Here is a 103,704-nt window from a genome sequence, read left to right as displayed (position 1 = left end):
GTCGAAGCCGGCGAGACCGAAATCATCGTCACCGTCAGCGGCACCATCGAACTGACTGACTAACGCGGCCGCGGCCGCACCCGCACGCTTCTGAAAGACACTTCATGCGCCTCCATCGCCAACTGGCAGCTCTTTCCGCACTTCTCATCGGCGCAGGCTCACTCGCCGGCACCGCCTGGACCCGCGAAAGTTCGCGGGTCGTCAGTTATACCTGCCCCGGAGGAGAGCAATTCACCGTCGAGTACTTCGAGGACCACGTCCGCCTGCGCACGGGCGCCGGCATATTTGCCCTCACCGCCGAGAAGTCGACCAGCGGGGCAAAGTATTCCGACGGATATACGGTACTCTCGGCCAGCGGAGACCAGGCCGTACTCGAAAGACCGGACCTACCCGAAAGTCCGGCCTGTAGCGCCATCCGCAAGGCCTCGCTCTGACGCCTGGCCGAGAACGTCCGCGCGCTCGCCCCCACTGGACACCCAACGACTATTTCCCTATCGTTTGCGGATAATGTGCTGGGGAGCTCCATGGTCGTCCGCAAGCTGCTTCAAGCCCTGACGGCATCCGCGATCGCAGCGCTGGTCGCGGCCTGCGGCAGCGTCCCGGCCCCGCGGCCCGACGTCTCCTCCGCTCCGACCGTCCCGTCCGGACGCACAAGCAGCAACTTTTTCATCCTCGCAGACCCCGAGCATTCGCGCGAGATGGTCATCTTCGCGCTAGGCCTGATCGACACCGGCTATCGCTTCGGCGGCCGCAATCCCGACGCGGGCCTCGACTGCAGCGGCATGGTTTCCTACGTCGTCGAGCAGGTCTCCGGCTACCGCCTGCCGCACAACGCAGCGCAGATCGCCGACCGGACGCGGCCGGTCAGCCTCGCGATGCTCCAGCCGGGCGACCTCGTCTTCTTCAACACCATGAACCGGCCATACTCCCACATGGGCATCTACATGGGGGAAGGCAAGTTCGTGCATGCACCATCGAGCCGCGGGCGCGTGCGCGTCGAACGGCTCGACAGCCCCTATTTCAGATCCAGATTCGACGGTGCCAGGACGCTCCTGGCGGACGGTTGAGCAAGGCGGCCCGGGCGCCCACAACCCGGGGCGGCGCTGCACGCGCCGACGCTGACAGGAAGTCATCTCACACCTAACCTTCAGCAGGAGCAGAATCATGCATACACGGAAGATCAGCGAGGTCATCGCCGGCCGCCCCATCCTCACGAGCCCCGCCCACCTCACCGTCAGCGACGCGGCGCGCCTCATGGCCGAAGCCAAGGTCGGATCGATCATGGCCACCGAAGGGGACAATCTCATCGGCATCTTTACCGAACGCGACGCCCTCGTCCGGGTGCTGGCCGCTGGCCTGGATCCTCAAACGACGCCAATTGCCCGCGTGATGACCTCGCGCGTAATGACCGCAACACCCGAGATGCCGCTCGGCCACGCCTTGCACCTGATGTTCGAAGGCGGATTCCGCCACGTGCCGATCGTGGAGAACGGCCGCCCCGTGGGAATGGTGTCGGCGCGTGATGCGCTCGGACCCGAGCTCGTGGAATTCGAAGGCGAGCTGCTGCAGCGGGAAGCGATCGCCGAAGTGCTCTGATCAGGCCGCACTCCCCGGAGGGCGCCGCCGTCAGGGCTTCTGCCGGGGGGTGTGAACGAAGACTTCGCCGGGCTTGGTCAGCCCGAGTTCGAAGCGCGCGCGTTCCTCGATCGCCTCGTTGCCGGACTTGAGATCGCGCACTTCGGCCTCCAGACCCGCGTTGCGCTGTTCCAGCGCGCGGTTCTTCTCGCGCTGCTCCTGCAGCTGACGGTCCACGTCCCACACGCGCAGCCAGCCGCCCTTGCCCAGCCAGAGCGGGTACTGCAGGAGTGCCACCAGCAGGACGAGGATGACCAGAGGCCAGCGCATAAGAATGAATATCTGCTCGTAATCAAAAGAAGGCCGGCGAATTCATCGCCGGCCTTGTGCATCGAATCATTGCGGACGGCCCTCGCGGGCCGCCGCCGAACGCGGAACGCTTAGCGCACGCGCAGGTTGTAGAAGGCGCGACGGCCCGGGTAGCTGACGGTATCGCCGAGATCTTCCTCGATGCGCAGCAGCTGGTTGTACTTCGAGATGCGGTCCGAACGCGACAGCGAACCGGTCTTGATCTGCATCGCATTGAGGCCGACCGCGATGTCCGCGATCGTCGAGTCCTCGGTCTCGCCCGAACGGTGCGAGATCACGGCGGTGTAGCCCGCGCGCTTGGCCATCTCGACCGCAGCGAATGTCTCCGACAGCGTGCCGATCTGGTTGATCTTGATGAGGATCGAGTTGGCGATGCCCTGGTCGATACCCTGCTCGAGAATCTTCGTATTGGTGACGAAGAGGTCGTCGCCGACGAGCTGGATCTTGCGGCCGAGCTTGTCGGTCAGCGTCTTCCAGCCGGCCCAGTCGTTCTCCGCCATGCCGTCCTCGATCGACACGATCGGGAAGCGGTCAGCCAACGTCGCGAGGTAGTCGGCAAAGCCTTCCGAGCTCAGGGTCAGCCCTTCGCCGGCAAGGACGTACTTGCCGTCCTTGTAGAACTCCGACGCTGCGCAGTCGAGCGCCAGCACCACTTCACGGCCAGGCTCGTAGCCGGCGGCCGAGATCGCGTCCTGGATCATGTTGAGGGCCTCCTCGGTGCTGCCGACGTTCGGCGCGAAACCGCCCTCGTCGCCGACAGTCGTCGGGTAGCCCTTCTTGTCGGTGAGCTTCTTCAGGTGATGGAAGATCTCGGCGCCGCAGCGCAGCGCCTCGCGGAAGCTGGTCGCGCCGACGGGCATGATCATGCATTCCTGGATGTCCAGGCTGTTGTTCGCGTGTGCACCGCCGTTGATGACGTTCATCATCGGAACCGGCATCGCCATCGGGCCCGAGCCGCCGAAGTAGCGATAGAGCGGCAGGCCGGCCTCTTCGGCGGCAGCCTTCGCGACGGCCATCGACACAGCCAGCATCGCGTTGGCGCCGAGACGCGACTTGTTCTCGGTGCCGTCGAGCTCGATCAGGGTACGGTCGATGAAAGCCTGCTCTTCGGCGTCGAGGCCGATGATCGATTCCGAGATCTCGGTGTTGACGTTCTCGACCGCACGCAGGACGCCCTTGCCCAGGTAGCGCGCGGCGTCGCCGTCACGCAGTTCGATGGCTTCACGCGAACCGGTCGAGGCGCCCGACGGCACCGCCGCACGGCCCATCACGCCGGATTCGAGCAAAACGTCCGCCTCTACGGTCGGGTTGCCACGCGAATCCAGAATTTCGCGGGCAATGACATCAACGATTGCACTCATGGGTATTCGTGTCCTTCCTGGGGGTCAAAAATGGTTTGATCGAAACGGCGGCTGCTTCAGCCGGCCAGCTCCATGAAGCCGTGGCGCTTCACCAGACTGTCGATGTCCTTCAGCGTCGCCAGCAGCGCCTTCATCTTCGGCAGCGGCCACGCGTTCGGGCCGTCCGACAGGGCCTTCGCCGGATCGGGATGAGTTTCCATGAACAATCCCGCCACGCCCACGGCAAGGGCCGCGCGCGCCAGCACCGGCACGAACTCGCGCTGCCCGCCCGAGGCCGTGCCCTGCCCGCCCGGCAGCTGCACCGAATGGGTCGCATCGAACACGACGGGGCAGCCCGTCTCGCGCATGATCGCAAGACTGCGCATGTCCGACACGAGGTTGTTGTAACCGAACGATGCACCGCGCTCGCACACCATGATGGTGTCCGCGCCGCCGTTGGCCTCGCGCGCCTTGTCCACGACGTTCTTCATGTCGCCCGGGGCCAGGAACTGGCCCTTCTTGATGTTCACCGGCTTGCCGCTGGCTGCGACCGCGTGGATGAAGTCAGTCTGGCGGCACAGGAAGGCCGGCGTCTGCAGCACGTCGACAACGGCCGCCACGGCCGGGATTTCCTCGATCGCATGCACGTCGGTGAGCACCGGCACGCCGAGCTGCTTGCGCACGTCGGCAAGGATCTCGAGCCCCCTTTCCATCCCCGTGCCGCGGTAGGACTTGCCCGAACTGCGGTTGGCCTTGTCGTACGACGACTTGTAGATGAAGGGGATCGCCAGCTCGGCGCAGATCTCCTTGAGCGCACCGGCCGTTTCGAAGGCCATGTCGCGCGACTCGATCACGCACGGGCCGGCAATCAGGAAGAACGGCTTGTCGAGGCCGACCTCGAATCCGCAGAGTTTCATCGCAACTCCCTCAGGCCGCCGCAGCGGCCGCCTTGCGCGCCAGCGCCGCCTTCACGTAGGCCGTGAACAGCGGATGTCCCTTGCGCGGGTTGGAAGTGAATTCCGGGTGGAACTGGCAGCCGACGAACCACGGATGCACGTCGGCCGGCAGTTCGATCATCTCGCACAGGTCGGTACCCGGCGCCCGGCCGGAGACAACCAGACCCTTCTCTTCGAGTTGCGAGAGCAGCTTGTTGTTCACTTCGTAACGGTGGCGGTGGCGTTCGACGACGTCGGCGGAACCGTACACCGCGCGCGCCAGAGAGCCGTCGGCCAGATGGCACATCTGCGCGCCGAGGCGCATCGTGCCGCCGAGATCGGAGCTTTCACTGCGCTTCTCGACCTTGCCGGTGCGATCCTGCCATTCGGTGATCAGGCCGATCACCGGATACTGCGTGTCGCGCTCGAACTCGGTCGAATGCGCGCCGGCCATGCCGGCGACGTCGCGGGCGAACTCCACGACGGCGAGCTGCATGCCCAGGCAGATGCCCAGATAGGGAACCTTGTTCTCGCGTGCGTAGCGGATCGCGGCGATCTTGCCCTCGGTGCCGCGCTTGCCGAAGCCGCCCGGCACCAGGATCGCATCCATCTTTTCCAGCGCCTTGCAGCCGTCGCGCTCGATATCCTCGGAGTCGAGGTAGTGGATATTCACCTTGCTCTCGGTGTGCATCCCGGCATGGTTGAGCGCTTCGATGAGCGACTTGTAGGATTCGGTCAGGTCGACGTACTTGCCCACGAAGGCGACGTCGATGGTCTGCTTCGGGTTCTCGAGCGCATGGACGAGCTTTTCCCACACGCTCAGGTCCGCCGCGCGCGCGAGGATGTTGAGCTTGTGGCAGACGATCTCGTCGAGCATCTGGTCGTGCAGCTGACCGGGGATCTTGTAGATCGAGTTCGCATCGAGGCACTCGATGACCGCTTCGTGCATCACGTTGCAGAACAGCGCGATCTTGCGGCGCTCGTCGGCGGGGATCGAGCGGTCGGCGCGGCACAGCAGGATGTCGGGCTGGATGCCGATCTCGCGCAGCTCCTTCACCGAATGCTGCGTCGGCTTGGTCTTCAGTTCGCCCGCGGTCGGGATGTACGGAACCAGCGTCAGGTGGATGAAGCAGGTGCCGTTACGCCCCTCCTCGAATCCCATCTGGCGGATCGCCTCGAGGAAGGGCAGCGACTCGATGTCGCCCACGGTGCCGCCGACCTCGACGATCGCCACGTCGGCGCCTTCGGCACCGCGCTTGATGTACTGCTTGATCTCGTCGGTGATGTGCGGGATGACCTGCACCGTCTTGCCAAGATACTCGCCGCGGCGCTCCTTCTTGATCACCGCCTCATAGATCTGGCCGGTGGTGAAGTTGTTGCGCTTGCTCATGCGGGCGCTGGTGAAGCGCTCGTAGTGGCCGAGGTCGAGGTCGGTTTCGGCGCCGTCCTCGGTGACGAAGACCTCACCGTGCTGGAACGGGCTCATCGTGCCCGGATCGACGTTGATATACGGATCCAGCTTGAGGTGGGTAACCTTGATGCCGCGGGATTCGAGAATGGCCCCCAGCGAGGCCGCTGCAATGCCTTTGCCCAAAGAGGACACGACACCGCCGGTAACGAAGACGTATTTGGTCATGGGAACGTTGCTGCGGGAAAGCGCGATGATAACCGAAGAGCCCCGCAGGCCGGAAGCGATGTGCGGCACCTGCCCTTTTTCCCCGGCCGAAAATGGAGCGATCGTAACTATGATGACGAGCGCGAAACGCGAAGCGGCGCCGGCGAACGGGCGGCGCCTGATCCTGTTCGGAGCTTTTGACCGCCACAACTTCGGCGACCTGCTGCTCGCCCGCTGTGCCGCGGCGGGCGCTCGCACCGACATCGTGTTCACCGGCCTCGCCGCCCGCGACCTGCGCAAGTTCGGAGGCTTCCACACCCTGGCGCTGGCCGACGCCATCGCGGCCTTCGGGAGCGAGGACGCCGACTTCGTGCACGTCGGCGGCGAGCTGCTCACGACCACCGCGTGGGAGGCCGCCGTGATGCTGCAGTCGCCGTCGGACACTGCACGCATCGTCGCCCTGCACGATCGCAGCCCGGACGCGCGCACGGCCTGGGCACGGTCCGTCCTCGGCACCACGCGCCGCATTCCCTACATCGTCGCGCAGGACGATCTCCCGACCCGCTGGCGCACGCACTTCCGCGCTGTGGGCGGCGTCGCATTCGACACCCTGCCGGGCGCGGAACGCAACGAGATCCTGCGGGCGTTGCGCACCGCGACCACGCTCAGCGTGCGCGACCGGACGACCTTCGACGCCCTGCGCCATGCAGGAGTCGATACCGACCTCCTGCCGGACCCGGCCGCGGCAACGCCCGCTCTCTTCGGCGCAACGATAGGACAACGCGGACAAGGCGGCGAGATCGCGGCACTGCGTTCGCGGATGCGATCGTGGGCTGCGGTTCAACTCGCCGCGGAATGGGGCGACGACGCGACGCTCGACCGCGTCGCAGGGTCCCTGCTCGCGACATCGGCCGCAAGCGGAACAGGTATCGTGCTGTACCGCGCGGGGCTGGCGCCGTGGCATGACGACCTCGATACGCTCCGGCGTCTTGCGGATCGACTCGGGGCGCAACGTCCGGTCGCGATCCTCGAATCGGCCCACGTTTTGGACATTTTCGCCCTGCTCGCCGAAGCTTGCGCCTACGTGGGCACCAGCCTGCATGGCTGGATCGTCGCGCACGCGTTCAAGGTGCCCGCGCGCTGCCTCGTGCGAGGCCCGGCCGACAAGGCAGCGCGCTACACGGATACCTGGTGCGACGTGCCGCGCCAGTGGCGCACGCCTGAAGACGGACCGCTGTTCCCGGAAACCATCAGCGGATGAAGTCGCGGTTCACGCCGCGGAAGAGTTCGGTGCCACCCCGCCGCAGCCACTCGAAGGCAACCATTTCCCGCGACACGATCTCGATGCCGTGACCGCGCATGCGCGCGAAGGCCAGTTCGCGATCGCTCGATCGCCGCGAGCCGGCGGCGTCCGCCACCACGAAGACGTCGCGACCCGACCAGCGCAACCCCAGCGCGGTCTGCTGGACGCACACGTGGGCTTCCGTGCCGCACACGACGACCTGCCGCCGGTCGTCGATGGCCGTGCCCCTGAGGCATCCGTCCGCCTCGGCCGAGAAATGCTCCTTGGTGACGAACTGCGCACCGGCCGCGACGGCGGCGGCCTTCACCTCGGCGACGGTCCCCCCGATCTTGTCCGGAAAGTGCTCCGTGACGACCACCGGCACGCCCATGCGCGCGGCGACACCGGCAAGCCAGACGCAGTGGCGCACGACAGCTTCGCCCTCGTCGATCGCCGGCGCGAGGCGCTCCTGCACATCCACGATCAGCAGCACGGACTTCTCGCAGTTCATCAGCATCATCGGATCTCCCTATGCATTCGCGGCGTTCAGCTGGCCGGCCCGGCGCAATTGCGGAAACGTCCCGGCGCATCGGGACTCGCCCGCGCTTCGACGTTCCCGATCCGCTCCGGGCAGGATGAGGACATGCGCGATTGCGCAAGAATGTGTTGTTTTCGCTCCCGACTGTACCCGATCTGCCGGACGATGATGCGTCAGAGAGAAGCGCGCAATCCGTCCGGCAGCGGCACCGACTTGTTCGTGCCCATGTCCATCCATACGACCTTGGACGCACCTTCCGCATACAGCCGCTCGTCGCCCTCGACGAAGAGTTCGTACCAGGTCATCGCGCTGCTCCGGCCGGGTTGTCCTGCATACATATTGACGATCACGGTCGCCGGATAATTCACCGGCAGCAGGAAGGTGCAACTGGCGTTGATCACGACCGGCCCCGTGCCGCAGTTCGGATCGACCCCGAAACCGAGCTGCTCGATCCATTCCACGCGGGCCTGCTCGCAATAGCGGAAATACACGGTGTTATTGACGTGCCCGTAGTAGTCCATGTCGCCCCAGCGCACCGGGATGCGGGTGGTATGAACCAGCTTGCGTTCCTGTTTCATTCAATCGATTCCTCAGGTTTGGCTCGACAAGACACTCTAACATACGGTACCGTATGTTCGATATGCACCGGTGCGACAGGTGACGTGCGCCTCCAAGGGCATGCATGTATTAAACTGCATCCCCGCGATGCACAAAACCAATATGCGCGTATTCAAATGGAGAACTGAATGGAACGCGAATCGATGGAATTCGACGTCCTGATCGTCGGCGGCGGGCCTGCGGGGCTGGCCGCGGCGATCAGGTTGAAGCAACTGGCGGCCGCGAAAGGCAACGACATCTCCGTCTGCCTGATCGAGAAGGCCGCCGAGATCGGCGCCCACATCCTCTCCGGCGCGGTGATGGATCCGCGCGCGCTGAACGAGCTGATCCCCGACTGGAAGGAACAGGGCGCGCCGCTCACCACCGCCGTCACCGAAGATCGCGTGATCTTCCTCAACGAAACGGGCGGCCGCAAGGTGCCCACCGGCCTGCTGCCGGACTGTTTCCTGAACCACGGCAACTACATCGTGCGCCTGGGCAACGTCGCCAAGTGGCTCGGCGAACAGGCCGAAGCACTGGGCGTCGAGGTCTATCCGGGCTTCGCCGGCGCCGAGATCCTGTTCGACGAGAACGGCGCCGTGAAGGGGGTCGCCACCGGCGACATGGGCGTCACGCGCGAAGGCGAACAGGGCCCCGCCTACCAGCCGGGCATGGAGCTGCATGCGAAATACACGTTGTTTGCCGAAGGCTGCCGCGGGCATCTGGGCAAGCAGCTCGAAGCGCAGTTCAACCTCAGGAACGGAGTCGATCCGCAGACCTACGGCATCGGCCTGAAGGAACTGTGGGAAGTGCCCGCCGAGCGTCATGAGCCGGGCGTGGTCGTGCACACCACCGGCTGGCCCCTGCCCTCGGACACCTACGGCGGCGGCTTCGTCTACCACCTCGAGGACAACCTCGTGGCGATCGGCTACGTGGTGGGCCTCAACTACACCAATCCGCACCTGTCCCCGTTCGAGGAATTCCAGCGCTACAAGACGCATCCGGAGATCCGCAAGTATCTCGAAGGCGGCAAGCGCCTCGCCTACGGCGCGCGCGCGATCGCCGCGGGCGGGTTGCAGAGCCAGCCCAAGCTGGTGTTCCCGGGCGGTGCGCTGATCGGCGACGACGCGGGCTTCCTCAACGCCGCGCGCATCAAGGGCAGCCACGCCGCGATCAAGAGCGGCATGCTCGCCGCGGAAGCCGCGTTCGAGGCGGTGGCCGCTGAACGTCAGCGCGACGAACTCGCCGCCTTCCCGGAAGCCTTCCGTTCGAGCTGGCTGTATGAGGAACTGCACAAGACGCGCAACTTCAAGCCCTACATGAAGCGCGGCCTGTGGATGGGCTCGCTGCTCTTCGGCATCGACCAGAAGGTGCTCAAAGGCAAGGCGCCGTGGACGCTGCACAATAGCTCCGACCACGACAAGCTCAAGCTCGCCTCGGAATGCCCGAAGATCGACTACCCCAAGCCCGACGGCGTGCTGACCTTCGATCGCCTCTCCTCGGTGTTCCTGTCGAACACCAACCACGAGGAAGACCAGCCCTGCCACCTGCAGCTCAAGGATACGTCGGTGCCGATCGCGGTGAACCTCGCGAAGTACGACGCCCCCGAGCAGCGCTACTGCCCGGCCGGCGTGTACGAGATCGTGCGCGACGAGTCGGGGCAGAACCCCCGCCTGCAGATCAACGCGCAGAACTGCGTGCACTGCAAGACCTGCGACATCAAGGACCCGACGCAGAACATCAACTGGGTCGTGCCGCAGGGCGGCGAAGGGCCGATCTACCAGGGGATGTAAACTCCGGCCGGCTGCTGACGAAGCAGCAGGGCCTGCGACAGCAAGGGCGGCTTCGGCCGCCCTTTTTACTGGTGCGCCGGCGGCTCACGGGTTTGCCTGCAGACCGAGGGACGCGCGCACCGTCGCCTCGGTGACGACGCCCGACACGGCCGTCTTGCCGCCCTTTCCGTCGAAAAAGATCGTTCTCGGCAACTCGCCGCGCCACTTCGGATCAAGCGCGTACCCGAGTGCTTCGGGCGACTCCGCCCCGTATGCGAAGCGCTGCCCGGGCACGGCCAGCAGATCCAGCGGTTCCCCCAACTCCGCAACCTGCGGCTCCACGGCCACCGTGACCAGCCTGAACCCGCGGTCGGCCTTGGCCATCTCGACAAAGAGCTTCAGGTTCTTCTTGCAGTGGACACATTCCGAGGACCACAGGGCAACGATCGTCGGCATCGTGTGGCTCGACGGATTCACGACCCGGGCGGCGGCAACGCGATCCAAGGTCTGGAATTCGGTCGCACCGCTCGCGGCAGCGATGCACCAGCACAAGGTCGCAACAACGTGTCGGATCTTCATTCCAGCCAGTACCCCTGCATGCCTTCGTTCTCCGTCCGCCAGAACGCGAACAGCGCATCGCCGCGACGGATCACCCGCGGCTGGTCCGACGCGCCGCCGGTTCCCGCCAGTGCCCGCGCATTGAAGGTCGCACCGCCGTCCGCCGACACCTCTGCCCGCAGAAGCGTGCGCTCGCCGTCGAACTCCTTCCAGACAATGGCAACGCGCCGCCCGGCGGTCGCAATGTCCGCATGCGCCGCGCGCTCGCCGCCCAAGGCGCGCTGTCTGTCCACCCGCCCGTCTTTTTGGCGCCCGTAGAAGACACGCCCTTCGCCACCCTTCTCATTGAACCACACGGCGTGACGCGTACCATCCGGCGCGACGGCGAGCGAGGGGCCGTGGTGCGGGCAGGCGTCGATGCGCCAGCGGTCGAAGGTGGCGCGCACGACCTGTCCGGGCGCCCCGTCCGCGCCCAGCTTGACCACGGCATGGTCGCGCTCGTTGGGTTCGAAGACGTGGCGCCACATCAACAGCGGGAGCCCGTCGGTGTCGCCGGTGATCGCGATGCGGCAGCATTCGCACGAATGGTCGGCAATCTTTCGCTCGGCCCGAAAACTGCGCCCGCCGTCGTCCGAGATGGCCGCGTAGATCGCCGCGCCGCGGTAATCGCGATTCGCAGCCTGCGCGAGCTCGAGGTCGCGCTTGTCGATCCACGCCAGCACGACCTTGCCGGCTCCGGTCACGGCGAGCGACTCAAAGCGATGCGTGATCTCCTGACGGTCGCGATGCACCGTGATGGGGGCGGTAAAGTGGCGCCGGTCATCCGCACGGGCGAATCGGATCTCGCCGGTGAAGCGTTTCGCCAGGGGCCGGGTCCATGACACCAACGCTGCACCGTCGGCATCGAAGGCAAGCTTGGGACGATTTTCGCCGTCGGCCGAGATCTGCTCCGGCTCAGCATTCACGACGACGGGCGCCTCCCAGTTGCGCCCCTCGTCCGCACTGCGATGCAGAAGCACATGCTGGCCGTCCTTCGTCACCGCGTACAACGCATCATCGGGTGCGAAGGCCGCGCTCGTTCCCAACTCCGGTCGCGCTGGCTTGGCGCCGGCCGTTCCGTGCATGTGCTGAACCGGCTGCGCGTCGGCCGCGCCGGCGTTCGCGATCACGAACGCCCCCAGCACCGCCATCATCGCCCGTCGGGTTGCGCTCCGTGGCGTGGCGACGCTCACCATTTCGCCTCCACACCCGCAATCACCGTACGCGGCAATCCCGGCGAATAGACCGGGGTGCTCCGCGTCGACAGCTGTGCGCTCTCGGCATAGCGCTTGTCGGTCAGGTTCTGGACGCTGCCGAATAGCGACCAGGTCGGGTTGAGCGTGTAATTCCCGCGCAGGTTGAAGAGGTTGTGGCCACCGTATTTCACCGTGTTCGCGTCGTCGAGCCAATAGGAGCCGATCCTCGACCATTCGAGCTGCGCCCGGACCGCAGCCGTCGGCGTCCAGGTCAGGCGGGTATTGGACATAAAGCGCGGCGCGCTGGCCTGTTCGTCCCCGCCGAAATCGCCCTGCGCAGTCTCCCAGTCCTCGAATTCGTGCCACGCATAGGACATCGACACGTCGAGCCTGACGGCACGATGAATCGGCGCACCGAGCCCCAGTTCGATACCACGGTGACGAGTCTTGCCGGCATTGGTCGTGATCGTCTGCGTCGTCTCCGGATCGCGCTGGCTCACAATGTCGTCGCGCTTCGTCAGGTCATAGGCGACCAGATCGTAGGACACGCCGGCCACCACACCACGGATGCCGAGTTCGAACTGCTCGGCGCGGATCGCATCCAGGTCGACTGCGGATTGCGCTAGCGCTAGCGCCGATGCACGGCTCGTCGCCCTCGACGGTCGGAAGAGCTGCGACTCCGACGGCGCGCGGAACCCCTGGTTGTACGAGGCGAACAGGTGGGTATCCCGATCGAGCGCGTACGTTGCGCCAAGCTTCGGCGTCGCGCGACGGAAACTCACCGTGCTGTCGGTCGCCTGGCCGTAGAAACTGGTTCCGGCCTGGACAACGCCCGCGGCGAAATCGTTGCGGAACGTGTAGCGCATGTCGTCGTAACGCAGGCCGGCGGTCAGCCGCAGCCTGTCGGTGGGTGAAATCTCGCCGTGCAGGTAGGGCGAGATGCCGCGATATTCGACGTCGTAATCGTAGATGCGCGGCCCCACGGTGTAGTCGATGAATTCCTGGCTCGCACCGCTTCCGCGCGTCGTCGCATTGATCCGGTTCTCGCGCCGCGATCCGGGGCTCATGTCGAGATCGACGCCCGCGATCAGGCGCGCACGCATGGGCGCGAAATCCTGGCGCCACTTCGCCATCAGGCCGTAGGACTGGTTCCTCGTCTCGGCAAGACTCGGGTCGAAACGCAGCGCGAAGCTCGCCAGCAGGTCCATGCTGTTGTCGCGCACGTAGGGCGTGATCGACAGCAGCGAATCCGCGGTCTCGTGCTCGAAACTGGTCGACAGACGCAGCGCACTGACCTTGCGGAACGCGATCGGCAGGTAGTTGCGCGTCGGATCGTGCTTGTAGTCCTCGCGCACGAGGGGCGAGTTGGCACCCGTGTCCTGATCGATCTCGGAGAAGCCGAGGACCGTCTTCAGCGAGGTGCTGTCGCCGATGAAGTGGTCCCAGCGCAGCGTGCCGCTCTTGCGGTCGTAGGCGGTGTCGTCGCGCCATCCGTCGGTCGCGGAGAGATTCAGATCGGCGCGGAAGCCGCCGTTCGCGTAACCCGACCCGCCGCTCAGGAGCGCGCGCCGCCAACCGTGTTCGCCGATCTCGACGGAGCCCCCGACCTCCGTCTTCGTCGGCGGCACCCGCGTCAGCACATTAACGACGCCACCGATGGCATCCGAACCGTACAGCGCCGACGACGGGCCGCGGTTCACCTCGATGCCCCCGGCCTGCGGCACGTTGATCTCGTACAGCGCGTTGTGATTGAAGAAGCCCGGCGAACGCGAGGGAATGCCGTCCTCAAGGAACAGGTACACCGGGCTCGTCGTGAAGGGCTGGCGGATCGCGGTGGTGTGTCCCTCGCCGTTGGTCACTGCGACCGCAGCGCCCGGAATCTGGTTCATGACCTGGGCGGGATGCGCCGGCTTGTCGGCCGCGAGCGCCTCGGCCTTCACCGCCCCGACCGAGGCCGGCGTTTCGACCAGCCGTTCCTTTTCGCGCGTGCCGGTAACGGTCACCTGTTCGAGGATGGTTTCGGCCTCGGCCGCCGAAGCACCGCCAATCGCGCAAGCACAGGACAGCGCGACGAGGGCGCGGATTCGTTCAGCGCCCATGGACGGCGCCTCCAATCGTGCCGAGCGGCCGCACCGCTGCCTTGACCTCGAGCGTCTCGCGCTTGCCGTCACGCCCTTCCACCGTCAGTGTCAGCCGCACGGTATCGCCGGGTTGCAGCGGCTGGCGCAGATCCATCAGCATCACGTGATGCGCCCCGGGCTTGAGTTCCACGGTCTGGCCGGCGGGAAGCGTCACCCCCGCGACGGGGCGCATCTTCATGACCTCCTTCTCCATCGCCATTTCATGGATCTCGACGGAACCAGCGACCGGCGAACCCGCCGCAACCAACTTCGCATCCGCCGTTGCGGTGAGCCGCATGAAGGCACCGGTGACTTTCTGATGCGGCACGGTCGCACGCACCCACGCCTCCTCGACCTTGACGTCAGCCTGCGCGGGCAGCGAGAAGGCGATCAGGGACAGGGCTGCTGCAATGTAATGCTTCATGTTTCCACTCCTGAATGTCTGGCGATCCACCCGGCAACTGCGCGACACACCGGCGCCGGCACGGACGAATGGCAATACGGCGAAGCACCCGGTATCGGGGTCGAAGCGCCGCAAACGTAGCTGATGAAGACCGGGAATCCGCCCCGTGGACGCCGCGCCTTTCCTGTACCAGTCAGGCGGATCGGGGCGAAGAACGTTCAGGCGAGGAGTGGCGGTGCGCGCGGAGGCGACTTGATCCACGCGAACAGCGGGCGCGGGGAGTGGAAGTACAGCCGGGGGAATTCGTCGCTTCCTGCTTCGAGCGCGAAGGGCACCACATGCGGCGTCGGCAAGGACGGAGTCTCGCCATGGGTCGCGCAAAAGGCGCAGCGTTCCGCGGGAAAGAGGTCAGGATTGTCGCCCTTGCTGTCGCCGGTGGGATCGTCGACCGCGACCAGCTTGGTGCCGGCGACGGTACATACCTCGACCCAGCGCGTTTCGCCGCCGGAAATCCGCGACAGCGCGTGGCTCATCGCCGGCATGACGGCACCAAGCAGGATCGCGAACAACGCGATCCATGCCGTCAGGGTGCGAGTCGAGCGCTTGAAATGCATGGGCGGAAAGAGGCCTCTGGTCGCTGGCATTCTAGCGACGAGGCTCCCGTTTCCCTTGACTGCAGTCAAGCCGAGGAAAAAGTCGGCTGCCAACTGCTTCACGCTTCGGCAGCCCTTGAGTCGGACCTTTTGTCAGGCCGATCAGCCGAGCCAGCGCCGCGCGTTGCGGAACATGCGCATCCACGGCGAATCCTCGCCCAGCGTCGCGGGATGCCAGCTCATCTGCACGGTGCGCGCAGTGCGTTCCGGGTGCGGCATCATGATCGTGAACCGACCGTCCGCGGTCGTCACGCCGGCAAGTCCGTCGGGCGAACCGTTCGGGTTGAACGGGTAGCTCGTGGCCGGCTTGCCGCGGTTGTCGACGTAGCGCACCGAGGTGATCACACTGCCGCGATCGGCGTCCTTCGCGAACACCGCCCTGCCCTCGCCGTGGCTGACCACGATGGGCATGCGGCTGCCCGCCATGCCGGCGAAGAGGATGGACGGGCTCTCCGGAATCTCCGCCATCACGAAGCGCGCCTCGAACTGCTCGCTGCGGTTGCGATGGAAGGTCGGCCAATGGTCGGCCCCCGGGATGATGGCAGCGAGGTTCGCCATCATCTGGCAACCGTTGCACACCCCCAGCGCGAACGTGTCGCTGCGGCCGAAGAAGGCCTCGAACTGCTCGCGCAGCGCGGCGTTGAACAGGATCGACTTGGCCCAGCCCTGGCCGGCGCCGAGCACGTCGCCGTAGGAGAAGCCGCCGCAGGCAGCCAGGCCGTGGAAATCGGACAGGTGCCGGCGGCCCGACTGCAGGTCGGACATGTGCACGTCGAACGGCGCGAAGCCCGCGCGCTCGAACGCGGCAGCCATCTCGGCCTGCGAGTTCACGCCCTGCTCGCGCAGGATCGCGATCTTCGGACGGGCACCGGTCGCGATCATCGGCGCGACGATGTCCTCTGCCGGGTCGAAGCTCGTGACGACGCTCAGGCCGGGGTTGGATACATCCGCAAGCGCTTCGAACTCCTCGCGCGCGCAGTCAGCATCGTCGCGCAGGCGGGCGATGCGATAGCTCGTTTCCGACCAGGTCTGCAGCAGTTCGGCGCGCGGCGCACTGAACACCAGCTTCGCGTTGCGCCAGAAGCGGAGTTCGTCGCGTTCGTTCGGTTCGCCGAGGAAGTGGTAAGTCAGCCCCGCGTCGCGCAGCGGTGTCGTGATGCGCGCGCGGTCCTCGCGGCGGATCTGGATCACCGCGCCGAGCTCCTCGGCGAACAGGCCGCCGAACAGGCGGTCGTTGAGGCGGCCCTTGATCGTGTCCGGCTTCTTGTCGAGGCCGTCGACGTCGTTCATGTACTGGTCGTAGCACACCGTGTCGAGCACGACGGACAAGCCGCACTTCGATGCGAAGGCCATCTCGCACAGCGTCGCGAACAGGCCGCCGTCGCTGCGGTCGTGGTAGGCGAGCAACAGGCCGTCGCGGCGGAACTGCTGGATCAGCGCGAAGAACTTCGCCAGCTGTGCCGCATCGACGTCAGGCGCGTGTTCACCGACGGAACCGAACACCTGGGCCAGCGCCGAACCGCCGAGGCGGTTGCGGTCATTGCCGAGGTCGATGAGCATGAGCTCGGTGGCCGCACCTTCCGGGAATTGCAGCTGCGGCGTGAGCGTGCGGCGAATGTCCTCGACCGGCGCGAAGGAGGTGACGATCAACGACAGCGGCGCGACCACCTGGCGATCCTGTCCCGCGTCCTGCCACGCCGTCTTCATCGACAGCGAATCCTTGCCGACCGGAATCGAAATCCCCGCCGCCTGACAGAACTGCGACACGGCGCTGACGGTATCGTAGAGCTTGGCGTCCTCGCCGCGATGGCCCGCGGCTGCCATCCAGTTCGCCGACAGCTTCACCTTGCCGAGGTCCGAAATGTCGGCCGCGGCGATGTTGGTGATCGCCTCGCCCACCGCCATGCGGCCGGATGCCGGGGCATCCAGGCACGCGACCGGCGTACGCTCGCCCATCGCAAACGCTTCGCCCTTGTAGCCGTGGAAGCTCATCGCGGTGACGGCAACGTCGGCGACCGGAATCTGCCACGGGCCGACCATCTGGTCGCGCGCCGTCATGCCGCCGACCGAGCGGTCGCCGATCGTGATGAGGAAGTTCTTGGAGGCCACCGTCGGCAGGCGCAGCACGCGCAGGCACGCCTCCTTCAGATCGACGTCGGTGACATCGAAGGGCGGCACATGCACGGCACGGCGCGACACGTTGCGCGTCATCTTCGGCGGCTTGCCGAGCAGCACCTGCATCTCCATGTCGACCGGCTTGTTGTCGAAGTGGCGGTCGCTCACAGTGAGGTGACCGTCGGCGGTCGCGGCGCCGAGCACCGCGAACGGGCAGCGCTCGCGTTCGCAGATGGCGCGGAACTCGTCGAGGCTTTCGGGCGCGATCGCGAGGACATAACGCTCCTGCGACTCGTTGCTCCAGATCTCGCGCGGGCTCATGCCCGGCTCCTCGATGTGCACCTCGCGCAGTTCGAAATGCGCGCCGAGACTGGCGGAATCGGCCAACTCCGGCATCGCATTCGACAGGCCGCCCGCGCCGACGTCGTGGATCGCGAGGATAGGATTCGCCTCGCCGCGCTGCCAGCACGCATCGATGACTTCCTGGCAGCGGCGTTCGATCTCCGGATTGCCCCGCTGCACCGACGCGAAGTCGAGATCCGCCGTATTGCTCCCGGTCGTCATGCTGGACGCTGCACCCCCGCCCAGTCCGATCAGCATGCCCGGACCGCCGAGCTGGATCAGCAGCGTGCCGGGGGCGAACTGCACCTTGTGCGACTGCTGTGCCTGGATGCTGCCGACACCGCCGGCGATCATGATCGGCTTGTGGTAGCCGCGCACCTCGCTCTGCACCTCCTGCTCGAAGGCACGGAAGTAGCCCGCCAGGTTGGGACGTCCGAACTCGTTGTTGAACGCCGCACCGCCGATCGGCCCCTCGATCATGATGTCGAGCGCAGATGCGATGCGCTCGGGCTTGCCATAGGGCTTTTCCCACGGCTGGACGAATTCGGGGATGTTCAGGTTGGAGACCGAGAAGCCGGTGAGGCCGGCCTTGGGCTTGGAGCCGCGGCCCGTCGCGCCTTCGTCGCGGATCTCGCCGCCCGCGCCGGTCGAAGCACCCGGAAAGGGCGAGATCGCGGTCGGATGGTTGTGCGTCTCGACCTTCGCGAGGATATGGGTCTCCTCCGCACGGAAGCGCCACTGGCCGTCGGGGTCCGCGTAGAAGCGGTCGACCACGGCGCCTTCGATGACTGACGCATTATCCGAATAGGCGACGACGGTCCCTTCGGGATGGGCCTTGTGCGTCTCGCGGATCATGCCGAACAGGGTCTTGTCCATCGTTCGCGCATCGATGACCCAGTCCGCGTTGAAGATCTTGTGGCGGCAGTGTTCCGAGTTCGCTTGCGCGAACATCATCAGTTCGACATCGGTCGGGTTGCGCCCCATGCGCGTGAAGTTGTCGACGAGGTAGTCGATCTCGTCTTCCGACAGCGCCAGGCCCAGCTCGCCGTTCGCCGCGACGAGCGCGGCGCGGCCGCCGCCGATGACGTCAACGGTCGTCAGCGGCTTGGGTTCGTAGTGATGGAACAGCGCCTCGGCCGCCTCGACGTTCTGCAATACCGATTCGGTCATGCGGTCGTGCAGCAGCGGGAGCACCGCCGCAAACTGCCGGTCGTCGAGCCCGCCCCGCACATCCAGCGAGTAGGCGATGCCGCGCTCGATGCGCACCACCTTGTCGAAACCGCACTGGCTGGCGATATCGCTGGCTTTCGACGACCACGGCGAGATCGTGCCGAGCCGCGGCACCACCACGACCGGCGTGCCTTCCGGCGCCTGGGGCGTCGCGGGCACCGCGCCGAGCAGATCCACCAGTCGCTCGAGTTCCCCGGCGCTCAAAGGCGCCTTGATCTCGATGAGGTACCAATGTTCGGCTGCAAGCCCCTTCAGTTTGGGCAGCGCGTCGGCAACAGTCCGCGAGAGCCGCTCCAGGCGGGAGGAAGAAAGCGCCGGAGCGCCGCGCAGCTTGAGAATTTCGGCCATTTGAGTCGGAGCGAAGGATCGGGAGGGACGCGAACGGAGTTCGTCGTACGGAAAAAGCGGAATTATACCCGACGGCCGCGCCCGCTCCCGCTGGTACTTTCCCGCGCCCGAGGCCGCCGCAACGGGCCGCTGGGACGGCGCGGCAGACCCGTTCAGGGTTTGCGCGCGCAGATCGGGTAGAATTGCGCGTTTTGTCCGACGCAGCCTGATGACCTCAACCCCCTTGTCTTCGCACAGTCGCTCGCGCGAAAGCGCCTGCTGGATCGCGGTTCCCGCCGCAATTCTCGCGGCGTGTGCGCTGGCAATGCTGGCAAGCGGACGCAACACCGAATGGTTCCTGGGCTGGAATGCCGCCGCCGCAGCGGCGCCCGCGTTCCTGTGGGCGGGCCTGACAAACCTCGGTTCGACCTCCGGCGCATTCGCGATGCTCGCCGGCTTCCTCGCCTGGCACCCGAGATGGGCGGCATCCGCCCTGCTGGCAGTTCCCGTCGGCGCGCTCTACACGCACGGAGCCAAGGAATTCTTCGATGAGGCACGGCCCGCGGCCGTCCTCGGCCCGGAGCATTTCAACGTGATCGGGGACGTCCTGCGCACGGGTTCCTTCCCGTCGGGCCACTCCACGACCGCCTTCGGCTTTGCCGCGGTAGCGGCACTGTGCGCCGTGCAATCGGGCCGGCGCTCGATCGCCGTCGCCGCGCTCACCATTGCCGCCGCCGTCGCATTCTCGCGCGTGGCCGTGGGCGCGCACTGGCCGCTCGACATCTTCGCCGGCGCAGCCGGCGGCTGGCTCTGCGGCGCGTTCGGGGTGTGGTGGTCGTCGCGCTGGCGCTTCTGGGAGAAGCGCACCGGCTGGCGTGTGCTCGCCGTCCTGATGGCCGCTTTCTCGATCTCGGTCTTCTTCGAGGAGCTCGGCTATCCGGAAGGACGCTGGATCCAGTACGCGCTGAGCGTCTGGGGGCTGGGCGGCGTCGCCCTCGCGCTCGCACGCGCCCCCTTGCCGCAGGGGATGCGCACATGAAGCGGCTGATCGCGATTGCCGCGAGCCTGGCGCTGCTCGCGTGGGTGGCGTGGGACGGCCGCTGGCAAGGTCTCGCCGATGCGTTCCGGCGCCTGGACCTGCTGGCCCTGATGCTCGCGATCGCCGGCTTTGCGGCGAGCTATGTGCTGCGCGCCGGCCGCGTGTACGACGAATTCCGTCGCGACGCGCATGGCCGTTTCGGGGTCTGCCTGCGCATAGTCCTGATCCATAACGCGATGGTCAATGTCGTGCCGTTCCGCGGCGGTGAAGCCGCCTTCCCGGTCCTGCTCGGGCGCAACTTCGGCACGCCGCTGGCCCGCGCGGTCGCATCGCTGTTCTGGTTCCGCCTGCAGGACGCCCTCGTCGTCGCCATGCTTGCCGTTGGCGTCTGGCCGGACCTCCCGCTGCCCCTGCGCCTCGCCGGCATCGTCGGGCTCGTCGCCGTCGCGTGGTACCTGCCACGCTGGGCCCGCGCACCGCACGCCTGGGCCGAACGCGGCGGCGCCGCGGCGAAGCTCGCCAAGCTGCGTGACGCCTTCGCCGATTCGACCCGCCACGCGCGCTTCGGCTGGGCATGGACGCTCGCGAACTGGTCCGTGAAGCTCGCCACGCAGGCCTGGCTCCTCGCTTCGCTACTGCCGGGCGGCCTCGCCGTCGGCGCAGCGGGCGCACTCGGCGCGGAACTCGCCGCGATCCTCCCGGTCCAGGGCGTCGCGGGATTCGGCACCTATGAAGCGGGCGCGGCAGCGGCGATGCTGCCGCACGGCGTCCCGTTCGAAAACGGCCTTCAGGCTGCCCTCGCCCTTCACCTTTTCGTCATCGCCTGTGCGGTAGCATCCGGCGCCGTCGCCTGGCTCATGCCGGCGCCGCCCGTTGCATCCACAAGCCCAGATCACTCGCATCTTTCCGGAAGACACTGATCCGCATGAACAAGTCGCCCTTGCCGCCGGCCGAACCGCAGATTCCCGCGGACATGCCTGAACACACGCTTTCCGTCGTCGTACCGATGTACAACGAGGCGGAAAACGTCGAGCCGCTCCTCGAGCGCATCCATCTCGCGCTGGGCCCCTACCCCTACCCGTGGGAAGTGGTGCTCGTGGACGACGGCAGCTCCGATGCAACGCCGGCGGAGCTTGCCCGCTGTGCGGCCAAATATGGTCCCCATGTGCGCATCGTCGAGCTGATGCGCAACTTCAAGCAGACCGCGGCGATGCAGGCCGGCTTGGACGCCGCCCGCGGCAGCGTCATCGTCACGATGGACGGCGACCTGCAGAACGACCCGATCGACATCCCGCGCATGGCCAACCGCCTGCTGACCGAGGATCTCGACCTCGTCGCAGGCTGGCGCAAGGACCGGCAGGACGGTCTGCTGCTGCGCAAGATCCCCTCGCGCATCGCGAATCGCCTGATTGCGCGCATGACCGGCGTACACCTCAAGGACTACGGCTGCAGCCTCAAGGTCTTCCGCGCCAGCGCGATCAAGAGCGTGCGCCTGTATGGCGAGATGCACCGCTTCATCCCGGCCTGGCTCGCGACGGTGACCACGCCGCGCCGCATCGCCCAGGAGGTGGTGACGCACCATGCGCGCGTCTTCGGACAGTCGAAGTACGGCATCTCGCGCACTTTCCGCGTGGTTCTCGATCTCGTCTTCGTTTACTTCTTCATGCGCTACCGCACCCGCCCGGGACATTTCTTCGGCGGCATCGGCATCGGCCTCGGCGCGCTCGGCACCCTCATCCTCAGCTATCTCGTCGCCCTGAAGGTCTTCCTCGGCGAAGACATCGGAACCCGTCCGCTGCTCTTCGGCGGCTTCTTCCTCGTCATCGCGGGCATCCAGATGGTCACCTCCGGCGTGCTCGCCGAACTGCTGGCGCGCGTGTATTACGAGTCGGGCAGCTCGCGCGCCTATCTTGCACGGCCGCGAACTGCGCTCGACGACGCGGACGGATGGCACCGGAAAGGCGACCGATGAGTTCTCCCGCGGCACCCCTGCCCCGGCCGCGAACGTCGCTGGCGCTCGCGATCTTCCTGCTGCCGCTCGCGGCGTTCTTCCTGCGATTGGGCGGAGCGCCGCTGTTCGACGTCGATGAGGGAGCGTTTTCCGAAGCGACGCGCGAGATGTTCGAACGCGGCGATTTCCTGTCGACCTACCTCAACGGCGAAAACCGCTTCGACAAGCCGATCCTCGTGTATTGGCTGCAGGCACTCGGCTACCTCCTGTTCGGCCCCACCGAATGGGGTTTCCGCTTGCCCTCGGCCGTTGCCGGCGCCCTGTGGTGCTATGCGACCTGGCATTTCGCGCGCGAGCGCTTCGGCGCCAGCACGGCCCTGGCTGCGCTCGCGGTCGCATCGACCGCGCTGGGCCCTTTCGCCATCGCGCGCGCAGCGACGGCCGACGCACTGCTCAATCTGCTCCTCGCCCTCGCGCTGTTCGATGCCTGGCGGCACCTGGAGTCCGGACGCCGCGCGCCCCTGCTGAGGAGCTTCGTGTGGATCGCTCTGGGTGCCCTCACCAAGGGGCCGATTGCGCTGATCGTGCCGGGCACCGTCAGCCTGCTGTACTGTGCCAGCCGCGGCGAATGGAAGCGCTGGGCGCGTGCCGTCTTCGACCCGGTCGGCCTCGCGGTACTCGCCGCCATCGTCGTGCCGTGGTACGCGGCGGCGCTGGCAATACACGGGCAGGCCTTTATCGACGGCTTCATCCTGAAACACAACGTCGAGCGCTTCACTGGCACGCTGGAAGGCCACGCCGGGAGCCTCTTCTACTACGTGATTGCCGTGCCGCTGCTGCTGCTGCCGTGGACCGGCCCCTTGATTGCCGCCGTGCGCAACGTGCGCAGCGACGTCGACACCGGCGTGCGCCGATTCCTGTGGATTTGGGCCGGCTTCGTCGTCGCCTTCTTTTCGCTCTCGGGCACCAAGCTCCCGCACTACGTCCTGTATGGGTCTACGCCGCTGTTCCTGCTGATCGCCGTCCACCGCAACGAGCTGCGGCGGGCGCCCTTGCACCTGCTCGCCCCGACGCTGTTCCTGGCCCTGCTGCCCTTCCTGCCGCTGATCTTCGCCGCGCTGGCGGCGAGCGAGGCGGGCAACGCGTATTACCGCGCCCAACTCGCACTCGCACTGCCCGAGGCTACGCCCGAGTACTACCTCATCACGATCGGCGGCCTGCTCGCATGGATCTGGCTGGCCTTGCGCTGGAACGCCGCGATCTGGATGAAGGTCGGCGCCGCCGCCGTCATCCAGGTCGTCGTCCTGGCTGGCGTGGTCGTTCCCTGGGCGGGCGCGGTGTTGCAGGGCCCCGTCAAGGAGGCCGGGCTGCTGGCGCGCAAGATGGGCGAGCCGGTCGTCGCGTGGCGTTACTATGCCCCGAGTTTCAGTGTCTACCGCCAAGCCGTGACGCCCGACCGCGCCCCCGCGGCTGGCGAGCTCGCGATCATGCGCACCGACCGGGTTCCGGCGAGCGGGATCGACCTCCTGTACCGCAAGGGCGGCGTCGCACTCGTCCGCAAGTTGCCCGACTGAGATCCATGATCGACCCGGCATCGACGAAGGAAGCCCCGCATGCATCACTCTCGCCCGCGACTGCGGCACCCTGCGACATTGCCCCTGCAAAGCGGGGGCAGTTGCCGATGAACCGGCTGACAATCTGGATGACCGTCTCGATGGCGGTTTGCGCGCTGGTGTTCACGGTATGGCCGGAGCTTGACCTCGCGGTGTCACGGGTGTTCTACGATCCCGTGCGCGGTTTTTCCGGCGACTACAATCCGCTGGTCCAGTCGCTCTATCGCGGCATCCCGCTCATGTCGAAGGCGACGATCATCGGTCTTTTCATCGCCCTGTTCGCCTATTCGATCCAGCGCGGAGCAACCGGCCAGAAACGTCGCACCCAGGTTGCCTACCTGATCGCCGCGCTGGTCCTGGGGCCCGGCCTCGTGATCGACGTCGTGCTCAAGGACTACTGGGGGCGCGCGCGTCCCTACAAGGTGGCGGAATTCGGTGGCACCAAGACCTTCACGCCCGCGACGCAACCCTCCGACCAGTGCGAGAACAACTGCTCGTTCGTCAGCGGGCACGCCTCGGCCGGCTACTATCTCGTGAGTCTCGGCTTCCTTGGCGGGCTTGCAGTGCGCCGACGCTGGACCCTGATCGGCCTGGTCGTCGGAACCGTCTTCGGACTCGGCAGGGTCGCCCAGGGTGGGCATTTCCTGAGCGACATCTTGTTCAGCTTCTATGCGACGTGGTTTGCCGCATGGGCCGCGTGGATGATATTCGTGCGCCTGGGCTGGCTGCAGGACGTCGCCTCGATCGAGGACGCGGACCAGGCTGTGCCGCAGGGCGGTCGGCGCGACACCGCTGCCTGATCGCCTCCGCGCCTAGCGCGCCGCCGATGCCGGTGCCGACGTGGTCAGCTCGATGACGTTGGCGCCCGAGGCCCCATCGTCGAGTTTTTCCAGCTTGCCGTCGACGACCGCGCCGCATTCCATCTGCAGTTGGCGGTAGACGATGTTGCCGGAAATCCTGGCGTTCGACTGCAGCTCGAGGAAATGCTCGACCTCGAGGTCACCGGTGATCACGCCGTTGATCACCGCATCGTAGGCGCGCACGCGCCCGTTGATCGAGCCTTTCTCGCTGAGCACGAGCAGGCTGCGCTCGCCATCCTTGTTGATGACGTTCCCCTGGATCCGGCCGTCTACCCTCAGCCCGTCGGAGAAGATCACGTCACCGACGATTTCGAGATTGCCCGCCACCAGGCTCGAAAGCTTGGTCATTTCGATGCTGCGGTTGCGCTTGCGCCCGAAGACCATCTGTCCTGCCTCCCGTTTGAATTCCCGCGCCTGCGCAGCGCAGCGGATCACTTCTCCGGCCTGCGCGCCCCGGCAGACTTCAGGAATGCCAGTTCGTCGCCCACCTGCTTGAGCTGTTCGTTGAGCGTTGCGACCTGGCGCTCCAGTTCGCCGCGCGTCGCCAGTTCCACCTCCAGCTCGAGACGGATCTTGGCGAGCTCCTTCCTGAGCTCGAGGTTTTCCGCGCGCACATCGGAAAGATAGGTCGCAGGCGCGAGATGATTCTCGAAGAAACGCATTCCTGCCACGACAAGCAGCGCAATGGCGAGCACAGCGCCCAGCATGAACGCCATGCGGCCGAAACCTCGGCTCGCAGGACCCAGTGCGTATTCATTGCGCGTCAGGTCGTGATTCGGCGAACGCCGCGACCCCCTCATCGGCGCCACTCAGAAGCGCGCCAGGTAGGCAGCGGGATCGACCACCAGGCCGTCCTTGATGACTTCGAAATGCAGGTGCGACCCCGTCGAGCGCCCGGTCGACCCGACCTCCGCGATCTTCTGCCCCGGCATCACGATCTGCCCCGGGGTGACCAGCAACTTTGACGCGTGCGCGTAACGCGTCACAAGACCGCCGCCGTGGTCGATTTCCACGGTCTTGCCATATTCGACGCGATGCCCCGCGTACACGACGCGCCCGCCGCCGCTGGCGACGATGGACGTGCCGCGCGGAGCCGGGTAATCCACGCCGCTGTGAAACGCGAGCCGATTGCGGAACGGGTCCGCGCGGTTGCCGAAATTCGAGTTCACCTCGACATCCGGGACCGGGGCCCGCCCGGGAAACGCCATCTGCGCGAGACTGAACGAGGTCGCGACGTTGTCGAGATGGGCGAAGGTTTCGCTTACCCGTTCGATGTCGCGCTCCATTCGCTCGAGTTCGTCCGAGAGCTTGCCGGCATCATCCACGTCCGGCATGAGCGGCGAGCGCGTCAGAGCCATCGCAGGATCGGCGACCCGGGGCGCGAACGCCGCCGTGGGGTCAAGCAGCGGACCACCGGAAGACGCCGGCGGCGTCTTGGCGACACGCCCGGACTTGCTTTCGGCGTCGGCACTGTCGTTGAGTCGGGCCTCGAAATCCCTCAGGACGCCGATACGATTCGCGAGCCCTCTCGCTTCGGCCTCGAGTTGCACCATCCGACCCGTGAGTTCACCGAAACGACCGATCAGCAGACGTGCTTCGGGAGTCGCGGAAGATTCGGCACCACCTTCCGAGGAGACCTCGGAAGAACTCGCCGGCGACTTGAAACCGTAACCGAGGGCGAACCCGCCACCCAGCGCAACCAGTACCGCGACGCCGGCACCTGCCAGGAACGCACGTGCGCTGATCGTGCGCACTTTCGACTGGGTTAGCGTTCCGGCGGAAAGAATGACAAAAGCCATCCGTCTCCTCCAAACAGAGACATTGACCAAGCACCGCGCAATCAAGCCCGCGCGGTGGGCGAAAACGGATCCCGGCCAAATCCATTCGTGCAAATTCAAAACACCGGAACAAGGGCGGCGAATTCTATCACCGAATCAACACGATGCGTCAAGCGGCGAGCTCGCGACGGCACACGCGATCCGCGCCGAAATGGCTCCAGCCCCCATCCATCAGGCTTTGCAGCGCATGGCGCCGCGAGTGCGCCCCTCTGGTCCGCCCCCCCTCCAGGCACTATCATCACGCGAACGGCACAATACGGAACCGTACGTTCCTGCCGCGAAAAATCGAAAACCGAGGAGACCCGAATGACCGCCGCGAACGCCTATCCGACCCTGCTCCAGCCGCTCGACTTGGGATTCTGCACCCTCAAGAACCGCGTGCTGATGGGCTCGATGCACACCGGCCTGGAAGAATCCAGCAACGGTTTTCACAAACTCGCCGCCTTCTACGCGGCGCGGGCACGCGGCGGCGTTGGGCTGATCGTGACCGGAGGCATCTCGCCGAATTCGGAAGGCCTGGTCTTTCCCGGTGCAAGTGCCCTGACCAACGACGAGGAAGTTGCCGAGCATCGCCTGATCACGGATGCCGTCCACACCGAGGGCGGGCGCATCTGCATGCAGATCCTGCACACGGGTCGATACGCCTATCACCGCGGCGCGGTTGCGCCCTCGCCCCTGAAGGCGCCGATCTCGCCGGTGACGCCGCGCGAGATGACCGAAGAGGACATCGAGCGCACCATCGAGGAGTATGCGAATTGCGCGGCGCTGGCGCAGCGCGCCGGCTACGACGGCGTCGAGGTGATGGGTTCCGAGGGGTACCTGATCAACGAATTCACGGTCCTGCACACCAACCACCGCACCGACCGCTGGGGCGGCAGCATGGAGAACCGCCACCGCTTCCCGATCGAGATCGTTCGGCGCGTACGCGAACGCGTCGGTCCGAACTTCATCATTATCTACCGCATCTCCATGCTCGACCTGGTCGAAGGCGGCGCTCCGTGGCAGGAGATCGTCGCGCTGGCGAAGGCCATCGAGGTCGCCGGGGCGACCCTCATCAACACCGGCGTGGGCTGGCACGAGGCGCGCATCCCGACGATCGCGACGATGGTGCCGCGCGCGGCCTTCAGCTGGGTCACGCGCCGGATGAAGGGCGAGGTCGGAATTCCCCTGATCACCTCGAACCGCATCAACACACCGGAAACTGCCGAGCAGGTCCTCGCCCGCGGCGACGCCGACATGGTCTCGATGGCACGCCCCTTCCTCGCCGACCCGGATTTCGTCGTCAAGGCCGCAGCCGGACGCAGCGACGAGATCAACACCTGCATCGCGTGCAATCAGGCCTGTCTGGACCATATTTTCGAGGCCAAACCCTGCACCTGCCTCGTGAACCCGGTCGCCTGCCGCGAAACGGAGTTGATGATTTCGCCGACGCAACACAAGAAACGCGTCGCCGTCGTCGGTGCCGGGCCCGCAGGCATGGCCGCGGCCGCCACCGCGGCGGAGCGCGGTCACGCGGTGACGCTGTTCGAGGCCTCGGACCGGATCGGGGGCCAGTTCAACCTCGCGAAGCGGATTCCCGGCAAGGAGGAGTTTGCCGAAACGCTGCGCTACTTCGACCGGCGCCTGGAAAAGGCCGGCGTGGAGATCAGGCTGAACCACCGCGTCACCGCCGACGAACTCGCCGGACGCTTCGACAGCGTGGTGCTTGCGACCGGAATCACGCCGCGCACCCCGGACATCCCCGGTATCGACCACTCCAAGGTCGCGAGCTACATCGACGTGATCACCGGGCGCAAGCCGGTCGGCCGCAAGGTCGCGGTGATCGGCGCGGGCGGCATCGGCTTCGACGTCAGCGAACTGTTGACGCACGCCGATCTCGCCGACGATCCGATCGAACATTACCGCCGCGAATGGGGGATCGACAGCACCTACGCGCAAGGTGGCGGCCTTTGCCCGCCCATGGAGGAAGCACGCACGCGTGAACTGTGGCTGCTGCAGCGCAAGCCGAGCAAGGTCGGCGACGGCCTCGCGAAGACCACCGGCTGGATCCGGCGCACGCTGCTCGGACGGCGCGGCGTGAAGATGCTCGCCGGCGTCACCTACACGAAGATCGACGACGCCGGCCTGCACCTGCGGCTGGGCGAAGAGGACAAGCTCCTGCCCGTCGACACGGTCGTCGTATGCACCGGTCAGGATCCGATGCGCGACCTGCACGCGCCGTTGCAGGCTGCCGGAATGGATGTGCAGCTCATCGGTGGCGCGGACGTCGCAGCCGAACTCGACGCGAAGCGCGCGATCGACCAGGGCACGCGCATCGCCGCCGCACTCTGACAAATTCGCGACATAAAAAAACGGCGGCCGAGGCCGCCGTTTTCATTTCCGCAGGGTGCGGTGTTACTTGCCGGCGTGCTCGGACAGCTTGAGCCAGGTATCGACGACCGTGTCGGGGTTGAGCGAGATCGTCTGGATGCCTTCATCCATCAGCCATTCGGCAAAATCGGCATGATCCGACGGCCCCTGACCGCAAATGCCGACGTACTTGCCGAGACGGTTCGCGGACTTGATCGCCATCGACAGCAGCTGCTTGACGGCCGGATCGCGTTCGTCGAACGCATGGGCGACGAGACCCGAGTCGCGGTCGAGGCCCAGCGTGAGCTGGGTGAGGTCGTTCGAGCCGATCGAGAAGCCGTCGAAGTGCTCAAGGAAGGCATCGGCGAGCAGCGCATTTGACGGGATCTCGCACATCATGATGAGCTTGAGATCGTTCGTGCCGCGCTTCAGGCCGTTCGCGGCGAGGAGATCGACGACGCCCTTGGCCTCCTCGACGTTGCGCACGAAGGGCACCATGATCTGGACGTTGGTGAGACCCAGCTCGTTACGGACCTTCTTCATCGCAACGCACTCGAGCTCGAAGCAGTCGCGGAAGCTGTGCGCGATGTAGCGCGAGGCGCCGCGGAAGCCCAGCATCGGGTTTTCTTCCTCCGGCTCGTAGATCTCGCCGCCGAGGAGCTTGCGGTACTCGTTCGACTTGAAGTCGGACATGCGCACGATGACGGGCTTCGGATAGAAGGCCGCGGCGATCGTCGCCACGCCCTCGACCAGCTTCTCGATGAAGAACTGCTTCGGCGTCGCATAGCCGCGCGAGCGGCGCATGATCTCGTCGCGCAGGCTCGCGGGCACCTGAGACAGTTCCAGGATCGCCTTCGGGTGGATGCCGATCATGTTGTTGATGACGAACTCGAGGCGAGCGAGGCCGACGCCGCCGTTCGGGATCTGCGCGAACTCGAACGCGAGTTCGGGATTGCCGACGTTCATCATGATCTTCACCGGGATGTCGGGCAGGTTGCCCATGTCCGTGGTGATGACCTCGAAGTCGAGCTTGCCGCGGTACACGTAGCCGGTGTCGCCTTCGGCGCACGACACGGTCACCGAATCGCCCTCGTCGAGCACCTCGGTGGCGTTGCCGCAGCCGACGATCGCCGGAATGCCCAGCTCGCGCGCGATGATCGCCGCGTGGCAGGTACGACCGCCGCGGTTCGTCACGATCGCGCTGGCGCGCTTCATCACCGGCTCCCAGTTCGGGTCGGTCATGTCGGTGACGAGGATGTCGCCGGCCTGCACGCGGCTCATTTCCGACGCGTCGGCGACGACGCGCACGGTCCCCGCGCCGATCTTCTGGCCGATCGCGCGCCCGTGCGTGAGCGCCTTGCCGTACTGCTTCAGGCGGTACTTCTCCATCACGAGGCCGTTGGACTGGCTCTTCACGGTCTCGGGACGCGCCTGCAGGATGTAGAGCTTGCCGTCCTGGCCGTCCTTGCCCCATTCGATGTCCATCGGGCGGCCGTAGTGGTTCTCGATCACGACGGCGTAGCGCGCGAGTTCGAGCACATCCTCGTTCGTCAGCGAGAACTTGACGCGGTCGGCTTCGGGCACATCGACGGTGCGCACCGACTTGCCGGCTTCCTTCTTGTCGGCGAAGACCATCTTGATCAGCTTGGAGCCGAGGTTGCGGCGGATCACCGCGGGCTTGCCCAGTTCCAGGGTGGGCTTGTGCACGTAGAACTCGTCCGGGTTCACCGCGCCCTGCACGACGGTCTCGCCGAGGCCATACGAGGCCGTGATGAACACGACTTTGTCGAAGCCCGACTCGGTGTCGATCGTGAACATCACGCCCGACGCGCCGGTATCCGAGCGCACCATGCGCTGCACGCCGGCCGACAGCGCGACGTCGGCGTGGGCGAAGCCCTTGTGCACGCGGTAGGCGATGGCGCGGTCGTTGTACAGCGACGCGAACACTTCCTTCATCGCGTGCAGGATGTTCTCGTAGCCGTGGATGTTCAGGAAGGTTTCCTGCTGGCCCGCGAACGAAGCATCCGGGAGGTCCTCGGCGGTCGCCGACGAACGAACTGCGAAACTACCCTCGCCTTCAGCGGTCAGTGCGTTGTACGCTGCGTGAATCGCTTCTTCCAGCTTGGCCGGGAAGGGGGTCTCGACAACCCACTGGCGGATCTGGGCGCCGGTCTTCGCCAGCTTTTCCACATCATCCACGTCCAGCGCATCGAGGGCCGCACGGATCTTCTCCGCAAGCCCCTGATGGGCCAGGAACTCGCGGAACGCGTCCGCGGTGGTGGCAAAACCGCCAGGAACCCGCACACTCGAGGGCAACTGGCTGATCATCTCGCCGAGCGAGGCGTTCTTGCCACCGACCTGCTCTACGTCCGACATGCGCAGTTCAGTGAAGGGGATGACATAACGGGACATGAATGGCCTTCCGGTTTCGTTGGGGAGAAAGCAAAATGTGATTTTAGCGAAATTTGCTGCTTTGCCGCACGGCAGGTTTTCCCCTATATCACGATCTTCGGCCACAGTCATGAGCGAAAACCCCACCCGGACCGTATTCTTCATCTCCGACGGCACAGGCATCACGGCCGAAACCCTGGGCCACAGCCTGCTCGCGCAGTTTCCGGATGCGAACCTGCGTCAGGTCCGCATACCGTTCGTGGACGATCTCGACAAGGCGCTCGACGCCGCCCGCCAGATCCGCGAGGCGCGCGAGGCCGATGGCGTGCGCCCGATCGTCTTCAGCACCCTGGTCAATCCGCAGCCCGAGAGCGGCTTGCTCGACGCCGATGCACTTTTCGTAGACCTGTTCGACCAGTTCATCGTGCCGCTCGAAGCGGAACTCGGCCAGCGCTCGACCCACACCGTCGGACGCTTTCACGGCATCGCCGAAAGCCAGGACTACAAGGCGCGCATCGAGGCGATCAACTTCGCCATGGCGCACGATGACGGCATCTCGTCGGACGGCGAACTCGCTGACGCGGACGTGATCCTCGTTGGCGTGTCGCGCTCCGGCAAGACGCCGACCAGCCTCTATCTGGCGATGCAATTCGGCGTAAAGGCCGCGAACTACCCCCTCATCCCCGAGGACTTCGAGCGCAACAAACTGCCCGGCGAACTGCACCGCCACCGCGCCAAGCTGTTCGGGCTTACGATCGCGGCAGAACGTCTGTCGCAGATCCGCCAGGAGCGCCGCCCGAACAGCCGTTACGCAGCGATCGAGAACTGCCGCTTCGAGATCGACGCCGCGCAGAAGCTGATGCGACGCGAGAACATCCCCTGGCTGGACTCGACGACGAAATCGATCGAGGAGATTTCGGCTACCATCCTCCAGGCCGTGAGGCTCAACAAGCCTGCGTACTGAGCTACGCGGGCGCTGCAACATCCCCAAACAGGAATTTCCATGAAGAGACCCCGTCAAAAACGCCGCGGTGGTTTGGGCCGCGACGCCGAAAACCTGATCTGGCTCGCAACGGGCCTGGCCGAGTCCGGCAGCCGTGCCGAGGACCGTTACTGGGACAGGCTGCTGTGCGACAGCCTCGACCGCATCCTCGAGGAAGGCGGCGAGGACACCCTGAACGCCGCGCTCGATCATCTCTACGCCGCCGATGCACGCGCGTACGACGAACTCGCGGACTACATCGAGTCGCGCGCGGAGAGCGCGTCCGGTGTTTCCCAGGATCACGACATCCTGCTCATCGCCGCACCGGTGCTGGCGTGGTCGCGCTACCGCATTCCATCGAACACCATTACCGCGGCAGTGCTGGCGAACCTGCGGGTGCATCTGCAGGCGCACGTGCTCGCCGACAAGGTGAAACTGGCGCTGGCCGATTTCCTCTTCAGCCCCGACCAGCTGCCGCAGGGTTACTGCGCGACCGCAGCCTTCGCTGCCGAGCTCGGGCGTGCGGCGGTCGCAGGGAAGGATCTGCACATCGACACCGAAGGCATGCCCGAAACGGCGCAATTCCTGTCCGACACCCGCTATCTGCTGGCGGCAATTGCAGTGCCGAAAGGCGAGGCGCTGTTCGCCTGGCAGCAAGCCGACCGCACGCGCGAACAATCCATGACGCAGTGGCGCATGCAGGGCGGCGCATGCCTGACCCCGTTACTGCCCGGCTGTGCGATGGAAGTCGTGCTGCCGGAAGCGTACTTTGCCGCCAGCCGCCAGGCCGACAAGGACAGCCGCCCGTATGCGATCCGCGCGTCCGTGGCGTTCCTAGGCGCAGAGCTGGATACGCCCGCCGCGAACGTCCGCGCCGTCATCGCGCCGTTCTACGACCGCGAACTCGAGGAATACCGCGTCGGACTGACGATGCGCGGCAAGGAAGAGGTCGTTCACGGCGTCGTGTGGCCGCTGCTGGGCGCGGAAGATGAAACGACCGACTCGCACGCCGAGATCGAGGCCGTGCTGCGCGACTGCGGCGTCACCGAAATCGTGAACCTCGAGCACCGTTTTCCGCTCGAATACTGCGACGACTGCGGCGCACCGCTCTACCCTTCGCCAGAGGGCGAAATCGTGCACGCGGAGATGCCTGACGAGCACGGCGAGCAGGCACCCCGCCATCTGCACTGAAATTTGCGCGCGCGGTTCCGACGGAGGAGAAGCAAATGAGCCGCAAGATCGAAAAGACCGACGCCGAGTGGCGCGCGCAACTCTCACCGACGCAATACCAGGTTGCCCGGCAGAAGGGCACCGAGCGTGCCTTCACCGGCGAATACTGGAACTTCTGGGAGAACGGCGAGTACCGCTGCATCTGCTGCGGTGCGCCGCTGTTCGACTCCGAACACAAGTTCGACGCCGGCTGCGGCTGGCCCAGCTTCTGGACCGCGGCTGCGCCGGACAACGTCGACGAGGCGGAAGACCACTCCCACTTCATGCAGCGCACCGAGGTGTTGTGCCGGCAGTGCGGCGCCCATCTCGGACACGTGTTCGAGGATGGACCGGCCCCTACGGGGCTGCGCTACTGCATCAACTCCGCGTCCGTCCGCTTCGATCCCCAGCGCTCGTCCGGGGAAGACGACTGACGCGACCAGGCAGGACGCGCGCCCCTCAGGCGCGGTCGCCGTCGAGCACCACCAGCACCGACGAAGCGAAGTCGCGGCGGTACAGCACCACGACGACCAGGGCGGTCAGGAACAGGAAGAGCCAGGGCTGGATGAACCAGGCGACCGCGGCGAGGCCGAAATAGTAGGCGCGGATGCCGCGATTGAACTCGTCACCGGCCAGCGAGTTCACCATCGCGACGCGCTGCACCATGCGCTCGTGCCCTTCCCCGTCCGGATTCGTCGGACTTGCGCCGATGAGGATCGACAGCATGTTGAACTGGCGCAGCGACCACGTGAACTTGAAGTACGCGACGACGAAGACGGTCAGCAGCAGCAACAGCTTCAGTTCCCCCAGCTCACGTGAGGTCTCGCGCGCGAACGGCAGGTCGGCGGTGAAGCGCATCGCCTGATCGAGTACCCCGAGGACGGCGAGCAGGCCGGCAATGATGTAGATCGTCGTGTTCGCATAAAAGGACACGCTCTGCATCAGGTTTCCCACCAATGCCGCATCGCTTACGCGCATCTCGCGTGCGAGCATCTCGCGCGCCCAGTCGAGCCGGAAGCGATGACTCACCCCCATCAGCCCGCGCTGCGCCCATCGGCTGTTTTCCGAGAGCCAGCCATAGCCCGCCCAGGCCACGAGAAACCAGCCGAGCGCAATCCAGTCGAGTGTCGAGACGCCGCTCATCGGTTCCCCCGCCCCTGCAGCACGCGCCTCATCGTTCCAGCAGGTAGTCGCGCACCAGCGCGATCTGGGCGCGGTCCATCAGCACCGGCGCGTGACCGACGCCGGCGATCTCGGCAAGGCGTGCGCGCGGCCCGGTCTCGCCCATCTGACGGAAAGTCTCGGGCGGGAGCAGGTCGGATTCGGCCCCGCGAATCACGAGCGTGGGGCACTGGATCGCCTTGTACACGTCCCACAGATCGACATCGACCACGACGGGCGCCTCGCGGAAGACGTCGCCCAGCCCCGGGTCATACACCATCGCGAAGCCCCCCTCGACGGGACGCACCGAGTAACGCGTGAGATGCTGCCACTGTTCGTCGGTAAGCGGACCGAAGGGTGCGCTGACCGCACGGATCCACGCCTCGGCTTCCGCCATGCTGGCGAACTTCGGCGCCTTGCCGACGTATTCGCCGATGCGTCGCAGCGAAGTTGCCGTGATCACGGGGCCGACGTCATTGAGCACCAAGCGCGAGATCGGCGTGTGCGGCCTGCTGGCGAGCAGCATGCCGATGATCCCGCCCATAGAGGTGCCGACCCAATGCACCGTGTCGGCATCGAGACGCGCGAGCAGCGTGACCATGTCCGCTACGTACACGGGAAAGCCGTAGTCGGTCTTCACGCCGAGCCAGTCGCTGCGCCCGCGTCCGACGACGTCCGGGCAGACCACGCGGTAATCGTCGGCCAGTGCCTGGGCGAGGAAATCGAAGTCGCGCCCGTTGCGCGTGAGGCCGTGCGCACACACGAGCACCTTGCGGTTCGCCGGCTTGCCCCATTCCGTGTACGCCATGCGGTGGAAACCGTGCGGACCGATGCACTGTACCGACCGTTCGCGCACGCCGTGATACGGCCGTTCGACCACGGCCTCCGCTGCGGGCGAAGGGTACGGTTCCGGTCGCAACAGACGGCGCAGGGAGTCGAGCAGGCTCATCGAATCGAGATCATGGAGGACGGGTGAGTGGCCAAGTGTAGCAGGACGACGGCCTACCGCCCGTACCAGTAACGTCGCGCCAGATCGCGCCAGGACGCGATCTCGACGCCGTGCGCACCGGCATCGACGAGGATCGCGCCCTGCTCGTCCGTGCGCCAGTTCGCCGCCCCGCCCTCCGACCAGCGCTGCAGCACGGTCGGGTGCGGGTGATGGAACTGGTTGAGATAACCCGCCGAGTGGATGGCGGCGCGCGGCGCCACGCCGGCGACAAAGGCATCGCCGGACGACGAGCGGCTCCCGTGGTGCGGCACGACGACGACCGTGCTCGCCAGGGACTCGCCCGCCTGCGCGACCAGGCGCCGCTCGGCGTTGCGTTCGATGTCGCCCGCAAGCAGCACGGAGCCGCCGCGCGAAGCGACCCGCAGCACACAGGACGCATCGTTGTCCGACGTATTGCCGAGTTCCCTTTCGTCCGGATGCAGGATGCGGAATTCCACCCCGTCCCAGGACCAGCCGTCGCCCGCGAGGCACGGGCGCGTTGCCCGCGGCGGCCGCGCGTCCGCGGGAACCGCGAAGTTCGCCATGACCTCGCCCACCTCGACGCCGGCGAGCACCGACACCATGCCGCCCGCATGGTCGAGATCGTCGTGCGAGACGACGAGCCGGTCGACCCGCCGGACACCGGCAGCGCCCAGATATGGGACGAGCACTCGCATCCCGGCATCGCCGCCCTGGCGGTAGGCCGGTCCGGTGTCGTAAACGAGCTCGTGGCGGGCAGTACGGACGTGCACGGCGGTACCCTGCCCGACATCCAGCACGACCATGCGGAACGCGCCGTACACGGGCCGCTCGGGCACCCACGCGAGCATCGGCAGCATCGCCAACGCCCCCGCCGCGCGCGCCGGCGTGCCGCGCGGGAGCATCAGCCAGGCGACGCCGGCAAGCGCCGCGGCCGCCAGCACGCCCGGCGGCGCAGCCTGTGACCACATCGCGAACGGCAGGGCCGACAGCCATTCGAGGAACACCATGAGCACGCCGAAGAGCCCATGCGCCAGCTCCAGCAGCCCCTTGAAGGGCAGGACGATGGCCAGCAGCGTCAACGGTGTGATCACGAAGCTCACGAGCGGAATCGCCAGCGCGTTGGCGAGCGGCGAGACCAGCGAGAAGCCGTTGAACAGGACGACCAACCCCGGGATCATCGCGAGGGTGATGCCGAGCTGGCTCGCCACCGCCGCGCGCCACCCTTTCGCCGCGGCGACGCGCCCGCCGAGCAGGAACATGAGGATCGCGACCGCACCGAAGGACAACCAGAACCCCGCGGCCAGCACCGCCCACGGGTCGAACAGCAGCACGCACAGCAAGGCGAGCGCGAGCACGACGCCGCCGGACGGCGACCGCCCGCCGAGGAGCGCCAGCGCGACTACGGCGATCATGATCAGTGAACGCTGCGTCGGGATGCCCATGCCGGCGAGCACCGCGTAGACCGCTGCCGCGGCGAGCCCGGTGGCCGCGGCGACCTTCATCGCCGGCACCCGCAACAGCCGCCGCTGCGACCGGCGCCATGCCTTGCCGGCCAGCCAGCCCACGAGCAGTCCCACCATCGACACGTGCAGTCCGGAGATGCTGATGAGATGGCTGATACCGGTGTTGCGGAACACCGTCCACTGCCCGTCGGGAATGGCACGCTGGTCGCCCACCGCCAGCGCGACGAGCACCCCGGCGTACTCGGCGCCCGGCAGCGCAGCCAGGAAGCGCGCACGGATCGTGTCACGCAGGCGATGCACGAGCGTTGCCGGGCGCACGACGAACTCGTCGACCCGGATTGGCGGCGGAGACGGACGCACGCTGCCGGTGGCGCGAATGCCGCGCTCGAGCAGTGCCGCCTCGTAATCGAAAAGTTCCGGATTTGCGAGGCCGTGCGGCCGCTTGAGCCGGACCGTAAACTGCCAGCGCTCGCCAGGCCGCAGCGAGGGCACGGCGGGAGTGCCTCCTCCCCGCTCGGCCGCGTACCACGACAGGAGCACGCGTTGCGGCACCGCGGCGGAGGCGTTCTCGACCTGGAATACGAAGCGCACCCCCTGCCCGCCGGGCTCGGGCAGCTCCGCGACGATGCCGGTCAGCTCGACGTCCCGCGCTTCGAGCGCCCTCGGCAGCTCGTCGGCGAGCCGCCACGCGGCCCGCCAGCTCGACCACGCAAACCCGGCGCCCAGCGCGAGCGCGAGGACCAGTGCACGAAACAGGGTCGCGCGCACCACGCCCGACTTGTACCATTGAAACGCGACGGCCCCGCCGACGGTCAAACCGCTCGAAAGAACGGCGAGCCATGCATGCGAGGGCAGCTGCGTCTGGTATTGCGCGCCCCAGACGCCCGCCGCAAACACGAATATTGCAATTTGCATAAGCCGAGATCATGCCCGCGGAGCGAGTTGCGGACAAGCGCGGAAGGCGGCGCGGACCGCTGCGACGCGCAACAATGAACAGGACTTCGACCCCACAGCCAGAATGCGCAAGACGATCAAGCGTTTCCTGCCGAATCACGAATCGGTGCACAGCAACCGTTGGTTGCGCCCGTTCGCCAACTCCCTGCTCCACCCGCGCCTGTGGCACTTGAACCGCCACTCGGCGGCTGGTGCGATCGCGCTGGGTCTCTTCTGCGGACTGATTCCCGGCCCCTTCCAGGCACTCGCCGCTGCGGCCGGATGCGTGCTGTTTCGCGTCAATCTGCCGCTCGCAGTGGTAACCACGCTGTATTCGAACCCGCTCACCATCGTCCCGCTCTACGTGCTCGCATACGGCCTAGGCAGCCGCGTGATGGGCATGAGCACCAACGGTTTCGTGAAGCCGCCGGACTTGGGCGACCTGCATTTCGCGGACTGGCTCGGCGAACTGGTCGGGTGGATGGCCGGGCTGGGCAAGCCGCTTGCCCTGGGCTTGATCCTGCTCGCAGCGATCTTCTCGCTGGCGGGTTACGTCGGCGTCAAGGCAGCCTGGCGGCTATGGCTGATCCGTGCCTGGCATGGCCGCCGCGCGCGGCGCACCTGCGGATCCTGAGCACGCGGTTCGGGAGCGCAGCGCGCCGTTTCAGATCAGCCGCCCGTCCTCGAGACGCAGGGTGCGCTGCGTGCGACGCGCCAGGCCCTCATCGTGCGTGACGATGACGAAGCTGGTCGCGTGCCGCTCGTTGAGACTCAGCATCAGGTCGAAGATCACCTCGGCGGTTTTGCGGTCGAGGTTGCCGGTCGGCTCGTCGGCCAGCACGCAGGCCGGTTGCGTCACCAGCGCACGCGCGATTGCGGCGCGCTGGCGCTCGCCCCCGGAGAGTTCGCCCGGCGTGTGGTCGAGCCGATGGCCGAGCCCGACCTCCTTGAGCATGGCTTCGGCGCGCGCGTCTGCTTCGGTCCGGTCGAGACGCCGGATGTAGAGGGGCATCGCGACATTCTCCAGGGCCGAGAACTCGGGCAGCAGATGATGGAACTGGTACACGAAGCCCAGCCGTTCATTGCGTGCCTCGCCCCGCTCGGCATCCGACATGCGCGAGAACTCGCGTCCCATCAGCTCCACCGAGCCCGCGCCCGGCACGTCCAGCCCGCCCAGCAGATGCAGCAGGGTGCTCTTGCCCGAACCGGACGCCCCCACGATGGACAGCCGCTCGCCGCGCTTCACCTCGAGTGTCACCTCGTGCAGCACGCGCACGGCATCGGCACCCTCGCGGAAGCTCTTGGACAGGCCGCGGCAGGCCAGTACGGTATCGTTCATCGGCTCACTCATAGCGCAGCGCCTCGGCTGGATTCACGCGGCTCGCGCGCCAGCTCGGATACAGGGTCGCAACCAGGGTCAGGACGAAGGACACCGACACGATGGTGACGACGTCCGACGGCAGCACTTTCGACGGCAGCTCGCTGATGTAGTAAACCTCCTTGTTCCACAGCGTCGCGCCGGTCAGCGTCTCGAGCGCGGGGATGATCACGTCGAGGTTGTTGGCCAGCAGCAGGCCGCCGATCACGCCGCCCGCAAGGCCTACGAGTCCGATGATCGCTCCCTGCAGCACGAAGATCGCCATGATGGAACCGGGGCTTGCGCCCAGCGTGCGCAGGATCGCGATGTCCGCGTACTTTTCCTGCACCGCCATCACCAGCGTCGAGACGATGTTGAAGGCCGCGACCGCGACGATCAGGAAGAGGATGATCGTCATCATCGTCTTCTCCAGCGCCACTGCCCGGAAGAAATTCGCGTGGCTGCGCGTCCAGTCGCTGACGGCAAGGTCGGATTCCATCGATCCGACCAGTTCCCGGGCTACGCGCGGCGCGGCGAAGAGGTCGTCGAGCTTGAGACGCACGCCGCTCACTCGCTCGTCCAGCCGGTACAGCACCTGCGCGTCCTGCATGTGCACGAGCGCCAGTCCCGAATCGTATTCGTACATGCCGGCCTCGAAGATGCCGACCACCTCGAACTGCTTGACCCGCGGCAGCACTGCGGCCGGCGTCACGAGCCCCTGCGGCGCGATGAGGGTCACCTTGTCGCCGACCTGCACGCGCAGAGCGAAAGCCAGGTCGCGCCCCAGTACGATGCCGAAGCGTCCGGGCTGCAGCGCGTCGAAACGGCCCGCGCGCATGTAGCGCGCAAAGTCCGCCACCTTCTCCTCGGCGTCCGGGAGCACGCCGCGCACGAGCGTGCCGCGCACCGCCTGCTCGTAGGACAGCATGGCTTGCTCCTGGACATACGGCGCCGCCGCCCGCACATCCGGATGCCGCCCCGCCTCGTCGGCCACTTGCTGCCACGACTCGAGTTCGCCGCCGGGACCGGAAATCTGGATATGCGAGGCGACCCCCAGAATGCGCGTGCGCAACTCTTCCTGGAAACCGTTCATCACTGAGAGCACGACGATCAGCGCCGCGATGCCCAGGCCCGTGCCCAGCATCGACACCAGGGAGATGAAGGAAATGAAGCGATTGCGACCCTGGGCACGTTTTCGCGACCGGGTGTAACGCAGTCCAACCAGTAATTCGTATCGCATTGCTTCGGCCGGAAGCCGCCGGTATTTGTCGGGAAACCCGGCATTGTGCCCTGTGCGTCGCGGAATTGGGAGTTTGCGCATCCCGCGCCCGGCGTCGCCTGCCCGGATCCTTCCAGCGTCAATGCACACGCCATGCGGGTTTCCCCGAACAGGGAATACCCGCGTAGCTTGTCTGACAACTTCTACGTATCGTTCGCGCCGCACCGGGAATTCTGTTCACGGTCCTTCAAACAAATACGACGGGGGCACACGAACGTGGTCTGGCAACAGCTTTACGATCCATTCAACAACATCTGGCTATCCAGCGCAGTCGCGGCGATTCCGGTCGTCGTGATGCTCGTCGGCCTCGGTTTCCTGCACATGAAGGCCCACGTCGCCGCCGCACTGGGCCTGGGCAGCGCACTACTGATCGCGATCTTCGTGTTCGGCATGCCGGCCGCGATGGCAGGCAATGCCACGCTCTACGGCGCCATGTTCGGCCTGCTGCCGATCGGCTGGATCGTGCTCAACATCATCTTCCTGCATCAGCTCACGACCGAGAACGGTTCGTTCAAGGTGCTGCAGCAAAGCCTCACCGGCATCACCGATGACCGCCGCCTGCAGCTGCTGCTGATCGCCTTCAGCTTCGGCGCGTTCTTCGAAGGCGCGGCCGGCTTCGGCACCCCTGTCGCCGTGACCGGCGCGATCCTGATCGGCCTGGGCTTCTCCCCGCTGGCCGCTTCGGGCCTTGCCCTGATCGCGAACACCGCTCCGGTGGCCTACGGCGCGCTCGGCACGCCGGTGATCGCGCTGGCTGCCGTCACAGGCCTCGACCTCCACCAGCTTTCGTCGATGATCGGCCGTCAGCTGCCGTTCTTCTCGCTGCTGGTGCCGTTCTGGCTGATCTGGGCGTTTGCCGGCTTCCGCGGCATGATCCAGATCTGGCCCGCGATCCTCGTGACAGGCGTGTCGTTCGCTGTCCCGCAGTTCCTTGTATCGAACTTCCACGGCCCGTGGCTGGTGGACGTCGTCGCTGCGATCGTCTCGATGGTGACCCTGGTCCTCTTCCTGAAGGTATGGAAACCGAAGAAGGTGTGGACCTCCACCGCCCTGCAAGGCCGCAAGGACGACTCGGCGAGCCAGGTCGCGCAGGAGCCGGTCAAACCCGCATCGAACGTACGCCCCGACCGCCGCGCCATCATCGCGGCCTGGGTACCGTGGATCGTTCTCACCGTTTTCGTGTTCATCTGGGGCATCCCGGACTTCAAGAAGTGGCTGGATACGATCTCGGTCTTCAAGATCCCCTTCACCGGCCTGCACAACCTGATCGAGAAGGTTCCGCCGGTCGTGGCCTCCCCGCACAAGGAAGCGGCGGTGTACACGTTCAACTGGCTGTCCGCCACCGGCAGCGGCATCTTCCTCGCCGCGATCGTCTCCGGTCTGCTGATGAAGTTCAGCCTGGGGCAACTCTTCGGTGTCTACTGGCGCACGATCAAGCTGGTCAAGATGTCCCTGCTGACCATCGTGATCATGCTGGGTCTCGGCTACCTGACCCGCTATTCCGGCCTCGACGCGACGCTGGGCCTCGCCTTCGCGAACACCGGCGCCCTGTACCCGCTGTTCGGCACCCTGCTCGGCTGGCTGGGCGTCGCGCTGACGGGTTCGGACACCGCAGCGAACGTGCTGTTCGGCGGCCTGCAGAAGGTCACGGCGGAACAACTCGGGCTTAACCCGATCCTAATGGCGTCGGCGAACAGCTCCGGCGGCGTCATGGGCAAGATGATCGATGCCCAGTCGATCGTCGTCGCGAGTACCGCCACCCGCTGGTTCGGACATGAAGGCGACATCCTGCGCTACGTGTTCTTCCACTCGATCGCGCTGGCCATCCTCGTCGGTCTGCTGGTGACCCTGCAGGCGTACGTGCCGCCCTTCACCCTGCTGGTGCCGACGCCCTAACGGCGGCGGGCTGCGGCCGGCGCCCCGTTCAGGACGGCGCCGGCCCTGCGCGAAAACCAACCATCCCGTATTCATCGGAGCATCACATGTACAAGAGGATTCTGGTCGCGGTCGATGACAGCGCGACCTCCAACGCCGCCCTGGACGAGGCTATCACGCTCGCCAAGGCTCTCGGTGCAGCCCTGCGCATCGTGCACGTCGCCGACGAGGCGCCCGTGCGCAGCACGGTCGGACTGGAGGCGCTGCTCGATGTCGCGCAGGTCGAGGAAGCCATGCGCAAGGCTGGCAACGCCCTGCTCGAAGCCGCAGTGAAGAAGGCCGCCGACGCGGGTGTGCAGGCCGACTCGGCGCTGCTCGAAAGCGACGACAAGATCGAACTCGCGCACAAGCGCGTCGCCGAATGGATCGTCGAAGGCGCGAACGCCTGGCAGGCGGACGTGATCGTTGCCGGAACGCATGGGCGCCGCGGTTTCGCGCGCTTGTTCGTCGGCAACGTGGCCGAGGATCTGGTTCGCCTCGCCACCACTTCGCTGGTGCTGGTGCGCGGGAAATAAGCCGGACCGGGTGCCGCAAGGGCATCTGCGCTTAGTCCCATTTACGGGCGCCCCGGGGCCATCAGTGATGGTTCCGCGGCGCCCGGATCATTTTCGGGGCTGCTCACCCGGCCAATAGCGAAGCACCGCACACAACCGCCGGGGTCACCAATAAATTCAATTGGGATATCTGTATTTCATAGCGATAATACCTGTCGCCCGACGTGGGCCAGAAAACAGGAGAGTCCGATGAATCAGTCTCGCCGCAACATGCTGAAAATGGGTGGCATGACCCTCGCATTGATTCCGATCGTTGCCTTGGCTGCGAAAAACGACGGTATCCGCACGTCGATGAAATACAAGGACACCCCCGAAGGCGACAAGAAATGCACCGACTGCAACCTGTTCGTTCCGGGTGCGTCGCCGACCGCCCCGGGCGGCTGTAAGGTCTTCCCCAACGACACCGAGATCTCGCCGAACGGCTACTGCATCGCCTGGGCGAAAAAGGCGTAAGGGGCCACGTGCCCCGTTTCCGTCCGTACCCGGCGTTCCACGTTCGGGGCGGGCGGGCCGGTATGCTAGACTCCGCCGCGGAATTTCACCCGGCGCCCCATGCAGATTCATCTTGTCGTCCCCGGCCTGATCTGGCCGGCGGTTTCCGCCCTCGGCCCCGCCTCGGGCCTCGAACTGACTTCGCTTGCGTGGCTGCTCGGCCAGGGAAAGCGCAGCTTCGCGCCCTTCGAACCGCTCGACGCGCAGCTCGCGCGACTGATGGGCTACCCCGACGATGCAGGAACCCTTCCGCTCGCAGCACTGCGCAGGCTGGGAGAACCCGCCCTGCCTGCCCCTGCCGTCGGCACGGAGTGGCTGTGCGCGGACCCGGTCTGCCTCTCGTTCGCGCGCGAGCACCTGCTGCTCAGCGAATTTCCAGCCGACGAACTCCAACCCGAGGATGTTGCGGCGCTGATCGCGTCCCTGAACGACACCTTCGGCGACCTCGGCACCTTCGCGGCTGCCACGCCGAACCGCTGGTATCTGCGCCTCGCGACCCCGGCCCGCGCACGCTTCTTTCCGCTGCACGACGCGGTGGGCCGCCCGGTGCGCGATTTCCTGCCGGAAGGCGAGGACGCCCGCCTGTGGCAGCGCACGATGAACGAACTGCAGGTCGTGCTGCACAACCATCCAGTCAATCAGGCGCGCGAGGCCGCCGGTCACCGACCGGCGAACAGCCTCTGGTTCTGGGGTGCCGGCGAGTCGCGGCCCGCGCCGCAGTCGGCCGCACGCGCCATCCAGGCGGATGATCCGTTGATGCGCGGCTTCGCCCTCGCAGCAGGCTGCACCGTCGTCGCGCCCGATTGCGCCAAGGCCCTCGAAAGTGACTCGCTGGTCGTGCTCGACGATCTGCTGTTGCCTGCGCTCCATCTCGACATCGACAGCTGGAGAACCCGGCTCGCGAAGCTCGAACACACCTGGTTCGCGCCGCTCGCGGCGGCCCTGCGCAGCAAGCGCCTGCGAGGGCTGAAGATCTCGGCGCCGGGCGACCGCGGGACGCTCGAACTCGAGGTGCGCGCCGCTGATGCATGGAAGTTCTGGCGCAAGCCCCTGCCGCTGGACACGTTGCTGAAGTCGATCGCGCCTGCCGACGCCAGCCCCCAACACCACTCAGGCACACGATGACCCGAATCCAACCGCGGGCGATTCCACCCCGCTCCATGCAGCGCCTGATCGACGCCGGCACCCATCCGCTGCTCGCCCGCATCTATGCTGCGCGCGGCATTTCACGCCGCGAGGAACTCGACTACTCGCTCAAGGCCCTGATTCCGCCCGCAGCGCTGAAGGGCGCGCAGGATGCCGCCGCGCTCCTGGCCGATGCGATCGAGGCCGACGCGCGCATGGTGATCGTCGCCGACTACGACTGCGACGGCGCAACGGCCTGCGCGGTCGGCGTGCGGGCGCTGCGTGCCTTCGGCGCGGATGTCGGCTACTTGGTGCCGAACCGCTTCGAGTACGGCTACGGCCTGACGCCCGCCATCGTCGAGTTGGCCGCGCGCATGGAGCCCGACGTCCTGATCACCGTCGACAACGGCATCGCCAGCGTGGAGGGCGTTGCCGCGGCGCGCAGCTACGGCATGGCGACGGTGATCACCGATCACCACCTGCCGGGCGACACGCTCCCCGATGCCGACGTGATCGTGAACCCGAACCAGCCCGGTTGCGACTTCCCGAGCAAATCGCTCGCCGGCGTCGGCGTGATGTTCTACACCATGCTCGCCCTGCGCGCAGAACTGCGCGAACGCGGCGCGTTTGCCGGACGCCAGGAGCCGAACCTCGGCGAACTGCTGGATCTCGTGGCCCTCGGCACGGTCGCCGACGTGGTGAAGCTCGATCACAACAACCGCATTCTCGTGTCGCAAGGCCTCGCGCGGATGCGCGCCGACCGCATGCAGCCCGGCATTCGCGCGCTGTTCTCCGTCGCCGGCCGCGAGGCTTTGCGCGCGAGCACCTTCGACATGGGATTCGGGCTCGGCCCGCGCCTGAACGCCGCCGGCCGCCTGTCGGACATGAGCCTCGGCATCGAATGCCTGATCACCGACGACATGGGCCGGGCGCTCAACATCGCACAGGAACTCGACCGGCTGAACCGCGAACGACGCGGCATCGAGCAGGACATGCAGGAAGGGGCGCTCGCGCGCCTGGCGGATTTCGATCCCGGCAATTGCGCCAGCATCAGCCTGTTCGAACCGGACTGGCACCAGGGCGTGATCGGGATCGTCGCCGGCCGGATCAAGGAGAGGCTGCACCGCCCGGTGATCGCCTTCGCACGCGGCGACGAGGGGCAGCTGAAGGGCTCCGGGCGCTCGATCCAGAACCTGCATCTGCGCGACGCCCTCGATCTGGTGAGCAAGCAATATCCCGATCTGATTCTGCGCTTCGGCGGGCATTCGATGGCGGCAGGCCTGACGATCCGCGAGACGGACTACGACCGCTTCCAGCGCGTGTTCGAGGAAACGGTCCGATCCCTCGTGGAACCCGCGGACCTGACCCGCACGCTCGACACCGACGGACCGCTCGAGACCGCCTACATGAGCCTGGAGGCCGCGCGGTTGATCGAGCAGGACATCTGGGGCCAGGGCTTCCCGGCGCCGCTGTTCGACGACGTGTTCCGCGTCGACAACCAGCGCCTGCTCAAGGACAAGCACCTGAAGCTGCAGCTGTCGAAGAACAATGTGCGCTTCGACGGCATCCGCTTCAACTTTGCCGAGGGCGCGCCACAGCAGATCCGGGCGGCATTCCGCCTGGCGCCGAACGAATACAACGGCATTACGAGTCTGCAGCTGATGCTGGAGCACTTCGAAGCGGCCTGAGCCGCGTCCGCCGCGGCGGACGATCCCCACCGGCTCACCGCAGTACGACTTCGACGACCGCAACCTGCCGGTCGGCGCGGCATATTGGGTCGCACTTGCGGAATCCTTCCTGCGCTGAGATCGGGAAACATCAGCTCGCGCTATTCCGGCCGGGGCAACTCCGTCATAATGGAGTTGTCCTTTTTCACGCCAACGGAGTTTTCCGGGCGACATTGTGCCGGCAACGCATTGTGATGAACGACACCAACGCGCCCTACCTCACCTACAAGCTCGACCTGATCAAGACCATCTCGATCAAGGCGGGCAACACGTATTACAAGAAGGCCTTCGGCCTCGGTGTTCGCGAGCTGCGCGTGCTGCGCCTCCTTCACGACCACCCCGGCATCACGGCGAAGGATCTCGGCAACATGCTGGTCCTCGACAAGACGCTGCTGTCGAAGAACATCGCATTTCTCGAGGAACGCGGCCTCATCACGCGCAGCCCCAACGTCAACGACAACCGTCAGCAGCACCTCGCGCTGACCGACGTCGGCATGCGGGTCTGGCGCGAGGGCGAACTGATCGGCCGGGGGCTCGAACGCGAGATGTTCGCGGATCTAAGCAGCGAGGACTGGAACCACCTTCACACGCTGTTGGACAGGGTGCTGGTTTCGCTCGACAAGTGGCAGGAGTCACACCGCAAGTAGGGCCCTGCCCTTCCCTGCCGCCCGGCACGGCCACCCAACCTGCGGGCGGCATCATTGCCGCGGCGGAACCCGCCGTATCTCCTCCACCGTCCACGCTGCAAGCTCGGAGGCGAGGCGCGTCGAAGCCGCGCCGAAGGCATTCACCACGGCCGGAACATCGGCACCCGCTGCACGCGCTTCGGACTCGAAGGTGCGGCTGGCGAGGATGCGCCGCCCTTCGCGCTCGACCAGGCGGACGTCGAGCCGCACGACAGCCTGCGGAACGTCTCCGCGGTATTCGCTCTGGAAGGCACGCAGGTCGCTGACGATTTCATAGTCCGCCTGCAGCCGGGCCTCGTCGCTGCTCAGCGCCGCGATCCGGCCGTCGGCCCGCAGGGCGTCGATCAGGCGGTCGCGCACCAGCACCGGCGCGGGCTCGCTCCAGCTTGCGCCGTGATACACGCTCACTTGGTTGTTCTTTGGCATGACCACGATGCGCTGCCCGGCGAGGTGGACGCCGCTGGCCGGTTTGGCCACGCGCAGCGATACGGGAAGCGGCGTGCCGGTGTCTGTCTTGCGATCGGGCGCTCCGGGGAGGAGGTAGGTGTCGACCGGCTCCGCCTTGGGCAGCACGGAACACGCGGCAAGGAGCAGCGTCGCGGCCAGCACGACCGCGCAGCGCGACACGGCCCCGTCGCGCCTGGCTCTCCGGCAGACGATGGTCATGGCTTGAACTCCTTCATCGATTCATTGCCCAGCAGGTAGTCCGTGGGCCGGGTTTCGAGCTGCCGGGCGATCGTTCGTACCGACACGAGCGTGTCCTGCAGTTCGGCGAGCGCCGGCCCGATTTCGGCCGCGCCGCGAACCCCGGTGGCGAGCTGCGCGCGGTTTTCGACGAGCAGCGTGTCGACTTTCGCCATCGCGCGTTCGAAGGCGGCCATGGCGTTCTCGGCGCTCTGCAAGGTCTGCACGCCGCGCTCGTCGACGAGCCGGTTGGTCGCCTTCGCCAGCTTCGCGGCTTCGGCCAGCGTCGCGTTGGCCTGCTCGCTCGCACCGGCCAGTTCCTTCAGCGCGCGGGCGAGATCCTCGCGCTGGGAGGCGATCGCGCCGGTAGCCTGCTCCAGGTTGTGCAGCATGCGGCCGACGCTATCGACGTTTTCCGCGGAAAAGAGCTCGCGCGCCTGCAGCAGCACCTGGTTCGCATTGAGCATGGCGTCCTCGCCGTCGGCCAGCAGCTTGCTGAGCGGCGACGGCGTCGCGACGATCACCGGCACCTGTCCGGCTTCGCCTTCGAGCGGCTTGCTCGCCGGATCGTCGCCGCTGCTCAGGCGGATGATCGAGATGCCGGTGATCCCGGCAGGGACGAGGCGCGCCCGTGTGTCGCTGCGCACCGGCGCCTCGCCATCGACGCGCACCCGTGCGAACACGCGACGCGGGTCCTGCGGATCGAGCCGCAGGCTCGACACGTCGCCGATCTTGATGCCGTTGAACTCGACCGTGCTGCCCTTGGAGAGGCCGGTGACCGCCTCCTGGAAGACGACGTCGTAGGTGCGGAACTGCTTGTCGCTGTCGGTCTTGCCGAGCCACAGCGCGAACATCAGCGCTGCCCCGACCACCAGCAGGGTGAAGAATCCGATCAGCACGTGATGGGCACGTGTTTCCATTCAGGCTTGTCCCCCGTGGGAAAGATTATGCGGCACCCGCTGCGCAGGCGGGACGGCCTGCGCAGCCGCGCGTCCGCGCGGACCGTGGAAGTATTCGCGGATCCACGCGTCGTCGAAGTCGGCGACGACATTGAGCCGGTCATTCACGAGCACGCGCTTCTGCGCGAGCACGGCCACCCGGTCGGTGATGGTGTAGATCGTATCGAGATCGTGCGTGACCATGAAGACGGTGAGGCCGAGTGCGTCGCGCAGGGTCAGGATCAGCTCGTCGAACGCGGCGGCGCCAATCGGATCGAGCCCTGCGGTCGGTTCGTCGAGGAACAGGATGTCGGGGTCGAGCGCAAGCGCGCGTGCCAGGGCCGCGCGCTTGATCATCCCGCCGGAGAGGTCTGACGGATACTTTTCGCCGGCGTTGGCCGGCAGCCCGGCGAGCGCGATCTTCAGCGCGGCGAGCCGTGCTGCTTCTGCGGCTTTGAGCCCGACGTGCTCGATGAGCGGCAGCGCGACATTCTCGGCGACGGTCAGCGACGAGAACAGCGCGCCCTTCTGGAACAGCACGCCGAAGCGCCGCTCGATGGCGGCCCGCCGCGCCGCGGGCAGGCCGAGCAGATCCTCGCCGAACACGCTGACGCTGCCCGCCGCGGGCCGGTTGAGGCCGACGATGGTGCGCAGCAGGACGGACTTGCCGGTACCCGAACCGCCCACCACGCTCAGGATCTCGCCGCGGCGCACGTCGAGATCGAGGCCCTCGTGCACCACCTGCCGGCCGAACTGGTTGCGCACGCCGCGCACTTCGATGACGTTCGTCACCAGCCCATCTCCATGCAGAACAGCGCCGCTACCGCATCGACGACGATCACGATGAAGATGGACTGCACGACGGACGAGGTCGTGTGCTCGCCGACGGATTGCGCACTGCCCTCCACCCTGAAGCCTTCCAGGCAGCCGATGACGGCGATCAGGAAGGCGAAGATCGGTGCCTTGGAGATGCCGACGATGAAATGCCGCAGGCCGACGTGGCTTTCCAGCACCGAGAGGAACATCGTCGGAGAGATCTCGAGCGTCAGCGCGCACACCAGCATGCCGCCGACGATGCCCGAGATCATCGCGACGAAGCTCAGCATCGGCAGGGCCAGCAGCAGCGCGGCCACGCGCGGCACGACGAGCAGCTCGACGGGATTCAATCCACCCACACGGATCGCGTCGATCTCCTCGTTCGCGCGCATCGAACCGATCTGGGCGGTGAAGGCGCTCGCCGTACGACCGGCGACGATGATCGCGGTGAGCATCGGCCCGAACTCGCGCAGGAAGGAGAACGCGACGAGGTCGACCGTGAAGATGCTGGCGCCGAAGCCGGCCAGCACCGTGGCACCGAGGAAGGCGACCACCGCGCCGACGAGGAAGGTCAGCAGCGCGACGATGGGCACGGCATCGAGGCCCGAGCGTTCGAGGTTCGCGACAAGCGAGGTGATGCGCCAGCGCCGCGGCCGCAGCATCACATGGAACGAGGTCTCCAGCGTGATGCCGATAAAGCCGGCGATGTCGATCACGTGACGCCAGAACGCGAGCATGCCGATGCCCGCGTGTTCCATGATGTCGCCGAAGGCATAACCCGCAGCGCGCGGCGCGGGTGCTGCGGCGTCGATCACGCCGGTCACGGCCTGCAGCAGCGCGCGGCGTTCGGGCGGCAGCGGACTCGCGTCCGAGGCCAGCGCCGCAAGGCGGTCCTTGCCCAGCAAGTCGTGCAGCAGGCTGACGCCGGCGGTGTCGAGTGCGCCGACGGCGCCGAGGTCCACATCCGCGGCATCGGCGATCCGGGACCGCTGACGCGCGACGTCGGGTGCAAGCGCCGCATAGTTCGCAATCGTCCAGTCGCCCCGCAGGCGCACCTGCCCACCATCGATGTCGATGAATGCCGGTTCCGTCATCGGCCGTGCGCTCCTTCACCCAAGTGCTCGCGAATCAAGAATTTCTCCATATCCAGGTACAGGGCCATACCATCCTAATCGAGCTTGCATGGGAAAGGCGCCTTCCGCGAACACGGCGCGTGGCCGCGCGTCCCGCGATGTGCGCACGGGGACCGGGGCCCGCCGGCTTGCGTCCTTGCGGACAAGTCCGTGAACGCCCGCCGCTCAATACGCCACCGCCGTCCCTGCGGCCCAGAGGTGTGCCGCCACCAGCGCACGCCACGGTGCATAGCGGGCGAGCCATTCCTTTGCCTCGGCTTCGCCCACCCTGCCCTCCGTTCCTAGCAGCACCTGCATCCCCCGACGCACCGCGACGTCGCCGTGCAGCGAACCGTCGAGCCAGCCGAAACCCCGCAGCAGCACGTAATCGACGGTCCACGGCCCGACACCGCTCACCGCGAGCAGGCTGGAACGCATCTCGTCGACGGATGCCGTTTCGGCCCAGGCGTCGAGCGGCAGCTCCCCGGCGGCCACCTGCCGCGCCAGCACCAGCAGCGTGCGCGCCTTCGCGGTCGAGAAGCCGGAAGCGCGGAGAACGTCCTCGGTGAAGTGTGCGAGCCGTGCCGCATCGGGATAGCACAGCAGCCCGGACGTGTGGCGGATAGCGGCGGCAGCGATCAAGCGTCGCCGCAGCGACACGGCGGCCGCGACGCTGATCTGCTGCCCCGTCACCGCCCAGCTCAGCGCCTCGAAAGGCATGGCCGTGACCGGCACGCGCAGGCCCTTCTGTGCCGCGATCAGCGGGCCGATGCCCGGATCGTCGCGGAAGCGCTCCTCGAATGCCTCGACCGCCTGCTCCAGCCCCAGCATGCGCCGCACCATCGTCCCGAAGCGCGGCTCGATGTCCCGCGCCGGCTCAGCGTCGAGCGCGAGTTCCGCGCTCGCCACCCCTGCCGCGAAGCGCACGTTCAGACAGGCCGGAATCCCGTCCCACAACAGGCCCTTGTGGAGCGAATCCGCGGTGACGCGTTCCGCCAGCTCCTGCGTGTCGCGCCGATGGAACGCGAGGATGTCGCCCGCGCGGAATCCGGCCGGCAGGGCGATCGAGACGGCCGCCTGTCGCCTCATTGTGCCGCTTCGCGCGCGAGCAGCAGGCGCTTGCGTTCGACGCCCCAGCGATAGCCGGACAAGCCGCCGTCGCTGCGCACCACGCGATGGCATGGAATCGCCACCGCGAGCGGGTTCGCCGCGCAGGCGCCGGCGACCGCACGCACCGCCGCGGGTGCGCCGATGCGCCGTGCGATCTCCGTATAGCTCGCGGTCGCGCCCGCGGGAATTTCCTGCAACGCCTGCCACACGCGCATCTGGAAAGCCGTGCCGCGCACGTCCAGCGGAAGGTCCAGGCCCAGTTTCGGCACCTCGACGAAGCCGACCACGGTCGCCACGACGCGCTCGTAATCCGCGTCGCCGCCAATCAGTTCGGCTCGCGGGAAGCGGTCCTGAAGGTCGCGCACGAGCGCGTCGGGATCGTCGCCGATGAGGATCGCACAGACGCCCAGCGCAGTGCTCGCGACGAGGATCGCGCCGAGCGAGCACTGGCCGACAGCAAAACGGATCCGTTGCCGTTCGCCACCCGCGCGATAGCTGCCGGCGGTCATGCCCAGCGTCCGCCCTGCATCAGCGTAGAAGCGCCCGCTCGACCCGTATCCCGCCGCGTAGAGCGCATCGGTCACCGTCGCGCCGCCGTCGAGCTTCGCGCGCATCCGCTCCGCCCGGCATGCCTTCGCATACGCGCGCGGCGTGGTCCCCGTGACGGCCTTGAAGACGCGGTGCAGGTGAAAGGGACTCATGTTCGCCGAATGTGCCAGATCCTCCAGCGTCGGCGGCGTCTCCGCCTGCTCGATCTGCCGGCACAGCGCGGCCACCGCTTCCGCATACTGCTGCGCGAGCGAAGGCCCGTCCGGCGAGCAGCGCCGGCACGCGCGATATCCGGCGCGGACCGCCTCCTCGCCCGTCGCGAAGAACTCCACGTTCTCCGGCCGCGGCGTGCGCGCCGCGCACGATGGCCGGCAATACACGCCGGTGGTCCGCACCGCGTAGCAGAACGCCCCGTCAGCCGTCGCATCGCGCCCCTGCACCGCCGCCCAGCGCGGATCGGCCGCGGTCGCTGCTGCACGTATCTCGATTCGCCTCGACATCTTCATCGCCCCGTCAGAATCCGGTGAACCACACTGTATGCACCCGTGGCGCCGAACACACTCCGGTCCTTGCTTCCGAATTCGACAACGCCGAAATCACTTCCGCAGCGGCGTCAGCAGCCCGGAAAGGCCGTTGTGATCGAGTTCGTGCATCAGGGCGAGCAGTTCGCCCAGCCGGCCCGGCGGAAAGCCTTCGCGGGCGAACCAGTTCAGGTAGTTCCCCGGCAGATCGGCGATCAGCCGCCCCTTGTACTTACCGAAGGGCATCGCGGTGGTTACGAGGGCTTCGAGGTGTTCGGGATTCATGCTTTCTCCCCGCGCCGCTCGGCGATCGCCGCGAGGATCGCGCCCAGCAGGTGCCACACGCGCCCTACCGACGCGATCTCGACGCGCTCGCCGGGCGCGTGGGCACCGCGTATCGTCGGCCCGAACGACACGATCTGCATGTCAGGATATTTCGCCGCGATGAGCCCGCATTCGAGGCCGGCATGGATGACCTGCACGCGCGACTCCGCTCCGTACTCGCGCCGATACACGTCGCGGCACAGCGCCAGCAGCGGCGAGTCGGCCTTCGGCGCCCAGCCCGGGTAGTGCCCCGATGCCTCGACCGCCGTTGCCGACAGGCCGAAAAGGCTGACGATCTCGTCGCCGAGCGCACGGGCCGCCCCGTCGAGCAGCGACCGCACCATGAAGCTGCACGAGCCGCCCTCCGGCCCCAGCGCGACGATCCCGAGGTTGTTCGACGTCTCGACGACTCCCGGCACGCTCAGGCTGCGGCGATGCACCCCGTGCGGCGCCGCGTGCAGCGACGCGAGCCACACCGCCTGCTCCGGCGCGGACATCACCGGCTCCACCGTCGTCACGGGCACCCCCCCCAGGCTCACGCCCTCGTCCACTCCCTTCAATTCATTGCGCAGCTGCGCCTGCCAATCCGCGAGCACCAGCGTCAATTCATCCCCGCACCCGGACCGCAGCGCCACCCGTGCCCGCGCGTCGCGCGGAAGCGCATTGCGCGCCGAGCCCCCTTCGAGCGAGCCGATGCGCAGCGCGAAGCGCCGCTCCAGATCGCGCAGCACGCGCACCAGCAGCTTGATCGCGTTGCCCCGTTCCTCGTGGATATCCACGCCCGAATGCCCGCCCCGCAGGCCGTGCAGCTCTATTTGCCACTGTTCCATCCCGGTCGGAGGCGGCTCCGCCAATCCCTCGCGCCGCACGTTCACATCCAGCCCGCCGGCGCAGCCGATGAAAAACTCACCCCATTCCTCGGTGTCGAGGTTCAGCATCAGCCGCCCTTGCAGCGCGTCGGCTGCGAGCCCTTGCGCGCCGCCCATGCCGGCTTCCTCGTCGACGGTCAGCAAGGCCTCGACCGGCCCGTGCGCGAGCGAATCGTCTTCCAGCACCGCGAGGATCAGCGCCACGCCGATGCCGTTGTCGGCGCCGAGCGTCGTCTCCGTGGCAGCGAGCCAGTCGCCGTCCCGCTCCACGCAGATGGCGTCGCGCGAAAAATCGTGTGCCGAACCGGCCGTCTTCTGGCACACCATGTCCAGATGCGCCTGCAGCACGACACCCGGCGCCCCCTCGCAGCCCGGGCGTGCGGGTTTGCAGATCAGCAGGTTTCCGGCCGCATCGACCGAGACCCTCAGCCCACGCGCCAGTGCCCGTTCACGGAGGAGGTCGCGCAGTGCTCCCTCTACCTTGGACTGGCGCGGGATGCCGCACAGCGTGGAGAAATGCGCCCACACGGGAGCAGGTTCGAGGCCGGCGAAGACAGACGAAACGGAATCGGACATGGTAGGGAGCGGCAAAAGACAGTCATAGCGGTCGAGTTCGCAATGGTAAGCCACGCAGGCCGCAGGACACGATCGGCAACGGACCGTTGCAAGCTGGATAGCGTCAAAAATTCCATCGCCATTCTTCTTTCCGGAGGCCATACTTTAAACGTGTGGCAACAGCATCGGCGCCCCGCCGGACGCCGTACGAACAGGGGAACGCTCATGAGTCAGGACTTCGAAAGCATTGAACGCGACGTCGAAGCTGCAGTCGATGGCGATCCGGCTTCGGTCGCCGAACGCGTGCGGACGATCACGCTGGGGGCGTTGTCGCACGGCAAGCTGGACACCGACGCACTCAAACAGGTCACCGACGCCGTGCTCAAGGGGGCACAGCAAGGCATCGAACGTCCCGATCGCGAACGCACCGAGGCCATCCGCGAAGCGGTGCGCGGGCTGGACGAGGCCCTTGCGACCGCCGCCCAGGCCACGCTGCTCGCCGTAAAGGAAGCGGTCGGGCGCGGCAGCGAGTACTCGCGCCAGGATATCCGCGGCACGCTCGACCAGTTGGGTGCCATGGAGTCGAACTTCCTGCGCACGCTGTCCGACGCAGGACGCGGCGCGACCGGCCTTGCGCGCGCGACGCTGCACGAACTCGCCGAACACGCGCGCAACAGCGGCACCGCAGTCGGCGGCCGTGTGGCGAACGCGGGCGCCGACCTCGCGCGTGCCGTCGCAGACCTCACGCGCGAGCAGGTGCAAAGCAGCGCCCAGACCCTGCGCAACGAGGCGGGCCTGCTCGCCGCACTCGCCTCGGGGATGCTCAGGGGCATCGCCGACCGCCTGCATCCGGCGGGATCGGACAACGGGAAGGGCGGACCGCGCGATCCGCAGGCCTGATGCTGTGGAAAGCGATCGGTGCGGCGCGTGAGCTGACACGCGCCCACGACATCGCCGCCGTCCTCATCCGCTACGGTTTCGGCGATCTCGTACGCCGCATAGGCCTTGCCGACACGCTCGAGCGCGCCGGCAAGGCCCTGCACTGGAACGAACCCGAAGAGCTCGCCCACCTCGAACCACCTGCACGCGTGCGCCGGGCCTTGGAAGAGCTCGGGCCGACCTTCATCAAGCTCGGCCAGATCCTCGCCACGCGCGTCGACCTGTTTCCGCCGGACTGGATCACCGAGTTCGGCCGCCTGCAGGATTCGGCCCCGGCCGTTCCCTTCGAACAGGTGCGCGAACAGCTCACCGAGGATCTCGGCGAAGCGCCCGAAACAGCGTTCGCCGAGCTCGACACCCAGCCACTGGCTGCGGCCTCGCTCGCGCAGGTCTACCGTGCCCGCCTGCATGACGGCCGCCCGGTGATCCTGAAAGTGCGCCGGCCCGGCATCCGCCCGACCATCGAGGCGGATCTGCGGCTGCTCGCCCGCCTCGCCGAGATCATCGAGGCCGAAGCGCCGGACCTGCGCCGCTACCGCCCCTGCGAGGTCGTGCGCGAATTCACGCTGTCGCTGCGCCGCGAAATCGATTTCGCCGCCGAGTGCCGCTACGCCGAACGCGTCGCCGCGAGCTTCATCGGCCGCCCGGAGATCGTCATCCCGCGCGTGCACTGGCAGTGGTGCGGCGAACGCCTGAACGTGCAGGACTACATCGACGGCATCCCCGGGCGCGACCTGGCCGCCGTCGATGCGGCGGGACTCGAACGCAAGCTCCTCGCCCGCCGCGGTGCGTCAGCGGTGCTGAAAATGATGCTGGAAGACGGCTTCTTCCACGCCGACCCACACCCCGGCAACGTCTTCTACCTGCACGGCAACCGCATCGCCTTCATCGACTTCGGCATGGTCGGCCGGCTTTCCGAATCGCGCCGCTATGAGCTCGCCGTCCTGCTCAACGGCCTCGTCTCGAACGACGCGGCCGCCGTCGCCGACGTGCTGCTCGAATGGCGGGACGCCGAAGCCCCGGAAACCGAGCCGGAACACCTGCGCCACGAAATCGACACCTTCGTCGACCAGTACAAGGGCGTACCCCTCAAGCAGCTCGACATCAGTGCGATGTTGTCCGATCTCGTGATGATCCTGCGCGAACACGGCATTGCTTTGCCGTCGGACCTCTCCTTGCTGATCAAGGCCTTCATCACGCTGGAAGGCATGGGCCGCCAGCTCGACCCGGACTTCGACATGGGCGCCGAAGCCGCCCCCTTCCTGCGGCGCGTGCTGCTCGCCCATCTCGCGCCTGCAGCCGTCGCCAAGCGCGGCTGGCGCACGCTCGCGCAGGCCGTGGATCTGGTTACCGGCCTTCCGCGCGACCTCAGCCAGCTTCTGCGCTCGGCCCGGCGCGGCAAACTCCAGGTGCAGGTCGACATCGTCTCGCTCAAGCGCCTCGGAGAGCAGCTCGACCGCGCCGCCACGCGCATGACGATCGGCATCGTCACCGCGGCCCTGATCATCGGCTCGGCGATCGTCCTGACCGTGGTGCGCGAACCGGGCTTCGCCGCGCTCGATACGCTGGGGCTGCTGGGCTTCTTCGGCGCCGTAGCGGGCGGAGTGGCCGTGCTCGTATCGATCTGGCGCAGTGGCCGCGGCGAATGATCGCCGGCCACGGCTGCCGGCCCACCTATGTCGCGCGCCCCTCGCCGGCCTCTTCGAAGGTTCGCCCGTCGCGGATGCGGTACAGGCGCCGGAAAGTCGGGATGATCTTCTCGTCATGGGTCACGACGATGATCGCCGTGCGGTACTGCTCCGCCATCCGGTTCAGGATGCGCATCACGTTCAGCGCGCGTTCGCTGTCGAGCGGCGCGGTCGGCTCGTCGGCGAGCACCACGGGCGGCCGGTTCACCAGCGCACGCGCGATCGCCACGCGCTGCTGCTCGCCGCCGGAGAGCTCCGACGGCGCAGCCTTCGCACGGTGGCCGACGTCGAGCGCCTCGAGCAGTTCGGCGGCCTGCCGACGCGCCTCGCGGTTCGATTTCCCTGCCAGCATTGGCAACAGGGCGACGTTGTCGGTCACATCGAGGAAGGGGATCAGGTACGGTGCCTGGAACACGAAGCCGATGTTGTCGCGGCGCAGGCTGCGCAAGTCGCGGATCTTCCAGCCGCCATCGAAGACGGTACGCCCGCCCAGCGCCATGTATCCCCCGGTCGGCTCGATCACCGCGCCGAGGCACTTCAACAGGGTGCTCTTGCCCGACCCGCTCGGCCCGATCAGACCGACCACCTCGCCGGGGGCGATCCTCATGTCCACACCCTTCAGCGCATCGACCCCGGCCTCCCCCTCGCCGTAGCGCTTGCTCAACCCCCTGACCTCGATCGCCGGGACGTCCATGTCAGTACCGCCGAGCCGTCTCAAGGTACTGACACGCCCCCTTGGGGGGCAGCGAGCGTAGCGAGCATGGGGGCTGTTTCATCCTAGCCCCCGATCGCCGTCGCGGGATCGACCTTCAGCGCGACCCGGATCGCCAGCAGGCTCGCGATCGCACACACGACGATGGTTGCGGCCAGTCCGCGCACCGCATCTCCCGGCAATAACAACACGTACTTCGGGAAATACGGCGCCCACAGCGTCGCGACCGTCTTGCCGATCACGAAACCGATCAGCCCGAGCCCCAGCGACTGCTGCAGGATCATCGCCGCGATCGTGCGATTGGGCGTCCCGATCAGCTTCAGCACCGCCAGCTCGCGGAGCTTGCCCAACGTCATCGTGTAGATGATGAAGGACACGATCGCGGCGCTCACGATCGCGAGGATCACCAGGAAAGTCGCAATCTGCCGCGCCGAGGTCTCGATCAGCTTGGCGACGAGGATCTCCTCCATCTGCGCCCGCGTGTACGCCTCCAGGTGCTTCCAGCGACGGATGTTCTCGGCCACCTGCTCCGCTTCGTGGCCGCTCGCGACCCGGACCAGCACCGCATTAACGCTGCGGCTGGCCGTCTGCGACGCCAGGATCGCATCGAGCAGGCCCGGCACACCCGGACGGTTCAGCGCCGGGTTCGAGGCCGTGCGCGCGCGCTCGTTGACGATCGCGTCGTTGTCCTTGAGGAACTGCGCCTCCTGCGCATCCTTCAACGGCAGGAATACCATCGGATCGCCGCTCGACGACACCATGCGCCGCGTGAGTCCCACCACCTCGTACTCGTGGCGCCGGATGCGCACCCGCTCGCCGAGCCGGAAACCCGTGCGCACGTCCGCCACCACCTCGTAATGGCTGCGCGCGATACGCCGGCCGGCCACCAGAAAAGGCGGCTCGCCCGGACGCCCCGGCTCGAAACCCACCGCCATAACGCGCACATCGCGCTCACCCTGCCGGATCTGCATCGTCAGGTAAGTGACGTTCGACGCCTCCGCGACGCCCGGTATCCCGAGGATCGCGCGGTAGGCATCGTCGCGCAGGTTCGACGGCTCCGCATACGGGCCCAGCGTCTCCTGCTGCACGGCCCAGATGTCCGCGCCGCTGCTGCGCAACAGCACCTGCGCGTCATCCACCATGCCGCGGTAGATTCCCGCCATCGACAGCGTCACACCGATCAGCAGGCCCAGCCCGACGCCGGTGAAAACGTACTTCGCCCAATGGTGGAGGATGTCGCGCCCGGCAAGGCTGATCATCGACGCACCGCGACCAGCGACTCGGCCGCACTCACCCGGTCGCCGGCCTCCAGTTCGCGTTCGCTATGAACGACGATGCGCTCGCCCGCCTGCAGCCCCTCGAGCACCACGACCCTTCCGTCGAGTGAGGTCTCGCCCGTGCGCACCGGCACGAACGCCGCCGCCCCGTCCGCAATGGTCCATACGCCGCGCCGGCCCTCGTACTCATGCACAGCCGCCCCGGGCACGGCCAGCACGTCCCCGCCACGAGTCGTCACGATCGTCACCTCGGCCAGCTCCCCGAATGCGAAATCCGTCGGCGCTTCGTCGAACACCACCTGCACGATGCGCTCCTCGGTCACCGCGTCGCCGTTGAGCTCGACGCGCGTAACCCGGCCCGGCAAGGCGAGCCCCGGCCGTGAGCGCAGCACGATGGCAGCCGCCTGCCCGGCACGCACGCCGCCCGAGCGCCCCTGGTCGATCCGCGTCCGCACGCGCACGCTCGCGGAATCGACCATGCGCAGCACGCTCTGCCCGGCCACCAGCGTCGTTCCCGGTTCCGCATCACGCGCCGTCACCACCCCTGCCACCGGCGCAACGAGGCGCACATTCGCCCGCTGCCGTTCCGCCGCTGCGCGTTCCGCGTCCAGCCGCTCCACATCCATCCGCGCCGCGTCGAGCTGAGCCCGCGCAGACTGCAACTGTGCGCCGGCGGAATCCGCCTCCTGCCGCTTCGCCTCGACCGCCGCATCGCTGAAGAAGGCCTGCTCACCGAGCGATGCGTAGCGCCGCGCGTTGCGCCCCGCGAGATCCTGACGCACCTCCGCATCGCGCACCTGCGCACGCGCCACCTCCAGCGCGTGAACGGCGCGTGCTGCAGCCGCCCGCGACGCAGACAGGCGCGCGTCCAGTTCCACCGGATCCATCTCCGCGAGCAACTGCCCGACGCGCACCTCGCCGCCGACATCCACATGCACCGCCAGGACACGGCCGGGAACCGTCGGCCCGATCGCATAACTCCTCTCGGCCTCCACCGTGCCGACGCCGAACACGGCATTCTCGAACGCGCCGCGCTCGACCACTGCGATTGTCACCCGCACGGGGGCCAATGGTCCGCTCCGCACCATCAGCAGGACGAATCCGGCCACCAGGACCAGCCCGAGGATGGACAAACCGACCACACGCAGGACCGGCCGCTTCATTCCCGCCTCCCCGCGATGCCCGACAGATAGACCCCGAACACCCCTTCGGCCGCCTCCTCCACGCCGCGCATCCCCCCGGCGAGCATCGACTGCATCACCAGTCCCTGGATCGCACCGATGAATAGCGTCGCCGCGGGCTCGACATCCAGCTCGCGCCCCGCTGCGCGTCGGTCCTTCGCGCATTTCAGGATCTGCAGCAAGGTTCCCCGGTAGCTTCCCAGCAGAGCGCGGATACGGCGCTTCACCGCACTGTCGCCCGGCTGCTGCAACTCGTGGAAGATCAGGCGCGGTGCCCCCGGGTAGGCAGCGGCGAACCCGATGTGCGCACGGAACATCGCACGAAGCTGTTCGAGCGGCTCGCTGCTCGAAAGCGACGCTTCCTCGATCGCACCGAGCAGGTTCTCCTCGATCCATTCGGCGACCGCCAGCCAGATCGCCTCCTTGCTCGGGAAGTGGCGGAATACCGCCCCCTGCGTGAGGTTCATTGCAGCCGCGATGCGCGCGGTCGTGATATCGGCGGGGCTGCTTTCGGCCGCCAAGGCAAGCACGGCCTGAACGATCTCGGCCTGCCTGAGCTCCGATGAACGCCGGATGCGCGGAGATTCCATCGTGTCGACCTGCTAGTAAGTAATCAATTACTAGCTTAGTATAAGCAAATCGCAATGTACACTCTGCAGATCCGCCTCGTCTCGTTACGTGGCATAGGGCGAGATGGAATCCCGCCGCATCGGGCGCCGATATTTTGCGCCGGAGCGCGCATCATCGCGACGGCGGGATTTCATCCCGCCCTACCCGACCTCGTGCGATTGCGTTCGCGATCCCCTGCGCCGACGGCAAGCCTCAGGCTTCGATCTCGCGCGCCTGTTCGATCGCTTCCTCGATCCGGTCCACCGCAATCACCCGCATGCCGGAAATCGCCTGCTTGGGCGCGTTCGCCTTCGGGATGATCGCGACCGTGAAGCCGAGTTTGGCCGCCTCCTTCAGGCGCTCCTGGCCGCGCGGTGCCGGGCGGATCTCGCCCGCCAACCCCACCTCGCCGAATACCACCAGCCCGCGCGGCAGCGCCCGGCTGCGCAGCGAGGACACGATCGCCAGCAGCACCGCGAGGTCCGCCGCCGGTTCGGCGATCTTGACTCCCCCCACCGCGTTCACGAACACATCCTGATCGAAGCACACCACGCCCGCATGGCGATGCAGCACCGCGAGCAGCATCGCCAGCCGGTTCTGCTCGAGCCCGACCGACAGGCGACGCGGATTCGGGCTGTGCGCGCCGTCGACCAGCGCCTGGATCTCCACCAGCAGCGGCCGCGTGCCCTCCTGCGTCACCAGCACGCAGCTGCCCGCCACCTGCTGGCTGTGCTGCGACAGGAAGATCGCCGACGGGTTGCTCACGCCGCGCAGACCGCGCTCCGTCATTGCGAACACGCCCAGCTCATTCACCGCGCCGAAGCGATTCTTGAACGCCCGCACGAGACGGAAGCTCGAATGCGTGTCGCCCTCGAAATACAGCACCGTGTCGACGATGTGCTCCAGCACGCGCGGCCCCGCCAGCGTGCCGTCCTTGGTCACGTGGCCGACCATGATCAGGCATGTGCCGCTCTGCTTCGCGAAGCGCGTGAGCTGGGCGGCGCATTCGCGCACCTGGGCGACCGAACCGGGCGCCGACTGCAACGCCTCCGAATACACCGTCTGGATCGAGTCGATCACCGCAATGCGCGGCTTCGCCTCCTTCAGCGTCGCGAGGATGCGTTCGAGATTGATCTCGGGCAGCAGCTTCAACCCCGCCGGATCGAGCTGCAGGCGCTGTGCACGCAGCGCCACCTGCTCGCCCGACTCCTCGCCGCTCACGTAGATTGCCGCCTGCCGCGCTGCGAGCGCCGACAGCGCCTGCAGCAGCAGCGTCGACTTGCCGATCCCCGGATCGCCGCCGATCAGCACGACACCGCCGGCGACCAGCCCGCCGCCGAGCACGCGGTCGAACTCCTCGATCCCCGTCGGCGTGCGCGGTTCCTCGCGCGGCTCGAGCTCCGCGAGCGACTGCAGCCTGCCGGTCGCGCCGGCCAACGCCGCGAACCGGCTGCTGCCCGGCGTCGTAGCCTCGATCACCGTCTCGACCAGCGTGTTCCAACCCTTGCATTGCGGACACTGGCCCTGCCAGCGCGGCGCCTGTCCGCCGCACTCGCTGCAGACGAAGCTCGTCTTCGCCTTCGCCATCACGCGCTCACGTCATCGACCGCCATGCGCTTGAACTCGGCGACCGCATACTCCGCGAAGGTCGTGATCAGACGGGAACGGAACTTGTCGCGCGGCACGATCACCTCGAGCGGCGTGTACTGGCGCGGCTCCAGCGGAATCCCGACCAGGCGCCCCTCGCGGATGTCGCGCTGGATCGCGGCGCGCGACGCGATCGCGAACCCCATCCCCTCGGCCGCCAAGTGCTTAACCGTCGCGAGGCTGCCCAGCTCCGCACAGATCGTCAGCTCGTCGATCCCGATGCCCGCGGCGGCGAAGAAGTCCTCGGCCAGCACGCGGATCGCGTTGCCCGGGTCGCGGGTGATCAGCGGGTGACCCTTCAGCTCCTTGGCGCTGAGGCTCTTGTGCTTCGCCAGCGTGTCCTTCGGGGAGCAGATCACGAACAGCTCGTCGCGCGTCGCCGTCATGCGCTCGATCGCCGGCTGTTCCGACACGATCTCGATCAGCCCGAGGTCGAGCTCGCGCGACGCCACGCGATCCTCGGTCAGCTGCGAGTTGCCGACCACCACACGCGGTACCACGCGCGGATACTTGCGCTTGAAGCCTTCCAGCAGCTGCGGCAGCCAGTACGCCGCGATCGTCGTGCTGGTGCCGATGTTCAGCGTGCCGCCGAGTTCGTCGGTCAGTTCCGACACCCGCGACTCCAGCTCGTCGGACAGATCGAGAATCCGGTCCGCATAGGCCAGCACCACCTCCCCGGCCGGCGTCAGTCCCACGCGCCCGTGCCCGCGCTCGAGCAGGCGCGTATTGAAATGCTCTTCCAACTGCTTGATCTGGAAGGTCACGGCCGGCTGCGTCATGAAAAGATGTTCCGCGGCCCGCGTGAACGACCCGTACTTGGCCACGGCGCTGAATACCTGAAGTCTGCGATCAGCCACGGCTACTCCATAAGTCTCGTTTATGCGCACGATTAAAGCACAGCTCATGCATTACGCGAAATCTCTGACACTCCGCTGACAGCAGGCCCCCAGCAACGGCCATGAGCCAAATCACAACAAACAGACACATGTCGTGATATAAACCGCGCTTCACCTTCAGACGGCCGTCTCCCACCCGATGCCGCTCGGCTTCTACATCATCATGGCGGCGCAGTTCTTCTCTGCGCTGGCCGACAACGCGCTGCTGATCATTGCCATCGCGCTGCTGCGCGAGATGTCTGCCCCGGCAACGTACGAACCGCTGCTGAAGCTGTTCTTCACCGTTTCCTACGTCGCGCTGGCCGCCTTCGTCGGCGCCTTCGCCGACTCGATGCCCAAGTGGCGCGTGATGTTCATCAGCAACACCATCAAGATCGGCGGCTGCCTGATGCTGCTGCTCGGCGCCCACCCCCTCTTCGCCTATGCCGTCATCGGGCTCGGCGCTGCAGCGTACTCGCCGGCCAAGTACGGCATCCTCACCGAATACCTGCCCCACCGCCTGCTCGTCGTGGCCAACGGCTGGATCGAAGGCCTCACGGTCGGCGCCATCATCCTCGGCACGGTCATCGGCGGCGTGCTGATCCGTCCCGACGTCGGCAACTGGATCACCGGACTGGGCCTGCCGATGGTGACGGACAACGTCCTGCAGGCGTCCATCGCCATCGTCGGGCTGCTCTACCTTGCCGCAACGGCCTTCAACCTGCGCATCCCCGACACCGGCGTCGACCACAAGCCGCTCAAGAACAACCCGGTGTACCTCGTCCACGACTTCGTGCACTGCATGAAACTGCTGTGGCGCGACAAGCTCGGCCAGATCTCCCTCGCCGTCACGACCCTTTTCTGGGGAGCCGGCGCCACGCTCCAGTTCATCGTGATCAAGTGGGCCGAACACAACCTCGGCTTCGATCTCTCCAAGGCTTCGATGATGCAGGGTGTCGTCGCCGTCGGCATCGCGCTCGGCGCGGTGCTGGCCGCGCGCATGATCAGCCTGCGCCGCGCCGTCCGGGTCATCCCCCTGGGCATTGCCATGGGCCTCGTCGTGATGGTCATGGTCGTCGTCACGCAGCCCACGCTGGCGATGATCCTCATGGTCGTGGTCGGCTGCCTGGCCGGCTTCTTCGTCGTGCCGATGAACGCCCTGCTGCAACATCGCGGCCACATCCTCATGGGCGCCGGTCATTCGATCGCCGTGCAGAACTTCAACGAGAACCTGTCGATCCTGATCATGACGGGCCTGTATGCCCTGCTGATCATGTCCGGACTGTCGATCAACGTGGTGATCGTCATGTTCGGCCTGTTCGTCGCCGGCATGATGCACCTCGTGCAGCGCCGGCACGACCTCAACCAGCGCGAATTCGATTCCGTCGCGCTGCTCGAAGACCACAAGCACTGATCCGCACCCGGGCCGCGCTCCCGGCCCGCCGGGTGCCCGTCAGACCTTTCCGGCCTGCTCCTGCATCAGGCGGCGCGCAAAGCACAGGTCCTCCCACGCCTTGGCCTTGTCGGCCGGGTTCCGCAGCAGATAAGCAGGGTGATAGGTCACGACCACCTGCGTTTCCGCGCGATGGAACACGCGGCCGCGCGAAGCGCCGATGCTGATCTCGGCATCCAGCAGCGCGAGGGCCGCAGGGCGCCCCAGCGCGACCACCACGCGCGGTCGCACCAGCTCGATCTGGCGCGCCAGATAAGGGTGGCAGGCGGCGATTTCGTCCGCCTGCGGCGTCCGGTTGTGCGGCGGCCGGCATTTCACCGCATTCGCGATATAGACGTTCTCGCCCCGCTGCAGGCCGATCGCGGCGAGCATCGCATCGAGCAGCTTGCCCGCGGCGCCGACGAAGGGCTCCCCGCGCTGGTCCTCCTCGGCTCCCGGGCCCTCTCCGACGAACATCCACTCGGCACGCCGATGACCGACACCTGGAACGGCCTGCCGGCGCTTCTCGCACAGGCGGCATGCCTTGCAGGCGCGGATGTCGGCCTCCAGCTCGTCCCAATCCATCCGCGCGATACGGCCCGTCCTCGCAGGGTCGCCGTCGTCGCGGCGGTCCGGCGCCGCTGCCGCGGCCTCCCCCGCTGCGCGCGGAATCAGGTCGCGGACAGGAAGCGCCGCACGCACGGAACGCACCTCGGGCACCCGCTCCGGCGGCGGGGTCTGCGCGGGCGGGGACGATGCAGCGCCGCCCCGATCCGGTCCGATCGGGACCGGTGCCGATTCCGGCAACGCGTCGACGGCGTCCGAACTCTCCTCGCCCCCCGCGCGCAAACGCCACAGGGGAGCGAGCCCCATCTCGCGCAGCACGGCATCGCGCCGCGCGTCTCTCACAGCTCGCGCCTCATCACGATCGCATCTTCGCGCCGACCGTCGGCCGCCGGGTAATAACCCTTCCGCCGCCCGATCGCAACAAAGCCATGGCGCTCATACAGCGCAAGCGCCGCGGTGTTCGAGGGGCGCACCTCGAGGAAGAACTGGATCGCACCCGCCCGCTGCGCCTCCGACGACAGGTACTCCAACAGTTTCCCGCCAATTCCGCGGCGCTGCACCGTACGCGCAACGCTGATGTTGAGCAGATGGGCCTCGTCGATCACCGTCAGCATCACGGCGTAGGCGACCGGCTCAGCCTCGTCGCGCATCACCCAGCAGTTGTAGCCGGCACGCAGGGAATCCGCGAAATTGCCTTCGCTCCAGGGAAAAGCATGCAGCTCGCGCTCATTCTCGACCACCCACGACAGATCCTCGTCCGTCATGGGAACAAAGCCGAATCCCGCGGTCACGCCCGCCCTCCGCGCGCCAATCGCTCGGCCGTCGTCAGTGCCACCTTGTCGCGCACATACAGCGGCGCGGCGATCTCGGCCGCAACCAGGGCCCCGCCGTCGACGAGGCGCACCGCCAGCCTTGCAACGTCCGCCGCGCGCGGCACCGCATCGCGCTGCTGCGGCCCCAGCCGGTCCAGCACCTCCGGCGGGATCCGATCGCCGTACACGGCGAAGGCCGATCCGATGCCGGTCCACTGCCCCACCGCGGGCAAAGCCAGCATCTCGGGCGGGCAGCACGTCGGCGGCGCGGTCACGACGGGAAGTCCGTCCGACAGACGGTAGGCCGCGGAATACACCTCGCCCATGCGCGCATCGGTCGCGACGTAGATTGCATCCCCCCTGCCCTGCAGCGCCAGCGCCTCGAGACTGCATACCGGCGCGACTCCCAGGTCCGCGCCCATCGCCAGACCCTGTGCCACACCGCAAGCGAGGCGCAACCCGGTAAAGGCGCCCGGACCGGCGCCGAACGCCACGGCATCGAGCGCCCCGAGCGCAACCCCGGCATCGGCGAGCAGCGACTTCAGGGTGGGCAGCAGGCGCTCGGAGTGATTCGAATGCCCTTCCAGGGTTCGTTCGACGGTCTCGCCGTCGAGCAGCAGGGCGACGCTCGCGTGCTCGCACGAGGTCTCGATCGAGAGGATTTTCATAGGCCGCCCATTTTACCGGCAGCGGCCCGACTGCGGAGTACCCGTACCGCGATTGTGCGCGGCGCGGAGACGCGGGAGGATTCCGATCAGCGCTCCGTCACGCTGCGGGGACGGTTCGCGTCGCGCATTGCCTGCCGCAGTTCCTGGTAGAGCGCTTCACGCTGCTCGCGCGACAGGCGGCGCGGCTCCTGCTCAGCAGCGCGGGGGGTCTCCGGGCCGCTCATGAGCGCACGGCGAAGCTCAGCCCGGCGCTTGTCCCGCGCGCTCGAATATCCCGGCGACGTCACACTTTCCTTCCCTTGGCGCGACGACGTGCTCTCGCGAGCGAACCCGGGAGCGGCAACGAGTGCCGACACGAGCGCGCACAGGAACAGGACGATGCCCGTCGCCCGACCACGGGATCGTTTCCCCTGCAACCCGCCGTCGCCGGGGGAGCATGCCGCACAGGAAGTTGACCAGCTTTTTGCCATGATCGCCACGGACAGAGTTCGTATTGCAGATTCGGACGATGAAACCATACCCTCGTATTGGTATTTACGGCGTTTCTGGACGAAGATTTAAAGGCCAACGTGTAAGGGCGTGTTGCGTATTTCCCAAGCCCTTACGAAACGTTACCCGTTGCCGGCAAATCTCCGAATTCCGCGCTGGCACGCGAAAATGTAACCGGATAGGATTCGCACCATGAACACCAAGATCCGATATCGAGTATTGCTGGTCGACGACGATGCGCGCCTGCGCGAACTGTTGTCGCGCTACCTTCAGGAACAGGGCTTCACCGTCAAGTCCGTCGTGGACGCATCGTCCATGGATCGCGCCCTGCACCGCGAGCATTACGACGTGATGGTGCTGGACCTGATGCTTCCCGGCGAAGACGGCCTTGCCATCTGCCGGCGCCTGCGGGGCGACCAGAACGCCATCCCCATCATCATGCTCACTGCCAAGGGCGACGACGTCGACCGCATCATCGGCCTCGAGATGGGCGCCGACGACTACCTTGCCAAGCCGTTCAACCCCCGCGAACTCGTCGCCCGCATCCACGCGGTGATGCGCCGGCAGCCTCCGACGCTACCCGGAGCACCGACGATCGAGGACGAGGTCGTCAAGTTCGGCAACGTGCAGGTGAACCTCGGCGTGCGTTCTCTCGTGCGCGACGGGGAGGAAATCTCGCTCACGACCGGTGAGTTCTCGCTGCTGAAGGTCCTCCTCCAGCATCCGCGGCAGCCGCTGTCGCGCGACAAGCTCATGGAACTGGCACGAGGCCGCGAATACGGCGTCTTCGATCGCGCCATCGACGTGCAGGTGAGCCGCCTGCGCAAGCTCGTCGAAGACGACCCTGCCAAGCCGCGCTACATCCAGACCGTGTGGGGCTTCGGATACGTGTTCGTGCCGGATGAATCGAAGCCTGCCAACGAAGCCTGAACCGTCCGCCGCAGACGCCGGGGAACCCTCGCCAAGTCCCGCGAGCCAGGAGCCGCGCCTCGCGCTGTTCCTGCCGCGGACGCTTCTCTGGCAGACCTTCTTCCTCATCGCCCTGCTTCTGACGCTGGCGCTGGCAACCTGGTCGCAGATCTTCAGTCATTTCGAAGAGCCGGCGCGCGCCCGCAACCTGGCCCAGATGGTCGCCAGCGTCGTGAATCTCACGCGCACGGCGCTCATCAACTCGGAAGCCGAGCGGCGCACGGAGCTGCTGATCGAACTGGCAGCGCTCGAGGGAATGCGCATCTACCCGGCTGAACCCAGCGACGAACTCAAACCGCTGCCCGACACGCGCGGAATGCAGATGCTGACGCAGGAAGTCCGCCGGCAGCTCGGAACCCACACGCGCTTCGCCTCGCGCTGGAAGACCCTCGATGGGTTCTGGGTGAGTTTCCGTCTCGACCCGGACGACGAACAGGATTTCTGGCTGATGCTCCCATCCGAGCGCATCGAGCGCACCGGCGCTCTGGAATGGCTCGTCTGGGGAGGCGGCGCGCTCCTTGCCGCGCTGATCGGCGCTTACATGATCGTGTCCCGCATCGGCGTCCCGCTGCGCAACCTGGCCCGCTCGGCACGCGTCGTCGGCAGCGGCCGCACGCCGCCGCACCTCCCCGAAAGCGGGCCGCTCGAAATCGCCACGGTTGCGCGGGCGTTCAACCAGATGGCCGGCGACCTGGCCCGCACCGACGCCGACCGTGCCTTGATCCTCGCCGGCGTGTCGCACGACCTGCGCACGCCCCTCGCACGCCTGCGCCTCGGCATCGAGATGTCCGGCGCGCCTGATACCGACGTTCGCGCGATGGTCGCCGACGTCGAGGAAATGGACCGCATCATCGGCCAGTTCCTCGATTTCGGGCGCGGCGAACCCCAGGAACCCCTGCAGGTCGAGGACCTCGCGGGCCTGCTCGCCGATATCGCCGAACCTTATCGCCTGCGCGGCATCAAGGTGCGCCTCGACGCCCCGGCGAGCCTCGCTGTGCCGGTGCGCACCCTCCCGCTGCGCCGCGCGGTCCGCAATCTGATGGACAATGCGGTACGTTACGCCGGTGAAGAGAGCCCCATCAGTCTCATCGTTTCGAGCCGCGGCGACGAAGCCCTGATCGAAGTCGCCGACCGCGGCCCCGGCATTCCCGAGGCCGACATGGAGCGCATGCGCCATCCCTTCACGCGCCTCGAGACCGCGCGCTCGAACACCAAGGGCGCCGGTCTCGGCCTCGCCATCGTCGAACGCATCATTGCCTCGCACGAAGGTCGGCTCGAGTTGCGCGCCCGCAACGGTGGCGGCCTGCGCGCAATCATCCATCTGCCCCTGGAAGGACCGAAGCGCGGGCGCCTGCTCGCTGCACGCACCGAGGCAGACGACGAGGCAGACGGCGAGTAGTGCAAACCCGATTGCCGCGCCGAGTCGCTATAATCCCTGCGCATGAAAATTCTCTTCGACCTGCTTCCCGTCATCCTCTTCTTTGCCGCCTACAAGTTCGCCGGACACGACCCGGCAGCGGCGCACGACCTCGCCACCCGGGTCCTCGGCGATGGCATCCAGGCCACCCAGGCTCCCATCCTCATCGCAACGGCGGTCGCGATCCTCGCCACGGCCGGCCAGATCGCATGGGTATGGTTCAGGCACCGAAAGGTCGACACGATGCTGTGGGTCAGCCTCGCGATCATCGTCGTATTCGGCGGCGCGACCCTGTTCTTCCACAATCCCACCTTCATCAAGTGGAAGCCGACCGCGCTTTACTGGCTCTTCGGCGCCACGCTCGCCGGCTCGGAACTGCTGTTCCGCCGCAACCTGATCCGCAAGATGCTGGAGGCACAAGTGCGCCTGCCCGAGCCGGTGTGGGGGCGCCTCAGCCATGCCTGGGCCGCGTTCTTCCTCTGCATGGGCGTCCTCAACCTGTACGTCGCCTACAACTTTTCCGAAGAAGCGTGGGTCAATTTCAAGCTCTTCGGCGGCATGGGCCTGATGCTTCTGTTCGTTCTGGCCCAGGGCCTCTACCTCTCCAAACACATCCAGGAGGAAACCAGCTGATGCTTTACGTGCTGACGGGCGAAGACGCCCCGGGCAAACTCGACGCCCGCATGGCCGTGCGCCCGGCGCACCTCGCGCGCCTCGAAGCGCTGCGTGACGAGGGGCGGCTCGTGGTGGCCGGCCCCATGCCTGCGATCGACTCGCCCGACCCCGGCCCGGCCGGCTTCTTCGGCAGCCTGGTGATCGCCGAATTCCCGTCCCAGGCCGACGCCGAAGCCTGGCTCGCGACCGACCCCTACGTCACGAACGGCGTCTTCGCGCGCACCAGCGTCCACCCGTACAAGAAGGTCCTGCCGTGACGGTGATCGACGAGATCAGGGACCGGCTCGCGGTCCTCAATCCCCTCTCGATCGAGATCGAGGACGACAGCGCCCTGCACGCCGGACATGCCGGCGCCAAGAGCGGCGGCGGACACTACCGCATGACGATGGTGTCGGACGCATTTATCGGCAAAAATACGGTTGCACGTCACCGACTCATATATGGCGCGCTGGGCGAACTGATGCGAACCCGCATTCATGCACTCGCCATTCGCGCCCTGACGGCCGAAGAGGCCAACACTCAACCCAACAGGAAGGAACTTTGATGATTCGCTTTCCCAGCCGTCTCGCACTTTGTCTCATGGCCGGCCTGATCGGCCAGGCGGCCCATGCCGCGGGCCCTGCTGCCACGGTGAACGGCACCGCGATCCCCGCTGCGCGCGCCGACGTGATGTTCAACGAACAGCGCGCCCAAGGCGCTCCCGACAATCCTCAGCTCCGCGACGCGGTGCGCGAGGAGCTGATCCGCCGCGAAGTCCTGGCCCAGGAAGCCGCCAAGAAGGGGCTCGACAAGAAGAGCGACGTGCAGGCCCAGATGGACCTCGCCCGCCAGGCAGTGCTGCTGCGCGCCTACATCCAGGACTACGTGAAGACCAACCCGGTCACCGACGCCGACCTGAAGAAGGAATACGACAGCGTCAAGAGCAAGATGGGCTCGAAGGAATACAAGCCCCGTCACGTCCTGGTCGAGACCGAGGACGAGGCCAAGGCGATCATCGCCAAGCTGAAGGCCGGCGAGAAGTTCGACGCCCTCGCCAAGCAGTCGAAGGATCCCGGCTCCAAGGACAGCGGAGGCGACCTCGGCTGGAGCAATCCGGGCATGTTCGTGAAGCCGTTCTCCGATGCGATGGTCAAGCTCGAGAAGGGCAAGTACAGCGACACGCCCGTGAAGTCGGACTTCGGCTACCACGTGATCCAGCTCGACGACGTGCGCGACCTGAAGGCACCCGACTTCGAGGAGGTCAAGCCGCAACTCGAGCAGCGTCTGCAGCAACAGAAGATCGAGAAGCACATCATGGATCTGCGCGCCAAGGCGAAGGTCCAGTAAGCGTCCCGACCTGAAACACGAAGGGCCGCCCCGAGCGATCGGGGCGGCCCTTTTGCATTCCGGGGCCCGACACACGGAGGAGAGCTTCCACCCTCCTCCGCCACGTCGTCAGAACTGGGCTTCGTCGAGCGCCAGCGCACCCGCAGCGCCATTCACCACCGAGTAAGACAGCGCCTGCGCCTGCGGCAGGATGTGGTCGGCATAAAAGCGCGCGGTAACGATCTTGGTCTTGTAGAACTCGTCGGAGGAACCTTCCGCGATGCGCATCGACGACACCAGCGCGGCACGCGCCATGAGCCAGCCGCCGGCCACGATGCCAAGGAGCTTGAGGAAGGGCACCGAGCCCACGGAGGCCGCCTTGACGTCCTTGCCGTAGGTCGCGAGCACGTATTCGACCGCGGCTTCGAGCGCTGCGATGCCCGATTCGAGGGACTTGCGGATCGCCACGAACGCCTCGTCGCCGCCGTGCTCGCCGAGCTGGGCGAGCACCCCGCGCATTTCCGCGATCAGGGCCTTGATGGTGACTCCGCCCTCGCGCGCAGTCTTGCGGCCGATGAGGTCGTTCGCCTGGATCGCGGTCGTGCCCTCGTAGATCGTCGTGATGCGCGAATCGCGCAGATGCTGCGCAGCGCCGGTCTCCTCGATGAAGCCCATGCCGCCGTGCACCTGCACGCCGGTCGAGGCGATGTCGATCGAGTTCTCCGTCGACCAGCCCTTGACCACCGGGATCATGAGGTCGACGAAAGCCTGATTCTCCGCGCGCACGGCCGCGTCCGGATCCCGGTGCGCAGCGTCGTTCGCGGCTGCCACGACGTAGGCCAGCGCACGCATGGCTTCGGTCTGCGACTTCATCGACATCAGCATGCGACGGACGTCCGGGTGATGGATGATCGAGACCTTCGGGCCGCCGCGCACGCCCATCTCGGCCCCTTGGACGCGATCCTTGGCGTAGGTCAGCGCGTGCTGGTAGGCACGCTCGGACAGTGCCACGCCTTCCATGCCGACCGCAAAGCGTGCTTCGTTCATCATGATGAACATGTACTCGAGGCCGCGATTCTCCTCGCCGATGAGGGTGCCGATCGCACCGCCGTGGTCGCCGAACGCGAGCACGCAGGTCGGGCTCGCGTGGATGCCCAGCTTGTGCTCGATCGACACGCAGTGGACGTCGTTGCGCGCCCCCGGGGTGCCGTCGGCGTTGAGCAGGAACTTGGGCACGACGAAGAGCGAGATGCCCTTCACGCCTTCCGGTGCGTCCGGCAGGCGGGCGAGCACGAGGTGGACGATGTTGTCCGTCATGTCGTGTTCGCCGTAGGTGATGAAGATCTTCTGGCCGAAGATCTTGTAGGTACCGTCAGGCTGCGGCTCGGCGCGGGTGCGCACGGCCGCGAGGTCCGAACCGGCCTGCGGTTCGGTCAGGTTCATGGTGCCGGTCCATTCGCCGCTCACCATTTTCGGCAGGTAGGCTGCCTTCTGTTCGTCGGTGCCGCGCAGCGTGACCGCTTCGATCGCACCGTTGGTCAACATCGGACACAGGGAGAAGGCCATGTTGGCCGCCTTCCACATTTCCATCACTGCGGTCGCAATAAGCTTCGGCAGGCCCTGGCCGCCGAATTCGGGTTCGCATGCGAGCGCGGTCCAGCCGGCTTCGGCAAACTGCTTGTAGGCTTCCTTCCAGCCCGGCGCGGTGCGGACGTTGCCGTTGTCCCACTTGGCACCTTCCTGGTCGCCAATCCGGTTCAGCGGGGCGAGGACGCCGCTGGCGAACTTGTTCGCCTCGTCGAGGATCGCATCCACCAGATCCGCGGACACTTCCTCGCATCCGGGCAACTTCGCGACTTCGTCGAGGCCGGCCAGCTCGCGCATGACGAACTGCATGTCGCGGATCGGCGCAGTGTATTGACTCATGTGTACTTCTCCCGAGACCTGCTTATTGTGAAACTGCGCCCATTCGGGCGCAGTCCTTGTAAAGCTATTTTTAGGTTTCTACAGCATTCAACCGACTGCTTTAGCCAGCTCCGGCACGACTTCGAACAGGTCGCCGACGAGGCCGTAATCCGCCACCTGGAAGATCGGCGCTTCCGGATCCTTGTTGATCGCGACGATCACCTTGGAATCCTTCATGCCGGCCAGGTGCTGGATCGCGCCCGAGATGCCGACCGCGATGTAGAGCTGCGGCGCGACGATCTTGCCGGTCTGGCCAACCTGATAGTCGTTGGGCACGTAGCCCGCGTCGACCGCGGCGCGCGAGGCACCCAGCGCGGCGCCGAGGGCGTCGGCGAGCGGCTCGAGCAGCTTGTGGTAATTCTCGCTGTTGCCCAGACCACGACCGCCCGAGACGATGATCTTGGCGGCGCCGAGTTCGGGACGTGCGCTCTTGGTCAGTTCACGGCCCTTGACGGTCGTCAGACCCAGATCGGCACCTGCAGCGACAGCTTCCACCGTGGCCGAGCCGCCCTGCCCGGCCGCCTCGAAGGCGGTCGTACGCACGGTCATCACCTTCACGGCGTCGGCCGACTTCACGGTGGCCAGCGCATTGCCCGCGTAGATCGGGCGCACGAAGGTGTCGGCCGATTCGACGGCGACGATGTCGGAGATCTGCGCCACGTCGAGCAGCGCGGCGACGCGCGGGGCGACGTTCTTGCCGTTGGCGGTGCTGGGAGCGAGGATGTGGGTGTAGCCCGCTGCATTGGCGACAACCAGCGCAGCGACGTTCTCGGCGGTCTGCGAGTCGTAGTGGGCGGCGTCCGCAACGCGCACCTTGGCGACGCCCGCGACCTTCGCGGCTTCCGCGGCCGCTGCGCCGCAGTTGGCACCGGCGACGAGCACATGCACCTCGCTACCGAGCTTGGCAGCGGCCGAGACGGTGTTGAGGGTGGCGGCCTTCAGGCTCGCGTTGTCGTGTTCTGCAATAACCAGGATCGCCATGTTCAGATCACCTTCGCTTCGTTCTTGAGCTTGTCGACGAGTTGCGCGACGTCCGCGACGCGCACGCCGGCGCTGCGCTTGGGCGGCTCGGACACTTTCAGCGTCGCCAGGCGCGGCGTGACATCGACACCGAGATCGGCCGGCTTGACGATGTCGAGCGGCTTCTTCTTCGCCTTCATGATGTTGGGCAGCGTCGCGTAGCGCGGCTCGTTCAGGCGCAGGTCGGTCGTCACGACCGCCGGCAGCTTCATCTCGAGGGTCTCGAGACCGCCGTCGATCTCGCGCATCACCGATGCAACGCCGTCAGCCAGCTGGACCTTGGACGCGAAGGTGGCCTGGGGCCAGCCCAGCAGCGCCGCCAGCATCTGGCCGGTCTGGTTCGAGTCGTCGTCGATCGCCTGCTTGCCGCAGATCACGACCGTCGGCTGCTCCTTGTCGCACAGTGCCTTCAGCAGCTTCGCCACGGCGAGCGGCTGCAGCTCGGCGTCGCTCTCGACCAGGATGCCGCGGTCGGCACCGATCGCCATCGCCGCACGGATCGTCTCCTGGCAGGCCGCGATACCGCAGCTCACCGCCACGACCTCGGTCGCGATGCCGGCTTCTTTCAGCCGCACTGCTTCCTCGACGGCGATTTCGTCGAAGGGGTTCATGGACATCTTCACGTTCGCAATATCAACGCCCGTGCCGTCCGCCTTCACTCGCACCTTGACGTTGTAATCGACTACGCGTTTGACGGGTACCAGGATCTTCAATGCCGCGCTCCTTTGCGTGTTAGGTCGGTCGAAATTGTGGAAAGGGAATCATGTTACCGCCACCATGCGAAAAATACGCCGTTGCGATGAACACTTGACCGCCGACCGAAAAAATCGTTCCATACGCATAGGTATGGAGTGCATACGGTACCGTATGGTGATCCTTTAGTCAATACTGGGTGGTATGGAAAACAAGCCTCTAAAACCGCGCGTCCAGCTAGACCGCAATGCATGGGTAAGCGCTGCCACCGAGGTCCTCGCCGAAGAGGGCATCGCCGGACTTCGCGTCGAAGTGCTCGCAAAGCGCCTGAAGGTCACGAAAGGCAGCTTTTACTGGCACTTCCAAGATCGTCGGGACTTGCTGCTGGCCGTCCTTCAGGTGTGGAAGGACGGGCGGATCCGCGACATCGTCAAACAGACGCGCGCCCAGCCCGGCCGGGAACTGGAGCAGATTTACCACGTCATCGACATTTATAGCACGAGCCGCAGCCGGCGCGGCGCCGCAATCGAGCTCGCCGTGCGCGATTGGGCGCGCCGCGACGCCGATGCCGCCGCGATCGTCGCCGAAGTGGACGACATCCGCCTGCGTTGCGCGCGCGAACTCTTCCTCGCATGCGGCGTGCCGATGGAGGAAGCGTCGAGCCGCTGCATGCTGCTCTACGCCTACGTGTTCGGCATCTCGCTGATGATCTACGACAAGTTCGACAGCGACGTGGCACGCCTCAAACGCGACATCGCCGACCTCATCGCCCAGTCGGCGAGCATGACGCGCACGGCCGCGGCGGCCAGCAGCTGAGGCGCCGCGACGGGATCGCGCGGATCAGCCGGGCGCGAGCGCCGGGAAGACGGCGCAGGCATTCCGTCCCGTCGCCTCGGCGATTTCGGCAGCGGACACGCCGCGCAGCCCGGCGAGCACTTCGGCAAAGCGGCGCAGATCGGCAGGTTCGTTGCGCCCGCCCTGTGCCCACGCAGGAGGGATGTCCGGTGCGTCCGTTTCGAGCACGATCGCGTCGATCGGCAGGCTAGCCGCGAGGCTGCGGATGCGGCGCGAGCCGTCGAACGTCATCGCCCCGCCGAAGCCCAGCCTGAAACCCAGCGCGATGAAGGCGTCGGCCTGCTGCCGGCTGCCGTTGAACGCGTGGGCGATGCCGCCGGGCACCTCGATGCGGCGCAGGTGCTTGAGGATGTCGTCGACCGCGCGCCGGACGTGCAGGATCACGGGAAGGCCGAAGCGGCGGGCGAGCTTCAGCTGTTCGACGAAATACAGCTCCTGGGTGACGCGGTCGAAATCCGGCGCGAAGAAGTCGAGACCGATCTCGCCAACCGCGACCGCCAGTCCGTGTGCGAGGCGCTCCTGCAGGATGTCGAGATCCTCCCTGCGGGCGCCACCGACATACAGCGGATGGATGCCGAACGCATGGACGATGTCCGCATGGGCTGCCGCCAGGGCCGCGACCCTGTCGAAGTTGGCGACCTCGACTGCCGGCACGACGAAGCGGGTGACGCCCGCCGCGCGCGCCGCTGCCATCACCGCGGCACGATCGGCGTCGAACTCGGCGGCATCGAGGTGGATGTGCGTATCGACGAGCATTGCAGCGACACCGGGTTCGCGGGCAGGCGCCAATTCCCCTGCCCCCGGACGCTCAGCGCCCGCGCCACTCCGGCTTGCGCTTGGCGATGAAGGCATCGATGCCCTCGGCGGCGTCCTCGCTCATCATGTTGCACGCCATCGTCTCGGCCGCCATCTGGTAGGCGCCTTCCATGCCCATCTCGAGCTGGCGGTAGAACATCTGCTTGCCCATGCGGATCGCGAGGGGGGATTTGGCGCAGATCGCGGTGGCGAGCTTCGCGATCTCGGCGTCGAGCTCCTCGAGCGGCACGACGCGGTTCACGAGCCCGCGGCGCTGCGCTTCCGCGGCGTCGATGAAGTCCCCGGTGACCAGCATCTCGAACGCTTCCTTGCGCCCCATGTTGCGTGACAGGCCCACGCTGGGGGTCGCGCAGAAGAGACCGACGTTGATGCCCGACACGGCGAAGCGCGCGACATCGGCGGCGACGGCGAGGTCGCACATCGACACCAGCTGGCAGCCCGCCGCGGTCGCGATGCCGTGGACACGGGCGATGACGGGCTGCGGCAGCTCGGTGAGCTTGACCATGAACTTGCCGCACAGGCGGAAGAGATCCTGCTGGAACTGCAGGGTGTGGTTCCCGCGCATCTCCTTCAGGTCATGGCCCGCGCAGAAGACCTTGCCCTCGCCCGCGAGCACGACCACGCGCACGCTCGCGTCCGAAGCGATCGCGTCGATCTCGGCGATCAGGGCTTCGAGCATCGCACGCGAGAGGGAGTTGAACTGGCCAGGACGGTTCAGGGTCAGGTACGCGACCCCACCTTCGTCGCGGCGCAGCAGCAGCGGTGCGTTGTCGGATTGCTGAGGCAGTGCGCTCATCGTCATCTCTCCCGTGATGTTTGTGCATGTAATGAGTTATTGATTTTGCCCGATCCAGCGACGGAGCGGAGGCGGTGACGCGCCAGCAAGGCCGCCTAGCGGCGGCACGCCCCCGCGGCGGAATCCGCCATCCAGCCCGCGACTTCGATCGTCAGCCGTTCGCCGGCCTTGCGGAACGCCGTGACGCCCCCCTTCGCGTCGGCGCCGGACGCGGGCTCGCGCAGTTCGAACATCCGCCGCGCGAGCGCATTTTCACCGCGCGGGGGCAGCAGCTCGGCACGCGCAACAATGACCGCCGTGCTCGCGCCGGGGGACTCGAACGCCTGGGTGAATTCGTCCACTTCAAGGCGCAGCCGGCAGCCGCCGCCGGTGGAAGACGGCGCCGACAGGGCCTGCAGCAGCAGCCGCTGCAGCATTTCGGCAGGCGGGGCGGCCCACCGGCTTTCGGCAAATACCTGGCGTTGCGCCGGCTGGAGATACTCCAGCCGGTACTGCATCGCCGACGTCGCGAGCCACGACGGCGCCCGGACTTCGATCTGCGACGGCAGGACGGCAGGCGCCGGGGAAACGGCGCCGGCCAGGCCGAGATCATAGATGGCGGGCGCAACCGGCCGTTGCGGCAGACCGCTGCATGCGCCCAGCGCCAGACCGGTGGCGAGCACGCCGAGGATCCTTGCCCCCCGCTTCCGGGCGCGAAGTGTCATGAGAGTTGCGTGGAGGTTCATCGGGACGGGAGCGCGGCAGGCGTGAATCCGTTTTCGCCGGGTCCGGGCGCCGCAGGCTGGCGACCGAGCAAGAGCATTTGCGGAGACGCGTCGACCTCCTCGACAAGGTGTCCGATACGTTGAGAGGTTCCTTTCAGTTCCTCGAGCAGGGCATTGAGCTGCGGCAGGGTTTCGTCGGCTACGCGCCCGCCCGTGGCAGCGGTCGCGGCATCCACGCGCTCGGCGAGCCCCTGCAGAGTGGCCATCAGGACCTTGAGTTCGCCGATGGCCGGGCCGGCGTCGACACTCGCACGCTCGAGGTTCTGCAGGGTATTCGACAGCCGGGCGAGATTCTCCTGATTGAGGACCGCGCGGATCGATGCCAGCGTCTTCGGTGCGTCGGCCAGCGTACGGTCGGCTCCCGCCGCCGCGGACTCCAGCTTCTGCAGGGTATTTCCGACCCGCCGGATATTCTCGTCGGTGACGAGATCGCCAAGTTTGTCGGCGACGAGCTTGAGCCTGCGCGCGGCGTCGAGGGTCGTCTCGGTAAGCTGTTCCATCGTCCCCGGCTCCATCGTGAGCCGCGGGGGTTCGGCGCCCTCCCCGGCCAGCGGTTCCGGATTCTCGCCACGGTCGTTGAGCTGGACGTAGGCGAGGCCGGTGACCCCCTGGTACGCGAGACTGGCCCGCGTTCCCCGTGTCAGCGGGATGTCGCTGCGCAGGCGGATGTAGACGAGGATCTTGCGCGGGTCCTCGGGGTCGATCGTGATGTCCGACACCTTGCCGGCGGCCATGCCGCGATAGCGCACCCGCGCTTCGAGGTTGAGGCCGGTGACGGTGCCGACCGACTCGAGGATGTAGGTGCGCTGCGAGTCGCCGTCGTCCGAGAACCACCAAAGCGACGCGAGCAGCGCAGTGCCGAGGACGATGGCGAAGAGTCCCGCCGCCAGCGCGTGGGCGCGATTTTCCATCAGCGCACGCCTCCGCCCCGAATGCCGGCGCGAAGGCCGAAGGGTCTGCGGAAGAAGCTCTCGACAAAGGGGTGGTCCAGTTCCATCGTTTCCTCGAGCGAGACGCAACTCACGATGCGTCGATCCGAGAGTATCGCGATTTTTGTCGCCAGCGCGGCGAGCGTGTCGACGTCGTGGGTCACGAGCACCACGGTCAGCCCGAGCTGGCGTTGCAGACTGAGCACGAGTTCGACGAAGGCCATGCTGCGATCCGGGTCCAGGCCGGCCGTCGGTTCGTCGAGCAGCAGCAGTTCGGGCTCGAGCGCAAGTGCCCGCGCCAGGGCGACGCGCTTGACCATGCCGCCCGAAAGCTCCGCCGGCATCAGCAGCGCGGTTGCGGGCTCGAGCTCTACCAGCGAGAGCTTCAGGGCGACGAGGTTGGCGATCTCCGCGTCAGTTGCGAGGCGCAGTTCCCGCAGCGGGAAACCGATGTTTTCGGCGACGTTCATCGCAGAGAACAGCGCGCCGTGCTGGAACAGGACGCCGAAGCGGCGGCGTCGCGTGCGCTGTTCGCGGGCACTGCCCGAAAACAGCGGCGCGCCGAACACCGACACCTCACCCGCAGCGGGCCGCGTGAGGCCGATGATGTGGCGCAGCAGGGTCGTCTTGCCGCTGCCGGAACCGCCGACCAGGGCGACGACTTCGCCACGATGCACGGTCAGGTCGAGGCCATCGTGCACGACCGTGGCGCCGAAACGCGTGACGATCCCGCGCAATTCGATCACCGGCTTTGTGTTCATCGCGGAATCCCGATCGAGCGCGTGGCGATCGCGAACAGCGCGTCGACCAGGATCACAACGGTGATCGACGAGACGACCGACGCCGTGGTGTTGGCCGACAGGCTTTCCGTATTGGGGCTGACGCGCAGGCCGAAGTGGCAGGCCACGAGGGCGATCATCAACCCGAACACTGCCCCCTTGGCGAAGCCGATGACGAGGTTCGCTAGCGGCACGACCTGCGGCAGGCGTTCGATGAAGAAGGCCATGCCGAGATCGAGCTGCAGCCACGCCGACAGCATGCCTCCGAGCAGTGCGACCGACGAGGTCCACAGCACCAGCAAAGGCATGGCGAGGGTCAGCGCGATGACCTTGGGCAGGATGAGGCGGAGGGTGCGCGAGACCCCCATCGCCGCGAGGGCGTCGATTTCCTCAGTCACGCGCATCACGCCAAGTTGGGCGGTCATCGCGGACCCGGAACGGCCGGCGACCAGCACCGACACCAGCACCGGCCCGAGCTCGCGGATGATGCCCAGGCCGAGGATGTTCACGATGAAGACGTCCGCGCCGAAGGCGCGCAACTGCAGCGCCGAAAGGTAGGACATCACCACGCCGATCAGGAAGCCGACGAGCGCGGCCACCGGCATCGCCTTGAACCCGGCCTTATATACGTTGGCGGAGATCTCACGCAGCGGCCATTCCGCGGGATGGCGCATGAGGTAGGCGAGATCGAGGCACAACTGGCCGAGCAGGCGGGTGAAGTCCAGCACGTGGTCACGGAACGCGAGCAGCGCGCTGCCGAGCACGATGACGGCGTCCACGATGTTGAAGCGCCGCACCCGCGGCAGGGGCGATTCCGCACTGGCGGCCACGCGGCCGATGATCGCGCGCAGGTCGTCGGGGATTTCGATGGACGCCGGCCAGCGCCTGCCCCACGCATGCCACATCAGCGCGGCGCCGAAGCTGTCGAGACGCGAGATGTCCGTCAAGGACCACGCCACGTCGTCGCGCCTGCCCGCCAGCTGCGCCCGGAAGCTCTGTAACCGGTAGGACAGCGCGCGCAGCGTCCAGTCGCCCTGCAGGCGCACCCGGCTGCGTGCGCCGGGCGCCGGCGCCGGATCGGTCGCGATCTCGGGGCTGCGCATTCCGTCCTCAGGCGGCGAGCGTGCGGCCTGAATGCGTATGCAGGACGAGGCTGCGCCCGACGGAGAACCACTGCCGCTGTTCCTCGTCGATCGCCGCCGCCGTGAGCGGGAGCTGCTTGAGCCAGCCTTCCCGCGCCGTCACGATGAAGCCCCGACCGTCGCGGCGGAGCTGGATCGGCGGAACGCCGCGGCCGTCTCGCGCGCGGTGGATGACGGCCGCCAGGCGCAGGCAGACGATCAAGGGCCAGTCTGGGCTGTCGGGGTCGAGCGCGGCAACGCGCTCGAGCTTGCCGCGATGCGCGAGCACGAGACGCGCGAGCCGACCCTGGTCCATGCGCGAGAAGCCGGGCATGTCGGCGTTCGCAAGAATGTAGGCGCTGTGCTTGTGGTAGCTGGAGTGCGCGACCGATACGCCGATCTCGTGCAGCGAGGCGGCCCAGCGCAGGAAGCGCAGGTCGGGATGCTGGCCGTCGCTGTGCACACTCTCGGGAACGAGTCCGGCAAAAAGATGCGCCGCGGTGTTCGCGACCTCGTCGGCCTGACGGCGATCCACCCCGTAGCGGGCGACGAAGGCCGACACGGTGGCATCGCGCAGGTCATGGTGGTGGTAGCGACCGAGAAGGTCGTAGAGTACCCCCAGACGCAAGGCTCCTTCGGAGAACACCATGCGCTCGAGGCCGAATTCCTTGAACACCGCCGACATGATAGCAAAGCCGCCGAGGAGAACCGGCAGGCGGTCGCCCCGCAGTCCGGCGAGTTGCAGGCGGTCGAGGCTGCCGGCGCGCAGCAGGATGGCCTTCAGGCGCTCCAGGCCGTCGCGCGTGACACCGCCGTCGGACAGGCCGTTCTGCTCGAGGATCTCGACGAGCGCCTTGGCCGAGCCGCTCGACCCGACGGCCACTTCCCAGCCGGCCTCGCGGTACGCGTGGGCGATCGCCTGCAGCTCGCGGCTGGCCGCCATCTCCGCGTCCTTCAACCCGCGCTTGTCGATCTTTCCGTCCGGGAAATACTGCAGGCTATAACTGACGCAGCCCATGTACAGCGACTCGAGCAGGATGGGTTCGAAGCTCTTGCCGATGATGAACTCGGTGGAGCCGCCGCCGATATCGACGACGAGCTGCTGGCGGTGCGGATCGGGCAGCGTGTGTGCGACGCCAACGTAGATGAGCCGCGCTTCCTCGCGGCCGGCGATGACTTCGATCGGCACGCCCAGCGCGGCCTCTGCCTGCACCAGGAACGCCGGGGCGTTCTTCGCCACCCGTAGGGTGTTCGTCGCCACCGCACGCACGGAGTCGCCATCGAAGCCGCGCAGGCGCTCGTTGAAGCGCTGCAGCGCCGCGAGGCCGCGCTGCTGGGCAGACTCATCGAGAATCTTGTTGGGAGACAATCCCGCCGCAAGGCGCACCGCTTCCTTGAGACCGTCCAGCGGATAGATCTGGTCGTTGACGATCCTTCCGACCTGCAGCCGGAAACTGTTGGATCCGAGATCGATCGCGGCGATCAGCTCGTGCATCATGGGGTGGGGGGCGAAGACGACGGCTACAGGGCAAGGGGGCATTCTATCACCGCACGCGAGCGTCGCCCGGCACAGGGGCTCGCGGCAAGGTCACCCGGCGCGGCGTCGTTCATGCCGATTGCACTGCGTCATGATTCCGCAACACAAATGTCACATAATTGTGCGACCGATTCCGCGTCCACGATCCGCAACAATGCACAGACCAAGCCGTCAGCAGCAATTCCCCACCAGTCACTTCATCAACCGCGAATTGTCGCTCCTGCAGTTCCAGCGCCGGGTGCTGGCGCAGGCGGCGGACAGGACGGTGCCGCTGCTCGAGCGCTTGCGCTTCCTGTGCATCGTGTCGAGCAACCTAGACGAGTTTTTCGAGATCCGCGTATCGGGGATCAAGGAGCAGATCAGGCTGGGCAGCCGCACCCCGGGCACCGACGGCCTGATGCCGAGCGAGTTGCTGGACCGCGTGAGCCACGAAGTCCATACGCTGATTGCCGAGCAGTACGCGCTGCTCAACAACGACATCCTGCCGGCGCTTAGAGACCAGGGCATCGTGTTCCTGCGCCGCGGCCTGTGGAGCGACGCGCAGGGGGCCTGGGTGCACGACTATTTCATGCGCGAAGTGATGCCAGTGCTTACTCCCATCGGGCTGGACCAGGCACACCCGTTTCCGCGCGTTCTCAACAAGAGCCTGAATTTCGCCGTCGAACTGGAAGGCCTCGACGCCTTTGGGCGCGACTCGGGCGCGGCGATCGTGCAGGCGCCGCGCGCCCTGCCCCGCGTGATCCGACTGCCCGCCGAGATCTGCGAGCACGAATACAGCTTCGTGTTCCTGTCCTCGGTCCTCCACCGTCACGTCGGGGAGCTGTTTTCGGGCATGCATGTGCACGGCTGCTACCAGTTCCGCGTGACGCGCAACTCGGATCTCTTCGTCGACGAGGAAGAAGTGAAGGACCTGCGCGCCTCGCTGAAGGGCGAATTGCAGCAACGCCATTTCGGCGACGCGGTGCGCCTGGAAGTGGCGGACAACTGCTCGGAGGAAATGGCCGCCTTCCTCCTTCAGCATTTCCGCCTGACACCGAACGAGTTGTACCGCACGCCCGGCATCGTCAACCTGGTGCGGCTGATGCAGGTGCCGGACTGGGTGAACCGTCCGGATCTGAACTACCCGCCGTTCCAGCCGCTCCTGCCGAAGGGGCTGGAGCAGCGCGGCGAGATTTTCGATGCGATCCGGCGTCAGGACATCCTGCTGCACCACCCGTTCCAGAGCTTCAGCCCGGTGATCGAGCTGTTGCGGGCGGCGGCCGACGACCCGCAGGTGCTCGCGGTCAAGATGACGGTGTATCGCACGGGCACCGACTCGGTGCTGATGGAGCATCTCGTGCGCGCGGCACAGAAGGGCAAGGAAGTGACGGTCGTGCTGGAACTGCGCGCCCGCTTCGACGAGGAGGCCAACATCTCCTGGGCGAACAAGCTCGAGGAGGTGGGCGCCCACGTGGTGTACGGCGTGTTCGGCTACAAGACCCACGCGAAACTGCTGATGCTGGTGCGGCGCGAGGACGCCGGGCTGCGCCGTTACGTGCACATGGGCACCGGCAACTACCACCCGCGCACGACGCGTTTCTACACCGATTTCGGCCTCCTTACCTGCAACGAGGAGATCGGCCAGGACGTCGCCGAGGTCTTCAAGCAGCTGACCGGTCTGGGCCAGGCGTCCACCCTCAGGCATCTCTGGCAGGCGCCGTTCTCGCTGCAGCGCAACGTGATCGCGGCGATCGAGGCTGAAGCGGAGATCGCGCGTCAGGGCAGACGCGCGCAGATCATGGCGAAGATGAACGCGCTGCTCGAACCGGAAACGATCGAGGCGCTGTACGCGGCGTCGCAGGCCGGCGTCGAGATCGACCTCATCGTGCGTGGCCCGTGCGCCCTGCGCCCGGGCGTTCCCGGCCTGTCGGACAACATCCGCGTGCGCTCCATCATCGGACGCTTCCTCGAGCATCATCGCATCTTCTACTTCCGCTCGGGCGGCGAGGACCGCGTCTATCTTTCGAGCGCGGACTGGATGGACCGCAACTTCTTCGGCCGCATCGAGATCGCCTTCCCCGTGCTCGACCAGCGCCTCAAACGCCGCGTCATCAAGGAAGGGCTGCGCGCCTACCTCGGCGACAACTGCCAGGCATGGGAGATGCTGGAAGATGGCCGCTACCGACACAAGACGCCGCGCGGCGTGCATCGCGCGGCACAGACCATTTTGCTGGCGGAACTCGCGAAGGGGCACTGAGGACGTTCGGTTGAGTCTCCTGGACTCCCGACCGCCCCCGGAACCACACATTACTTGCGCTGCACGTCGATCACGTCGCGCACTTCGCGGATGAGCGCGATCGCGCGCTGCACCTGTGCGACGCTGTTGACCTCCATCGTGAAGCGCATGAACGCCGTACCCTTCTTCGTGATCGTATTCACGGCGATGACGTTGAGTTTCTCGCGCGACAGAACCTCGGAAATGTCGCGCAGCAACCCCTGCCGGTCGGCCGCCTGAACGGCGACGTCGACCGGAAAGACCGACTCGCGGTTGTTGAAGGCCTGTTCGCCCCAATCCGCCTTGATGACCCGTTCCGGATGATCGCGCACCAGGCGCTGGAAGTCGGGACAATCGATGCGGTGGATCGACACTCCGCGGCCGCGGGTGACGAAGCCTTCGATCGCATCTGGAGGGGCCGGCTTGCAGCAGCGGCCGAGCGAGGTCATGAGCTTGCCGACGCCGACGACCAGCACCTTGTCGTTGGACTCGTTCTTGTGGCTGCGGCCGATGACGATCTCGGGTTCCGGAACGGCCGCTTCGGGCGCCTCGCCCTCGCGCAGCGCCATCTGCACCGAGCGGGGCCCGACCTCGCCGCGGCCGGCGGCGAGGTACATCGATTCCGCGTTCTTGAATCCCAGCCTGCCGGCAAGTTCGTCGATGTTCGCACGCGACTGGCGCTCGCGCTGCATTTCGCGCGCGACGAAGCTGCGCCCGCGCGCCAGCAGCTCTTCCTCTTCCTGCTGGCTGAAGAACTGGCGGATCTTGTTGCGCGCGCGGCTGGTCGCGACGTAGTGCTGCGTCGGGTTCAACCAGTCGCGGGAGGGACCGCCCTCCTTGGCGACCGTGATCTCGACGGTCTGGCCGTTCTCGAGCTGCGTGTTGAGCGTCACCAGGTGACCGTCCACCTTGGCACCGCGGCAGCGGTGGCCGAGGTCGGTGTGCAGGCGGTAGGCGAAATCGATCGGCGTGGCCCCGCGCGGCAGATCGACGACCTTGCCCTGCGGCGTGAGCACGTAGATCGCGTCGTCGAGCGAGGCACGCTTGAACTTCTCGACCCAGTCCGCCGAGTCGGTGACTTCGTCGCGCCACGACAGCAGGCTGCGCAGCAGCGCGATCTTTTCGTCGTAGTCGCTGCCGTGGCTCTTGCTGCCTTCCTTGTAGCGCCAGTGCGCGGCGACGCCGAGCTCGGCGTGGCGGTGCATGTCGTGCGTGCGGATCTGCACTTCCAGCGCGCGGCCGTCGCCGGCCAGCACCGCGGTGTGCAACGACTGGTAGTTGTTGCCCTTGGGGTTCGTGATGTAGTCGTCGAACTCCTGGCCGATCGGCTGCCACAGCTGGTTCACGATGCCGAGCACGGTGTAGCAGTCGCGCACGTTGTCGACCAGCACACGCAGTGCGCGGATGTCGTAGACCTGCGAGAAATCGAGCCGCTTGGCGCGCATCTTGTTGTAGATGCTGTAGATGTGCTTCGGCCGCCCGTAGACCTCGGCCTTGATGCCGACCGCAGCGATTTCCTTCTGCAGCCGCTCGATCGAGGAATGGATGAATTCCTCGCGCTCGACCCGGCGCTCGTCGAGCATCTTGGCGATGCGCTTGTAGGTCTCCGGTTCGAGGAAGCGGAAGGACAGGTCTTCCAGTTCCCACTTGAGTTGCCACACGCCGAGGCGATTCGCGAGCGGCGCGTAGATGTCGAGGCTCTCGCGCGCGACGTCGGCGCGAACGTCGACCTTGTGTTCGGTGAAATAGCGCAGCGTCTGCGTGCGCGACGCGAGCCGCAGCAGCACGACGCGGATGTCCTCGACCATCGCGAGCAGCATCTTGCGCAGGACTTCCGTCTGGGCGCGGATCTCGGGCGCGGTCGCGGTGGCGGTCATGCGCGTGAGCAGGCGCAGGCCGTTGAGGCGGCACAGCCCGTCGACGAGACGCGCGGCGGGCTGGCCGAACTTTTCCGCGATCTTGTCGGTGGCGCCATCGATATAGTCCGCGACCGCGAACAGGATCGCCGCGATCCGCGTCTCGACGTCGAGGCGCAGCGAGGCGACGATCAGCGCCATGCCGATCGCGTGGGTCCAGACGGATTCACCGGTGCCGAGGAAATGTCCTTCATAGACGCCCTCGGCAAGGGCAACGGCATCGACGATGGCCGCGCGCTCCTCGGTGCTCAGCCCTTCGGCGAGCAGGTCGATGGGGGCCGCGGATTCGGACTGGGAAATTGCATGCGTGACGGAAACCATGTGCGGATTATCCCATATGGTGCGCCAAACACGCCGCGCAGCACGCCACACACGCGCATTGTGAGATCATCTTCGGCCCGTCCGATGCGCCATGCGGATGTGCCGACACGCGTCCGGGGCGCACACGCATAATGAAAAAAATCTTCGTCAACCCCTACCTCCTGCTCACCCTCACCGTGCTGTTCTGGTCCGGCAACATGATCGTCGGCCGTGGCCTGCATGGCGCGGTCCCGCCGCTGGCGCTGGCCTTCTGGCGCTGGACGATCGCGCTCATGCTGATGCTCCCGTTCGCGCTGCCGCACCTGCGCAGCCAGTGGCCGCAACTGCGGGCACGCTGGCCTATGGTCGTGTTCCTCGGCCTCGTAGGCGTCGGCGGCTACAACACCTTCGCCTACATCGCGCTCCAGTACACGACCGCAACGAGCGCGACGCTGCTCAACTCCTTCACGCCAATCGCGACGATCGTGCTGGCCTTCCTGTTCCTCGGCAAACGCCTCGGACGGCTGGAGACGCTGGCGATCGTCTTGTCCTTCGCTGGTGTCATGACGATCGTGAGCCACGGCAGCGTCGCGACCCTGCTCGGGTTGAGCCTGAATCCCGGCGACCTGTGGATGCTGCTCGCGGTGCTGACCTGGGGTATCTACACCGTCGGGCTGCAGCGGCGCCCTGCCGGTGTGGATCCGATGCTGCTGCTCGCGGCCTTCACGCTGGTCGGCCTGCTGCCGCTGATCCCCGCCTATCTGTGGGAAATCGACCAAGGACGTACGATTGCCGTCAGCGCCGCGTCGATCGCCGGCATTCTGTACACGGGGATCTTCCCCGGCTTTCTCGGCTATGTGTTCTACAACGCCGCCGTGGCAGCCGTCGGCCCGAACCGCGGCGCGCAGTTCATCCACCTGATGCCGGTATTCACGACCCTGCTGGCGGCGATCTTCCTCGGTGAACGGCCGCTGTGGTACCACTTCGCGGGGATCGCGCTGGTGTTCTCCGGCATCGTGCTGGCCACGCGCGGCCCGGGGCGCTGACGCGATGATCGGCATCCTCGAACGCTTCCGCCGCTGGCGCAGGACGCGCCGCGTCGATGCGGTGTCGGTTTCGGACGCGATGTGGGCACGCGCGGAGGCGCGGCTGCCCTTCCTCGATTACCTCGAGCCGGAGCACCGCCCGCAGCTGCGGGAACTGGCGCGCGCCTTCATCGCCGAGAAGCAGTTCTACGGCGCCCACGGCTTCGCGCTCACCGACGAGGTCATCGTCACGATCGCCCTGCAAGCCTGCCTGCCGGTGCTGCGCATCGGGCTGCACGCTTACCGCGGCTGGGTCGGCGTGATCGTCTACCCGGGGGATTTCGTCATTCCGCGCAAGATCATGGACGAGACTGGTGTCGTGCACGAATACGACGACGAGGTGCTCGGCGAAGCGTGGGAAGGCGGCCCGGTGCTGGTTTCGTGGCACGACGAGGAGGATGCCCCGGAGGGGGTGAACGTCGTGGTCCACGAGTTCGCCCACAAGCTCGACATGGAAAACGGCGAGGTCGACGGCCTGCCCCTGCTGCCTGCGGGGATGTCGCGCAAGGCCTGGGCGGAGGCCTTCTCGGCAGGCTACGAGCGCTTCTGCCGGCAGGTCGACGCGCACGCGGAGACGGCGCTCGACCCCTACGGCGCCGAGAGCCCGGGCGAGTTCTTCGCCGTCGCCTCCGAGACCTTCTACGAAGCCCCCTGCCTGCTGCAGGAGGACTTCCCGGCAATCTACGAGCAGCTGCGGCAGTTCTACGGCGCCGACCCCGCGGCGGGCGAACGGCGCGTGTACGGCGAACCGCCACGGGACACGGGCGTCGAATCACCATGAGCGAACGCAAGCGGCTGCTCGTCGTGTATCACACCCAGTCCGGCAATACCGGCCGTCTGGCGGAGGCGGTCGTGCGCGGTGCGCGGCGCGTGGCCGAGACCGAAACCGTCGTGAAGCGGGCCTTCGATGCGGGCGTCGACGACCTGCTCGTCTGCGACGCCCTGCTGCTCGGCACGCCCGAGAACTTCGGCTACATGTCCGGCGCGCTCAAGGACTTCTTCGATCGCACCTATTACCCCTGCGAAGGCAAGCTCACGGCCCTGCCCTATGCCGTGTTCGTGAGCGCGGGGAACGACGGCACGGGCGCGGTGCGCGAGATCGAACGCATCGCCCGCGGCTACGGATGGAAGGCGGTGGCGGACGCAGTGATCGTGCGCAAGTTCGTCACCGACGAGTCGCTCGTGCAATGCGAGGAGCTCGGCGAGGCGATCGCCAGCGGACTCGGGCTCGGGATTTTCTGAACGCCCGGCCGGTCCCCACGAGCACAAACAGCGCCCTGCGCTGATATTCCATCTGGGTTTTACGGCGTATGTCCGGCACCCGAAAAATCCCGTGAATCCAAGTCCTACGGGCCTTTCACAATTCGCTTCAAACTTCGCAGACGAATTCGATTGCGATCCTGTGACAGCAGGTCTAAGCTGGAATCGCTGCGTTCGCAGGCGCAGCGTGCTGTCCGTTCGACTCAAATCCCGGAGGACGATTCATGGCGATTACCTGGATTCTGGTTGCCAATGCCAGCCTGGCCAAACTGTATGCGAATCTTGGTCCCAACAAGGGCCTGACGCTGGTTAAGGAGCTGATCCACCCCGAAAGTCGACAGAAGAATTCCGAACTCGTTACCGACCGCGCGGGCGCGTCGCCCTCGGCGGGCAACGCATCGGGTTCGAAGCAGGCGCAGACCCAGCCCAAGACTCACGAGGCCAAGGTCTTTGCGCAGGAGATTGCACAGGAGCTATACAAAGGACGAGCCACGAACGCATTCGGCCGGGCCATCGTCTTTGCACCGCCGGCATTCATGGGAATGCTCAATTCGGTGCTCGACACCCCGACTGCGCAGCTGATCACTGACCGCTTCGAAAAGGACTACACCAAGGAACCCGAACCGGTGCTGCGCGAACGCCTCGCGTCCTGCCTGTTCGTCTGATTCCGAACGATTCTTCGAGCGTCTCTCTTCAGGAGACGATGGGACCGTGAAGAGCGGTCCCGAAGAGCAGCGGGGCGCTTGGCGCCCCGCTTTTTTTCACCTGCGCTGCTCGCGCGCCGTCAGCTCAATGCCGCCACTGGCGCCCGCTGAAGTGCATGCGCTCGGCGTTCTCCATCTCCATCATGGTCATGAAGTCGCTGCGGCTCATCTGGATGATCTTCTCGTGGTCGCCGGCCTCGAAGTAGATCTCGTCCTCGTCGGCCAGACTTTCATCCACGATCATGCGCATGCCGTAGACCGCCCCCAGCGGCGGCACCGCGCCGGCTTCGCAGTCGCCGAACAGCTCCGACAGTTCCGACTCGGACGCCAGGCGCAACTCGCGATGCATTGCCCGGCTCAGGATGCCCAGTTGCACGTGCTGCGTCGACGGCAGCACGGCCATCAGGTAGCCGTGGTCGTCTTCGAGCACGACCGATTTCGCGAGGCTGCTCGCCGGAATGCGCGCAAGGTGCGCGGTATCCATGCTGCTGTGGGAATGGGGATGGCTCAGCACGTCGAAGCGCAGACCGTGCTCCATCATGAATTCATGGACTCTCGACGGGATTGCCATGGCAGTTCTCCTGGTCATCAGGTGCGGGCAATTCTTGTACGTCGCCCTTGGCAAGATTGGGATACGGAAACCCTCCCTGCGGCGCCCCCTGCACGTTCGCCGACGATGTATTTTAGGATGCCGGCGGCGAGCCTGCAGGGATGCCAGCACCCCTGCCCGCGCACTCAGCCCGGCGCGCCGGTAGTGCCCGGCCAGGATTCGAGCACGGTGTATTGAGCCCCTTCGGGCTTGGGATCGGACTCGACCAGCACGAAGTCGCCCACCGGCCACTCGACCGGAGGATCGAGTTCCGCAGCGGGGAGCTCGCCGCGAGCGTTGCGCAGCAGCGTGACGTGCGCGGCGAACTTGCGGCGTTCGACGGGGAAGCCCGCTGCGGCAAGGGCAGCGTTGAGCTGGGTCACGAGCGATTCCAGTTCGCCGGGCAGTTCGCTCGCCCCGGCCCACACGATGTGGTTGTGGCGCCAGCCGGCGATACGGTCGAGGCTGAGCGTGAACGGCGAGAACGCGACCTTGTCCGCTGCCGCGCGCAGTTCGTCGAGGCGTTCGCGCGGAATGTCGCCGATAAAGGCGAGCGTCAGGTGCAGGGTGTCGCGGCGCATGCGGCGGCCGCCGGTAAGCCCGTGTGCGAGCTCGCCCTCCTTGTGCAGCCTGCGCGCGGCCGCCGGCGCCGGCCAGAGGGCGAAGTACACCCGCGCGCGCGGCCTTTCGCCGGGCGCTGGATCAGGCGGCCGCGTCATCCTGCACGAGCAGGGCCACGACCTGCGCGGCGATGCCTTCGCCGCGACCGGTGAAGCCGAGCTTCTCGGTGGTCTTGCCCTTGATATTCACCATCGCGTCCCCGATCCCGAGGTCGGCCGCGATGTTCGCGACCATCGCCGGAGCATGCGGCAGGATCCGCGGTGCGCGACAGATCACCGTGGCGTCGACGTTGACAACCGCAAAGCCGGCAGCGCGCACGGCAGCGTAGGCCTCGCGCAACAGCACGCGGCTGTCCGCGCCGGAGTGCTGCGGGTCGGTGTCGGGGAACAGGCGCCCGATGTCGCCAAGCCCCGCGGCACCGAGCAGTGCGTCGGTCAGCGCGTGCAACAGCACGTCGGCGTCGGAATGGCCCAGCAGCCCGCGCTCGTAGGGAATTGTGACGCCGCCTACGATCAGCGGGCGTCCCGGCACCAGGGCATGCACGTCGAAGCCCTGGCCGATGCGGAAGGGTACTTTCATGTCAGCGTGAATCCCTGTTCGTGAGGATCCACTCGGCCAGGTGCAGGTCGAGCGGATAGGTGACCTTCAGGTTGGTGGCGTCGCCCTCGATCAGCCGGGGACGCAGGCCGGCGGCCTCGATCGCGCTGGCCTCGTCGGTGACGTTGCTCGCGGCCTCCAGCGCACGGCGCAGCATCACGTAGCGGAACATCTGCGGCGTCTGCGCCTGCCACAGGCTGTCGCGCGGCACGGTCTCGAGCACGTGGCGATGCGCGTCGGAACGCTTGAGCGTGTCGGCGACGGGCACCGCCAGAATGCCGCCGACCTCGTCGTGGGCGAGATCGCGGATGAGCTTCTCGATGTGCCAGCGGGCGAGACAGGGGCGCGCCGCATCATGCACGAGCACCCAGTCCGACTGCTCCGCCTCGCGCACGATCGCGCGCAGACCGCCCAGTACGCTGTCGGCGCGCGTGGCGCCGCCGCAGAACAGCGGCACCAGCTTGGGACCGAGGCCGGACCAGTCGTGGCGCTTCCACTCCGCATCGCCGACCGAGAGCACGACGAAGACCTTGTCGATCTCCGGCGTCGCGCACAGCACTTCGAGCGAATGCCGGATGAGCGGCTTGCCGAGCAGCTCCAGATACTGCTTCGGCTGCGATGCGCCCATGCGGCTGCCGCTGCCTGCAGCCGGAACGATCGCGAAATGGCGGGGATGAAAATTCTGCATGGCGCGGATTCTAACCGTGCCGCGCCAGGCCAGGCGAAACTCTGCCCGCCGCGTGCGCGCAGGCAGCGATTGGAATACAGTGGCAATTGTAACGAAAGGAACGCGGCTGCCCCCGAAACCCTCGCGGTATGTGCGAAAGGAGAGCCCGAAGTGCCTTTTGCAAAACCGGTCGACTTTGCCCAGATCGAGGCTTTCCTGATCGCGATCGGCATCGGCCTGCTGATCGGATTCGAGCGCGAGCGCGTCGCGTCGGCACGGGCCGGCGTCCGCACCTTCGGCATCGTCGGCCTGCTGGGCGCGCTGGCCGCGATGCTCGGCGAGCACCTCGCCTCCATCGCACCGGTGGTCGTCGGCATGGTGATCATCGGCGCCATGATCATCGCCGCCTACCTGCGCCATCCGGACCCGGTCGATCCGGGGACGACCTCCGTCGCGGCCCTGCTGGTCTGCTACTGCCTGGGGGTCGCAGTATGGATAGGCCATGCAATGGTAGCGGTGATCCTGTCGGTTGCGACGACGATCCTGCTTTACTTCAAGACCGAACTGCGGGGCGTCGCGACGCGGCTGGAGGCGAAGGAATGGATCTCGATCTTCCAGTTCGCCGTCCTGTCGCTGGTCATCCTGCCCTTCCTCCCGAACGAAACCTTCGACCCGTACAACGCGATCAACCCGCGCCAGGTATGGTGGATGGTGGTGCTGATCTCGGGCCTGAGCCTTGCGGGCTACGCAACCCTGCGCCTGGTCGGGGCGCGCTACGGCGCGGCCTTTGTCGGCATCGCCGGCGGTCTCGCATCGAGCACCGCCACGACGCTGATCTATGCACGCAATGCGCGCGAAATGCCGCCCTCCGCCCCGATGGCCGCACTCGTGATCGTGCTCGCGAATCTGGTGATGATGATCCGCGTCACCGTGATCGCCGCGGTAGTGGCGCCGGGCATCGTGACATCGCTGGCGGTTGCGGTGGCCCCCGCCCTGCTCCTCGGCGCGCTCAGCCTGTTCTGGTACTGGCGCGAGCAGACGAGCGGCCAGGCCGTCATGCCCGAGACGCGCAACCCGACCGAACTGCGCGCCGCGCTCGGCTTCGGTGCGGTGTACGCCGTGGTGCTTTTCGTGTCGGCCTGGCTCTCCGACATCGCCGGCAAGCAGGGGATGTACGTCCTCGCACTCGTTTCCGGCCTCACCGACCTGGATGCGATCGCGCTGTCGAGCATGCGCCTCTTCAACCTCGGGAAGCTCGCGCTCGACGTCACGGTGATCGCCATCTGCCTGGCGATGATCGCGAATCTCGCGTTCAAGACCGGCATTGCCGTCGTCGTAGGCGGACGGCCGCTGGGCATGAAGATTCTCGGCGGCATGGGCGCGGTCGCGGCCGGCCTGGGCGGCGGAATCGCCTGGCTTGCAATGTTTCCGGGAAGCCTATAATTCATCAGCAAACGCTAAACGACCAGTTCGGCTCCGCCACCTCACCCGAAAGGAAATTCATGGCCACTGCCTCCATTCGCCCCGCTGCGGTCGCCGGCTATTTCTATCCCGACGATCCGCATGTGCTGCAGGCGCAGATCGGTGAAATGCTCTCGACCGCCGTGCCGCTGGAAGCGGTGTCCGCTCCGAAGGCGTTGATCGTGCCCCATGCAGGCTACGTCTATTCCGGCCCAGTTGCGGCCAGCGCCTATGCTGCGGCTGCCGGGCTGCGCGACGTGGTGCGGCGCGTGGTGCTGCTGGGGCCCGCCCACCGCATGCCCGTCGCATCCTTCGCGCTGCCCGCCGCGCAGGTGTTTTCGACGCCGCTCGGTCAAGTGCCGGTCAGCCGCACGGACTGGCTCGCCTTGCAGCAACGCGCCGATGTCGTCGTCGACGACCGCCCGCACGCCCTCGAGCATTGCCTGGAGGTTCAGCTTCCCTTCCTGCAGACCATCCTCGACGCCTTCGAGCTCGTCCCGCTGCTGGTGGGCGGCGCCAGCGGCGATCAGGTGGCGGATATCCTCGATGCGCTGTGGGGCGGGCCGGAAACGCTGATCGTCATCAGCTCGGACCTCTCGCACTATCAGCCCTATGCGCAGGCGTGCTGCACCGACCGCAGCTCGGTCGACCAGATCCTCAAGCTGCGCACCGGCCTCGACCACGACCAGGCCTGCGGCGCGACGCCGATCAACGGACTGCTGCGCGTCGCGGCACGTCACGGCGTCGAACCCCACCTCCTCGACCTACGAAACTCCGGCGACACGGCGGGGGACCGCGCGCGCGTCGTCGGCTACACCAGCATCGCGTTCTGCGAATCGTCCAGCCATGCCGCTTCCGCCCGACACTGAACTCGGCCAGATCCTGCTTGCCCGCGCGCGTCACGCTATCGCTCATGAACTCGGCGCCGAGAAGGATCCGCCCGCTGCCGACCCGCGGCTGACCGAACGCGGCGCGACCTTCGTGACGATCAAGCGTCGGGGGGAGTTGCGCGGCTGCATCGGCAGCGTCCGCCCGCAACGATCGCTCGGGGAAGATGTCGTAATCAATGCGGTGGGCGCTGCCACGAGGGATCCGAGATTTCCGCCGATGTCGCGCGAGGAGCTCGACAAGGTCGACATCGAGGTGTCACTGCTGTCGTCGCCCGAATTCGTCGAGTTCCCGGGCGAGGACGAGCTGATCGGCAAGCTACGCCCCGGGGTCGATGGGCTGCTGCTGTTCTCCGGCTGTCGCAGCGCGACCTTCCTGCCGCAGGTATGGGAGCAGCTCCCGGAACCACGCATGTTTCTCGCTGCGCTCAAGCAGAAGGCCGGCCTCGCACCGGATCGCCCCGCACCGAACCTGATGGCGGCGACCTATACGGTGCGAAAATGGAAGGAACCGTGAAATGAACTACCCCGCGCGCTACTGGCATCATCTTGACGACGGTCGCATCCAGTGCGATCTGTGCCCGCGATATTGCCGGCTGCACGCGGACCAGCGCGGGGCGTGCTTCGTGCGCATGCGCGAAGGCGACGCGATCGTCCTCACCACCTATGGACGAAGCTCGGGCTTCTGCATCGATCCGATCGAGAAGAAACCGCTCAACCACTTCTACCCCGGCACCAGCGTGTTCTCGTTCGGCACCGCGGGCTGCAACCTCGCGTGCAAGTTCTGCCAGAACTGGGACATTTCCAAATCGCGCGACATGGACCGCCTGATGGACGCGGCCTCGCCGGAGGAGATCGCCCGCACCGCTGCGGACTGGGGCTGCAGCAGCGTGGCGTTCACCTACAACGACCCGGTGATCTTTGCCGAGTATGCGATCGACACGGCGAAGGCGTGCCATGCGCTGGGCCTGAAGGCAGTCGCCGTGACGGCCGGCTACATCACCGAACTCGCGCGCGCCGAGTTCTACGCCCACATGGACGCTGCCAACGTCGACCTCAAGGCGTTCACGGACGAGTTTTACGTCAGGGAATGCGGCGCGCACCTGCAGCCGGTGCTCGATACGCTCAAGTGGCTGGTGCACGAGAGCGACGTGTGGGTGGAGATCACGACGCTGCTGATCCCGGGGCTCAACGACTCGGAGGACGAGGTCCGCGCGCTGTCGCAGTGGGTCGCGAAGGAGCTGGGCACTGAAGTGCCCCTGCACTTCACCGCCTTCCATCCCGACTTCAAGCTCACCGACCTTCCGCCGACTCCGCCGGCAACGCTGACGCGTTCGCGCCGCATCGCGCTCGCGGAGGGGCTGAAGCATGTGTACACCGGAAACGTGCATGACCGCGAGGGTGGCATCACGCGTTGCACGCATTGCGGCGCCGCGCTGATCGAACGCGACTGGTACGAAATCCTCGACTACGCGCTCGACGACACGGGCGCCTGCCGCAAGTGCGGCACCGCACTCGCCGGCCGCTTCGGCCATTTCTCTTCGCCCTTCGGTTCGCGCCGCATCCCGGTCGCCATCCATCGGCAGCCCGCGGCGCACGCGAAGCCCTGACGCGGAACCGCCACATCGTGAAACTGCGAACGACGGACATCAGTATTCCCTTCGAGCACATCTGGCTCAGCGGCGAGCTCGTGCATGCGCCCGACGTCGATGGCCTTGCCGTGGTGCTGCGGCCGGCCGGCAGCCCGTTCGCCCAGTCGCGCGACCTGCGCGTGGCGCGCGAACTGCAGCGTGCCGGCTTCGCGACGCTGCTGATCAACCTGCTCACCGCCTACGAGGAAGCGCGCGACCCGGACGCCCGCTTCAACGTGCCGCAGATGGCCAACCGGGTGGTGGCCGTGCTCGACTGGGTCGGCCACCAGCCGCCGCTGGCCGGACTGGGGGTGGGATTGGTCTCCTCCGACACCGCGAGCGGCGCCGCGATCCGCGCCGGATGGAAGGCGGGCGACAGGGTGTCGGCGATCGTCTGCCGCGCCGGCCGGCCCGACCTCGCCGGCCTGATGCCGCTCAACACCCTTGCCGTGCCGCTGCGCATGGTGGTCGGCAGCGACGACCCGCAGGCCGGGATGATCCGCCAGGCCTGCGAACACCTGCGCTGCCCGCACGACTGGCACGTGCTCGACGGAGCGTCGGACGAATTCCGCGAACCGGGAGCCATCGAACGTTTCGGTGAACTCGCCGCGGCGTGGCTGCGGGAGAAGCTGCCCGTGCCCGGACCCGCCGAGCAACGCATCCACGACGGCACCGCCGCCGGATCGGCACCCGGAGGAACTGCGGACCAATCGCCACCGGCGCATCCCCTATAATTCGTTCCTCGATTGCCCCCTTTCCCCACCCGTCCGTTAGCGGCCCGGCCGCAACAGCCCGATGTCCCGACCGCTCGACGCCCTGATTCCGCAACTCGCCTCCCTCGCCTTCCCGAAACCCGGCGCACGCCTCGACCTCCCCGCCCTTGCCGGCTCCGCCGACGCGGTCGCGGTCGCCCAGCTCGCGTCGCGCGGGCGCTGTCTCCTGCTGGTGACGGCCAATCCGCTCGACGCCCAGCGGCTGCAGGAGGAGATCGCATGGATCGCGCCGGGCCTGCGCACGCACCTGCTACCGGACTGGGAAACGCTGCCCTACGAGAGCTTCTCGCCGCACCAGGATCTGATCTCCGAGCGCCTGTCGACGCTGTACGCCGTGAGCCGCGGCGAGGCCGACATCGTCCTCGTGCCGGCCTCGACGGCGCTGTATCGCATGGCACCGCCCGCCTTCCTCGCGGCCTACACTTTCTTCCTGAAGCAGGGCGCGAAGCTGGACGTCGACCAGCTGCGCAAGCAGATGGCGACGGCCGGCTACACCCACGTCACGCAGGTGGTCAGCCCCGGCGAGTTCTCGGTCCGCGGCGGCCTCGTAGACCTCTATCCGATGGGCGCGGCCCTGCCCTTCCGCATCGACCTCTTCGACGACGAGGTCGAGAGCATCAAGACCTTCGATCCGGACACGCAGCGCACCGTCTACCCCGTGCCGGAGATCCGCATGCTGCCGGCACGCGAGTTCCCGATGGACGAGAAGGGGCGCACGCACTTCCGCAGCCGCTTCCGCGAAACCTTCGAGGGCGACCCCTCGCGCGTGTCGCTGTACAAGGACGTGTCGAACGGCATCGCGCCGGCGGGCATCGAATACTTCCTGCCGCTGTTCTTCGACGACACGGCAACCCTGTTCGACTACCTGCCGGCCGATGCCGCGGTGGTCCTGCACCGCGACGTTCCGACAGCGATCGACGAGTTCTGGCGCGACACCCGCACCCGTTACGACTTCCTCAAGGGCGACCGTACGCGCCCGGTGCTGCCGCCGGAAGCGCTGTTCCTCGGACAGGAGTCCTTCTATACCGCGCTCAAGGAACGCCCGCGCATCCACATCGCCGCACCGGATGCCGGCGCCGACACCGCCGCCGCGGCGGCGCAGCTCCCCGACCTGTCCGTGGAGCGCAAGGCGACCGATCCACTGCATCGCTTCAAGGCCTTCCTCGAAGGTGAGTGGGCCGGGGCCGGCAGGCGGGTGCTGGTGCTGGCCGATGCCCCGGGCCGGCGCGAGACGATGTCGGAATTCTTCGCCGAGTACGGGCTGAAACCCGCGGCGAGCGCCGACTTCGCGAGCTTTCTCGCATCCGGCGAGCCCCTCACGCTGGGCGTGGGACCGCTCGCCACCGGCTTCCTGCTGCCCGACGCGAAGATCGCGATCGTCACCGAATCCGAGCTGTACGCCGCCACCACGCGCACGCGCGCCCGCCGCGACACGCGCAAGGCGGCGACGATGGAGGGCTGGCTGCGCGACCTCTCCGAGCTCAAGCCGGGCGACCCGGTCGTGCACGAATCGCACGGCATCGGCCGTTACCTCGGCCTGATCCACATGGATCTCGGCGAGGGGCAGACCGAGTTTCTCCACCTCGAATACGCCAACGGCGACAAGCTCTACGTGCCGGTCGCCCAGTTGCACGTGATTTCGCGCTACGCCGGCGCCGACCCGGAGGCCGTCGAACTGCACCGCCTCGGCTCCGGCCAGTGGGACAAGGCCAAGCGCAAGGCCGCCATGCAGGTGCGCGACACCGCGGCCGAACTGCTGGCCCTGTACGCGCAGCGCGCGGCGCGGCCCGGCCACCGCTTCGACTTCAAGCAGCACGACCTCGACGCCTTTGCCGAGGGCTTCGGCTTCGAAACCACGCCCGACCAGCAGGGCGCGATCGACGCCGTCATCGCCGACATGAAATCCGGCCGACCGATGGACCGCCTCGTATGCGGCGACGTCGGCTTCGGCAAGACCGAGGTCGCACTGCGCGCGGCCTTCATCGCGGTGGCCGACGGCAAGCAGGTCGTCGTCCTGACGCCGACCACGCTGCTGGCCGAGCAGCACTACCAGACCTTCGCCGACCGCTTCGCCGACTTCCCGATCCGCATCGCCGAGCTGTCGCGCTTCAAGAGCGCCAAGGAACAGGCCGAAGCACTGAAGCAGCTCGCCGACGGCAAGGTCGACATCATCATCGGCACCCACCGCCTGCTGCAGAAGGACGTCGTCTTCAAGCGCCTCGGCCTCGTCATCATCGACGAGGAGCACCGCTTCGGCGTGCGCCAGAAGGAGGCGCTGAAGGCGCTGCGCAGCGAAATCGACATCCTGACCCTGACCGCGACGCCGATTCCGCGCACGCTGGGGCTCGCGCTCGAAGGCCTGCGCGAGTTCTCGGTGATCGCCACCGCGCCGCAGAAGCGGCTCGCGATCAAGACCTTCGTGCAGCGCCACAGCAAGGGCATCGTGCGCGAGGCGGTGCTGCGCGAATTCAAACGCGGCGGCCAGGTGTATTTCCTGCACAACGAGGTCGATACGATCGAGAACGTGCGCGACGACCTCGCCGAACTGGTGCCCGAGGCACGCATCGTAGTCGGCCACGGCCAGCTGCCCGAGCGCGAACTCGAGCGCGTGATGCGCGACTTCACGTCGCAGCGCGCGAACCTGCTGCTGTGCACGACCATCATCGAGACCGGCATCAACATCCCGACCGCCAACACCATCATCATCAACCGCGCCGACCGCTTCGGCCTCGCCCAGCTCCACCAGCTGCGCGGCCGCGTCGGACGCAGCCACCATCAGGCCTACGCCTACATGCTGACGGACGCCCACGCCAAGCCGACGGCACTGGCGCAGAAGCGACTCGAGGCGATCACGATGATGGAGGAGCTCGGTTCCGGCTTCTACCTCGCAATGCACGACCTGGAGATCCGCGGCGCGGGCGAGGTGCTGGGCGAGAATCAGTCCGGCGAGATCCAGCAGGTCGGCTTCAGCCTGTACACCGAGATGCTCAAGCGCGCCGTGCGCGACCTGCAGGCGGGCAAGGAACCCGATCTCAGCCAGCCGCTGGAGGTCGTGTCCGAGATCAACCTGCACACGCCCGCGCTGCTGCCGAGCGACTACTGCCCCGACGTGCAGGAGCGTCTGACGCTCTACAAGCGCCTGGCGAACTGCGACGCGGACGACGAACTGCGCAGCCTGCAGGAGGAGCTGATCGACCGCTTCGGCGAATTGCCGCTGCAGACCCAGGCCCTGATCGAATCGCACCGCCTGCGCCTGCTCGTGAAACCCTACGGCGTCGCCAAGCTCGACGCCAGCGACGCGCAGATCAGCGTCCAGTTCGGCCCCAACCCACCGATCGATCCGGCCAAGGTCATCATGCTGATCCAGAAGGACCGCAACACCAAGATGTCCGGCCCCGACCGCCTGATCCGCAAGGCCAGCCTGCCCAATCTGAAACAGCGCGTGCAGGGCGTCAGGGAACTGCTCGACGCGGTGAGGGCCTGAGGGAAACGTCGCGCCGCCACGCCGACCTCAGCGTTGCGGCGACACGGTACGGGGCCATGTCGCGTCCGCCCCGCCCGAGTCCCCAAAATGGGCTCGATCATGCAAGAATAGGAATCGTTTGCGAAGAAACGGGTGCGCCATTCCGGCGTTCGCCCGACGACGGGAATCACATCGATGAAGCACCCTCTCTTCGAGTGCCTTGGCGACAAGTATCCGATCCATCTCGAAGAAAAATTCGACCGCATCCTCACGCGCATCGAGTTCCTGTGGGACACGCCCGAGATCCACGACTACTTCAGTGATCTCCTCATCGACAAGCGCGGCGGCCGACAGGGCTTCCCGCCCTTGGTACTGGCGGACATCATCACGCTGCGCGAATTCCGCGAACTGGAGACCTTTCGCCAGGCGGAGCGGCGCGAACATGCGGTCCGCGAACTCGCAGAACGCGGCATCACCGTCGACCGCGAGGCATTCATCGCCGCTTTGCGCGCCGGCGATCGCCAACTCATCGACCTCTTCGTGCGCGCGAAATTCAGCATCCACGGCATCGACGTCGACGGCACGCCGCCACTGCTCTTCGCCCTGAAGAGCGGCTTCACCGTGATCGCCAGCATCCTCGTGAACGCCGGCGCGGACGTGAACGCGCGCGACCGCCTGGGCCTCACCCCCCTCCTCGTCGCCTGCGGCAAACCGACCGAGGGCTACCGCAGCATTGCCGAGGCGCTCATCATCCGCGGCGCACAGGTCAACCTGCGCGATCCGCTGGGCAACACGCCACTCCTGCTGTCGCTGTCGGGCGGGGTCGCGGACATCGCCCGACTGCTGGTCGAACACGGAGCGGACGTCCTCACAAGCACCCGCAAAGGCGAAACCGCGCTAGCGCTCGCGAGCAGGCTCGACACCGCGGAAGGCAAGCACGTCGCCGAACTGATCCGGGACAAGGGGGCCACGCGCTGAGCCTGCGTCCGGCAACGCGGCAACACATCGGGAGGGAAGCATGAAGCCGAGACTGACAGTCCTGACCCTTGCGGTGGACGACCTCGAGCGCGCCGTGCGCTTCTACCGCGACGGCCTCGGCCTTCCCACACAGGGCGTCATCGGCACCGAGTTCGAACATGGCGCCGTCGCATTCTTCGACCTCCAGCACGGCGTCAAGCTGGCGCTCTGGCCACGGAGCAGTCTCGCACACGATACGGGACTGCCCCTCGGAGCCCCGTCCTCGACTGAATGCTCGCTGGGGCACAACGTTGCATCGAAGCAGGACGTCGATGCGGTCATGTCCCAGGCCCGGCAGGCCGGCGCGCGCATCGTCAAGCCGTCCGGCGACACGTTCTGGGGCGGTTACGCGGGCTATTTCGCCGATCCGGACGGGCACCTGTGGGAAGTGGTGTGGAACCCGCAGTTCGACCTCGCCGATTAGCAGCCGATTCCGGTATCTTGGCGCCCATGACCTGGGCGGCAATTCGATGAACGACTATCTGGGCCTGCTCGCGGGCGTCGTTGCCGCGGGCATCGGCGGCGAGCTGTTCGTTCGCGGTGCCGTGGGCCTCGCGCACTGGGCGCGCATCTCGCCCGGCATCATCGGTGCGACCGTGGCAGCGTTTGCCACGTCCAGCCCGGAGCTGTCGGTGTCGGTGAACTCGGCGCTCAACGGGACACCCGAGATCGCGCTCGGCGACGCACTCGGCAGCAACGTCGTGAACGTCGCGCTGGTACTCGCGCTGGCGCTGGTGATTGCCGGCATCCAGAGTCCGCGCGACAGCGTCAAGCGCGACTTTCCCGTCGCGCTGCTCGTGCCCGTGATCACCGGCGTGCTGTTTCTCGACGGCGTACTATCGCGGATCGACGGCGTGCTGCTGCTGGCGCTCTTTGCCGCCTGGCTGACTGCGGCCGTGGTGGAAGCGCGACGCCAGCGCAGCGCGGCCGAGGCGGTTCTGGGCACCCCGCGTGTCGGGGCGGCGCTCGCATTCGGCGTCGTCGGCCTGGGATTCCTTGTCCTGGCGGGGAATTTCATCGTGGTCGCCGCGAAGGGCATCGCAGCCACCTATGGCATCGACGAATTCATCATCGGGGCGACGCTGGTTGCCATCGGCACGTCCACGCCGGAACTCGCGACCACCGTCATCGCCAAACTGCGCGGCCACGACGAAGTGAGCCTGGGCACGATTCTCGGCAGCAACATCTTCAACGGACTGCTCATCGTCGCGGTCGCGGCGATCATTCACCCGATCCATGCCGACTGGCGCGAGGTCGCCGTCGCGCTCGTCTGCGGCCTGATCGCCCTCGGCGTGACGTGGCCGCCCCGCAACGGCTTCATCAGCCGGCGACGGGGCGTCGTGCTGCTCGCGCTGTACGCGGTATATATCGTCGCCATCGCTCAGGGGGCGACAAGCTATTAAGGCCGCAAATCGAATACAAGCGTTCGCCCTGAGCTTGTCTTCGAGAGTATTAGGCGCCAATGAGCAGGTTCCTCCCCCTTCAAGGGGAAGGACAGGATGGGGATGGGTTGCTTCCTGGCGCGTTGGCGTCCACCCATCCCC

At 66.8% G+C, this 103,704-nt stretch carries 99 protein-coding genes; 45 read left to right on the top strand and 54 right to left on the bottom strand.

Going from position 1 to position 103,704, the window contains the following annotated elements:
• Nucleotides 1-104: 104 nt before the first annotated feature.
• The 3 genes from GPA27_RS08415 (at nt 105) to GPA27_RS08405 (ending at nt 1,596) form a co-directional block, all read left to right on the top strand.
• On the top strand, nt 105-434 hold the full coding sequence (locus GPA27_RS08415) for an MliC family protein (protein ID WP_169139432.1): 330 nt from the start codon (nt 105-107) through the stop codon (nt 432-434).
• Nucleotides 435-524: 90 nt separating this feature from the next.
• The gene (locus tag GPA27_RS08410; RefSeq protein ID WP_169139430.1) at nt 525-1,067 is read left to right on the top strand and encodes a C40 family peptidase; all 543 of its coding nucleotides are present in this window, start codon (nt 525-527) and stop codon (nt 1,065-1,067) included.
• Nucleotides 1,068-1,164: 97 nt separating this feature from the next.
• Nucleotides 1,165-1,596 (top strand): CBS domain-containing protein, encoded by a 432-nt coding sequence (locus GPA27_RS08405; protein WP_169139428.1) that lies wholly within the window; start codon nt 1,165-1,167, stop codon nt 1,594-1,596.
• A 30-nt stretch (nt 1,597-1,626) separates the two neighbouring features.
• Here the strand turns inward: GPA27_RS08405 and ftsB are convergent, their stop codons facing one another.
• The 4 genes from ftsB to pyrG all read right to left on the bottom strand — a co-directional run bounded on the left by ftsB (nt 1,627) and on the right by pyrG (nt 5,855).
• Entirely contained in the window at nt 1,627-1,905 is a 279-nt protein-coding gene (ftsB, locus tag GPA27_RS08400) for a cell division protein FtsB (RefSeq protein ID WP_050415716.1), read from the bottom strand.
• 110 nt (nt 1,906-2,015) lie between these two features.
• Nucleotides 2,016-3,305, bottom strand: a complete 1,290-nt coding sequence (gene eno / locus GPA27_RS08395; protein ID WP_169139426.1) for a phosphopyruvate hydratase — start codon at nt 3,303-3,305, stop codon at nt 2,016-2,018.
• Between the two features lie 56 nt (nt 3,306-3,361).
• A complete protein-coding gene (kdsA, locus tag GPA27_RS08390) occupies nt 3,362-4,201 on the bottom strand; it encodes a 3-deoxy-8-phosphooctulonate synthase (RefSeq protein ID WP_169139424.1) in 840 nt (279 codons plus the stop codon).
• Between the two features lie 10 nt (nt 4,202-4,211).
• Nucleotides 4,212-5,855: a CTP synthase gene (gene pyrG / locus GPA27_RS08385; protein WP_169139422.1), complete on the bottom strand. Its 1,644-nt coding sequence runs from the start codon at nt 5,853-5,855 to the stop codon at nt 4,212-4,214.
• 109 nt (nt 5,856-5,964) lie between these two features.
• Here pyrG and GPA27_RS08380 point away from each other — a divergent pair, with 109 nt between their 5' ends.
• Nucleotides 5,965-7,095, top strand: coding sequence for a polysaccharide pyruvyl transferase family protein (locus tag GPA27_RS08380; RefSeq protein WP_169139420.1), 1,131 nt, complete (start codon nt 5,965-5,967; stop codon nt 7,093-7,095).
• Here GPA27_RS08380 and GPA27_RS08375 read toward each other — a convergent pair.
• Both GPA27_RS08375 and GPA27_RS08370 read right to left on the bottom strand, forming a co-directional pair.
• Entirely contained in the window at nt 7,085-7,633 is a 549-nt protein-coding gene (locus tag GPA27_RS08375) for an isochorismatase family protein (RefSeq protein WP_169139454.1), read from the bottom strand. The two genes, GPA27_RS08380 and GPA27_RS08375, sit on opposite strands and share 11 nt — an antisense overlap.
• A 194-nt stretch (nt 7,634-7,827) precedes the next feature.
• Nucleotides 7,828-8,232: an acyl-CoA thioesterase gene (locus tag GPA27_RS08370; RefSeq protein WP_169139418.1), complete on the bottom strand. Its 405-nt coding sequence runs from the start codon at nt 8,230-8,232 to the stop codon at nt 7,828-7,830.
• A 168-nt stretch (nt 8,233-8,400) separates the two neighbouring features.
• Here GPA27_RS08370 and GPA27_RS08365 point away from each other — a divergent pair, with 168 nt between their 5' ends.
• Nucleotides 8,401-10,044: an electron transfer flavoprotein-ubiquinone oxidoreductase gene (locus GPA27_RS08365; RefSeq protein ID WP_169139416.1), complete on the top strand. Its 1,644-nt coding sequence runs from the start codon at nt 8,401-8,403 to the stop codon at nt 10,042-10,044.
• Between the two features lie 84 nt (nt 10,045-10,128).
• Here GPA27_RS08365 and GPA27_RS08360 read toward each other — a convergent pair whose 3' ends face one another.
• The 6 genes from GPA27_RS08360 to purL all read right to left on the bottom strand — a co-directional run bounded on the left by GPA27_RS08360 (nt 10,129) and on the right by purL (nt 19,027).
• Nucleotides 10,129-10,602, bottom strand: coding sequence for a TlpA family protein disulfide reductase (locus GPA27_RS08360; protein WP_169139414.1), 474 nt, complete (start codon nt 10,600-10,602; stop codon nt 10,129-10,131).
• Nucleotides 10,599-11,816, bottom strand: coding sequence for an exo-alpha-sialidase (locus tag GPA27_RS08355; RefSeq protein WP_246260998.1), 1,218 nt, complete (start codon nt 11,814-11,816; stop codon nt 10,599-10,601). Before GPA27_RS08355 ends, GPA27_RS08360 begins: the two co-directional genes overlap by 4 nt.
• The gene (locus GPA27_RS08350; protein WP_169139412.1) at nt 11,810-13,915 is read right to left on the bottom strand and encodes a TonB-dependent receptor; all 2,106 of its coding nucleotides are present in this window, start codon (nt 13,913-13,915) and stop codon (nt 11,810-11,812) included. The genes GPA27_RS08355 and GPA27_RS08350 overlap by 7 nt, the downstream gene beginning before the upstream one ends.
• Nucleotides 13,905-14,360, bottom strand: coding sequence for a copper chaperone PCu(A)C (locus GPA27_RS08345; RefSeq protein WP_169139410.1), 456 nt, complete (start codon nt 14,358-14,360; stop codon nt 13,905-13,907). The genes GPA27_RS08350 and GPA27_RS08345 overlap by 11 nt, the downstream gene beginning before the upstream one ends.
• A gap of 197 nt (nt 14,361-14,557) precedes the next feature.
• Nucleotides 14,558-14,953, bottom strand: a complete 396-nt coding sequence (locus tag GPA27_RS08340; protein WP_256222853.1) for a DUF2946 domain-containing protein — start codon at nt 14,951-14,953, stop codon at nt 14,558-14,560.
• A gap of 141 nt (nt 14,954-15,094) precedes the next feature.
• Nucleotides 15,095-19,027: a phosphoribosylformylglycinamidine synthase gene (purL, locus tag GPA27_RS08335; RefSeq protein ID WP_169139406.1), complete on the bottom strand. Its 3,933-nt coding sequence runs from the start codon at nt 19,025-19,027 to the stop codon at nt 15,095-15,097.
• Between the two features lie 208 nt (nt 19,028-19,235).
• Here purL and GPA27_RS08330 point away from each other — a divergent pair, with 208 nt between their 5' ends.
• The 5 genes from GPA27_RS08330 (at nt 19,236) to GPA27_RS08310 (ending at nt 24,409) form a co-directional block, all read left to right on the top strand.
• A complete protein-coding gene (locus GPA27_RS08330; protein ID WP_169139404.1) occupies nt 19,236-20,045 on the top strand; it encodes a phosphatase PAP2 family protein in 810 nt (269 codons plus the stop codon).
• Complete coding sequence (locus GPA27_RS08325) at nt 20,042-20,965, top strand: lysylphosphatidylglycerol synthase transmembrane domain-containing protein (RefSeq protein ID WP_169139402.1); 924 nt, start codon at nt 20,042-20,044, stop codon at nt 20,963-20,965. The genes GPA27_RS08330 and GPA27_RS08325 overlap by 4 nt, the downstream gene beginning before the upstream one ends.
• Nucleotides 20,966-20,970: 5 nt before the next feature.
• Nucleotides 20,971-22,017 (top strand): glycosyltransferase family 2 protein, encoded by a 1,047-nt coding sequence (locus tag GPA27_RS08320; protein WP_169139400.1) that lies wholly within the window; start codon nt 20,971-20,973, stop codon nt 22,015-22,017.
• Entirely contained in the window at nt 22,014-23,570 is a 1,557-nt protein-coding gene (locus GPA27_RS08315) for an ArnT family glycosyltransferase (protein WP_169139398.1), read from the top strand. The genes GPA27_RS08320 and GPA27_RS08315 overlap by 4 nt, the downstream gene beginning before the upstream one ends.
• A 107-nt stretch (nt 23,571-23,677) precedes the next feature.
• On the top strand, nt 23,678-24,409 hold the full coding sequence (locus tag GPA27_RS08310; RefSeq protein WP_169139396.1) for a phosphatase PAP2 family protein: 732 nt from the start codon (nt 23,678-23,680) through the stop codon (nt 24,407-24,409).
• A gap of 12 nt (nt 24,410-24,421) precedes the next feature.
• Here the strand turns inward: GPA27_RS08310 and GPA27_RS08305 are convergent, their stop codons facing one another.
• From GPA27_RS08305 to GPA27_RS08295, 3 genes are all read right to left on the bottom strand, one after another.
• Nucleotides 24,422-24,853, bottom strand: coding sequence for a bactofilin family protein (locus GPA27_RS08305; protein WP_169139450.1), 432 nt, complete (start codon nt 24,851-24,853; stop codon nt 24,422-24,424).
• 47 nt (nt 24,854-24,900) lie between these two features.
• Entirely contained in the window at nt 24,901-25,185 is a 285-nt protein-coding gene (locus tag GPA27_RS08300; protein WP_169139394.1) for an MreC domain-containing protein, read from the bottom strand.
• 93 nt (nt 25,186-25,278) lie between these two features.
• Nucleotides 25,279-26,361, bottom strand: a complete 1,083-nt coding sequence (locus GPA27_RS08295; RefSeq protein ID WP_246260997.1) for a M23 family metallopeptidase — start codon at nt 26,359-26,361, stop codon at nt 25,279-25,281.
• Nucleotides 26,362-26,613: 252 nt separating this feature from the next.
• On the opposite strand from GPA27_RS08295, the gene GPA27_RS08290 reads away from it, so the two are divergent.
• Nucleotides 26,614-28,638 (top strand): NADPH-dependent 2,4-dienoyl-CoA reductase, encoded by a 2,025-nt coding sequence (locus GPA27_RS08290; RefSeq protein WP_169139392.1) that lies wholly within the window; start codon nt 26,614-26,616, stop codon nt 28,636-28,638.
• A gap of 63 nt (nt 28,639-28,701) precedes the next feature.
• Here the strand turns inward: GPA27_RS08290 and ppsA are convergent, their stop codons facing one another.
• Entirely contained in the window at nt 28,702-31,068 is a 2,367-nt protein-coding gene (ppsA, locus tag GPA27_RS08285) for a phosphoenolpyruvate synthase (protein WP_169139390.1), read from the bottom strand.
• A gap of 109 nt (nt 31,069-31,177) precedes the next feature.
• Between ppsA and ppsR the strand changes: the two genes are divergently transcribed.
• From ppsR to msrB, 3 genes are read left to right on the top strand one after another with little or no spacing between them, the layout of a single operon-like run.
• Complete coding sequence (gene ppsR, locus GPA27_RS08280) at nt 31,178-32,011, top strand: posphoenolpyruvate synthetase regulatory kinase/phosphorylase PpsR (protein ID WP_169139388.1); 834 nt, start codon at nt 31,178-31,180, stop codon at nt 32,009-32,011.
• A 39-nt stretch (nt 32,012-32,050) separates the two neighbouring features.
• A complete protein-coding gene (locus tag GPA27_RS08275) occupies nt 32,051-33,220 on the top strand; it encodes a DUF2863 family protein (RefSeq protein ID WP_169139386.1) in 1,170 nt (389 codons plus the stop codon).
• Between the two features lie 35 nt (nt 33,221-33,255).
• On the top strand, nt 33,256-33,672 hold the full coding sequence (msrB, locus tag GPA27_RS08270) for a peptide-methionine (R)-S-oxide reductase MsrB (RefSeq protein ID WP_169139384.1): 417 nt from the start codon (nt 33,256-33,258) through the stop codon (nt 33,670-33,672).
• Nucleotides 33,673-33,697: 25 nt separating this feature from the next.
• Here msrB and GPA27_RS08265 read toward each other — a convergent pair whose 3' ends face one another.
• Genes GPA27_RS08265 through GPA27_RS08255 form a run of 3 tightly spaced genes read right to left on the bottom strand, consistent with a single transcriptional unit; the run spans nt 33,698 to nt 37,747 of the window.
• Complete coding sequence (locus GPA27_RS08265; RefSeq protein WP_169139382.1) at nt 33,698-34,381, bottom strand: DUF599 domain-containing protein; 684 nt, start codon at nt 34,379-34,381, stop codon at nt 33,698-33,700.
• 28 nt (nt 34,382-34,409) lie between these two features.
• Nucleotides 34,410-35,348 carry an alpha/beta fold hydrolase gene (locus GPA27_RS08260; protein WP_169139379.1) on the bottom strand — a complete coding sequence of 313 codons (939 nt, stop codon included), beginning with the start codon at nt 35,346-35,348 and terminating at the stop codon, nt 34,410-34,412.
• A 53-nt stretch (nt 35,349-35,401) separates the two neighbouring features.
• Nucleotides 35,402-37,747, bottom strand: a complete 2,346-nt coding sequence (locus tag GPA27_RS08255) for a DNA internalization-related competence protein ComEC/Rec2 (RefSeq protein WP_169139377.1) — start codon at nt 37,745-37,747, stop codon at nt 35,402-35,404.
• A gap of 103 nt (nt 37,748-37,850) precedes the next feature.
• On the opposite strand from GPA27_RS08255, the gene GPA27_RS08250 reads away from it, so the two are divergent.
• On the top strand, nt 37,851-38,399 hold the full coding sequence (locus GPA27_RS08250) for a DUF2062 domain-containing protein (protein ID WP_169139375.1): 549 nt from the start codon (nt 37,851-37,853) through the stop codon (nt 38,397-38,399).
• A 30-nt stretch (nt 38,400-38,429) separates the two neighbouring features.
• Here GPA27_RS08250 and lolD read toward each other — a convergent pair whose 3' ends face one another.
• Both lolD and GPA27_RS08240 read right to left on the bottom strand, forming a co-directional pair.
• Complete coding sequence (gene lolD / locus GPA27_RS08245; RefSeq protein WP_169139373.1) at nt 38,430-39,116, bottom strand: lipoprotein-releasing ABC transporter ATP-binding protein LolD; 687 nt, start codon at nt 39,114-39,116, stop codon at nt 38,430-38,432.
• Nucleotides 39,109-40,362, bottom strand: a complete 1,254-nt coding sequence (locus GPA27_RS08240) for a lipoprotein-releasing ABC transporter permease subunit (protein WP_169139371.1) — start codon at nt 40,360-40,362, stop codon at nt 39,109-39,111. Before GPA27_RS08240 ends, lolD begins: the two co-directional genes overlap by 8 nt.
• 255 nt (nt 40,363-40,617) lie before the next feature.
• Between GPA27_RS08240 and GPA27_RS08235 the strand changes: the two genes are divergently transcribed.
• From GPA27_RS08235 to GPA27_RS08210, 6 genes are all read left to right on the top strand, one after another.
• A complete protein-coding gene (locus tag GPA27_RS08235; protein ID WP_169139369.1) occupies nt 40,618-42,297 on the top strand; it encodes an L-lactate permease in 1,680 nt (559 codons plus the stop codon).
• An 86-nt stretch (nt 42,298-42,383) separates the two neighbouring features.
• The gene (locus tag GPA27_RS08230; protein ID WP_169139367.1) at nt 42,384-42,851 is read left to right on the top strand and encodes a universal stress protein; all 468 of its coding nucleotides are present in this window, start codon (nt 42,384-42,386) and stop codon (nt 42,849-42,851) included.
• Between the two features lie 228 nt (nt 42,852-43,079).
• Nucleotides 43,080-43,343, top strand: a complete 264-nt coding sequence (locus GPA27_RS08225) for a high-potential iron-sulfur protein (RefSeq protein WP_169139365.1) — start codon at nt 43,080-43,082, stop codon at nt 43,341-43,343.
• A 99-nt stretch (nt 43,344-43,442) separates the two neighbouring features.
• On the top strand, nt 43,443-44,507 hold the full coding sequence (locus tag GPA27_RS08220) for a hypothetical protein (RefSeq protein ID WP_169139363.1): 1,065 nt from the start codon (nt 43,443-43,445) through the stop codon (nt 44,505-44,507).
• Nucleotides 44,504-46,195 carry a single-stranded-DNA-specific exonuclease RecJ gene (gene recJ / locus GPA27_RS08215; protein ID WP_169139361.1) on the top strand — a complete coding sequence of 564 codons (1,692 nt, stop codon included), beginning with the start codon at nt 44,504-44,506 and terminating at the stop codon, nt 46,193-46,195. Before GPA27_RS08220 ends, recJ begins: the two co-directional genes overlap by 4 nt.
• Before the next feature lie 233 nt (nt 46,196-46,428).
• Nucleotides 46,429-46,881: a MarR family winged helix-turn-helix transcriptional regulator gene (locus GPA27_RS08210; protein WP_169139359.1), complete on the top strand. Its 453-nt coding sequence runs from the start codon at nt 46,429-46,431 to the stop codon at nt 46,879-46,881.
• A 51-nt stretch (nt 46,882-46,932) separates the two neighbouring features.
• Here the strand turns inward: GPA27_RS08210 and GPA27_RS08205 are convergent, their stop codons facing one another.
• The 8 genes from GPA27_RS08205 to GPA27_RS08170 all read right to left on the bottom strand — a co-directional run bounded on the left by GPA27_RS08205 (nt 46,933) and on the right by GPA27_RS08170 (nt 54,419).
• Nucleotides 46,933-47,586, bottom strand: coding sequence for an ABC-type transport auxiliary lipoprotein family protein (locus GPA27_RS08205; protein WP_169139357.1), 654 nt, complete (start codon nt 47,584-47,586; stop codon nt 46,933-46,935).
• The gene (locus GPA27_RS08200) at nt 47,583-48,524 is read right to left on the bottom strand and encodes an MlaD family protein (RefSeq protein WP_169139355.1); all 942 of its coding nucleotides are present in this window, start codon (nt 48,522-48,524) and stop codon (nt 47,583-47,585) included. The genes GPA27_RS08205 and GPA27_RS08200 overlap by 4 nt, the downstream gene beginning before the upstream one ends.
• A complete protein-coding gene (locus tag GPA27_RS08195; protein WP_256222850.1) occupies nt 48,525-49,334 on the bottom strand; it encodes an ABC transporter ATP-binding protein in 810 nt (269 codons plus the stop codon).
• On the bottom strand, nt 49,331-50,452 hold the full coding sequence (locus tag GPA27_RS08190) for an ABC transporter permease (protein WP_169139353.1): 1,122 nt from the start codon (nt 50,450-50,452) through the stop codon (nt 49,331-49,333). Before GPA27_RS08190 ends, GPA27_RS08195 begins: the two co-directional genes overlap by 4 nt.
• A gap of 204 nt (nt 50,453-50,656) precedes the next feature.
• Nucleotides 50,657-51,559, bottom strand: coding sequence for a DNA-3-methyladenine glycosylase family protein (locus GPA27_RS08185; RefSeq protein ID WP_169139351.1), 903 nt, complete (start codon nt 51,557-51,559; stop codon nt 50,657-50,659).
• Nucleotides 51,556-52,629, bottom strand: coding sequence for a bifunctional DNA-binding transcriptional regulator/O6-methylguanine-DNA methyltransferase Ada (gene ada, locus GPA27_RS08180; RefSeq protein ID WP_169139349.1), 1,074 nt, complete (start codon nt 52,627-52,629; stop codon nt 51,556-51,558). Before ada ends, GPA27_RS08185 begins: the two co-directional genes overlap by 4 nt.
• A 96-nt stretch (nt 52,630-52,725) precedes the next feature.
• Entirely contained in the window at nt 52,726-52,935 is a 210-nt protein-coding gene (locus GPA27_RS08175) for a DUF3820 family protein (protein ID WP_169139347.1), read from the bottom strand.
• On the bottom strand, nt 52,932-54,419 hold the full coding sequence (locus GPA27_RS08170; protein WP_169139345.1) for an aminoacyl-histidine dipeptidase: 1,488 nt from the start codon (nt 54,417-54,419) through the stop codon (nt 52,932-52,934). Before GPA27_RS08170 ends, GPA27_RS08175 begins: the two co-directional genes overlap by 4 nt.
• Nucleotides 54,420-54,623: 204 nt before the next feature.
• Here GPA27_RS08170 and GPA27_RS08165 point away from each other — a divergent pair, with 204 nt between their 5' ends.
• Complete coding sequence (locus GPA27_RS08165) at nt 54,624-55,298, top strand: DUF6781 family protein (RefSeq protein WP_169139343.1); 675 nt, start codon at nt 54,624-54,626, stop codon at nt 55,296-55,298.
• Nucleotides 55,298-56,986: an ABC1 kinase family protein gene (locus GPA27_RS08160; protein ID WP_169139341.1), complete on the top strand. Its 1,689-nt coding sequence runs from the start codon at nt 55,298-55,300 to the stop codon at nt 56,984-56,986. Before GPA27_RS08165 ends, GPA27_RS08160 begins: the two co-directional genes overlap by 1 nt.
• Nucleotides 56,987-57,011: 25 nt before the next feature.
• Here GPA27_RS08160 and GPA27_RS08155 read toward each other — a convergent pair whose 3' ends face one another.
• The 6 genes from GPA27_RS08155 to GPA27_RS08130 all read right to left on the bottom strand — a co-directional run bounded on the left by GPA27_RS08155 (nt 57,012) and on the right by GPA27_RS08130 (nt 63,308).
• Nucleotides 57,012-57,719 carry an ABC transporter ATP-binding protein gene (locus tag GPA27_RS08155; protein ID WP_169139339.1) on the bottom strand — a complete coding sequence of 236 codons (708 nt, stop codon included), beginning with the start codon at nt 57,717-57,719 and terminating at the stop codon, nt 57,012-57,014.
• An 83-nt stretch (nt 57,720-57,802) separates the two neighbouring features.
• Complete coding sequence (locus GPA27_RS08150) at nt 57,803-58,996, bottom strand: ABC transporter permease (RefSeq protein ID WP_169139337.1); 1,194 nt, start codon at nt 58,994-58,996, stop codon at nt 57,803-57,805.
• Entirely contained in the window at nt 58,993-60,177 is a 1,185-nt protein-coding gene (locus GPA27_RS08145) for an efflux RND transporter periplasmic adaptor subunit (protein WP_169139335.1), read from the bottom strand. Before GPA27_RS08145 ends, GPA27_RS08150 begins: the two co-directional genes overlap by 4 nt.
• A complete protein-coding gene (locus tag GPA27_RS08140) occupies nt 60,174-60,785 on the bottom strand; it encodes a TetR/AcrR family transcriptional regulator (RefSeq protein WP_169139333.1) in 612 nt (203 codons plus the stop codon). The genes GPA27_RS08145 and GPA27_RS08140 overlap by 4 nt, the downstream gene beginning before the upstream one ends.
• Nucleotides 60,786-61,017: 232 nt before the next feature.
• On the bottom strand, nt 61,018-62,391 hold the full coding sequence (radA, locus tag GPA27_RS08135; RefSeq protein WP_169139331.1) for a DNA repair protein RadA: 1,374 nt from the start codon (nt 62,389-62,391) through the stop codon (nt 61,018-61,020).
• Nucleotides 62,391-63,308, bottom strand: coding sequence for a LysR substrate-binding domain-containing protein (locus GPA27_RS08130; protein WP_256222847.1), 918 nt, complete (start codon nt 63,306-63,308; stop codon nt 62,391-62,393). Before GPA27_RS08130 ends, radA begins: the two co-directional genes overlap by 1 nt.
• A 178-nt stretch (nt 63,309-63,486) precedes the next feature.
• Between GPA27_RS08130 and lplT the strand changes: the two genes are divergently transcribed.
• A complete protein-coding gene (gene lplT / locus GPA27_RS08125; protein WP_169139327.1) occupies nt 63,487-64,740 on the top strand; it encodes a lysophospholipid transporter LplT in 1,254 nt (417 codons plus the stop codon).
• A gap of 39 nt (nt 64,741-64,779) precedes the next feature.
• On the opposite strand, the gene GPA27_RS08120 is transcribed toward lplT, so the two are convergent.
• From GPA27_RS08120 to GPA27_RS08105, 4 genes are all read right to left on the bottom strand, one after another.
• Nucleotides 64,780-65,631, bottom strand: a complete 852-nt coding sequence (locus tag GPA27_RS08120; protein ID WP_169139444.1) for a uracil-DNA glycosylase — start codon at nt 65,629-65,631, stop codon at nt 64,780-64,782.
• Between the two features lie 32 nt (nt 65,632-65,663).
• Complete coding sequence (gene rimI / locus GPA27_RS08115; RefSeq protein ID WP_256222845.1) at nt 65,664-66,116, bottom strand: ribosomal protein S18-alanine N-acetyltransferase; 453 nt, start codon at nt 66,114-66,116, stop codon at nt 65,664-65,666.
• A complete protein-coding gene (tsaB, locus tag GPA27_RS08110) occupies nt 66,113-66,805 on the bottom strand; it encodes a tRNA (adenosine(37)-N6)-threonylcarbamoyltransferase complex dimerization subunit type 1 TsaB (protein ID WP_169139325.1) in 693 nt (230 codons plus the stop codon). Before tsaB ends, rimI begins: the two co-directional genes overlap by 4 nt.
• An 86-nt stretch (nt 66,806-66,891) precedes the next feature.
• Nucleotides 66,892-67,284 (bottom strand): hypothetical protein, encoded by a 393-nt coding sequence (locus GPA27_RS08105; protein WP_169139323.1) that lies wholly within the window; start codon nt 67,282-67,284, stop codon nt 66,892-66,894.
• A 202-nt stretch (nt 67,285-67,486) separates the two neighbouring features.
• On the opposite strand from GPA27_RS08105, the gene ompR reads away from it, so the two are divergent.
• Genes ompR through GPA27_RS08075 form a run of 6 tightly spaced genes read left to right on the top strand, consistent with a single transcriptional unit; the run spans nt 67,487 to nt 71,681 of the window.
• Entirely contained in the window at nt 67,487-68,224 is a 738-nt protein-coding gene (gene ompR, locus GPA27_RS08100; RefSeq protein ID WP_169139321.1) for an osmolarity response regulator transcription factor OmpR, read from the top strand.
• Nucleotides 68,196-69,662, top strand: coding sequence for a sensor histidine kinase family protein (locus GPA27_RS08095; RefSeq protein WP_278000580.1), 1,467 nt, complete (start codon nt 68,196-68,198; stop codon nt 69,660-69,662). Before ompR ends, GPA27_RS08095 begins: the two co-directional genes overlap by 29 nt.
• Nucleotides 69,663-69,704: 42 nt before the next feature.
• A complete protein-coding gene (locus tag GPA27_RS08090) occupies nt 69,705-70,313 on the top strand; it encodes a septation protein A (RefSeq protein WP_169139312.1) in 609 nt (202 codons plus the stop codon).
• Nucleotides 70,313-70,612: a YciI family protein gene (locus GPA27_RS08085; protein ID WP_169139310.1), complete on the top strand. Its 300-nt coding sequence runs from the start codon at nt 70,313-70,315 to the stop codon at nt 70,610-70,612. The genes GPA27_RS08090 and GPA27_RS08085 overlap by 1 nt, the downstream gene beginning before the upstream one ends.
• Complete coding sequence (locus GPA27_RS08080; protein ID WP_169139308.1) at nt 70,609-70,899, top strand: BolA family protein; 291 nt, start codon at nt 70,609-70,611, stop codon at nt 70,897-70,899. Before GPA27_RS08085 ends, GPA27_RS08080 begins: the two co-directional genes overlap by 4 nt.
• A complete protein-coding gene (locus GPA27_RS08075) occupies nt 70,899-71,681 on the top strand; it encodes a peptidylprolyl isomerase (RefSeq protein ID WP_169139306.1) in 783 nt (260 codons plus the stop codon). The genes GPA27_RS08080 and GPA27_RS08075 overlap by 1 nt, the downstream gene beginning before the upstream one ends.
• A gap of 108 nt (nt 71,682-71,789) precedes the next feature.
• Here the strand turns inward: GPA27_RS08075 and GPA27_RS08070 are convergent, their stop codons facing one another.
• From GPA27_RS08070 to GPA27_RS08060, 3 genes are all read right to left on the bottom strand, one after another.
• Nucleotides 71,790-73,586, bottom strand: a complete 1,797-nt coding sequence (locus GPA27_RS08070) for an acyl-CoA dehydrogenase (RefSeq protein WP_169139304.1) — start codon at nt 73,584-73,586, stop codon at nt 71,790-71,792.
• 87 nt (nt 73,587-73,673) lie between these two features.
• On the bottom strand, nt 73,674-74,606 hold the full coding sequence (locus tag GPA27_RS08065) for an electron transfer flavoprotein subunit alpha/FixB family protein (protein ID WP_169139302.1): 933 nt from the start codon (nt 74,604-74,606) through the stop codon (nt 73,674-73,676).
• A gap of 2 nt (nt 74,607-74,608) precedes the next feature.
• Complete coding sequence (locus GPA27_RS08060) at nt 74,609-75,358, bottom strand: electron transfer flavoprotein subunit beta/FixA family protein (RefSeq protein ID WP_169139300.1); 750 nt, start codon at nt 75,356-75,358, stop codon at nt 74,609-74,611.
• A 184-nt stretch (nt 75,359-75,542) separates the two neighbouring features.
• On the opposite strand from GPA27_RS08060, the gene GPA27_RS08055 reads away from it, so the two are divergent.
• Complete coding sequence (locus GPA27_RS08055) at nt 75,543-76,154, top strand: TetR/AcrR family transcriptional regulator (RefSeq protein WP_169139298.1); 612 nt, start codon at nt 75,543-75,545, stop codon at nt 76,152-76,154.
• A 24-nt stretch (nt 76,155-76,178) separates the two neighbouring features.
• Here GPA27_RS08055 and GPA27_RS08050 read toward each other — a convergent pair whose 3' ends face one another.
• From GPA27_RS08050 to ppx, 7 genes are all read right to left on the bottom strand, one after another.
• Nucleotides 76,179-76,949 (bottom strand): TatD family hydrolase, encoded by a 771-nt coding sequence (locus GPA27_RS08050; RefSeq protein ID WP_169139296.1) that lies wholly within the window; start codon nt 76,947-76,949, stop codon nt 76,179-76,181.
• 52 nt (nt 76,950-77,001) lie between these two features.
• A complete protein-coding gene (locus GPA27_RS08045) occupies nt 77,002-77,805 on the bottom strand; it encodes an enoyl-CoA hydratase (protein WP_169139294.1) in 804 nt (267 codons plus the stop codon).
• Between the two features lie 95 nt (nt 77,806-77,900).
• On the bottom strand, nt 77,901-78,467 hold the full coding sequence (locus GPA27_RS08040) for an ABC-type transport auxiliary lipoprotein family protein (protein ID WP_169139292.1): 567 nt from the start codon (nt 78,465-78,467) through the stop codon (nt 77,901-77,903).
• A 59-nt stretch (nt 78,468-78,526) separates the two neighbouring features.
• On the bottom strand, nt 78,527-79,480 hold the full coding sequence (locus GPA27_RS08035) for an MlaD family protein (protein WP_169139290.1): 954 nt from the start codon (nt 79,478-79,480) through the stop codon (nt 78,527-78,529).
• Nucleotides 79,480-80,259 (bottom strand): ABC transporter ATP-binding protein, encoded by a 780-nt coding sequence (locus tag GPA27_RS08030; RefSeq protein WP_169139288.1) that lies wholly within the window; start codon nt 80,257-80,259, stop codon nt 79,480-79,482. Before GPA27_RS08030 ends, GPA27_RS08035 begins: the two co-directional genes overlap by 1 nt.
• A complete protein-coding gene (locus GPA27_RS08025) occupies nt 80,256-81,380 on the bottom strand; it encodes an ABC transporter permease (protein WP_169139286.1) in 1,125 nt (374 codons plus the stop codon). Before GPA27_RS08025 ends, GPA27_RS08030 begins: the two co-directional genes overlap by 4 nt.
• Before the next feature lie 7 nt (nt 81,381-81,387).
• A complete protein-coding gene (gene ppx / locus GPA27_RS08020) occupies nt 81,388-82,896 on the bottom strand; it encodes an exopolyphosphatase (protein ID WP_169139438.1) in 1,509 nt (502 codons plus the stop codon).
• A 193-nt stretch (nt 82,897-83,089) separates the two neighbouring features.
• Between ppx and ppk1 the strand changes: the two genes are divergently transcribed.
• Nucleotides 83,090-85,171, top strand: a complete 2,082-nt coding sequence (gene ppk1, locus GPA27_RS08015; protein WP_169139284.1) for a polyphosphate kinase 1 — start codon at nt 83,090-83,092, stop codon at nt 85,169-85,171.
• Nucleotides 85,172-85,221: 50 nt separating this feature from the next.
• Here ppk1 and GPA27_RS08010 read toward each other — a convergent pair whose 3' ends face one another.
• The gene (locus GPA27_RS08010) at nt 85,222-87,426 is read right to left on the bottom strand and encodes a RelA/SpoT family protein (protein ID WP_169139282.1); all 2,205 of its coding nucleotides are present in this window, start codon (nt 87,424-87,426) and stop codon (nt 85,222-85,224) included.
• A gap of 131 nt (nt 87,427-87,557) precedes the next feature.
• On the opposite strand from GPA27_RS08010, the gene GPA27_RS08005 reads away from it, so the two are divergent.
• The 4 genes from GPA27_RS08005 (at nt 87,558) to GPA27_RS07990 (ending at nt 90,415) form a co-directional block, all read left to right on the top strand.
• On the top strand, nt 87,558-88,451 hold the full coding sequence (locus tag GPA27_RS08005; protein ID WP_169139280.1) for a DMT family transporter: 894 nt from the start codon (nt 87,558-87,560) through the stop codon (nt 88,449-88,451).
• A gap of 4 nt (nt 88,452-88,455) precedes the next feature.
• Nucleotides 88,456-89,271 carry a M90 family metallopeptidase gene (locus GPA27_RS08000; protein ID WP_169139278.1) on the top strand — a complete coding sequence of 272 codons (816 nt, stop codon included), beginning with the start codon at nt 88,456-88,458 and terminating at the stop codon, nt 89,269-89,271.
• Nucleotides 89,268-89,732, top strand: coding sequence for a flavodoxin family protein (locus GPA27_RS07995; protein ID WP_169139276.1), 465 nt, complete (start codon nt 89,268-89,270; stop codon nt 89,730-89,732). The genes GPA27_RS08000 and GPA27_RS07995 overlap by 4 nt, the downstream gene beginning before the upstream one ends.
• Before the next feature lie 242 nt (nt 89,733-89,974).
• Entirely contained in the window at nt 89,975-90,415 is a 441-nt protein-coding gene (locus GPA27_RS07990) for a host attachment protein (protein ID WP_169139274.1), read from the top strand.
• A gap of 124 nt (nt 90,416-90,539) precedes the next feature.
• On the opposite strand, the gene GPA27_RS07985 is transcribed toward GPA27_RS07990, so the two are convergent.
• From GPA27_RS07985 to ispD, 4 genes are all read right to left on the bottom strand, one after another.
• Nucleotides 90,540-91,025: an aminoacyl-tRNA deacylase gene (locus GPA27_RS07985; protein ID WP_169139272.1), complete on the bottom strand. Its 486-nt coding sequence runs from the start codon at nt 91,023-91,025 to the stop codon at nt 90,540-90,542.
• 164 nt (nt 91,026-91,189) lie between these two features.
• Complete coding sequence (gene thpR, locus GPA27_RS07980; protein ID WP_256222843.1) at nt 91,190-91,714, bottom strand: RNA 2',3'-cyclic phosphodiesterase; 525 nt, start codon at nt 91,712-91,714, stop codon at nt 91,190-91,192.
• Nucleotides 91,715-91,745: 31 nt separating this feature from the next.
• Nucleotides 91,746-92,243 (bottom strand): 2-C-methyl-D-erythritol 2,4-cyclodiphosphate synthase, encoded by a 498-nt coding sequence (ispF, locus tag GPA27_RS07975; RefSeq protein WP_169139268.1) that lies wholly within the window; start codon nt 92,241-92,243, stop codon nt 91,746-91,748.
• Between the two features lies 1 nt (nt 92,244).
• Nucleotides 92,245-92,949: a 2-C-methyl-D-erythritol 4-phosphate cytidylyltransferase gene (gene ispD / locus GPA27_RS07970; RefSeq protein ID WP_211164892.1), complete on the bottom strand. Its 705-nt coding sequence runs from the start codon at nt 92,947-92,949 to the stop codon at nt 92,245-92,247.
• Between the two features lie 150 nt (nt 92,950-93,099).
• On the opposite strand from ispD, the gene GPA27_RS07965 reads away from it, so the two are divergent.
• From GPA27_RS07965 to GPA27_RS07925, 9 genes are all read left to right on the top strand, one after another.
• Complete coding sequence (locus GPA27_RS07965; protein WP_169139266.1) at nt 93,100-94,371, top strand: MgtC/SapB family protein; 1,272 nt, start codon at nt 93,100-93,102, stop codon at nt 94,369-94,371.
• Nucleotides 94,372-94,430: 59 nt separating this feature from the next.
• Nucleotides 94,431-95,258, top strand: a complete 828-nt coding sequence (gene amrB, locus GPA27_RS07960; RefSeq protein WP_169139264.1) for an AmmeMemoRadiSam system protein B — start codon at nt 94,431-94,433, stop codon at nt 95,256-95,258.
• Nucleotides 95,236-95,793, top strand: coding sequence for an AmmeMemoRadiSam system protein A (gene amrA, locus GPA27_RS07955; RefSeq protein WP_169139262.1), 558 nt, complete (start codon nt 95,236-95,238; stop codon nt 95,791-95,793). The genes amrB and amrA overlap by 23 nt, the downstream gene beginning before the upstream one ends.
• 1 nt (nt 95,794) lies before the next feature.
• Nucleotides 95,795-96,886, top strand: a complete 1,092-nt coding sequence (gene amrS, locus GPA27_RS07950; RefSeq protein ID WP_169139260.1) for an AmmeMemoRadiSam system radical SAM enzyme — start codon at nt 95,795-95,797, stop codon at nt 96,884-96,886.
• A gap of 17 nt (nt 96,887-96,903) precedes the next feature.
• Nucleotides 96,904-97,641: a dienelactone hydrolase family protein gene (locus GPA27_RS07945; protein WP_256222842.1), complete on the top strand. Its 738-nt coding sequence runs from the start codon at nt 96,904-96,906 to the stop codon at nt 97,639-97,641.
• Between the two features lie 61 nt (nt 97,642-97,702).
• Nucleotides 97,703-101,164, top strand: a complete 3,462-nt coding sequence (gene mfd, locus GPA27_RS07940; protein ID WP_169139258.1) for a transcription-repair coupling factor — start codon at nt 97,703-97,705, stop codon at nt 101,162-101,164.
• Nucleotides 101,165-101,338: 174 nt separating this feature from the next.
• Entirely contained in the window at nt 101,339-102,121 is a 783-nt protein-coding gene (locus GPA27_RS07935) for an ankyrin repeat domain-containing protein (protein ID WP_169139256.1), read from the top strand.
• Between the two features lie 40 nt (nt 102,122-102,161).
• Nucleotides 102,162-102,584 carry a VOC family protein gene (locus GPA27_RS07930; RefSeq protein WP_169139255.1) on the top strand — a complete coding sequence of 141 codons (423 nt, stop codon included), beginning with the start codon at nt 102,162-102,164 and terminating at the stop codon, nt 102,582-102,584.
• A 46-nt stretch (nt 102,585-102,630) separates the two neighbouring features.
• Nucleotides 102,631-103,563 carry a sodium:calcium antiporter gene (locus tag GPA27_RS07925; protein WP_169139253.1) on the top strand — a complete coding sequence of 311 codons (933 nt, stop codon included), beginning with the start codon at nt 102,631-102,633 and terminating at the stop codon, nt 103,561-103,563.
• The last annotated feature ends 141 nt before the right edge of the window (nt 103,564-103,704 follow it).

This window comes from Aromatoleum toluolicum (assembly GCF_012911005.2).
Classification (GTDB): Bacteria; Pseudomonadota; Gammaproteobacteria; order Burkholderiales; family Rhodocyclaceae; genus Aromatoleum; species Aromatoleum toluolicum.
Note: the sequence above shows the minus strand (reverse complement) of the source record. Positions and strands in the feature narration are given on the sequence as shown.

What these genes read in the sequence shown, in the direction of transcription:
- GPA27_RS08415 (WP_169139432.1), top strand. Translation starts at nt 105, where the DNA reads ATGCGCCTCCATCGCCAACTGGCAGCTCTTTCCGCACTTCTCATCGGC.
- GPA27_RS08410 (WP_169139430.1), top strand. Translation starts at nt 525, where the DNA reads ATGGTCGTCCGCAAGCTGCTTCAAGCCCTGACGGCATCCGCGATCGCA.
- GPA27_RS08405 (WP_169139428.1), top strand. Translation starts at nt 1,165, where the DNA reads ATGCATACACGGAAGATCAGCGAGGTCATCGCCGGCCGCCCCATCCTC.
- ftsB (WP_050415716.1), bottom strand. Translation starts at nt 1,905, where the DNA reads ATGCGCTGGCCTCTGGTCATCCTCGTCCTGCTGGTGGCACTCCTGCAG.
- eno (WP_169139426.1), bottom strand. Translation starts at nt 3,305, where the DNA reads ATGAGTGCAATCGTTGATGTCATTGCCCGCGAAATTCTGGATTCGCGT.
- kdsA (WP_169139424.1), bottom strand. Translation starts at nt 4,201, where the DNA reads ATGAAACTCTGCGGATTCGAGGTCGGCCTCGACAAGCCGTTCTTCCTG.
- pyrG (WP_169139422.1), bottom strand. Translation starts at nt 5,855, where the DNA reads ATGACCAAATACGTCTTCGTTACCGGCGGTGTCGTGTCCTCTTTGGGC.
- GPA27_RS08380 (WP_169139420.1), top strand. Translation starts at nt 5,965, where the DNA reads ATGATGACGAGCGCGAAACGCGAAGCGGCGCCGGCGAACGGGCGGCGC.
- GPA27_RS08375 (WP_169139454.1), bottom strand. Translation starts at nt 7,633, where the DNA reads ATGCTGATGAACTGCGAGAAGTCCGTGCTGCTGATCGTGGATGTGCAG.
- GPA27_RS08370 (WP_169139418.1), bottom strand. Translation starts at nt 8,232, where the DNA reads ATGAAACAGGAACGCAAGCTGGTTCATACCACCCGCATCCCGGTGCGC.
- GPA27_RS08365 (WP_169139416.1), top strand. Translation starts at nt 8,401, where the DNA reads ATGGAACGCGAATCGATGGAATTCGACGTCCTGATCGTCGGCGGCGGG.
- GPA27_RS08360 (WP_169139414.1), bottom strand. Translation starts at nt 10,602, where the DNA reads ATGAAGATCCGACACGTTGTTGCGACCTTGTGCTGGTGCATCGCTGCC.
- GPA27_RS08355 (WP_246260998.1), bottom strand. Translation starts at nt 11,816, where the DNA reads ATGGTGAGCGTCGCCACGCCACGGAGCGCAACCCGACGGGCGATGATG.
- GPA27_RS08350 (WP_169139412.1), bottom strand. Translation starts at nt 13,915, where the DNA reads ATGGGCGCTGAACGAATCCGCGCCCTCGTCGCGCTGTCCTGTGCTTGC.
- GPA27_RS08345 (WP_169139410.1), bottom strand. Translation starts at nt 14,360, where the DNA reads ATGAAGCATTACATTGCAGCAGCCCTGTCCCTGATCGCCTTCTCGCTG.
- GPA27_RS08340 (WP_256222853.1), bottom strand. Translation starts at nt 14,953, where the DNA reads ATGCATTTCAAGCGCTCGACTCGCACCCTGACGGCATGGATCGCGTTG.
- purL (WP_169139406.1), bottom strand. Translation starts at nt 19,027, where the DNA reads ATGGCCGAAATTCTCAAGCTGCGCGGCGCTCCGGCGCTTTCTTCCTCC.
- GPA27_RS08330 (WP_169139404.1), top strand. Translation starts at nt 19,236, where the DNA reads ATGACCTCAACCCCCTTGTCTTCGCACAGTCGCTCGCGCGAAAGCGCC.
- GPA27_RS08325 (WP_169139402.1), top strand. Translation starts at nt 20,042, where the DNA reads ATGAAGCGGCTGATCGCGATTGCCGCGAGCCTGGCGCTGCTCGCGTGG.
- GPA27_RS08320 (WP_169139400.1), top strand. Translation starts at nt 20,971, where the DNA reads ATGAACAAGTCGCCCTTGCCGCCGGCCGAACCGCAGATTCCCGCGGAC.
- GPA27_RS08315 (WP_169139398.1), top strand. Translation starts at nt 22,014, where the DNA reads ATGAGTTCTCCCGCGGCACCCCTGCCCCGGCCGCGAACGTCGCTGGCG.
- GPA27_RS08310 (WP_169139396.1), top strand. Translation starts at nt 23,678, where the DNA reads ATGAACCGGCTGACAATCTGGATGACCGTCTCGATGGCGGTTTGCGCG.
- GPA27_RS08305 (WP_169139450.1), bottom strand. Translation starts at nt 24,853, where the DNA reads ATGGTCTTCGGGCGCAAGCGCAACCGCAGCATCGAAATGACCAAGCTT.
- GPA27_RS08300 (WP_169139394.1), bottom strand. Translation starts at nt 25,185, where the DNA reads ATGGCGTTCATGCTGGGCGCTGTGCTCGCCATTGCGCTGCTTGTCGTG.
- GPA27_RS08290 (WP_169139392.1), top strand. Translation starts at nt 26,614, where the DNA reads ATGACCGCCGCGAACGCCTATCCGACCCTGCTCCAGCCGCTCGACTTG.
- ppsA (WP_169139390.1), bottom strand. Translation starts at nt 31,068, where the DNA reads ATGTCCCGTTATGTCATCCCCTTCACTGAACTGCGCATGTCGGACGTA.
- ppsR (WP_169139388.1), top strand. Translation starts at nt 31,178, where the DNA reads ATGAGCGAAAACCCCACCCGGACCGTATTCTTCATCTCCGACGGCACA.
- GPA27_RS08275 (WP_169139386.1), top strand. Translation starts at nt 32,051, where the DNA reads ATGAAGAGACCCCGTCAAAAACGCCGCGGTGGTTTGGGCCGCGACGCC.
- msrB (WP_169139384.1), top strand. Translation starts at nt 33,256, where the DNA reads ATGAGCCGCAAGATCGAAAAGACCGACGCCGAGTGGCGCGCGCAACTC.
- GPA27_RS08265 (WP_169139382.1), bottom strand. Translation starts at nt 34,381, where the DNA reads ATGAGCGGCGTCTCGACACTCGACTGGATTGCGCTCGGCTGGTTTCTC.
- GPA27_RS08260 (WP_169139379.1), bottom strand. Translation starts at nt 35,348, where the DNA reads ATGAGCCTGCTCGACTCCCTGCGCCGTCTGTTGCGACCGGAACCGTAC.
- GPA27_RS08255 (WP_169139377.1), bottom strand. Translation starts at nt 37,747, where the DNA reads ATGCAAATTGCAATATTCGTGTTTGCGGCGGGCGTCTGGGGCGCGCAA.
- GPA27_RS08250 (WP_169139375.1), top strand. Translation starts at nt 37,851, where the DNA reads ATGCGCAAGACGATCAAGCGTTTCCTGCCGAATCACGAATCGGTGCAC.
- lolD (WP_169139373.1), bottom strand. Translation starts at nt 39,116, where the DNA reads ATGAGTGAGCCGATGAACGATACCGTACTGGCCTGCCGCGGCCTGTCC.
- GPA27_RS08240 (WP_169139371.1), bottom strand. Translation starts at nt 40,362, where the DNA reads ATGCGATACGAATTACTGGTTGGACTGCGTTACACCCGGTCGCGAAAA.
- GPA27_RS08230 (WP_169139367.1), top strand. Translation starts at nt 42,384, where the DNA reads ATGTACAAGAGGATTCTGGTCGCGGTCGATGACAGCGCGACCTCCAAC.
- GPA27_RS08225 (WP_169139365.1), top strand. Translation starts at nt 43,080, where the DNA reads ATGAATCAGTCTCGCCGCAACATGCTGAAAATGGGTGGCATGACCCTC.
- GPA27_RS08220 (WP_169139363.1), top strand. Translation starts at nt 43,443, where the DNA reads ATGCAGATTCATCTTGTCGTCCCCGGCCTGATCTGGCCGGCGGTTTCC.
- recJ (WP_169139361.1), top strand. Translation starts at nt 44,504, where the DNA reads ATGACCCGAATCCAACCGCGGGCGATTCCACCCCGCTCCATGCAGCGC.
- GPA27_RS08210 (WP_169139359.1), top strand. Translation starts at nt 46,429, where the DNA reads ATGAACGACACCAACGCGCCCTACCTCACCTACAAGCTCGACCTGATC.
- GPA27_RS08205 (WP_169139357.1), bottom strand. Translation starts at nt 47,586, where the DNA reads ATGACCATCGTCTGCCGGAGAGCCAGGCGCGACGGGGCCGTGTCGCGC.
- GPA27_RS08200 (WP_169139355.1), bottom strand. Translation starts at nt 48,524, where the DNA reads ATGGAAACACGTGCCCATCACGTGCTGATCGGATTCTTCACCCTGCTG.
- GPA27_RS08190 (WP_169139353.1), bottom strand. Translation starts at nt 50,452, where the DNA reads ATGACGGAACCGGCATTCATCGACATCGATGGTGGGCAGGTGCGCCTG.
- GPA27_RS08185 (WP_169139351.1), bottom strand. Translation starts at nt 51,559, where the DNA reads ATGAGGCGACAGGCGGCCGTCTCGATCGCCCTGCCGGCCGGATTCCGC.
- ada (WP_169139349.1), bottom strand. Translation starts at nt 52,629, where the DNA reads ATGTCGAGGCGAATCGAGATACGTGCAGCAGCGACCGCGGCCGATCCG.
- GPA27_RS08175 (WP_169139347.1), bottom strand. Translation starts at nt 52,935, where the DNA reads ATGAATCCCGAACACCTCGAAGCCCTCGTAACCACCGCGATGCCCTTC.
- GPA27_RS08170 (WP_169139345.1), bottom strand. Translation starts at nt 54,419, where the DNA reads ATGTCCGATTCCGTTTCGTCTGTCTTCGCCGGCCTCGAACCTGCTCCC.
- GPA27_RS08165 (WP_169139343.1), top strand. Translation starts at nt 54,624, where the DNA reads ATGAGTCAGGACTTCGAAAGCATTGAACGCGACGTCGAAGCTGCAGTC.
- GPA27_RS08160 (WP_169139341.1), top strand. Translation starts at nt 55,298, where the DNA reads ATGCTGTGGAAAGCGATCGGTGCGGCGCGTGAGCTGACACGCGCCCAC.
- GPA27_RS08155 (WP_169139339.1), bottom strand. Translation starts at nt 57,719, where the DNA reads ATGGACGTCCCGGCGATCGAGGTCAGGGGGTTGAGCAAGCGCTACGGC.
- GPA27_RS08150 (WP_169139337.1), bottom strand. Translation starts at nt 58,996, where the DNA reads ATGATCAGCCTTGCCGGGCGCGACATCCTCCACCATTGGGCGAAGTAC.
- GPA27_RS08145 (WP_169139335.1), bottom strand. Translation starts at nt 60,177, where the DNA reads ATGAAGCGGCCGGTCCTGCGTGTGGTCGGTTTGTCCATCCTCGGGCTG.
- GPA27_RS08140 (WP_169139333.1), bottom strand. Translation starts at nt 60,785, where the DNA reads ATGGAATCTCCGCGCATCCGGCGTTCATCGGAGCTCAGGCAGGCCGAG.
- radA (WP_169139331.1), bottom strand. Translation starts at nt 62,391, where the DNA reads ATGGCGAAGGCGAAGACGAGCTTCGTCTGCAGCGAGTGCGGCGGACAG.
- lplT (WP_169139327.1), top strand. Translation starts at nt 63,487, where the DNA reads ATGCCGCTCGGCTTCTACATCATCATGGCGGCGCAGTTCTTCTCTGCG.
- GPA27_RS08120 (WP_169139444.1), bottom strand. Translation starts at nt 65,631, where the DNA reads ATGGGGCTCGCTCCCCTGTGGCGTTTGCGCGCGGGGGGCGAGGAGAGT.
- tsaB (WP_169139325.1), bottom strand. Translation starts at nt 66,805, where the DNA reads ATGAAAATCCTCTCGATCGAGACCTCGTGCGAGCACGCGAGCGTCGCC.
- ompR (WP_169139321.1), top strand. Translation starts at nt 67,487, where the DNA reads ATGAACACCAAGATCCGATATCGAGTATTGCTGGTCGACGACGATGCG.
- GPA27_RS08095 (WP_278000580.1), top strand. Translation starts at nt 68,196, where the DNA reads ATGAATCGAAGCCTGCCAACGAAGCCTGAACCGTCCGCCGCAGACGCC.
- GPA27_RS08090 (WP_169139312.1), top strand. Translation starts at nt 69,705, where the DNA reads ATGAAAATTCTCTTCGACCTGCTTCCCGTCATCCTCTTCTTTGCCGCC.
- GPA27_RS08085 (WP_169139310.1), top strand. Translation starts at nt 70,313, where the DNA reads ATGCTTTACGTGCTGACGGGCGAAGACGCCCCGGGCAAACTCGACGCC.
- GPA27_RS08075 (WP_169139306.1), top strand. Translation starts at nt 70,899, where the DNA reads ATGATTCGCTTTCCCAGCCGTCTCGCACTTTGTCTCATGGCCGGCCTG.
- GPA27_RS08070 (WP_169139304.1), bottom strand. Translation starts at nt 73,586, where the DNA reads ATGAGTCAATACACTGCGCCGATCCGCGACATGCAGTTCGTCATGCGC.
- GPA27_RS08065 (WP_169139302.1), bottom strand. Translation starts at nt 74,606, where the DNA reads ATGGCGATCCTGGTTATTGCAGAACACGACAACGCGAGCCTGAAGGCC.
- GPA27_RS08055 (WP_169139298.1), top strand. Translation starts at nt 75,543, where the DNA reads ATGGAAAACAAGCCTCTAAAACCGCGCGTCCAGCTAGACCGCAATGCA.
- GPA27_RS08050 (WP_169139296.1), bottom strand. Translation starts at nt 76,949, where the DNA reads ATGCTCGTCGATACGCACATCCACCTCGATGCCGCCGAGTTCGACGCC.
- GPA27_RS08045 (WP_169139294.1), bottom strand. Translation starts at nt 77,805, where the DNA reads ATGAGCGCACTGCCTCAGCAATCCGACAACGCACCGCTGCTGCTGCGC.
- GPA27_RS08035 (WP_169139290.1), bottom strand. Translation starts at nt 79,480, where the DNA reads ATGGAAAATCGCGCCCACGCGCTGGCGGCGGGACTCTTCGCCATCGTC.
- GPA27_RS08030 (WP_169139288.1), bottom strand. Translation starts at nt 80,259, where the DNA reads ATGAACACAAAGCCGGTGATCGAATTGCGCGGGATCGTCACGCGTTTC.
- GPA27_RS08025 (WP_169139286.1), bottom strand. Translation starts at nt 81,380, where the DNA reads ATGCGCAGCCCCGAGATCGCGACCGATCCGGCGCCGGCGCCCGGCGCA.
- ppx (WP_169139438.1), bottom strand. Translation starts at nt 82,896, where the DNA reads ATGATGCACGAGCTGATCGCCGCGATCGATCTCGGATCCAACAGTTTC.
- ppk1 (WP_169139284.1), top strand. Translation starts at nt 83,090, where the DNA reads ATGCACAGACCAAGCCGTCAGCAGCAATTCCCCACCAGTCACTTCATC.
- GPA27_RS08010 (WP_169139282.1), bottom strand. Translation starts at nt 87,426, where the DNA reads ATGGTTTCCGTCACGCATGCAATTTCCCAGTCCGAATCCGCGGCCCCC.
- GPA27_RS08005 (WP_169139280.1), top strand. Translation starts at nt 87,558, where the DNA reads ATGAAAAAAATCTTCGTCAACCCCTACCTCCTGCTCACCCTCACCGTG.
- GPA27_RS08000 (WP_169139278.1), top strand. Translation starts at nt 88,456, where the DNA reads ATGATCGGCATCCTCGAACGCTTCCGCCGCTGGCGCAGGACGCGCCGC.
- GPA27_RS07995 (WP_169139276.1), top strand. Translation starts at nt 89,268, where the DNA reads ATGAGCGAACGCAAGCGGCTGCTCGTCGTGTATCACACCCAGTCCGGC.
- GPA27_RS07990 (WP_169139274.1), top strand. Translation starts at nt 89,975, where the DNA reads ATGGCGATTACCTGGATTCTGGTTGCCAATGCCAGCCTGGCCAAACTG.
- GPA27_RS07985 (WP_169139272.1), bottom strand. Translation starts at nt 91,025, where the DNA reads ATGGCAATCCCGTCGAGAGTCCATGAATTCATGATGGAGCACGGTCTG.
- ispF (WP_169139268.1), bottom strand. Translation starts at nt 92,243, where the DNA reads ATGAAAGTACCCTTCCGCATCGGCCAGGGCTTCGACGTGCATGCCCTG.
- ispD (WP_211164892.1), bottom strand. Translation starts at nt 92,949, where the DNA reads ATGCAGAATTTTCATCCCCGCCATTTCGCGATCGTTCCGGCTGCAGGC.
- amrB (WP_169139264.1), top strand. Translation starts at nt 94,431, where the DNA reads ATGGCCACTGCCTCCATTCGCCCCGCTGCGGTCGCCGGCTATTTCTAT.
- amrA (WP_169139262.1), top strand. Translation starts at nt 95,236, where the DNA reads ATGCCGCTTCCGCCCGACACTGAACTCGGCCAGATCCTGCTTGCCCGC.
- amrS (WP_169139260.1), top strand. Translation starts at nt 95,795, where the DNA reads ATGAACTACCCCGCGCGCTACTGGCATCATCTTGACGACGGTCGCATC.
- mfd (WP_169139258.1), top strand. Translation starts at nt 97,703, where the DNA reads ATGTCCCGACCGCTCGACGCCCTGATTCCGCAACTCGCCTCCCTCGCC.
- GPA27_RS07935 (WP_169139256.1), top strand. Translation starts at nt 101,339, where the DNA reads ATGAAGCACCCTCTCTTCGAGTGCCTTGGCGACAAGTATCCGATCCAT.
- GPA27_RS07930 (WP_169139255.1), top strand. Translation starts at nt 102,162, where the DNA reads ATGAAGCCGAGACTGACAGTCCTGACCCTTGCGGTGGACGACCTCGAG.
- GPA27_RS07925 (WP_169139253.1), top strand. Translation starts at nt 102,631, where the DNA reads ATGAACGACTATCTGGGCCTGCTCGCGGGCGTCGTTGCCGCGGGCATC.